We start from the raw sequence: 111,828 nt of genomic DNA, 5'->3' as shown, positions 1-111,828 counted from the left end.
TTCTTCCAGCGCACGGGCTGGCCCACCTTCACGGTGATCTGCGCCGGCTCGAAGGCGAAGTTGCGGATCGTCACGTGGGCCGAGCCGCCCGCATGCCCGGCCGGCGCGCCGCGCTGCACCGCCACCTTGCGCGGGGCATTGCCGACCGCCACCGTGTGCGACGGCCCCCCGGCCAGATCGATCACGCTGACGTCGTTCGAGCCCTCGTTGCTGACCCACAGCTTCCCGCCGTCGGCCGAGATGTCGAGCCAGTGCGGCTGCTTGCCCACGGCGATGCTGCGGCCCGGCGTGCGCGTCGCGGGGTCGAACAGCATCACCTCGCCCGGCCCCTGCACCACGACCACGCCGCTCGCCATGCCCGCGAAGTGCTGCGCGATGTGGGGCGACACGCCGGTGGGAATCGGCGCCAGCCACTGGTTGGTGGTCGCGTCCAGCACCTGCACCGCGAGAACGCCCGCCAGCGTCAGGTAGAGCGCCTTGCCGTCGGGGCCGAACTCGAGGTCGCGCGGCGGCTTGTCGAGCGCGATCTCCGAGACCGCCTTGCGCGTCGCCAGGTCGAGCACCACGAGCGCGAAATGGCCCGGCGCCTGCGAGGCCACGTAGGCCTGCCGGCCATCGGGGCGCACGGCGATGGTGTGCGGCTTGGGCACGGCCACGCTCGCGGCCACGGCATGGGTCGCGGTGTCGATGAAGGCCACGCGGTCGTCGCCGTTGACGGCCACCAGCACCCAGCGGCCATCGGCCGTGGTGGCGAGGCCCTGCGGTCCCTGGCCGACCTCGATGCTGTGCGTCACGCGGTCGGTCGCGGCGTCGATCTCGCTCACCGCCGAGGCGCTGGAGCCGCTGACGAACACGCGTTGGCCGTTCGGGGAGATCACGATGCCGTCGGGCCCCGCGGCCACCGGCACGGTGGCGAGCACGCGCTCGCTGCCGGTGTCGATCACGCTGAGCGTGCTGTCCTTGAAGTTGCCGACGTAGGCCTTGGGGCCGGCGGCCAGCGCCGGGAAGGCCAGGGCGCCGGAGGCCGCGAGAACGGCGAGCAGGCGTGCGAATCCTGGAAAGGCGGTCATGGGGGAACACTCCTGAAAGAAGAGAGGAAGAGAATCGGCACAGGGCATGACGCGCGGTGCCCTTCGTCTATTCCCCGAAATTTTTTCGCGCAGGGCTGGAATAAAACGCGCGCCCGCCGCGTCATGCCCCCAAAGCACGTCCCTTGACCGACCGCACCCGCCAGTTCGAAGCCGCCGCCCTGCCGCATCTCGATGCGGCCTGGAATCTCGCGCGCTGGCTGCTGCGCGACGACCGCCTGGCCGAGGACGCGGTGCAGGAGGCCTACCTGCGGGCCTTCCGTTTCTTCGACGGGCTGCGCGGCGAGAACGCGCGGCCCTGGCTGCTGGGCATCGTGCGCAACGCGTGCTACGACTGGATGCGGCAGAACCGGCAGCTGGCCGACCAGGTGGAGTTCGACGAGCTGCGCGACAGCGAGTCGGCCGACGCGACGGCGCCGGAGGCCGGCGATCCCGCGCGGCTGTGGGAGCGGCGCGTGCAGGGCGAGCGCGTCAATGCAGCGATCGACGCCCTGCCCGCGGTCTACCGCGAAGCGATCGTGCTGCGCGAACTGGAGGAGCTGCGCTATGAAGACATCGCACGCATCGCCGGCGTGCCGCTGGGCACCGTGATGTCGCGGCTGTCGCGCGCGCGGGCCCTGCTGCGCGAGAGCCTGCGCGACGAGCGCCCGGGCCCGACGCGGGAAAGGACACGGCATGCCAATTCCTGACGAAGAGCTGGGAGCGCTGATGCGACAGCACGCCACGCGCCATGCGCCGCCCGCCGGCCTGGCCGAGCGCATCGCGCTGTCGGTGCGCGCCGAGGCCGGCGCACCCGCAACGCCGGCGCCGCGCCGTCACGGCTGGTGGCAGGGCCTGCTCGGATTCGGAACCGGCGCGGCCGCGGCCTGGGGCCTGGCGCTGGTGCTGCTGGCATCGCCGGCGCCCCTCGAGCTGCTCGGCGCGCAGGTCACGGCCAACCACGTGCGCTCGCTGATGGCCTCGCACCTGGCCGACGTGGCCTCCACCGACCAGCACACGGTCAAGCCCTGGTTCGCCGGCAAGCTCGACTTCTCGCCGCCGGTGGTGGACCTCGCCGCCGAAGGCTTCGCGCTGACGGGCGGGCGGCTCGACTACCTCGACGGGCGCACGGTGGCGGCGCTGGTCTATCGCTCGGGTCCGCACGTCATCAATGTCTTCGTCTGGCCCATGGCCGATGCGAAGCCGCAGGCCCCGGCCTTCTCGACCCGGCAGGGCTACCAGCTCGCGCACTGGACCCAGGGCGGCATGCAGGCCTGGGCCGTGTCGGACCTCAATGCGGCCGAGCTGCGCCACTTCGCGGCGCTGCTGCACGCGAGGACGGCGGTGCGCCCTTAGCGGCTGAAGACGGGATCGGGCAGCCGATCCCGTCTTCGTTGCGGCACATCGCGCGCGGTCGCGGTCGGCGCGCGGGACTGCGTTTAAGCTCGGCGCCGATCCACGCGTTTCCCGAATGAGCCCCTCCCCCTCCCAAGCCATCACGCATTCCGCCTCCGGGTTCCGGACCTTGCTGCGCATCGTTGGCCGCGTCGCGGCCTCGCTGGTTCTGCTGCTGTCGACGGGCTGGGCCTGCCTCGCGCTCTGGTACCAGTTGCCCGTGGGCGAGACGGGCAAGGTCGCCGCCGCCGTGCTCTGGAGCGGCTTCGGCCTCGCGGCCCTGGTACTGCTGTGGCGCGGCCGGGCCGCGCGCGCCCTGCTGTCCTACGCGGCCGGCTTCGCGCTGCTGCTGGGCTGGTGGAACACCATCGTGCCGCTGCAGCAGCGCGACTGGGCCGACGACGTCGCGCGCCAACTGGTGGCGCGCGTCGACGGCAACGTGGTCACGCTCGAGAACGTGCGCAACTTCGACTGGCGCAGCGACACCGACTACACGCCGCGCTGGGAAACGCGCCGCTACGACCTTGAGCGCCTGCGCTCGGTCGACGTCTCGGTCTCGTACTGGATGGGCCCGGCGATCGCGCACACGCTGGTGTCCTTCGGCTTCGACGACGGCCGCTTCCTCACCTTCTCGATCGAGATCCGCAAGGAGCGCGGCGAGAGCTTCTCGTCGATCGGGGGCTTCTTCCGGCGCTTCGAGCTGAGCCTGGTCGCGGCCGAGGAGCGCGACGTGCTGCGCGTGCGCACCAACGTGCGCGGCGAGGACGTCCACATGTACCGCGTGCGGCTGCCACAGGCCGAGATGCGCTCGCTGTTCCTGGCCTACCTCGACCAGAGCGCCGCGCTGCTGCGCGCGCCGAGCTTCTACAACACGCTCACGGCCAACTGCACCACCATCGTCTACGACCTCGCCAGGCGCATCGTGCCGGGCCTGCCGATGGACTGGCGGCTGCTGGCCTCGGGCTACCTGCCCGACTACCTGTACGACGTGGGCGGGCTCACGCCGGGCTACAGCCTCGATGCGCTGCGCGCGGACGGACGCATCACGCAGCGCGCGATCGCGAGCGATGCCACTCCGGGCGTCGATTTCTCGCGCGCGATCCGGCAGGGGCTGCCGGGCGCCGAGGCCCCGTGACGATGCGCGCGCGTCTCTCCGGCCTGGCGGCCCTGCTGTGCGCCGCCGCGCTGCTCGCGGGCTGCGCGGGCGTGAAGGTGGGCTCGATCTCGCCCGCCGAATACCTCGCGCAGCGCCGCGGCGACGTGCTCACCACGGGCCGGCTCAGCACCTCGGCCGAGGAGGTGCTGCGCGTGATCGGCTCCGATGCCGAGCTGTGCGGCAAGGACGGCCCGGCCTGCCGCAGCGCACTGGCCGACTCGCCGGGCCTGAGCGACGAGCAGCGGCTGTCGGCGCTGTCGGAGGTGTGGCTGCAGGTGGCGATCGCGGCCGAGAAGAGCGGCAGCGCGACGCCGCCGGGCTCGAGCGCCGATACCGCCGCCATCGAGGCCTGGCTCGAGAGCGCGCGCCATGCCTATGCCTACCTGTTCTTCACCGCGCGCAAGCCGCGCGACCGTGCCTTCGAGGACCGGCAGACGCAGGTGCGCGACTACTACAACTACGCGGTGCAGCAGGCCATCACGGGCCTGTACCGCGGCGCGCGGCGCAACGGCGCGGCCCAACCGCAGGTGCCGCGCGTGGGCGACTGGCGCATCGAGGCCGACGTGTCGGGCCTGCGCCTGCCCGCCGACGCGCCGCTGCCCGACGAGCTGATCCCCGCCGCCTCGCTGACCTTCTCGGGCCTGCGCAACACCTACCGGCGCGACGGCTTCGGCGCCGAGCTGGTGGCGGCCGACAGCCAGCGCACCGACGAGAAGGCGCCCGCGCGCGATACCGCCGAGCCGCGCCCGCCCTACCGCGAGATGCCCTTCCCCGCCGTCACCGCGCTGCTGCTGTTCGAGGGCGGCAACCTCGCCGAGGTGCTGGCCACGCGCAGGCTGCGCATCGCGGCCTACGACCCCTATCGCACGGCCAACGTGCAGCTGGCCGGGCAGGAGGTGCCGCTGGCCGCCAACTTCACCTCGGGCTACGGCCTGTGGCTGGCCCGCTCCGACTTCGCGCTGCAGGCGCTGCGCAGCCTGTTCGGCGGTCGCGACGGACTCACGCAGCCGCGCATCTACCTGATGCAGCCCTACGACCCGGAGCGCCGCACGGTCATCATGCTGCACGGCCTCGCGAGCAGCCCCGAGGCCTGGATCAACGTGGCCAACGAGGTGCTCGGCGACGAGACGCTGCGCCGCCGCTACCAGATCTGGCAGGTCTACTACCCGACCAATGCGCCGCTGCCGCTCAACAACTTCGCGATCCGCGAGGCCGTGACGCAGACGCTGCAGCACTTCGATCCCACGGGCCAGGCCCCGGCCTCGAAGGACATCACGCTGATCGGCCACAGCATGGGCGGCGTGCTGTCGCGGCTGATGGTGTCGTCGTCGCAGGACAAGCTCTGGGACGCGCTGCTGGCCAGCTACCCGATGCCGGGCGCGCAGCAGCGGCGCATCGAGGAGAAGCTCGCGCCCTACCTGCGCTTCGAGCCGCTGCCGCAGGTCAGCGACGCGATCTTCATCGCCTCGCCGCACCGCGGCACCGACTTCGCCAACAACCGCATCTCGCGCTGGGTCGCCAACCTGATCACGCTGCCGGTGGCGATGCTGGGGCAGTTGAGCGACATCTCGCGCGAGCTGATCCGCATCGCGCCGGGCCGGCAGGACGCGGGGCCGCTGCGCATTCCCAACAGCATCGACAACCTCAGCGACCGCGATCCCTTCGTGCGGCTCTCCTCGGGCCTGCCGATGAATCCGCGCGTGCGCTTCCACTCGATCATCGGCAACGACACGCCGGGCCTGGCGCAGGCCCTGTCGAGCGACGGCATCGTGCCCTATGCCAGCGCGCACCTCGACGGCGCGGCCTCGGAGCTGGTGATCCCGTCGGCGCACAGCGTGCAGGAGAACCCGCTCGCGATCCTCGAGATCCGGCGCATCCTGCGCGAGCAGCTGCAGCCGCGCTAGGACTTCAGCCTTCGCAGGCCGCCACGCGCGGCCGCCGCGCATCGGCGCGCGCGCTCGCCACGGCCCAGCAGAAGACGCCCATGCCCGCGAGCGCGAGCAGCGCGCCGACCCAGCCGGTCGAGGTCCAGCCCAGGCCGGCGGCGATCGCCACGCCGCCGAGCCAGGCGCCGAGCGCATTGGCCATGTTGAAGGCCGAGTGGTTGAGCGCGGCCGCCAGGGTCTGCGCATCGCCGGCCACGTCCATCAGCCGGATCTGCAGCGCCGGGCCGATGGCCACGGTGGTGCCGATCAGGAACACGTTGAAGCCCGCGGTGTAGATGTTGTGGGCCGAGAAGACGAACAGCGCCAGCACCAGCGCCGCATAGGCCATCAGGCCGCCGATGGTGCGCATCAGCGACTTGTCGGCCAGCCGCGCGCCGACCAGGTTGCCGACCACCATGCCGAGCCCGAACAGCGCGAGCACGAAGGGCACGCCGCCCAGCGGCATGCCGGCCACCTCGATCAGCGTGGGCTTGATGTAGCTGAACACCGAGAACATGCCGCCGAAGCCGATGGCGCCGATGCCCAGCGTGAACCAGACCTGCTTGCGCTTGAGCGCGCCGAGTTCGCGCCAGGGGCTGGCACCCGCGGGCGCGGCGAGGTCGGGGATGTCGCGGCGCAGCAGCACCACGGCGATGAGCGCGATCACGCCCACGAACACGAAGGCCGCGCGCCAGCCGAACAGCTGGCCGAGCCAGGCCGCGATCGGCACGCCGACCAGCGTGGCGCCCGTGAGCCCCAGCATCACCAGCCCCACGGCGCGCGCGCGGCGCCCGGGCGGCGCGAGCGTGGCGGCCACCAGCGCGGCCACGCCGAAGTAGGTGCCGTGCGGCAGCCCGGTGGCGAAGCGCAGCAGGTTCAGCGAGGTGTAGCCGGGCGCCATCGCGCTCGCGAAGTTGCCGGCCGCGAACACGGCCATCAGCGCGATCAGCAAGGCGCGGCGGCGCCAGCCGGCCGCGAGCACCGCGAGCACGGGCGCGCCGATGACCACGCCCAGCGCATAGGCGCTGATCACGTGGCCTGCCTGCGGGATGCTGACGGCGATGTCGTTCGCGACCTCGGGCAAGAGGCCCATGATCACGAACTCGCCGGTGCCGATGGCGAAGCCGCCGACGCCGAGCGCGAGCACGGCGCGCAGGAACCGGGCCGACGAGACGGGCGGGATGGCGGGGGTGTCCGCGCCTTCGAGGGCGGATGGTGGGGCGTTCAAGGCCGGAGCTCCTGGGGGGAATGCCCGGCGAGCGCGGGCAAAGCCCGATTTTAGGGTAAACCCTTAAAGCACGCTGATGAGGTCTTGCGCCCCGTCCGATACCTTCTTGCCCCTGCCGCTCAACGGCGCAGGAAGCGCGGCGCGCGGCGTTCGGCCATGGCCTGCACGCCCTCCTTGAAGTCCTCGCTCGCGAACTGCACGCACTGCAGCTCGCGCTCGTGCCGGTTCGCCGCGGCCACCGCCTCGGCCAGGCCGCGCCGCAGGGTCGCGCGCGTCGATTCCACCGCGAGCGGGGCCGACAGCGCGATCTCGGCCGCGAGCGCCAGCGCGCTGGTGCGCACTTCAGCGGCCGGCACCAGCTGGTCGACCAGCCCGATGCGCAGCGCCTCCTCGCCGCCGATGCGGCGCCCGGTGTAGAACAGCAGCGCGGCCTGCTGCGCGCCGACCAGGCGCGGCAAGGTCAGGCTCAGGCCGAAGCCCGGATGGAAACCGAGGCGGTTGAAGTTGGCGCTGAAGCGCGCCTCGGCGCAGCCCACGCGGAAGTCGGCCGCCAGCGCGAGGCCGAGCCCGGCGCCGATGGCCGGGCCATGCACCGCGGCCACCAGCGGCTTGGCGTTGCCGAACAGGCGCATGGCCTGCTCGTAGAGCGGCGCGGGGTCGCGCGCATCGTCCTTGCCGCTGAAGTCGGCGCCCGCGCTGAAGGCCCGGCCTTCGGCGGCCAGCACGACGACGCGGCACTCGGGATCGGCATCGAGCTGCGCGAGCCGGTCGGCCAGTTCGCGCAGCAGCGCCACGTCGAGGTAGTTGAACGGCGCGCGCCGCAGCTCGAGCAGCGCCACGTGCGCATGGCCCGATTCCACCGAAGCGACCGCGCTCATTGCACCTCCAGCTTCGCGATGTCGACGTAGCCCTTCCACTTCTCGCGCTCCTGGCGCTCGAAGCTCGCGAGCTCGGCCAGGCTGACCTTCGCGGGCGCGAAGGCGAAGCCCTCGAGCCGCGCGCGGATCGGGTCGGTGGTCACGGCCTCGTTGATCCACTGGTTGAGCTGCTGCTGCAGCGCCGCCGGCGTGGCGGCCGGCACCGCGATGCCGAGGAAGCCGCCGCGGATGCTGAAGCCCGGATAGCTCTCGGCGATCAGCGGCAGCTCGGGATAGCGCTTGAGCCGCGCGTCGCTGTGCACCGCGAGCGCGCGCAACTGGCCCGAGGCCACGAAGGCATCGCCGGCCACGGTGTCGGTGAACACCACCTGGATCTGGCCCGCGATCAGCTCCGACATCGCCTGGCTCACCTGCTTGTACGGAATCGCCGCGAGCTCGATGCCGGCTTCGTGCGCGAACAGCGCGGCCGTGACCTTGGAGGTGGCGTTGAAGTGGCCGTAGTTGATCGTGCCCGGCGCCTTCTTCGCGGCGGCGACGAAGTCCTGCAGCGTCCTGTAGGGCGCGTCGGGCCGCACCAGCATGTAGGTGGAGCCGGGCCCGAAGGAGCCGACCAGCCGGAAGTCGCGCCCGGGGTCGTAGGGCAGCTTGCGGAACAGGCTGGGATTGGCCAGGTGCGTGGAGGTGGTGGCCAGCAGCAGCACCGAGCCGTCGGCCGGCGCATTGCGCACCGCCTCCACGCCGATGATGCCGTTGCCGCCGGGGCGGTTGTCGACCACCACCGCGCGGCCGGTCTTGCGCGTGAGGAACTCGGCCAGCATGCGCGCCGAGATGTCGCCCGAGCCGCCGGGGCCGAAGGGCACGACGATCTGGATCGGCTTGTGGTTGTCCGCCGCCATCGCGGCCGCGAACGGCAAGGCCGCGAGCGCGGCGAGGCACTGTCTTCTCTGCATGTCGTCTCCTGTTGTTGGTGTCGCTGGAGGTGCGCGCTCAGCCCGGGGCCTTCGCGCCAAGCGCCTCGTTGTGCTCGCCCACGCCGGGCGCGCGGTGCCGCACCCGCGGCCGCTCGCCATCGAAGGACAGCGGCAGCCCGACGATGCGCAGCTCCTCGCCGGGAATGGTCTGGAAGATGCCGATGGCCTCGGTCTGCGGCTGCGCGAGCACCTGCGCGAAGTCCTGGATCGGCGCGCAGGGAATGCCCAGGGCCTCGAGCGCCTCGAGCCACTGCTGCGTCGAGCGCGTGCGGAACACGGCCTCGAGCGCGGGGATCAGCAGCGCCTTGTGCTGCACGCGCAGCGCATTGCTCGCGAAGCGCTCGTCGCGCGTCCATTCCTCGCGGCCGGCCGCGCGCGCGAGCTTGGCGAACAGCCGGTCGTTGGCCGCGGCCACCACGATCTCGCCGTCCCCGGTCGGCAGCGCCTGGAACACCACCACGTTGGGATTGCCGCTGCGGTGCCGCTCGGGCTGCTTCCCGGTGGCATGGAAGCCGGCCATCATCACCTGCAGCCAGCCCAGCGCGGTCTCGAACAGCGAGGTGTCGACCACGCAGCCCTGCCCGGTCGAAGCGCGGCGCAGCAATGCCGCGATGCAGCCCAGCGCGGCCCAGACGCCGGTGCCGAGGTCGAGCACCTGCATGCCCACGCGCGCCGACGGCCCGCTCTCTGCGCCGTTGATGCTGAAGATGCCCGCGAAGGCCTGCACCATCGGCTCGTAGCCCGGCGCGAGGCGCATCGGCCCCTTGTGACCGAAGGCCCAGAGCGAGCAGTACACCAGCCGCGGGTTGAGCGCGCGCAGCGCTTCGGCGCCGAGCCCCAGTTCCTCGAGCGAGCCGGGCCGCATGTTCTGCACGAACACGTCGGCCTCGGCCGCGCGCTCGCGCAGCCATTGCGCCTGCGCCGGGTCCTTGAGGTCGAGCGCGATGCTCTTCTTGCCGTGGTTCATGGCCTGGAAGGTGGTCGCGGTGCCGCGCCAGAACGGCGGGCCCCAGCCGCGCGCGTCGTCGCCCGTGCCGGGCCGCTCGATCTTCACCACCTCGGCGCCGAGCGAGGACAGGATCTCGCCCGCGTAGGGCCCGGCGATGTTCTGTCCGAGCTCGATGACCTTGATGCCGGCCAGCGGCAGCGCGGTGCTGCTGTTCGTGTCGTCCGTCATGGTTCAGCGTCCCGTGAAACGGGGCGCGCGCTTCTCGACGAAGTGCCGCACGCCCTCGCGAAAATCCTCGGTGTCGCGGCAGGCCGCGATCTCGCGATCGGCCACGCGCGTGGCCTGCCCGAGGGTCTGGTAGCGGGCCTCGACCAGCTGCCGCTTGATGATGCGCACCGCGCGCGGCGAACTCAGCTCGGCGATCTCGGTGGCGCGCGCGAGCACCGCATCGAGAAAGCCTTCGGCCGGCAGCAGGCAGGCCAGTCCCATGCGATCGGCCTCCTCGGCCTGCAAGGTGCGGCCGGTCAGCAGCAGGTCGGCCGCATGCATCGGCCCGATCAGCCGCGGCAGCAGCCAGGCCGTGCCGTGCTCGGCCACCAGGCCGCGGCGCGCATAGGGCAGCGTGAGCTTGGCGCCAGCCGCCACGTAGCGCAGGTCGGCATGCAGCGCGATGCACAGGCCCACGCCCGCGGCCGCGCCGTTGATCGCGGCGATCAGCGGCTTGGCGAGCGCGCCGAGGTAGCCGTAGCGCTGCGCCGCGTCGTCGTCGGAATCGGCCTGCGGCACGGGCGGCCGGCCCGGGTCGGACAGCACCGCCATGTCCATGCCGGCGCAGAAGGCACGGCCGGCGCCGCTGAGCACGATGGCGCGCACCGCGTCGTCGGCTTCGGCATGCGCGACGGCCGCGCGCAGCTCGGCCTCGAGCGTGGGCGTCCAGGCATTGAGCCGGTCGGGCCGGTCGAAGGTGATCGAGGCCACGCGGCCGATCGCCGCGTACCTCAGTTGCGTGAAATCCAAGCGTGTCTCCTGGTCCGTTGCGCCCTGCGATGGGCATGCGGCCAGTATTCCGGCGGGCCCCGGCGGCGACAACCTTAGAATTTCGGAGAACGAAATCATGGCCACGCCCCGCCCTTCCACCGCCGGCTCGACGCGCGCCCGCACGCAGGCCACCGGCACCTTCGTGCGCAGCACGCCCGGCAGCCATTCGCTCGAACGCGGCCTCGCGCTGCTGCGCGCCTTCCGGCATGGCGTGGACGTGCTGACCAACGCCGAGCTGGCCGACCGCGCGCAGCTGCCGCGGCCCACGGTCAGCCGGCTCACGCGTTCGCTGGTGGATGCGGGTTTTCTCGCCTACGACCTCGAGCAGCGCGGCTACCGCCTCACGGCCGCCTGCCTGAGCCTCGCGCTGTCCTTCCGCAGTTCGGAGGCCACGCTGGCGCGCGCGCTGCCGCTGATGCGCGCGCTGGCCGAGGGCCGGCGCGTCAACGTCGGCCTCGCGGTGGCCGACCAGCTCGAGATGGTCTACCTGGAATCGGTGCGACTGAGCCGGCTCGGGATCTTCCGGCGCATCCTCTCGGGCTCGCGGATCCCGATCGCGAGCACCTCGCTGGGCTGCGCCTTCCTCGCCGGCATGCAGCCGGGCGAGCGCAAGGCCCTGCTGGGCCGGCTGCGGCAGGCGCACGGCGCCGAATGGCGCGTGCTGCAGCCGCGGGTGGAGGCCGCGCTCGACGCGGTGCGCGAGCACGGCTTCTGCCACGCGAACTGGGCCGCTGGCATGACCGCGGTGGCGCTGCCGCTGCGCGCGCCCTCGGGCAGTCTCTATGCGATGAACGTGAGCTTCCCCACCGCGGAGGAAGTGTCGACGGACGCCATCGAGGCGCACGCGCAACTGCTGCTGCGCCTCGCGGCCGACCTGCGCCGCGACTGGGCGCGCTGAGGCGTCAGATCGCCACCAGATGGCGCACGCCCTGCGCCTCCATGTCCTTGCCGAGGCCGCGCGCGATCACCTCGCCGCGCTCCATCACGAGGTAGTCGTCGGCCAGATCCTGCGCGAAGTCGTAGTACTGCTCGCACAGCACGATCGCCATGTCGCCGCGGTCGGCCAGCATGCGGATCACGCGGCCGATGTCCTTGATGATGCTCGGCTGGATGCCCTCGGTGGGCTCGTCGAGGATCAGCAGCTTCGGCTTGGGCGCGAGCGCGCGCGCGATCGCGAGCTGCTGCTGCTGGCCGCCCGAGAGGTCGCCGCCGCGGCGCCCGATCATCTGCTTGAGCACCGGGAACAGCTCGAACAGCTCGGCCGGGATCGGCGTGCCGCCGCGCTTGTAGGCCAGGCCCATGCGCAGGTTCTCCTCCACCGTGAGGCGCGCGAAGATCTCGCGGCCCTGCGGCACGAAGCCGATGCCCGCGCGCGCGCGGTCGTAGGGCGTGGCCTTGTGGATCGGCCGGCCCTCGAGCTCGATGCTGCCGCTCTTGATCGGCACCAGGCCCATCAGCGACTTCAGCAGCGTGGTCTTGCCCACGCCGTTGCGGCCCAGCAGCACCGTGACCTTGCCCAGCGTGGCCTCGAAGCTCACGTCGCGCAGGATGTGGGAGCCGCCGTAGTACTGGTGGATGTTCTTGACTGTCAGCATGGCGTGGTTTCCTCAGCGGCCCAGGTAGACCTCGATCACGCGCTCGTCGGCCTGCACCTCGTCGAGCGAGCCCTGCGCGAGCACCGAGCCGTCGCACAGCACGGTCACGATCTCGGAGATGGTGCGGATGAAGCTCATGTCGTGCTCCACCACCATCAGCGAATGCTTGCCCTTGAGCGTGAGGAACAGCTCGGCGGTGCGCGCCGTCTCCTCGTCGGTCATGCCGGCCACGGGTTCGTCGAGCAGCAGGAGCTTCGGGTCCTGCATCAGCAGCATGCCGATCTCGAGCCACTGCTTCTGGCCGTGGCTCAGGTTGCCCGCCATGCGCGACACGCTGGCCGCGAGGTGGATGGTCTCGAGCACCTCGGCGAGGCGGTCGCTCTGCGCCGAGTCGAGCCTGAACAGCATCGAGGCGCGCACGCCCTTGTCGGTCTTGAGCGCGAGCTCGAGGTTCTCGAACACCGTGAGGTGCTCGAACACGGTCGGCTTCTGGAACTTGCGGCCGATGCCGAGCTGCGCGATCTCGGCCTCCTTGTGGCGCAGCAGGTCGATGGTGCTGCCGAAGAACACCGTGCCCTCGTCGGGCCGGGTCTTGCCGGTGATGATGTCCATCATCGTGGTCTTGCCCGCGCCGTTGGGGCCGATGATGCAGCGCAGCTCGCCCGGCGCGATGTCGAGCGACAGCTTGTTGATCGCCTTGAAGCCGTCGAAGCTCACGCTCACGTCTTCCAGGTAGAGGATGCGGCCGTGGGTCACGTCGACCTCGCCGGGCGTCGCGATGCGGCTGAAGCCCGCCGTGCGGCCGCCCGATTCGGTGGCGCCGGTGTCGTGCGGATGGCCCTTGGCGCGTGCGGCGCGCTCGGCGCCGGCTTCCATCAGGTCGGGCGTCATGCGCGGGCTCCCTTCGGTTCCGCATGCAGCGGCGCGGCGATCGCTTCCGGCTCCATGCCCTGTTCCGTTGCCAGCGAACGCTGGGCCTCGGCGCGCGCCGACGATGCCGCAACGGGCGCCGCCTTCTCGCGCGACAGCCACTGGCGCACCAGCCCCACGATGCCGTTCGGCAGGAACAGCGTGACCGCGATGAACAGCGCGCCGAGGAAGTACAGCCAGTACTCGGGATAGGCCACCGTGAGCCAGCTCTTCGCGCCGTTGACGATGAAGGCGCCGATGATCGGCCCGATCAGGGTCGCACGCCCGCCCACCGCGGCCCAGATCGCGATCTCGATCGAGTTGGCCGCGCTCATCTCGCTCGGGTTGATGATGCCGACCTGCGGCACGTAGAGCGCGCCGGCCACGCCGCACATCACGGCCGAGATGACCCAGATGCTGAGCTTGTAGGGCAGCGGGTTGTAGCCCGAGAACATCACGCGCGACTCGGCGTCGCGGATGGCCTGCAGCACGCGGCCGAACTTGCTCGCGATCAGCCACTTGGCGAACAGGAAGAAGGCCAGCAGGGTGACGCCGGTGAGCGCGAAGATGGTCATGCGCATCTCCTGCGTGGCGATCGGGATGCCGAGGATGCGCTTGAAGTCGGTGAAGCCGTTGTTGCCGCCGAAGCCGGTCTCGTTGCGGAAGAACAGCAGCATGGCCGCGAAGGTCAGGGCCTGCGTGATGATCGAGAAATACACGCCCTTGATGCGCGAGCGGAAGGCGAAGAAGCCGAACACGAAGGCGATCAGGCCCGGCACCGCGACGATCAGGACCAAGGTGGCAATGAAGCTGTCGCTGAAGGTCCAGTGCCAGGGCAGCGTCTTCCAGTCGAGGAACACCATGAAGTCGGGCAGGTCGCTCTTGTAGTTGCCGTCGCGGCCGATCTGGCGCATGAGGTACATGCCCATCATGTAGCCACCGAGCGCGAAGAAGAGACCGTGGCCCAGCGAGAGAATGCCGGTGTAGCCCCAGATCAGGTCCATGGCCAGCGCGCAGATCGCGTAGCACATGATCTTGCCGACCAGCGCCACCGCGTAGTCGCTCATGTGCAGCGGGCTGTCGACCGGCACCCACATGTTGAGCATCGGCGCCACCGCGCACACCACGATCAGCGCGACGAAGAAGGCCGTCCAGCCCTTGCCGCTCAGCAGCGGCCCCTTGGTTGGAAGTACGACCTTGCTCATGCCTCTGCGCTCCGGCCCTTCATCGCGAAGATGCCCTGCGGCCGCTTCTGGATGAAGATGATGATGAAAACCAGCACCGCGATCTTCGCGAGCACCGCGCCCGCCCAGCCTTCGATGAACTTGTTGAGGATGCCCAGCCCCAGCGCCGCGTAGACCGTGCCCGCGAGCTGGCCGACGCCGCCCATCACGACCACCATGAAGCTGTCGACGATGTAGCTCTGGCCCAGGTCGGGGCCGACGTTGCCGATCTGGCTCAGCGCGCAGCCCGCGAGGCCGGCGATGCCCGAGCCCAGTGCGAAGGCGTAGGTATCGATGCGCGCGGTGTTCACGCCCATGCACGAGGCGATCGGGCGGTTCTGCGTGACGCCGCGCACGAATAGGCCCAGCCGCGTGCGGCCGATCAGCCAGCCCATGGCCAGCAGCACCAGCACCGCGAAGACGATGATGCACAGGCGGTTCCACGGCAGCGTGACGTTCGACAGCAGCGAGAGGCCGCCGCTCATCCAGGCCGGGTTCTCCACGCCCACGTTCTGCGCGCCGAACAGCGAGCGCACCAGCTGCTGCAGCATCAGGCTGATGCCCCAGGTGGCCAGCAGGGTCTCGAGCGGGCGGCCGTAGAGGAAGCGGATCACGCCGCGCTCGAGCACCGCGCCCACCAGCGCCGAGGCCAGGAACGAGACCGGAATGGCGGCCACCAGGTACCAGCCGAAGGCGGCCTCGGGCAGGTACTTCTGGAAGATGCCCTGCATCACGTAGGTGGCGTAGGCGCCGATCATCATCAGCTCGCCATGCGCCATGTTGATGACACCCATCAGGCCGTAGGTGATGGCCAGGCCCAGCGCGGCCAGCAGCAGCACCGAGCCCAGGCTGACGCCGCTGAACACGGCATTGAGGCGGTCGCCCCAGACCAGCGAGCCGTCGATGCTGGCGATGGAGGCCACGATCGCGGCCTTCACGTCGGCCTCGGTCTCGTCGGCCAGGCGCTGGTTGAGCAGCAGCTTGGTGTCGGGGCTGCGGCTCTCGCCGAGTTCGCGCGCGGCCACGAGGCGCTTGGCCTTGTCGGCGCTGCCGAGCATGCTGGCGGCGCGCACCAGTTCGAGCTGCGCCTTGATCTTCGGGTGGGTCTCGGCGGCCAGCGCCTTCTCGACCAGCGGCAGCCGCGATTCGTCGGGCTCCTTGAACAGCGCCTGCGCGGCCTCGGCGCGCACCGCGTCGTCCTTGCTGCCGAGCTTGAGCGCGGCCTGCGCGGCATCGAGCGCGCCGCGCATCAGGTTGTTGTTGACCACGTCCTCGGCCGTGTCGGGCACCTTGAGCTCGGCGCCGGTCACGGGGTCGTAGCCCTTGTCGTCCTTCATCACGAAGACCTTGTCTTCGGTGTACTTGACCGCGTCGTCCGACATCGCCTGGATGAAGTCGGCGGTCTTCTCGTCGGCGCTGGTGACGGCCTTGTTGAGCGCCGCGATGCGGGCTTCGGAATCGCCGGCGGCGATGGCCCGGGCTTCGTCGGCGGTCAGCGCCTGGGCGGCCGTTGCCATGAACAGCATGGCGGCAAATGCGCAGTGGAGGGTTCGTCGAAGCATCTTGAAGCGGAAGTAGGAAAGGCCCTCCCCCGGGCGGGGGAGGGAGGAACGCACTTACATCGACTTGCCGGCCGGATAGTCGGGCTTCTTGTCGTTGCCTTCGATGTACGGGCTCCACGGCTTGGCCTTGACCGGGCCCGGCGTCTTCCACACCACGTTGAACTGGCCGTCGGCCTTGATCTCGCCGATGAACACGCTCTTGTGCAGGTGGTGGTTCTTCTCGTCCATCTTCGAGACGATGCCCGAGGGCGCGGTGAAGGTCTGGCCGGCCATGGCGGCGATCACCTTGTCGGTGTCGGTCGACTTGGCCTTCTCGACCGCCTGCTTCCACATGTGGATGCCGATCCAGGTGGCTTCCATCGGGTCGTTGGTCAGCGGCTTGTCCTTGTGGCCGGCGATGTTCTTGGCCTTGGCGTAGTCGCTCCACTGCTTGATGAAGGCGGTGTTGGTCGGGTTCTTGATCGACATGAAGTAGTTCCACGCGGCCAGGTGGCCGACCAGCGGCTTGGTGTCCACGCCGCGCAGTTCTTCCTCGCCGACCGAGAAGGCCACCACCGGCACGTCCTTGGCCTTCAAGCCGGCGTTGCCGAGTTCCTTGTAGAAGGGCACGTTGGAGTCGCCGTTGATGGTCGACACCACGGCCGTCTTGCCGCCGGCCGAGAACTTCTTGATGTCGGCGACGATGGTCTGGTAGTCGCTGTGGCCGAAGGGCGTGTACTTCTCGTCGATGTCGGTGTCCTTCACGCCCTTGCTCTTGAGGTAGGCGCGCAGGATCTTGTTGGTGGTGCGCGGGTAGACGTAGTCGGTGCCCAGCAGCACCCAGCGCTTGGCGGCGCCGCCTTCCTTGCTCATCAGGTAGTCGACGGCCGGAATCGCCTGCTGGTTGGGCGCGGCGCCCGTGTAGAACACGTTCTTCGAGAGCTCTTCACCCTCGTACTGCACCGGGTAGAACAGCAGGCCGTTCATTTCCTCGACCACCGGCAGCACCGACTTGCGCGACACCGAGGTCCAGCAGCCGAAGATCACCGAGACCTTGTCCTGGCCGAGCAGCTGCTTGGTCTTCTCGGCGAACAGCGGCCAGTTCGAGGCCGGGTCGACCACCACGGGCTCGAGCTTCTTGCCGAGCACGCCGCCCTTGGCGTTGATGTCGTCGATGGCCATCAGCACCGTGTCCTTCAACACGGTTTCCGAGATGGCCATCGTGCCCGACAGCGAGTGCAGCACGCCGACCTTGATGGTGTCGGCGGCGAATGCGGGCACAGCGGAGATGCTGGCCAGCGCGACGGCGGCGGTGAGCGCCTTGAGGGTGAAACGACGTTGCATGTGGACTCCTGCTCCGGTGGGTTGAACCTGTTCGCCGGCGCGGTGCCGAGCGATGGGAGGGAGTCTGCGGAATGCACCAGGAAGGAGAAATACGCCGGGTGGCGTACACGGAGGTACTCAGGCCGCGTCAACGGCGCTACGGCGCCGGGTACTTGCGCGCGTTCGCGACCATCTTGCTGCGCGCGGCCTCGACGGGATCGATGCCGAGCTGGTCGGCCAATTGCAGCAGGTAGAGCAGCACGTCGGCGATCTCGGTGCCGACCTCGGCGCGCTTGTCGGCCGGCAGCTCGCGGCTCTGGGCCTCGGTGAGCCACTGGAAATGCTCGAGCAGCTCGGCGGCCTCGACCGAGAGCGCGGCGGCGAGGTTCTTGGGGGAGTGGAAGGGTTCCCAGTGGCGCTCGCGGGCGAAGTCGCGCAGGGCGAGCGTGAGCGATTGGAGGTCGTGGGTCATGGCGGCTCTTGGGGACACAAACATGAAAAGCCCATTTTGGGTAATAAAATGCCCAAAATGGGTAAATCGCCGATGCCGAAGCAGCTCGAAGCACCCGTCGGACTCGCCGACGCCCTGTTCACGACCACCCAGCAGCGCGTGCTGGGCTGCCTTTTCGGCCAGCCGGACCGGAGCTTCTTCTTCACCGAATTGATCAAGCTTACCGGCGCGGGCTCGGGCGCCGTGCAGCGCGAGCTCAAGCAACTGACCGACAGCGGGCTGCTCACGATGTCGCGCGTGGGCAATCAGAAGCACTACCAGGCCAATGCGCAATCGCCGATCCACGAGGAACTGAGCAGCATCGTGCGCAAGACCTTCGGGCTCGCGGGCCCGCTGCGCGAGGCGCTGCAGCCCGTGGCCGACAGGATCGAGGCCGCGTTCGTGTACGGCTCCGTGGCCAAGAAGAGCGACACGGCCGCGAGCGACATCGACCTGCTGCTGATCAGTGACGAGCTTGCCTATCCGGATCTCTTTCTCGCGCTCGATGCCGTCTCCGCACGGCTCGGCCGTACAGTGAACCCGACCCTGTTCACGAGGAAGGAACTGATGCGAAAGCTCAAGGACGGCGAATCCTTCGCCACGCGCGTGATGGCTCAGCCCAAGCTCTGGGTGCTCGGCGACGCGCATGCCCTCCCCGCTTGACAACCTCTGCGGCCCTTCGAAGCCGCTCGCGGCCGAGGCGCCCGATGCGCGCGAGTTCGCGGGCTTGCTGCGTTCGGGCCATGCCCGCCTGAAGGATGCGCAGGTCGCGCAGCTCTCGCTCGAGGGCCGCTTCGACCTCGTCTACAACGCGGCCCACGCCCTGTGCCTCGCCGCCTTGCGCTGGCATGGCTACCGCTCGGGCAACCGCTTCATCGTCTTCCAGGTGCTGCCCCACACGCTGTCGCTGGGCCCCGAGGTCTGGCGCGTGCTGGCCAAGGGCCACGAGATCCGCAACCTCGGCGAGTACGAGGGCGACCTGAACGTGGACGAGCGCATCGTCCGCGACATGATCGTGGCCTGCCAGCAGGTGGCAGCGAAGCTGTCGGCGCTCCCCGCGCCCGGCGGGCGCTGATGCTGTCGGGTGCCGGCGCAGTCGAGCGCCGAACCGGTCAGCCCTTCGCCACCGCCTTGAACTGCGCCGCCGCGAAGGCCCACACCATGCGCGTGGCATCCGGCCCGGCCGGATCGCTGAACAGCCCGCGCGCGGCACCGCCGCTCCAGGCATGGCCGAGCTGGGCGATCTCGCACAGCACGACGAGCGCGCGGCCGCGGCGCCGGTAGTCGGTCAGGCGCATCGGCAGGCGTTTCCCGCGCTTCACGGCACGCACGGGGCCGGCCACGGCGCCGACGGCGGCGGCCCAGACCTCGGCGCTGTGGCGCGCATTGCTCGGCGCCACCACCGCGTCGCCATCGCCGTGCAGCACCAGCATCGGCGGCAGGGTCGCGAACACGGCCGCCGCGCCGATCGCCTTGCCGACCGCGGTGACGGGCATCGGCGGCACGTTGCGGCCGCGCATCGCGCCGATGGCCGTGGCGGAGGAGCGCGCGGCGCCCGGCGCCACGCCCGAGTGCATGGCGACGGCACGAAAGCGCGCCGGGTAGCGCGTGGCCAGCAGCGCCGCCATGCTGGCACCGGCCGAGAGGCCGGCCACGGCCACGCGCTCGCGGTCGGCCGGATAGAGCATGCAGACCTGGTCGACGGCCGCCATCAGCGTGGCGGCCTCGGCGTCGGCCTTGCCCGAGCGGCGCTCGTACCAGTTCCAGCAGCCCTGCGGATGGGCGATGCGGTCCTGCTCGGGGTAGAGCACCAGGAAGCGGTGCCGCACCGCGAGCGCGTTCATGCGCGTGGAGATCGCGAAGTCGCGCCCGGTCTGGCCGCAGCCATGCAGCATCACCATCAGCGGCAGGCGTTCGCCGGGCGCGAGCTGCAGTTCGGCGGGGCGGAACAGGTGGTAGCGGCGCGCGCCGGCCGGGCCCAGCGCCATGCCCGAGAGCCAGTCGCCGCGGCCCGGCGGCGGCTTCATCTGCTTCGCCGCGGCGCGCGTGACCTGGCCGGCCACGCGCTTGCTGTTGCGCAGCGTGAGCTTCGTGAGCGCCTTCAGGTTGCGCTCGTAGGCGCGGGCGAAGACGGAAGCGGTGGAGCGGCGGGCCATGGCGCAGTGTGACGCATGGCGCCGCGACGGGACAGCGATCGCCCGCTGCCCCTGGGAGATCAGTAGACCTCGGGAACGATCATGCTGGCCGGGACGGGCTGGCGCAGGTAATCGGCATGGCGCACGCGGGCCGGCAGCTCCACCGGTGCATGCGGCACCATCTCGTAGGGCAACTGGCCCAGCAGGTGGCTGATGCAGTTCAGGCGCGCCTTCTTCTTGTCGACCGCCTGCACCACCCACCACGGCGCCTCGGGGATGTGGGTGCGTTCCAGCATCGTTTCCTTGGCCTTGGTGTATTCCTCCCAGCGGCGGCGGCTCTCGAGGTCCATCGGGCTGAGCTTCCACTGCTTGAGCGGATCGTGGATGCGGCCGAGGAAGCGCATGTGCTGCTCGTCGTCGGTGATGGAGAACCAGTACTTGATGAGCTTGATGCCCGAGCGCACGAGCATCTTCTCGAACTCGGGCACGGTGCGGAAGAACTCCTCGTACTCGTCGTCGGTGCAGAAGCCCATCACGCGCTCGACGCCGGCGCGGTTGTACCAGCTGCGGTCGAACAGCACCATCTCGCCGGCGGCCGGCAGGTGCGCCACATAGCGCTGGAAGTACCACTGGGTGCGTTCGCGATCGTTGGGCGCCGGCAGCGCAGCCACGCGGGCCACGCGCGGGTTCAGCCGCTGGGTGATGCGCTTGATGACGCCGCCCTTGCCGGCCGCGTCGCGGCCCTCGAACAGGATCACGACCTTCTGCTTGCTGTGCTGGACCCAGTCCTGCAGCTTCACCAGTTCGCCCTGCAGGCGGAACAGCTCCTTGAAATAGGCTTGGCGGGCCGCCTTGTCGGACGCGCCGTTCGTGCCGGCGGGCTCGCCGTCGAGGCCGTCGACGTTGCGGTCCTCGATCTCCAGCTCGAGCTCCTCGTCGTAGCTGTCGATGAGGTCTCGGGCGATGCGCTGCATCAGTTCTTCGTGGTCGGGAAGGGCGCTCGTCGGCATGGTGAAGGGGCAAGAGTGGCGGGATCGGGGAAAACCATGCTGCATGGACCAGATGACGCCGGCGTGACGGTTTCGCGGCCGAAACCTGTAGGCCGACACGCCGTTGTCACACGGCGCGAACACCATTTCTCCCCACTACAACACTTCAGAACGCTTCCATGAACACGCTCGCCGCCCCGAATACGGACATGCCGGCCGCGCCGGCAGGGTCCGCAGCCCACCGCCCGAAGCTCGACGCCCGGCCCGGTCCGGTCGCCCTGATCACTTTCGTCGGCCTGCTGGCCGTCGGCCTGCTCTACACGGCCTGGAGCCTGGTGAGCGACGTGTCCGACTCCGGCGCGCCCATGACCACCTGGGTGCCCTACATCCTGCTGGGCGTGGCGCTGCTGATCGCGCTGGGCTTCGAGTTCGTCAACGGCTTCCACGACACCGCCAACGCGGTGGCGACCGTGATCTACACCCACTCGCTGCCGCCGAACTTCGCGGTCGTGTGGTCGGGCTTCTTCAATTTCCTGGGCGTGCTGGTCTCCAGCGGCGCGGTGGCCTTCGGCATCATCGCGCTGCTGCCGGTGGAGCTGATCCTGCAGGTGGGCTCGGGCGCGGGCTTCGCGATGGTGTTCGCGCTGCTGATCGCCGCCATCATCTGGAACCTCGGCACCTGGTGGCTGGGGCTGCCGGCCTCCTCCTCGCACACGCTGATCGGCTCGATCATCGGCGTGGGCGTGGCCAACGCGCTGATGCACGGGCGCGACGGCACCAGCGGGGTGGACTGGGCGCAGGCCACCAAGGTCGGCTATTCGCTCCTGCTGTCGCCGCTGGTGGGCTTCGGCTGCGCCGCGCTGCTGCTGCTGGCGCTGCGCGCCTTCGTGAAGAACCGCGCGCTCTATGAAGAACCCAAGGGCAGCGAGCCGCCGCCGTGGTGGATCCGCGGCCTGCTGATCCTGACCTGCACCGGCGTCTCGTTCGCGCACGGCTCCAACGACGGCCAGAAGGGCATGGGCCTGATCATGCTGATCCTGGTGGGCACGGTGCCGATGGCCTATGCGCTCAACCGCGCCATGCCGGCCGACCAGACGGTGAAGTTCGTGGCCGTGGCCGAGGTGGCGCAGGGCGCGATGCAGCGCAGCCTTCCGACCTCGCTGCCCGCGCTGCAGCCGGCGGCCGCGCGCGACTCGCTCGCGACCTACGTGCGCACCCGCGAGTTCAACGACACGGTGGTGCCCGCGCTGGCCTCTGTCACCGGCAGCATCGCGCAGCAGGTCAGGCAGCACGGCTCGCTGGCCCGCCTGCCGGCCGACGCGGTGGCCAACGTGCGCAACGACATGTACCTGACCTCCGAGGCGATCCGCCACCTCGACAAGAGCGGCGCCGCGCGCTTCGACGCCGACACCAAGGCCCGCGTCGGCGCGCTGCGCCAGGAACTCGACGACGCCACCCGCTTCATCCCGTTGTGGGTGAAGGTGGCGGTGGCGATCGCGCTGGGACTTGGCACCATGATCGGCTGGAAGCGCATCGTGGTGACCGTGGGCGAGAAGATCGGCAAGACCCACCTGAGCTATGCCCAGGGCGCCTCGGCCGAGGTGGTGGCGATGGTGACCATCGGCGCGGCCGACATGTACGGCCTGCCGGTCTCGACCACGCACGTGCTGTCCTCGGGCGTGGCGGGCACCATGACCGCGAGCGGCTCGGGGCTGCAGATGTCGACGCTGCGCAACCTCGCGCTGGCCTGGGTGCTGACGCTGCCGGCGGCGATGCTGCTGTCGGGCGGTCTGTACTGGTTCTTCACGCACCTGTTCTGAAGCATCGCGCACCTTGCCGGCACTCCATGACCTGGCCGCCAATTCGTATGGCGGCGACGAAGCCGGGCTGATCTGCGGCTACCTGTTCGACCCGGGCGCGTCGGGCCCCGAGGCCTCGCGCGAGATCGACTCGAGCCAGGCCGCGGCCTGGCTCGATGCCCTGCCGCCCGAAGAAGAGTTCGCGGGCGCGCCCTTCGAGGGCCCCTACGCCTGGCTGCACTTCAACCTGAGTCACGCGCAGGCCGAGCGCTGGCTGCGGCGCCACGCGCGGCTGTCGGACACCTTCTACGAGACGCTGCACGACGGCCTGCCCTCCACGCGCATCGAGCGCGCCGACGATGCGCTGATCGCGGTCATCAACGACGTGCACTTCGAGTTCAGCTTCGAGCCCTCGGACATCTCGACGCTGTGGATCGCGGTCGGCGCGCGGCTGGTCGTGACGGCGCGCAGCAAGCCGCTGCGCTCGGTCGACGCGCTGCGCACCGCGGTCAAGGCCGGCGACGCGCCGGGCTCGAGCACCGAGCTGCTCGAGCACCTGCTGCGGGCGCAGGCCGACGTGCTGGTGAAGATCGTGCGCGGCGTGACGGGCCGCGTCGACCGCATCGAGGACGAACTGCTGGCCGGCCGGCTCGACCACAAGCGCGCCCGCCTGGGCGTGATGCGCCGGCTGCTGGTGCGGCTGCAGCGGCTGCTGGCGCCCGAGCCAGCGGCGCTGTTCCGGCTGCTGCAGCGCCCGCCGGGCTGGATGGCCGAGGACGACACGCAGGAGCTGCGCGGCGCGACCGAGGAGTTCTCGGTGGTGCTGCGCGACATGCAGGCGCTGCAGGAACGCATCAAGCTGCTCCAGGAGGAGATCGCCGCCAACGTCAACGAGGACAACAACCGCAGCCTGTTCGTGCTGACGGTGGTCACGGTGCTGGCGCTGCCGATCAACATCCTGGCCGGCCTGTTCGGCATGAACGTCGGCGGCATCCCGCTGGCCGAGCACAAGCACGGCTTCTGGATCGTGGTGGCGATCGTCGCCACCTTCACCGCGGTGGCCGCCTGGGCCGCTTTCAGGAAGAAGCGCTGAGCCGCTCCACCGCTGCGGTTAATGCTATTTATCTAGTAGCAAATACGAGCACCCATGCGACCGTGTCGACAGGCCGGAGCGCCTAGAATCGACCGGTGTCCTCCATTCTCAATGCCGACCTGCACTGCCACTCCGTGGTGTCCGACGGCACACTGACGCCCGAAGAACTCGCCGTGCGCGCCGCCAGCAATGGCGTCGACCTGTGGGCGCTGACCGACCACGACGAGATCGGTGGCCAGCACCGCGCCGCCGCCGCCGCGCGCGAGAACGGCATGCGCTACCTCACCGGCACCGAGATCTCGGTCACCTTCGCGGGCGAGACCGTGCACATCGTCGGCCTGGGCTTCGACCCCGACGACGCCGCCATGACCCAGGGCCTGTACGACACCCGCGGCGGCCGCGGCAAGCGCGCGCAGGAAATGTCCGAGGGGCTGGCCAAGGTCGGCATCCACGGCGCCTACGAAGGCGCGCTCAAGTTCGTCGGCAACCCCGAGCTGATCTCGCGCACCCACTTCGCGCGCTTCCTGGTCGAGCAGGGCCACTGCCGCGACACGCCCGAGGTGTTCCGCAAGTACCTCACCGAGGGCAAGCCCGGCTACGTGCCGCACCGCTGGGCCACGCTCAAGGATGCAGTGCACTGGATCACCTCGGCCAAGGGCCTGGCCGTGATCGCGCACCCGGGCCGCTACAAGTTCAGCGCCAACGAGGAGTACGCGCTATTCCTCGAGTTCAAGGCGCACGGCGGACAGGCCATCGAGGTCGTCACCGGCAGCCACACCCCGGCCGAGTACGTCGAGTACGCCGACAAGGCGCTCGAGTTCGGTTTCGCCGCCTCGCGCGGCAGCGATTTCCACAGTCCCGACGAAAGCCACTGCGACCTCGGCAAGCTGCCGCCGCTGCATGCTTCGCTCACGCCGGTATGGGAACTGCTCGGCCACCGAATCCAGACCTAGCGTGAGCCAACAGCCCGGGACCGCGACCGAGAGCGCCGCAACCCAAGCGCTGGCCCTGGCCCGCGCCGCGGCCCAGGCCGCCTCCAGCCGCGAGTCCGAACGCATCCTGGCCGGCATCGGCCTCGTCGTGCTGGCCGTGGCCTGCTTCGCCACGCTCGACACCGCCACCAAGATCTCGACCGCGAGCGTGCCGATCCTGATGGGCGTGTGGTTCCGCTATGCCTTCCAGGCCGTGGCCACCACCGCCGTGCTGCTGCCGCTGCGCGGCACCGCGCTGCTGCGCACCGCCCATCCGCGCTACCAGGCGCTGCGCGGGGCGCTGCTGCTGGGCTCGAGCCTGTTCGCCTTCATGAGCCTGCGCTACATGCCGCTGGCCGAGTTCACCTCGATCGTGCTGATCGCGCCGCTGGTGATCACGCTGCTGGCGGCCACCACGCTCAAGGAGCAGGTCTCGCCGTTGCGCTGGACGCTGGTGGCGGGCGGCTTCGCGGGCACGCTGGTCATCCTGCGGCCCGGCGGCGGCGCCTTCAGCTGGGCCATCCTGCTGCCGATCGGCCTGGTGATGACCAACGCCTGGTTCCAGGTGCTCACGAGCAAGCTCGCGCAGACCGAGAACCCGCTGACCATGCACTTCTACACCGGCTGGGTCGGCACGCTGCTGGCCTCGCTGGCCGTGCCCTTCGCCTGGACCGCGCTGCCCTCGTGGCACTGGTGGGCGCTGCTGTGCCTCATGGGCCTGATGGGCACGGTGGGACACTTCATGCTGATCCTCGCCTACCAGCGCGCGCCAGCCTCCACCCTCACGCCCTACCTCTATGCGCAGATCGCGTTCGCGATGCTCGGCGGCTGGCTGATGTTCTCCCACGTGCCCGATGTCGTGTCGCTGGTCGGCATGGCGATGATCGCGGTCTGCGGCGCGGCCGGTGCCTGGCTCACCGTGCGCGAGCGCCGCGTGCCGATCGAACCGGCGGAATCCTGATCAGGAGCGTTTTTCATGGCCCAGTACTTCGAAGTCCACCCCGAGAACCCCCAGCAGCGCCTGCTCAAGCAGGCCGTGGCGCTGCTGCAGCGCGGCGAGATCGTCGCCGTGCCCACCGACTCCAGCTACGCGCTGGCCTGCCACCTCGACGACAAGGACGCGGTCGACCAGCTGCGCCGCATCCGCCAGGTCGACGACAAGCACCACCTGACCCTGATCTGCCGCGACCTCAGCGAGCTCGCGAACTACGCGCGCGTGGACAACAAGCAGTACCGCCTGCTGAAGGCCGCCACGCCCGGCCCCTACACCTTCCTGCTCGAGGCCACCAAGGAAGTGCCGCGGCGCGTGAGCCATCCGCAGCGCAAGACCATCGGCCTGCGCGTGCCCGACCACAAGGTGCTGCTCGAGCTGCTGGCGCTGCATGGCGCGCCGCTTTTGGCCACCACGCTGATCGCACCCGGCGAGACCGAGGCGCTCAACGACGCCGAGATCATCCGCGAGCGCTTCGAGAAGCAGATCGCGGGCGTGATCGACGCCGGCGCCTGCCCCTCCCAACCGACCACCGTGGTCGACCTCACGCCCATGGGCAGCGGCGACGATCCGGTGGTGGTGCGCCAGGGCCGCGGGGCGCTCTCCGTGCTGGGGCTGTGATGCGGCCTTCGTTTTCCCCTTGTTCCGTCTGACACAATCTCGCAGTGGATATCTCCAATCTGATACAGACGGTCCTGATCTATGCGCTGCCCGTGATCTTCGCGATCACCGTGCACGAAGCCGCGCACGGCTACGTGGCGCGCTACCTCGGCGACAACACGGCGGCGGTCATGGGCCGCGTCACGCTCAACCCGATGAAGCACATCGACCCCATCGGGACCATCCTGATGCCGCTGATGCTCTACTTCGCGACCTCGGGCGCCTTCCTGTTCGGCTATGCCAAGCCGGTGCCGGTCAATTTCGGCCGGCTGCGCCATCCCAAGCGCGACATGGTCTGGGTGGCCCTGGCCGGTCCGGCCTCGAACTTCATCCAGGCGATCCTCTGGGCCGTGGTCTGGGCGGTGCTCGTCGGCGTGGGCGTGCAGGAGCCCTTCTTCGTCAAGATGGCGCAGGGCGGCGTGCTGGTCAACCTCGTGATGTGGGCCTTCAACCTCTTCCCGCTGCCACCGCTCGACGGCGGCCGCGTGCTGGCCGGGCTGCTGCCCAACGGGCCGGCGCAGAATTTCCTCGCTCGCATCGAGCCCTATGGTTTCTTCATCGTGATGGGCCTGGTGCTCGCGGGCATCGTCAGCAGGTTCTGGCTGATGCCGCTGATGAGCGTGGGCTACGAGGTGCTCGATCTGCTGATCGGGCCGCTGCAGGCCCTGTTGCGTTGATGTTGCGTTAGTTTCCAGTTCCGACCATGGCTTCGTCCTCCCCTTCCCCACTGCGCGTCCTCACCGGCATCACGCCCTCCGGCACGCCCCATCTCGGCAACTACGTCGGCTCGATCCGCCATTCGGTGCGCCAGAGCGTCGCACCCGGCGTCGAGAGCTACTTCTTCCTGGCCGACTACCACGCCCTCATCAAGGTGCAGGAGCCCGCGAAGATCCAGCGCTCCACCCTGGAGATCGCCGCCAGCTGGCTGGCCTGCGGGCTCGATCCCGAGCGCGTCACCTTCTACCGCCAGTCCGACATCGGCGAGATCCCCGAGCTCACCTGGTTCCTGACCTGCGTCACCGGCAAGGGCGTGCTCAACCGCGCCCATGCCTACAAGGCCCAGGTCGACAAGAACACGGCCAAGGGCGAGGACGTCGATGCCGACGTCACGGCGGGCCTGTTCATGTACCCGGTGCTGATGGGCGCGGACATCCTGATGTTCAACGCCCACAAGGTGCCCGTGGGCCGCGACCAGGTGCAGCACATCGAGATGGCGCGCGACATGGCGCAGCGCTTCAACCACCTCTACGGCGACCACTTCACGCTGCCGGACGCCGAGATCGACGAGGCCGTCGCCACCCTGCCCGGCCTCGACGGCCGCAAGATGAGCAAGAGCTACAACAACACGATCCCGCTGTTCACGCCGCGCGCCCAGCTGCAGAAGCAGATCGCGAGCATCGTGACCGACTCGCGCGCGCCCGGCGAGCCCAAGGAGACCGAGGGCTCGGCGCTGTTCCAGATCTACCAGGCCTTCGCGAGCGCCGACGAAACGGAAGCGCTGCGCAAGTCCTACGCCGAGGGCATCGCCTGGGGCGACGCCAAGCAGGTGCTGTTCGAGCGCATCGACCGCGAGGTGGCGCCGCTGCGCGAGCGCTACGAGGCGCTGATGGCCGACCCGGCGCAGATCGAGCGCACGCTGCTGGCCGGCGCCGACAAGGCGCGCGCGCTGTCGCGCCCCTTCATGACGCGGCTGCGCCACGCGGTCGGCCTGCGCAACCTGGCCGACGCGGGCGACGGCGCCAAGGCGCGCAAGGGCGGCAAGGGGGCCGGCAAGGCCGGCTTCAAGCAGTACCGCGAACGCGACGGGATGTTCTATTTCAAGCTGCTCGACGCGAGCGGCGAAACCCTGCTGCAGAGCCGAGCATTCGCCTCGCCGCAGGAGGCCGGCCGTACCATCGCGGCGCTGCAGGAGCAGCGCGGCGCGGCCTTGGCGACTTATGCGGATCGGCTCGAGCCGATCGCCACGGATGAAGGATTGCGCGCCGCGAGCGAGGCGCTGGAGGCACTGTCGGAGGCCACCGCCACCACCAAGGGCGGCTGATCCGGCAACCGCCACCGGCCCATCCGCCGGTGGACGAGAAGAGAGAAGACGGTGCGATCACAAAGGAAGAAAACATGAGCATATATGTCATCGACGACCACCCCCTGATGCGCGACGCGATCGTGATGGTCCTGCGGCGCCTTCGTCCGGCCGAGAACATCGTCGAGCTCGAACGGCTCGACAAGCTCGCGAGTTCCGTCGCGCAGCGCGGAGCGCCCACGCTCTTCTGTCTCGACCTGAAGTTGCCCGACACCAACGGCGTTTCGGGCGTGATCGCCGTCAAGCAGGTCTATCCCAACGTGCCGATCGCCGTCTATTCGGCGGCGCCCTCGGCCGACATGGAAGACGCCTGCATCGAGGCCGGTGCCGACACCTACATCGAGAAGTCGGCCAGCTCGGCCGAGCTGGCGGCGGCCCTGCGCGGCCTGCTGATGGCCGGCTCGGAAGAAACCGACGAGCCGCCGCTGGCCAGCAACAGCAAGCTCTCGAAGCGCCAGACCCAGCTGATCGCGATGCTCGACAAGGGCATGAGCAACCGCGACATCGCCACCGACCTCGAGATCAGCGAGCACACGGTGAAGGTGCACCTGTGGCGCCTGTTCCGCCGCCTCGGCGTGAAGAGCCGCACGCAGGCGCTGCATTACGCGCGCACGAACGGGTTGCTGTCGGGCTGAGGCCGGCCGCTGCGTCGTGAAGGAGCCGCGCCGTGTGCGCGGCTTTTTCTTTGGGGGCGGAGGCTCTCAGCCCACCGCCGCGCTCACCCGCGCCTGCGCCACCGCCTCGTCCGCATCGTGCAGCGCCACGCGGAACACGCTGCCGCTGCCCAGGCGCGAGCGCACGCTGACCGGGTGGCCCAGCACGTGCGACAGGCGCGCGACGATCGCCAGGCCGAGGCCGAAGCCATCGGAGGTGCCGGCATGGTCGGCCACCTTGTAGAACTCGAGGAACACGTCGCGCAGGTGCTCGGGCGCGATGCCGATGCCGGTGTCCCAGACCTCGACGCGCATGCCCTCCCGCGTGCGGCGCGAGGCCAGCAGCACGCCGCCCTCGGGCGTGTACTTGATCGCATTGGCCAGCAGGTTGCCGATCATGCGGCGCACGCGGATCGGGTCGGTGAGGAAGCTGCCCTCGGTCACGTGGACGCGGAAATCGAGCCCCTTGCTCTCGGCCACGGGGCGGTACTGCAGCTCGAGGTCCTGCAGCAGCTCGGCGATGTCCACGCGCTCGATGTGCAGCCGCACCTGGCCCGAGTCGATGCGCGCGAGGTCGAACATGGAGTCGAACAGCGCATTGACCGCATGGGTGGCGCGCACGATCTTCGGTGCCAGCTCGAGCACCAGCTCGGGCTCGTTGCGCAGCCAGTCGGCGTACAGCGACAGCGCCAGCACCGGCTGGCGCATGTCGTGCGCGGCGCTCGCGAGGAAGCGGTTCTTCATCGCCACGGCCGCCACCGCCGCCTGCCGCTGCTGGGTCAGCGACTTGATCAGGATGTGGTTGTGGAACAGCAGCTCCAGGCTGTTGCGCGCGGTCTCGTGGATGTGGTGGCCGGCGCGCAGCAGCAGGTACCAGTGCAGCGTGGGCAGGATCGGCAGCAGGAAGCCGTACTGGAACTGCGGATGCTCGAGGTTGATGACCACCAGCCGCACCAGCACCGAGCCGAGCACGGTGGCGAACAGCGTGTTGACGAAGCGCTTGAGCAGCGGCGGGTGCAGCGCCAGCCCGTTGAGCGGCGAGGTCGCGACGCCCGCGATCACCAGCCAGCTGATGAACTGGTTGACCTGCGGCACGCGCTCGAAGAACAGCAGCACCGACAGGCCCCAGACGAAGGCGCTGGCGGTCCAGACGAAGGCATAGCGGTCGGCGTACTGCTGCTGCGCCAGCGCGCTGCGCCCGACGTAGCGCACCGCGTACACGCGCGCGGCCCAGGCCCGGCAGGCCATCGAGATCAGGCCGGCGGTGAGCCAGGTCAGCACCTCCCAGCGCGGCAGCGCCGACCAGTTGAGCGCCGCCATGCCGACCATCAAGGTGCCCGACACGAGGTAGGAGCCGCGCGCCGAGCGCATCAGGCTGCGGATCAGCTCGCCGCGCACCCAGGCCTCGGCCTCGTCGGCGGAGGCCGGCACGGGCGTGAGACTGGTGATCGAGGCGGCGGTCGCCATCAGGCAGCGCCTTTTCTTCGGTAGCGGGCCAAAACCATGGATGAGGGTGCGGGTGGAGTCGGCGGCCGGAACGGCGTTCCGGCCAGTCCGGCGATCTTACCGGGCTGTAGTCCGGTGTTTCACGCCGTAACAAGCTCCGCGTCCGCCGCCACGATCCGATGTGGCTAGAAGGCTCTTTCCTGCACCGTCGCGTGCGGATGCAGCGGATGCGTCAGCGTGTCCGCGATCAGCCGCAGCGCGTCGTCGCACTCCTCGTGCGACATCGGCCCGCCGAGGCAGATGCGCACCGCGTCGGGCGGATCGCCGTCGGTCGAGAAGGCCGCGCTCGCGACCACGCCCACGTTGCGCGTGCGCAGGAAGGAGGCGAACTCGACCGGGCTCCAGCCCGGCGTGAGCGGCAGCCAGGCATGGAAGCCCTCGGGATGGGCCTGCAGCCCGTGGCCGCCGAGGTGGCGCGCGGCCAGCAGCTGGCGCGCGGCCGATTCGGCGCGCACCGCCTGCAGCATGGCGTCGGCCGTGCCGTCCTCGACCCACATCGTGGTCAGCGCATTGGTGACCGGCGAGGCCATCACCGTGGTGGCGCGCAGGGCACCCGCGAGCCGCTGCGACTGGCGCGCGGTCGGCGCGCAGACATAGGCGCTGCGCAGCCCCGCGCCGAAGCACTTGGAGAAGCCGGTGACGTAGTAGGTCAGCGCGGGCGCCAGCGTGGCGAGCGTGGGCGGCATCTGGCGCGGCAGCATGCCGTAGGCGTCGTCCTCGATGATCGGCACCGCGTAGCGCAGCGCCACGTCGGCCAGCGCCTCGCGCCGCGCGCGGCTCACGGTGCCGGTGGTGGGGTTGAGCAGGGTCGGATTGCAGTACAGCGCCTTGGGCTTCAGGGTCTTGCAGGCGTGCTCGAAGGCATCGGCGATCGGGCCGTCGTCGTCGAGCTGCAGCGCATGCAGCTGCACGCCGAGCTGGGCCGCGATGGCCTTGATGCCCGGATAGGTCAGCGACTCCACGCACACCAGCTCGCCGGGCCGCGCGAGCTGCGAGATCAGCGCGGTCAGCACGCCGTGGATGCCGGGGCACACGAGGATGCGGTCGACGCCGGCCTCGGGCACGTGCGGGCGCAGCCACTGCATCGCGGCCTCGCGATCGTGCACCGTGCCGCCGAAGTCCTGGTAGCGCAGCAGGTCGTAGAGGTCGGCCTGCGCGAAGGCCTGCGCGGCGCCCTCGTGCATGCGCGCCACCAGGTGCTCGTCGCGCGGCTCGGGCGGCATGTTCATCGTCATCTCGGCGCCGCTGCCGCCGCGCAGCCGCAGGCTCGGGCTGCCGGTGCGGATGAAGGTGCCGGTGCCCGCGCGCGAGTCGATCAGCCCGCGCTTGCGCGCCTCGGCGTAGCCGCGCGCCACGGTCGTGTAGTTGAGCTGCAGGTCCGCCGCCAGCTCGCGCAGCGTGGGCAGCCGGTCGCGCGCGCCGAGCCGGCCGGTGCGGATGTCGTCGGCGATCAGGTCGGCCAGCAGCAGGTAGGCCGGCTTGGCGCTGGCGCGCAGCTGCTTGCGCCAGTGCAGCGTGACGGGGGCGATCGGGGCGGTGTCGGTGGCGGCCACTTGATTGCATCCATTGATTGCATCGGGGGACCGATCAACCCGCAGGAAACGTGCCCGTCCCCTGGGGGTTCCCAGGGCCAGCGATGCCTCGAACGGGTGCGATCAGCCCCATTGATCGGGTGCATTGATCGCACGCCGAACGCTTCGCCACGGTGCGGCCCGGCCCGCCGCGAAGGCCGCGCGACGCGTCCGCGACACCCGCGCGGAAATTTTTTCGCGCCCGCATGCGGCACCGCTGCGCCTTGATCGCAACTTGATTGCATCGCGGGCCCCGCGCCCTGGCACATGGCATGCGAAGAAGAAGGCGCGCAGACGCTGCTGCGTTCCTCTCCTTCATCCCTTTCACCGGAGTACCCCATGCCCACCGTGACCCGTCCCCGCAACGAAAAAGGCGAGTTCCTCGTCGACTACGAAGAGAAGGTGTTCGAAGACGTGAAGGCCGAGCCCGGCGAGAAGGCGCTCGTGACCTTCCACACCGTGGCCTTCGAAGGCTCGATCGGCTTCGTCAACCTGCTGCAGGCCACCCGCCTCAAGCGCAAGGGCTTCGAGACCTCGATCCTGCTCTACGGCCCCGGCGTCACGCTGGGCGTGCAGCGCGGCTTCCCGACGCTGGGCGACGAGGCCTTCCCGGGCCACCAGAACTTCAACAAGCAGATCGCCACCTTCATCGCCGAGGGCGGCAAGGTCTACGCCTGCCGCTTCGCGCTGCAGGCGCTCTACGGCCATGGCGAGGGCGCGCTGATCGAGGGCATCAAGCCGATCAACCCGCTCGACGTGCTCGACCTGATCCTGCTGCACCGCAAGGCCAACGCCTTCATCCTCGACACCTGGACGCTGTAAGCGATGGCCACCGCACCCCGCATCGTCCGCGCCGCGGCGATCCAGATCGCGCCGGACTTCGACCGTCCCGACGGCACGCTCGATCGGGTGTGCAGCGCGATCGACGAAGCCGCTTCCAAGGGCGCGCAGCTCGCGGTCTTCCCCGAGACCTTCATGCCCTACTACCCCTACTTCAGCTTCGTGCTGCCGCCGGTGCTGCAGGGCGCGCCGCACCTGCTGCTGGCCGAACGCGCGGTGGTGGTGCCCGGCCCGGTCACGCAGGCCGTGGCCGAGCGGGCGCGCGCCCGCGGCGTGGTGGTGGTGCTCGGCGTGAACGAGCGCGACCACGGCAGCCTCTACAACACGCAGCTGGTGTTCGACGCCGACGGCACGCTCGCACTCAAGCGCCGCAAGATCACGCCGACCTACCACGAGCGCATGGTCTGGGGCCAGGGCGACGGCGCCGGGCTCAAGGTGGTCGACACCGCCATCGGCCGCGTCGGCGCGCTGGCCTGCTGGGAGCACTACAACCCGCTGGCGCGCTACAGCCTGATGGCGCAGCACGAGGAGATCCACTGCGCGCAGTTCCCGGGCTCGCTGGTGGGCCCGATCTTCGCCGAGCAGATGGAGGTGACGATCCGCCACCACGCGCTCGAGTCGGGCTGCTTCGTGGTCAACGCCACCGGCTGGCTCAGCGACGAGCAGATCCGCAGCGTCACGCCCGACCCGAACCTGCAGAAGGCGCTGCGCGGCGGCTGCCACACGGCCATCGTCTCGCCCGAGGGCCGGCATCTCGCGCCGCCGCTCACCGAGGGCGAGGGCATGGTGATCGCCGACCTCGACATGGCGCTGATCGCCAAGCGCAAGCGAATGATGGATTCGGTGGGCCACTACGCGCGCCCCGAGCTGCTCTCGCTCGCCATCGACGACCGGCCCGCGGCCACCACCGTGCCGATGCACACCCTTTCTTCCCACCCACGGAGCCCCGACCATGACGACGACCGCCGCCCTCGCATCGAACCCCGCACCGAATCCCGCGCCGGTGGACAGCCGCCAGCTGATGACGGAGCTCCAGTCCTTCGGGTTGCGGCTGGTTGATCCCGCCGCGGCGGCGCCGGCCCCTCGGACCACAAGGCCGTGCTGGTCGACGGCCACACGATCATGGTGCCGGTGCACACCGCGAGCGCCTGGCATTCGCCGTTCACGGCCGAGGCGCCGAACGCGCAGGGCGTGAGCCGCGTGATGCGCGGCAGCATCCCGATCGCGAACATCGCCTTTCCGCGCCAGCCGCGCTTCTATGCGATGCAGACCTTCGACGGCGTGCCCTATTCGCACATCGCCACCTTGCACGGCAGCGACGTGCTCGCCACCACCGTGCTGCAGACCTGCATCCGCTACGAGAGCCGGCGCAAGAGCTGCAAGTTCTGCGCGATCGGCCAGTCGCTCGCGGCCGGCCGCACCATCGCGCACAAGACGCCGCAGCAGCTCGCCGAGGTGGCGCGCGCGGCCGTGCTGCTCGACGGCGTGAAGCACATGGTGCTGACCACCGGCACGCCCAACGCCACCGACCGCGGCGCGGCGGTGCTCTGCGAGAGCGCCTTCGCGATCAAGGCCGCGGTCGACATCCCGATCCAGGGCCAGTGCGAGCCGCCCGACGACGACCGCTGGTTCCAGCGCATGAAGGCCGCGGGCATCGACACGCTGGGCATGCACCTGGAGGTGGTCACGCCCGAAGTGCGCGAACGCATCATGCCGGGCAAGGCCAGCGTGCCGGTGTCGCGCTACATGAGCGCCTTCGAGGCCGCGGTGGCGGTGTTCGGCCGCGGCCAGGTCAGCACCTACATCCTCGCGGGCCTCGGCGATTCGCGCGAGGCCATCCTCTCGGTCTGCGACGAGTTGCTCGCGCGCGGCGTCTACCCCTTCGTCGTGCCCTTCGTGCCGATCAGCGGCACGCCGCTCGAGGACCATCCCGCGCCCACGCCCGAGTTCATGAAGTCGCTGCTCGAGCCGCTGGGCCGGCGCGTCGCGGCCGCCGGCCTGCGCTCGGCCGACATCAAGGCCGGCTGCGGCAAGTGCGGCGCGTGTTCTTCTCTGTCCGTCTACGAGGCCTGAGATGAAGACCGCCGAAGCCTGGAGCGAGCTGCCGCTGGCCTACGCGCCGGTCGAATACCTCGTGCGCGAGGCCGCCCAGCAATGGGAGCGCGACGAGGCGATGGCGCTGCGCCGCGCGGTGTTCTGCATCGAGCAGGGCATCTTCGCCCGCGACGACCGCGACGCGATCGACGACCATGCGCTGCTGCTGGTCGCGATGTCGTGCAACGCCGGCATGCCCGAGCAGGTGGTGGGCACGGTGCGCATCCATCGCGGCACGGCCGCGGGCGAATGGTGGGGCTCGCGGCTCGCGGTGCACCCGGCCTTCCGCAGCCAGGGCCACCTGGGCGCCACGCTGATCCGGCTCGCGGTGTCGCGCGCCCATGCGCTGGGCTGCACGCTGTTCCTCGCGCAGGTGCAGCTGCAGAACGAGCCGCTTTTCCGCAAGCTCGGCTGGACCACGCTCGGCGAATGCGAGGTGCAGGGCCGCCCGCATGCGCGCATGCGTGCCGACCTCGGCTTCTATCCGCCCTGCCACGACCCGGTCAGCGGCTTCGTCACGCGCGCGAAGGTGCCGCGATGAGCCGCGCCGCCGAGATCGCCGAAGCGCTGCGCGCCACGCGCGGCTTCGCCCACAAGCGCGACATCAGCGAGGTGGTGGCCGCGCTGGGCCGCTCGCTGCCCGGCGGCCACGCGGCGCTCGCGCAGGCCGTGCCCGTGGGCGACGACTGCGCCGCCATTCCCGACGGCCGCGGCGGCTACCTGCTGTTCGCGATCGAGGGGCTGGTCGAGGACTTCATCGTGCGCATGCCCTGGTTCGCGGGCTACTGCGGCGTGATGGTCAACGTGAGCGACATCTACGCGATGGGCGGGCGCCCGACCGCGGTGGTCGACGCGCTCTGGAGCAGCGGCATGAACCCGGCCGACCAGGTGCTCGGCGGCATGGCCGAGGCCGCGGCGCGCTATGGCGTGCCGATCGTCGGCGGCCACAGCAACAACCGCAGCGAGCGGCCGCAGCTCGCGGTCGCGATCCTCGGCCATGCGCGCCGGCTGATCACGAGCTTCGATGCGCGGCCCGGCGACCTGCTGGTGATGGCGGCCGACCTGCGCGGCGCCTACGAGGAGCCCTTCCCCTACTGGAACGCCTCGACGCGCGCGCCGGCCGCGCGGCTGCGCGCCGACCTCGAGCTGCTGCCTGCGCTGGCCGAGGCCGGCCTGTGCCGCGCCGGCAAGGACATCAGCATGGCCGGCGCGGTCGGCACCGCGATGATGCTGCTCGAATGCTCGGGCGTGGGCGCCTCGATCGAGCTCGATGCGCTGCCGAAGCCCGAGGGCGTGCCGCTGTTGCGCTGGCTGTCGTCGTTCCCGAGCTACGGCTTCGTGCTCAGCGTCGCGCCCGCGCAGCTCGCGCGCGTGCTCGCGCGCTTCGCGGCGCGCGACATCGCCTGCGGCGTGATCGGCACCGTGGACCCCAGCCGCACCGTGCGCCTGCGCGCCGATGGCGAGGAGGCCCTGCTGTGGGACTTCGGCCGCGACGCCTTCATCCAGCCGCCGGCGCCGTCCGGCCTGCGCGAGGAGGCCCGCCATGGCTGACGACGACCTCGAGCGCCCGCTGCGCATCGGGCTGCTCACGCATTCGGTCAACCCGCGCGGCGGCGTGGTCCACACGCTGGAACTCGCGCGTGCGCTGCACGAGGCCGGCCATGCCGTCACCGTGTTCGCGCCGGCCGCGCCGGGCCAGCGCTTCTTCCGCGAACCGCCCTGCCGCGCCGAGCTCGTGCCGGTGCACGGCACGCCGGCCGACACGGTGGCGATGGTGCGCACGCGCATCGCGGCCTTCGTCGACCACCTGGGCACGCTGCTCGAGCACGAGCGCTTCGACGTGCTCCACACCCACGATTCGATCGGCGGCAACGCGCTGGCGCGGCTGCAGGACATGGGCCGCATCGAGGGCTTCGTGCGCACGGTCCATCACCTCGACGACTTCGCCGATGCGCAGCTCGCGCACTGGCAGCACCAGGCCTTCGTCCGCGCGCGGCAGATGTTCTGCGTGAGCCGGCTGTGGTGCGAGCATCTCGCGCGGCACCACGGGATCGCGGCGCAGGAGGTGGCGAACGGCATCGACACCGCGCGCTTCTCGCCGCGCATGCAGGCCGGCGACGCGGCGCTCGCGCGGCGACTCGGCATCCGTACCGGCGCGCCGGTGGTGCTGGCCGTCGGCGGCGTCGAGGAGCGCAAGAACACGCTGCGCCTGCTCGAGGCCTTCGCGCTGCTGCGGCAGCGCCCGGGCCAGGCCGATGCGCAATTGGTGATCGCGGGCGGCGCGAGCCTGCTCGACCACAGCGCCGCCATGCAGGCCTTCGCCGGCGCGCTCGCGCGCCTCGGGCTGGCCGAAGGCCCGGACCGCGCCGTGCGGCTCACCGGGCCGCTGGCCGACGAGGACATGCCCGCGCTCTATCGCTTGGCCGACGTGGTCGCGATGCCCTCGCTGCGCGAAGGCTTCGGGCTGGTGGTGCTCGAAGGCCTGGCGAGCGGCCGGCCCGTGGTGGCCTCGCGCATCGCGCCCTTCACCGACTACCTCGCGCCCGAGGACGTGAGCTGGGCCGACCCGCTCGATGCGGGCTCGATCGCGCAGGCCTTGGCCGAGGCGCTCGCGCGCCGCGACGACGCGCGCATCGCGCGATCGGCGGCCCGGCTCGCGCGGCACTTCAGCTGGGCCGAGAGCGCGCAGCGGCACGTCGCCCTCTACCGCGAAGGCCTGCGCCGCCCCCACGCCATCGAGACGAGGACCGCCCCATGCCCGTGATGCATTTCCAGGTGCGCTGGCCCGATGCCAGCGAATCGCGCTGCTACTCGCCCTCGCTGGTGGTGCGCGACTTCCTCGCGCCCGGCGAACGCTATGCGCTCGACGATTTCCTGCGGCGCACGCGCGAGGCGCTCGGCATCGCCTCCGAACGCGTGCGCGCGAAGTATGGCTTCGCCTGTTCGCAGGCGATGGACCAGCTCGCCGAGATCGAGCGCATCGCCGCGCGCTTCGAGCCCGCCGCCGAAGTCACCGTGCTGGCCTTCGACTGACCTCCCCCTTGCGCCCCCATCGAGAAAGAGAGACCCCATGTCCCACCCCACCCATCCCGAGCATCCCTACGGCGGCCGCAGCCACTACAGCGTGGCGATCGTCGGCGGCGGCCAGGCCGGCCTGTCGCTGAGCCACTGCCTGCAGCAGCGCGGCATCGACCACCTCGTGATCGAGAAGCGCAGCCTGGTCCACAGCTGGCGCACGCAGCGCTGGGATTCGTTCTGCCTGGTCACGCCCAACTGGCAATGCCAGCTGCCGGGCTGGCCCTACCAGGGCGACGATCCGCACGGCTTCATGGTCAAGGACCAGATCAACGACTGGCTCGCGGGCTTCGTGGCGCAGGTGAAGCCGCCCGCGCTCGAGGGCGTGACGGTGCAGCGCGTGGTGCACGTGCCGCAAAGCGGCGAGCGCGGCCGCTACGAGGTGCAGACCGACGCCGGCCTCTACACCGCCGACCAGGTGGTGGTGGCCTCGGGCGGCTACCACAAGCCGATCGTGCCGCGGCTGGCCGAGAAGCTGCCGGCCTCGGTGGCGCAGTACCACTCGGCGCAGTACCGCAACCCCGCGCAACTGCCCGAGGGCGCGGTGCTGGTGGTGGGCTGCGGCCAGTCGGGCGCGCAGATCGCCGAGGACCTGCACCTGGCCGGCCGCAAGGTCTACCTGGCCACGGGCGACGCACCGCGCTGCGCGCGCTTCTACCGCGGCCGCGAGGTGGTCGACTGGCTGGCCGACATGCAGTACTACGACATGCCGGTCACGGCCCACCCGCTGCGCGAGGGCGTGCGCGACAACACCAACCACTACGTGACCGGCCGCGACGGCGGGCGCGACATCGACCTGCGGCGCTTCGCGCGCGAGGGCATGGAACTGTTCGGCCTGCTGACCGACCTGGACCAGGGCGTGCTGCAGTTCCAGCCCAACCTGCGCGAGCACCTCGACCATGCCGACCGCATCTACAACGGCATCAACGCCTCGATCGACAAGTTCATCGCCGCCAGCGGCATCGAGGCGCCGCCGCCCTCGGTCTACGCGCCCGTGTGGGAGCCGGCCGAGGAACGCACCCGGCTCGATCTCGCGGCCGCGGGCATCGCCAGCGTGCTGTGGTGCATCGGCTTCTCGCCCGACTTCGCCTGGGTCGACGCGCCGGTGTTCAACGGCCGCGGCCATCCGGTGCACCAGCGCGGCGTCACGCGCGAGCCGGGCCTGTACTTCCTCGGGCTGCCGTGGCTGCACACCTGGGGTTCGGGACGTTTCTCGGGCGTGGCGCGCGACGCGGAGTTCCTTGCCGAAGCGATCGCCGCGCGGCGCGCCGAACTGCGCGCGGAACCCGAGGTCGCGCCGCCCCGGCTGCAGGCGGCCTGAGCGCACGGGCTTCAGGCCATCGCGTAGCGCACGATCAGGAAGGCGCCCGAGCACAGCACCGCGAGCGCGACCACGCGCAGGAACTGCTCGCGCGACAGCCGCAGCGTGATGCGCCGGCCCAGCGCGGTGCCCAGCAGCATCGCGGGCAGCAGCAGCACGGCCAGCGCGAGGATCGAGGCGTCCGCATACACGCCAGCCACCAGGAACAGCAGCGCGCGCGTGAGCGTGCTGAGGCCGATCAGCGTGGACTGGGTGACGCGCACGCGTTCCTTTTCGTCGATGCGGCCCGCGAGATAGATCGCGTAGATGAAGCCGCCGCTGCCGAACATGGCCGAGAAGATGCCGCCGACGAAGCCGAAGGGCACGGCCACGCGCGCCGAGAGCCGCGCGACCGGCCGCCAGCCGCTGAGCGCATACAGCGCATAGGCGACCGCGAAGATGCCCAGCGCCAGCAGCATCGCCTGCGGCCGCCCGAGCAGCAGCAGCGCGGCGCCCACGAGACTGCCGAACGCCATCAGCGGCACCAGCCGGCGCAGCTCGGCGCGGTCGGCCGCGCCGGCATCGCGGCTCACGTTGACCACGGCCGCGACGAAGTCGAGCAGCGCCAGCAGCGGCACGACCGTGGCCACCGGCACGAACTGCGCAAGCACGGGCCCGGCGACCAGCGCGGTGCCGAAGCCGGCGATGCCGAAGATCACGTAGGCCGCGACGATGCCGGCGCAGATGGCCAGCAACTGCAGCGGCGTGAAGGGCAGCAGGTGCTGCAGGGACGACGACAAGGTCATGGGACGCGAATCTAGGCGCTGGCGCCGCGCCGCGCCAATGCCGAATGCGGCGTGCGGCGATCTCGAAATCAGATCGCTGGCGCGAACGCGGCCTGCAGAGACTCGCGCAGCGCGAGCGCATGCCGCGGCCCGCCCTCGCGCCACAGCACCAGCACGCCGCTGCGGCAGCCCTCGCCGTCGAGCGGCAGCGCGCGCACGCCCGCGGGCGCCAGCGCGGCCATCGAGGCCGGCACGATCGCGAGGCCGAAGCCGGCCTGCACCAGCGCGAGCTGCGACCACTTGCGCGAGCGCACCTGCGCGCCCACGGGCTCGAAGCCCTCGGCGCGGCACAGCTCGGCCACCGCATGGCTGAGTCCGCCGCGCTCGCGGTGCGGCAACGCGACGAAGGGCTCGGCACGCAGCTCGGCGAGCCGCAGCCGCGCGCGCCCGGCCAGCGCATGCGCGGCGGGCAGCAGCACCACCAGCGGCTCGTCGAACAGCGGCGCATGGCCCACGCCCGGATGGCGGCGCAGCACCGGCGCGCGCGCGAGGCCGATGTCGGCGCGGCCCTCGGCGATGTCGAGCGCCTGGTGCTCGGACGAGGCCTGCGCGACCTCGATCGCCACGCCCGGACAGCGCAGCGCATGCGAGCGCAGCGCGCCGAGCAGCACCGGCGACAGCGGCACCGAGCTCGAATGCAGCAGCTGCACCGTGCCCTCGATGCCGCGCTGCGCCTGGCGCGCGCCCAGCGCGGCGGCATCGAGCGCGCGCAGGATCTGGCGCGCATCGGCATACAGCGAGCGGCCGGCCGGCGTCATCTCGAGCTGGCGTGTGCCGCGCTCGAGCAGCGGCACCTGCAGCTGGGTTTCCATCTCCTTGACCTGCCGGCTCAGCGCCGACTGCGCGATGTAGAGCCGTTCCGCCGCGAGGCTGAAGCTGCCGGCATCGACGATGTCGACGAAGTAGCGCAACTGCTTGTGGGTGAGCATGAAGTCCTCCGCTGGCGTCGCCGTGCCTCAGGCCACCACGCCCGCGAGCGAATCGGCCACGTCGATCGCGCGCGGCAGCGCGGCGCGCACCGCCTCGATGAAGTGCCGCAGCTTGGCCGACTGGAAGCGCGTCTGCGGATAAACGAGGTACACCGGCAGCGGCGGCGCCTGCCATTGCGGCACCAGCCGCAGCAGCCGGCCGCGCGCGATGTCGTCGTTGAGCAGCCAGGCCGAGCCCATGCAGGCGCCGAGCCCCAGCACGGCCGCGTTGCGCAGCGCGTAGAGGCCGTCGGTGCTCAGGCGCGGGCGGATCGGCACCCGGCATTCCTCGCCGGTCGTCACGTGCGAGAGCCGCAGCTCGGTGCGGTAGAAGGTGCGCAGCGCCAGCCAGGGCAGCGCCGCGAGTTCGGAGGCATGCGCGATCGGCGGCCGGCCTTCCATCAGCGCCGGCGCGGCGGCCACGATGCGCGGGATCTCCGAGAGCTTGAGCGCCACCACCGAGGGGTCGTCGATCTCGCCGACCTGGATCGCGCAGTCGATGTTCTCGGTGATGAAGTCGGGACGCCGGTCGTGCAGCAGCCATTCGACGTCGACGCGCGGGTTCTCGCGCAGGTAGCGGTACAGCGGATGCATCAGCAGGTCCTGCCCGAGCGCATGCGGCGCGATCACGCGCAGCGTGCCTTCCGCCGCGCGGCCGGCGCCGCGCAGCTCGTCCTCGAACGCGGCCCAGTCGGCCAGCAGTTCCTTCGCGCGCGCGAAGCAGCGTTCGCCGTCCTCGGTGAGCTTCATGCCGTGGGTGGAGCGCCGCAGCAGGCGCAGCCCGAGCGAGCGCTCGAGCGCCTGCAGGCGCCGGCTCACGGTGGGCTGGCTCATGCCGAGCTGGGCCGCGGCGGCCGACAGGCTGCCGGCCTCGACGATGCGGACGAAGGTCTGCATGAGCTCGACACGGTCGGCCGGGGCGGCGCCCGGGAGAACGGCGGGCGTTTCGGGAGCGGAATTCGATGCCATCGCGGGATTCTGCGCCTTGTATGCGTCAAACGTATATGCGTTGTTCACTGCCGAGGGCTACCGTTCGAGCGCTCCGCCCTGCAAACTCCGCGCACTTTCCGCCGAATCCAAGGGTAAATACCATGTCTTCCATTCAAGCAGCGCATGCGGGCACCAAGCCGCTGGCGCCGGCCGCCCCGGCCCTGCCCGCCTCGCTGGTGCTGCTGCTCGCCAGCGGCGCCGGCTTCGCGGTGGCCGCCCTCTATTACAGCCAGCCGATGCTGGGCGTGCTCGCGGCCGACATCGGCGCGCCGACGCGCACGGTCGGCTTCGTGCCCACGCTGACCCAGCTCGGCTATGCGCTGGGCATCCTGTTCCTGGCGCCGCTGGGCGACCGCTACGACCGGCGCCGCATCATCCTCGCCAAGGCGGCCGTGCTGTGCGTGGCGCTGCTGCTCGCGGGCGCCTCGCCCTCGATCGGCATGCTGCTGGCCGCGAGCCTGGCGATCGGGCTGGCCGCCACCATGGCGCAGGACATCGTGCCCGCCGCCGCCACCCTGGCGCCCGAGGCCAGCCGCGGCAAGACCGTGGGCACGGTGATGACCGGGCTGCTGTTCGGCATCCTGCTGTCGCGCGTGGTCAGCGGCTTCGTGGCCGAGCACTTCGGCTGGCGCACGATGTTCGTGGCCGCCGCCGCCAGCATCGCGCTGATCGGCGCCGCCGCCTGGCGCGGGCTGCCGCGCTTCAAGGCCACCACGCACCTGGCCTACGGCGCGCTGCTGCGCTCGCTGGCCACGCTGTGGCAACGCCATGGCGCGCTGCGCCGCGCGGCCTGGGCGCAGGGGCTGATCTCGATCGGCTTCAGCGCCTTCTGGTCCACGCTGGCCGTGATGCTGCACGGCGAGCCCTTCCACCTCGGCAGCACCGCGGCCGGCGCCTTCGGCCTGGCCGGCGCGGCCGGCGCGCTGGCCGCGCCGCTCGCGGGCCGGCTGGCCGACCGCCGCGGCCCGGAACTGGTGACGCGGCTGGGCGCCGCGCTGGTGGTGGTCTCGTTCGCGGTGATGGCACTCGCGCCGCTGATGGCGCCCGGCGCGCAGCTCGCGGTGATCGTGGTGGCGGTGATCGGCTTCGACCTCGGCGTGCAGGCCACGCTGATCGCGCACCAGACCATCGTCTACGGCATCGAGCCCGGCGCGCGCAGCCGGCTCAACGCGGTGCTGTTCACGGCCATGTTCATCGGCATGGCGATCGGCTCCGCGGTGGGTGCGCTGGCGCTCGCGCAATGGGGCTGGGCCGCGGTGACGGCGCTGGCGATCGCCTCCTCGGCCGCGGCGCTGGCCGTGCGGCTGTGGCCGATGTCGGGCCGCGCCTGACAGCCGGCCGCGGGGCGCAGGCCGGCGCCGCCGCCACCGGCATCGAGAAACCCTTGCGCAGCAGCGCCGCCGCGAGCCGGGCGCAGACCACGCGGTCCGGCGCGCCGAGCACCACGGCCAGCAGGCGCCGGCCCTCGTGCGCCGCGGTGGCGATCTGGTGCGCGCCCGTCGCGGGCGAGAAGGCCGCGGCCAGGCCGTCGACGCCGCGCACCGTGCCCAGCAGCAGGTTGACGTTGGGCAGCGCCTGCTCCCAGGGGTCGAGCCGGGTCTTGCCGGCGATGGCGGCGAGCGCCGGATGGTCGCGCATGAGCCGCGCCGCCAGCCGCAGCACGTCGACCGCGTTGCTGCGCGCGCTCTCGTCCTGGCCCGCGGGACAGGCGAAGCGGGTGTCGCGCAGGCCCCAGGCCACGGCCTGGCGGTTCATGGCCTCGACGAAGGCCTCGGTGGTGCCGCTGTGCCAGGCGGCGAGCGCGAAGGCCGCGCTGTCCGACGAGGCGATCAGCACGGCCTCGAGCAGGCGCTGCACCGACAGCCGCACCATGGCCTCGGCGCCGACCGCGATCGGCGTGCGCTCGGCGCGCCGGTCACGCTGCTCGGCGACCAGCTTGCGCTCCACCAGCATCGCGGTCGCGAGCTTGGCGAGGCCGGCCGGCGGATAGCTGCCGGCGGCGGGCTCGTGGCCCAGCAGCCGGTCGGCCGCGAGGTCGTAGAGCGCCCAGCTCGCGGCCGGCGGCAGGGCCGGCGCGGCCTGGTCGCGCGCTGCCTCGGCGGGCGCGGACGACAGCACCCGCGCGGCTTTCCAGTCGAGCCCCGCGGCCTGCTCGAGGTCCGGCGGCAGCTGGTCCGCTGCGACGATGCGGTACGGCGGGGCGGGGGGAAAGGGCTTCAATCGGCGGAGTCCGGCGTGGGGTCGGCGGCGTGGTGCGTGCCGCCGGCATTGTCCGTTGCCGACGCGCGCCGCGTCAGACGGCGAGGGCCTGCTCCACGTCCTGCGTCTTGCGGCGCGCGAGCGCGAGGTTCGACTTCGACTTGTCGAGCACCAGGTAGACGAACAGGCCTTCGTGCTTCTGCAGCGGGCGGATGATGTGGTACTGGCGGCCGAGCGTGATCAGGATGTCCTCGATCGTGTCGTTCAGGCCGAGCGCGCGCATGGTCTTGTTCTTGGCGCGCACCACCTCGGTATTGCCCGCGGCCGCCACTTCGAGGTCCACGCCCGAGCCGACCTGGCCCAGGATCATGCCGCTGCCGGAGTCGACCAGCGCCGCGCACAGGGCGCCGTCGATCGTCATCAGTTCGTCCATGGATTGCTTGATATTTGCCATCGCTGTCTTTCGTAGTCCATCGCCCTGAGGATCGGCCGCCACCCGGGCGAATGATGAGCGGCGGCCGGTTGGTAACAGTGAAGGGAGGACCCGTGCCTCAGGCGCGCTGCAGCGCCAGCGTCGCCTGCTTGGCGAAGTACAGGACCTGGCCGATGACCGCGTCCTTGCCCGCGACCACGCTCACGATCAGGTCGGCCTCGTCGTGGCGCGCCTGCAGCATCAGGATGTGGCCCAGCGCGGACTCGATCGCGACGTTCTCGCACCGGCCCAGGCCGCTCTCCTCGCCGGCCACCGCGCCGAGCGCGGCCAGCGAACTCGCGATGGCCGACAGGCGCGCGACCTGCGCGGTGTTCTCCACGCGCGCGGCCAGCTCGAGGCCGTCCTCGGTCGAGATCACGACGGCCTTCACGCCCTTGATCTCGCGCATGAGCGTGTCGACGGCGGACTCGGCGGCGTCCTTGAGGCGGGGTGGAATGTTCATGTCGGAAGAGAAAGGAAAGAAAGGGGCGGCGCTCAGGCCTCGAGCTGGATCAGCAGCAGCTCGAGCAGCTGCACCACCTGCTGCGGATCGGTCACATTGGCCGGCAGCACCGGGCACAGCACGCCCTTGTCCTGCATGCGCTGGGCATAGGCGTCGAGGCCGGGTTCGGGATGGGTCTCGGTGCGGCCCACCGCGACCACGCAGGCGGTCTGCGCGATGAGTTCGGCGAAGCCGTCGAGGTAGACCTCGAGGTCGGCCAGCGGATCGGGGCGGCTGTTGTCGACCAGGATCACGAGGCCGAGCGCGCCGCGCGCGAGGATGCGCCACATGAAGTCGAAGCGCATCTGGCCGGGCGTGCCGTAAAGGCGCAGCTTCTCGCCGTTGTCGAGCGTGAGCTCGCCGTAGTCCAGGCCGACGGTGGTGGTGGCCTTGGCGACCGAGGTGTCGCTGTTGCGCACCTCGGTGCGCACCGGCGCAATCTCGCTCACGGCCGCGATGGCGGTGGTCTTGCCGGCGCCCATGGTGCCGGTGAAAAGGATCTTGTGCTCCACGCTCAGTCGGAATCGGTGGGGGTCATGGGGGCGAATCGCGGCGCATCAGGCGCGCGATCCCGAGGACAGCAGCCCGAGGCGGCTGCGGATGCGCGCGAGCAGGCCGGGCTGCACCTCGCGCGCCGGGGGCGTCGCCTCGGCGGCGGGGTGGACCTGCGAATCGGGCCAGATCGACTCGGGCGCGCGCGCGGCGCCGCCGCCGCTGGCCGCCACGAAGCCGGCGCGCTCGAGCGCGGCGATGAAATCGGCGCATTCCTGCGCGCTGGCGTTCGAGCGCTGCTGCAGCGCCGCCAGCGTGGCCGGGCGGCTCGCGAGCAGGGTCGCGAGCTTCATGCGCACGGCCGAGTCGAGCAGCGCGACCGAGGGCCAGCGCAGCAGGCGGTATTCCTCGCCGCGCGCGCCGCGTTCGGCCGATGCCGCCAGGCCCAGGTCGCGTGCATGGACCACCATCGCGCCAAGCCGGTTGAGCATGGCCTCGAGCGCATCGGCATGCAGCGGCAGCCGCAGGAAGGGGCCGCGCGGCGGCGGCGTGTCGCCGACGGTCAGCAACGGCACCGGCGGCAGCGGCGAATCGGCCGCCTCGGCCGACAGCGCCGCGGCCCGGTCGCCCACCACGCGCAGGTCGGCACCCTCGACCTGCCAGGCCCAGTGCTGGTGGGTGCGGTGGTCGAGCAGCCGCACCAGCGACTTGAAAAGCAGTTCGTCGCGGGCCGGCAGCCCTTCGATGCTGAAGCTCAGCAGCGGCCGGCGGTCGCGGGTCGAGGCGCTGGAACCGGTCATGGGCGGTCCGCGGGTGGCTGGGCGGCACTCGCCCAAGATCGCACCAAATTGGGGCGTTTTTGCAGTCCGAATGGCAATTCAAGCGCTTCCATCGATGAAACATCCCCGGGAAGCCTCGCGGCCCGCCTTTGATTGAATGCCTAAGTGTTAACCAGTGTTACTCGCCAAAAATATAACACTCGTTGCAATTAAACACACTAGATTACAAAACCCGACTAAGTCCTACGGGAATCGGTGGAAACGGAAACGAGGCGACCCACCGCGGGCGGCGGATGCTCAGGACCGCAGGCTGGTCCAGAGAAAGGCCAGGGTCGCCAGCGCCATGACCGCGGTCGCGGCCCAGCCCAGCACCCGCCAGTGCAGCGGCAGCACCAGTTCGCCCATGAGGCGGCGGCTGCCGGCGGCCCACATGACGCCGACCATGATCGGCACCGACATCAGCGAATTGAGCACCGCCGCCCACACGAGCGCCTTCATCGGATCGACGCCGCACAGGCTGATGCCGATGCCGCAGACCATGGCGGCCGCGAGGATGCCGTAGAAGGCCGGCGCGGCGCCCACCGGCTGCTCGAGTCCGCGGCGCACGCGCAGGAACTCGGCGCAGGCATAGGCGGCCGAACCGCCGAGCACCGGCAGCGCCAGCAGGCCGGTGCCGACGATCCCCAGCGCGAACAGCGCGAAGGCCGCGCTGCCGGCCACCGGACGCAGCGCCTCGGCCGCCTGCGCGGTCGAGCTCACGTCGGTCTGGCCATGGGCATGCAGGGTGGCGGCCGAGGCCACGATCATCGAGAAGGCGATCGCGTTGGAGAAGCCCATGCCGACCCAGGTGTCGAGCCGCAGCCGGCGCAGTTGCGCGCGAGCCTGCGCGGGATGGGTCCGCAGCGCGTGGTCCCCGGGGATGCGCTCGATCTCCTCCACCTCCTGCGCCGCCTGCCAGAAGAACAGGTAGGGACTGATCGTGGTGCCGAGGATCGCCACCACCATCTTGATGCTCTCGGCATCCCCGTGCAGGCGCGGCAGCAGCGCACCCGCGAGCGCGGCCTTCCAGTCGACGTGCGCCACCAGCGCCACGCCCACGTAGGCCAGCAGCGAGAGCGTGAGCCACTTGAGCACGCGCACGTAGCGGTGGTAGGGCAGCCAAGCCTGCAGCGCCAGCGACAGCAGGCCGAAGCCCAGCGCATAGAGCGCCTCGGGCCCGCCAAGGCCCAGCCGCGCGACCTCGGCCATGGCACCGATGTCGGCCGCGAGGTTCACCACATTGGCGACCAGCAGCAGCAGGACCGCGAGCAGCACGACCGGGCGCGGCCACAGGGTGGCGAAGGCCGAGGTGAGGCCGCGGCCCGTGGTGCGGCCGATGCGCGCGCTCGCGAGCTGGATGCCCACCATCAACGGATAGGTCAGCAGCAGGGTCCAGCCCATGCCGTAGCCGAACTGCGCGCCGGCCTGGGTGTAGGTGGCGATGCCGCTGGGATCGTCGTCGGCGGCGCCCGTGATGAGGCCGGGGCCGAGGCGGTTCAGGAAGCCGCGCCTGGCGGGCGGCTGTGCGCCTTCACTGGCGGTCTCTTCGTCCTGCGCGTTCGGCCTCGGCATGTGGATGGCTCGGTGGCTCCGGGGACATCGACCGTAGTGCGCGGTCCCGCGGGCTCCTGTAGGACGCTGCTGCAACTTGGCTGCGTCTGCACGCCGAAGGCGCGCCGCGCCCGTGAATATTGGACGGCCCCAGGCTCGAGGAACCGCTGCAAGCCAGCGGGTGCCGAAGCGACCTCTACCAACGCCGAAAGACCGTCGAAGCCAGTATCGATCGCCAAACTTAAGCCGGCCTGAATGAATGGACGATCGCTCAGGAAGCCCGCTGCGAACGCACCGCGGTGGCGATGGCCTTGTCGAGCAGCTCGAGGCCGAGGTCGATCTCGCTGTCGCTGATGGTGAGCGGCGGCGCGATGCGGAACACGCCGCCCATCGAGGGCAGCTTCACGATGTTCATGCTCAGGCCCAGCTTCATGCATTCGCGCGTGACCGCTTCGCCGAGCTCGAAGGCCGGCTCGCGCGTGTCGCGGCTCTTGACCACTTCGAGGCCGAGCAGCAGGCCGCGCCCGCGCACGTCGCCGATGCATTCGTGGCGCGACTGCAGTTGGCGCAGCCCCTGCTGCAGCCGTTCGCCCGCGACGCGCGCGCGCTCGACCAGCCCGTCGCGCTCCACCACCTCGAGCACCTTCAGGCCGACCGCCGCGGGCAGCGGGTCGGAGACGTGCGTGGTGTAGAACAGGAAGCCGCGCGCATGGGCCTCGTCCTCGATCGCGGCCGTGGTCACCATCGCCGCCAGCGGCAGGCCCGCTCCCAGCGTCTTCGACAGGGTCAGGATGTCGGGCGCCACGCCGTCGCGGTCGCACGCGAACATCAGGCCGGTGCGGCCCACGCCGGTCTGCGCCTCGTCCACGATCAGCAGCATGCCGCGCTCCTCGCACTTCTTCTTGAGCGCCGCCATGTAGCCCGGCGGCAGCTCGAGGATGCCGCCGCTGCTGAGGATGGGCTCGGCGATGAAGGCCGCGAGCGCGCCGGTCGACTGGCGGTCGATCTGCTCGAAGCCGTCGTCGAGTTCGCGACGCCAGTCGAGCTCCCCCTCCTTCGTCGCGAAGCGCGGCCGGTAGGCATTGGGCGCCGGGATCGCGAACGAGCCGGCCGCCGCCGGGCCATAGCCCTTGCGGCCCGCGCTGTAGGTCGCGGCCGCCGCGCTGCCGGTCATGCCGTGCCACGACTGCGTGAAGGCCACCACCTCGTGACCGCCGGTCACCAGCCTGGCCATGCGCAGCGCCGCCTCGTTCGATTCGGCGCCGGTGCTCAGCAGCAGGCAGCGTTCGAGCGCACCGGGCGCATGGCGCGCGATCTCGGCGGCCAATGCCACCACCGGGCGCGACAGCATGCCGCTGAACAGGTGGTCGAGCGTGCGCACGTGCTCCGACACCACCGAGACGATCTCGGGATGCGCATGGCCGAGCAGCGCGCTCATCTGGCCCGAGGTGAAGTCGAGGATGGCGCGACCGTCGGCGTCGTAGACGAAACAGCCTTGGGCGCGCTCGATGATCAGCGGCTCGAAGCTGCCGCCGTAGCGCACCAGGTGGCGCTGTGCCTGTTGCCAGAACTGGGGGTCGTCGTTCCTGCTCATGCCGATGGTTCCCGATCAAAATGCCCACGTTACGCGGCGCCGCGCGCGCGTGGAAGCGAATTGTTTTGAGATCAGCTATCAAGGGAACTCATGCCGTGAGCCAATCGCTGGACATCGACCTGCTGCGCAGCTTCGTCGCCATCGCCGAGACCGGCGTTCTGGGCCAGGCCGCCCTGCGCGTGGGCCGCACGCAGTCGGCGCTGAGCATGCAGATGCGCAAGCTCGAGGGCATCGTCGCGCAGCCGCTGCTGCACCGTACCGGCCGTGGCGTGTCGCTCACCGCGACCGGCGAGCGCCTGCTGGTGCGCGCGGGCGAGCTGCTGCGCCGGCACGACGAGGCACTGGCCGAACTGCGCGGCCAGCAGCTCTCGGGCGTGCTGCGCTTCAGCTGCCCCGACGACTACGCGGTCGTGTTCCTGCCCTTCCTGCTGCAGGGCTTTGCGAGCCTGCACCCGGGCGTGCAGCTCGAGGTGATGTGCGCGCCCACGCCGCGGCTGCACGAACTGCTGGCGCGGCATGCGGTCGATCTCGCGCTGGTGTCGGTGGCCGGCGATTCCGCGGGTGCCGACGCGATCCGGCACGAGCCGCTGGTGTGGGTCGCGCGGCGCGGCAGCACGGCCGTCGCCCTCGATCCGCTGCCGCTGGCGCTCGGCGCGCCCGATGCGCTCGACCACCAGTTGCCCCGGCGCGCGCTCGAGGCCGCGGGCCGCGCCTACCGGCTCGCCTATGCGAGCAGCAGCCTGTCGGGACTCGTGGGCATGGCGCGCTCGGGCCTGGCCGTCACCGTGCTCACGCGCACGGCCGTGCCCGAGGACCTGCAGATCCTCGGCGCGGACGATGGCTTTCCCGAGCTGCCGAGCGTGGGCGTCACGCTGGCCCTGGCGCGCGAGGCACCGACCGCCCTGACCGCGGCCTTCGCGGCGCATGTGCGGAAGTTTCTGCCCCTGGCCTGAACCGGCACGCCCCAAGCATTTCTACCAAAGTGGTTGAAGTTCAACCGATTTGGTTGAATAATCCGATGCTCCCTCCAAGGAACACCGCATTGACCTTCCTCCACGCCACCCGCTCGATCCTCAAACAGCACGGGAGAGCGCTCGCCGTGCTCGGTCTCGTGGTCGGCGGGCTGGCCGGGGTCGGCGTGTCCTTCGCGGCCTTCATGCCCGAGTTGCGCGTGTCGGTGAGCATGGGCTATGGCGTGTTCGCGCCGAAGCTCAGCGGGATGATCGGCGGCCTCTGAGGCACCGCCCCGGAAGGGAAGGCTAGGCGCGCTTGCGTGCCGGGCGCTTCGGCTTGCCAGCGTGGCCGAGCGCATCCATGGCCGCCTCGACGATGGGGCCGCGCCATTCGCGCTGCAGTCCCACGTGGGCCGCGACCATCGCCGAAGCGCCGAGGCCCGAGAGCGCGCTCGTCACGCGCACGATGCGCTCCATGGTGGTGGCCTGCAGGTCGATGCCGAGCGCCTTGTAGACCATCAGCGCCATCTCGGTCAGCGCGGGATCGGTGCCCTTGCCGTTGTCGGCCAGCCGGTTCGCGAGCGCCGACACGCCGGGCCATTCGTAGGTCTGGTCGACCGAGGCCTCCACCACCACCCGTTCGCGCGCCGCGCCCGGCGGCAGGTGCTCGACGGCATCGAGCAGCGCCTGCGCCTGGTCGCGGCAGGTCTGCAGCGCCGCGTCGTAGATCGCCTGCTTGCTCGGGAAGTGATGCAGCAGCCCGGCCTTCGAATAGTTGACCGCATCCGCGATCTGCTGGAGCGAGGTGTGGTCGAAACCGTGCTTGGCGAACAGGCCGGCGGCGCGGTCGATGATTTCGGCGTCGATCTGGGAGCGGGTGGGCTTGGGCATCGGGTTGCAGTCTATCGCAGGCGCTTACCGGATCGGTCGATATTCGACTGAATCGGTCGAACCCAACCCGGGACGACAGTGCCCGCCGAATGGAAGGGTTGCCGACATTGCGCAGACGTCATCGGGCTGTGCGCCAACTGTTATTCGCGACACGGAGACTCGCCTTCATCGCCCAAGCGGCGGTCCTTCAAAGAGTCTTCATTCATTCTTTTTTTCGATCGGGAGATGTCGTGAAAAATCAGTGTCTTGCCTTCGCCGCATTGCTGGGTGCGGGAGTCGCCCAGGCCCAGTCTTCCGTCACGCTGTTCGGCGTGGTGGACATGGGCCTCAGCAACTACTCGTCCAAATCGCAGGATGCGGGCCGCGCCGCATTCGCCAATCCGTTCTACCTGAACCAGGGCACGCGCACCCTGAGCCAGAGCGCGCTGAGCTCGGGCAACTACTCCTCGAGCCGGCTGGGCTTTCGCGGCACCGAGGACCTCGGTGGCGGCCTCGCGGCCAGCTTCTGGCTCGAGGCGCCGATCAGCCCGGACGATGGCAGGACTGGCATCGCGAGCTTCCAGCGCCGCTCCACCCTCAGCCTGTCGGGCAACTTCGGCGAGATCCGCCTGGGCCGCGACTACACGCCCTCGGCCTGGAACGACATCGTGTTCGACCCCTTCGGCATCGTCGGCGTGGGCCGCAGCCTGATCTACACCGCCGCCAACACGAACACCGTGCCCGGCGGTTCCGGCGGCTTCGGTGGCGACCTCAACTACAACCGCGCCAGCAACTCGATCGGCTATTTCCTGCCGCCGAACCTCGGCGGGGTCTACGGCCAGTTCATGTATGCGCTGCACGAGAACACCAAGTACGACCCCGGCACCAGCACGCCGCCGGGCCTCAATGCCGTGGGCGCGCTCAATGCCGGCAGCGTGGCCACGACGCGCGCGGGCCGCTACCTGGGCGGCCGGCTCGGCTATGCCACCGGCCCGTTCGACATCGCCGTCTCGTACGGCAACAGCACGGCGGCCGACAGCTTCTACGCGGGCACCACCGACTCGGTGAAGACCTTCAACCTCGGCAGTTCGTACGACTTCGGCCCGGTCAAGCTGTTCGGCGAGCTGTCGCGGATCAAGAGAACGCGCGACTACGCCACGGCGCCCGCCTTCGGCGGCGTTCCCGACACCGACCTGACCGGCTACCTGATCGGACTGACCGCGCCGGTCGGCCCGGGCCTGATCCGCGCCGCCTATTCGCAGGTCAAGTACGACCTCAATACCGCGAGCCTGCCGTTCGCCGCCAATGTCGCGGACCCGAAGGCCAACAAGCTGGCGCTGGGCTACATCCACAACCTCTCGAAGCGCACCGCGCTCTACGTCACCATCGCGCGGATCAGCAACAAGAACGGCGCCGCGCTCACCGTCGGCGGTCCCGCCTTCGTGAACAACGCGGTGTTCGTGCCCAAGACCTCGACGGGCTACGACCTCGGCCTGCGCCACTCCTTCTGACCGCGGCGCGGGCCCGCGGATGCGCGAACGGTCGGGGGCACTGCCGCCTCCGGTCGTTCCGATGTCTCCAGGGAGAGCCCGTCATGCGGGTTCGTTCGGTCCGCCTTCGCGCGGACCTTTTTTCGTGCGTGCGCCGTTCGAGCGGCGCATGGCCCGGACCGCTACAGCCCCTGTCCGAGTTCGGAGATCAGGCGCACCGACAGATAGAGCCGGCGCGGGATCGCGGAGAGCTGCACGTATTCTGCATTGCTGCTGTGATGGTTGGTGCCGATCAGTCCCAGCCCCTCGACCACCGGCTTGCCCGAGAGCGCGGCCCATCCCGCATCCGAGCCCCCGCCGACGCGCATTTCCAGGATCGCCAGCTTGCCGCCGACCTCGGTGTAGATGGACATCGCCTTGTCCATCGTTGCGCGGCTGGCCGGCGTTGCGTTGTAGGGCGGGATCAGGCGCGTGATCTGGAGATCGATGCGCGTTCCTTCCAGCCGTTTTTTCTGGACGCGTTCCCGCAGCGCGGCTTCGAAGGGCGGGAGATCCTCGTTGCGGCCGTAGCGCAGGTCCGCCGTGACGACGGTGCGATCCGGGATGATGTTGGGGGCCGTGCCGCCCTGGATCACCGTCCAGTTGAACACCCGCTCCTGCTTGCGGTCCTGCAGGTCCTGGGTGCGCAGGATGAGGTCCGCCGCCTCGGTCATCGTGTTCACGCCCTTTTCGGACGACGTCCCGGCATGCGAGGCCTTGCCCTGGATCCGGGCCTCGACGAAGGCCACGCCCGAGGTCCCGGAGACGAGCAGCTCGGTCCCTTCGTAGATGGCGCCGGGCTCATAGGACAGCACCACGTCGCTCTGGGATGCGAGCTTCTGGATCACTTCGTTCGATCCCAGCGAGCCCCTTTCCTCATCGGGGTTGAACATCACGGTGATCGTGCCGAACTGCTGGAAGTTCTCCGCTTTCAGCAGCGCCAGCGCGTGAAGGATGGCGGCGACACCACCCTTGGCATCGGCGATGCCGGCACCGAAGACCTGGTCGCCTTCGATGCGGAACGGCGCCCTGGCCAGCGAGCCGCGCACATAGACCGTGTCCATGTGCGCCATCAGCAGGACGTTCCGGCCGCCGCGGCCCTTGAGCCGGCCGACGATGACGTCGCCGACCACGCCGCCGGTGGCGGGCGTCCTCGTGACCTCGGCACCGAGCGCCTGGAGGCGCCGCTCGAGGTAATGGCCGATCGCGGGAACGCCGATGGCGTCATTGGTGCCGCTTTCGATGTTGACCAGTTCCTCCAAGGTCTTGAGCACCGCGGGCTGCTCGTCCCAGGTTCTCTGGTCCAGCGTGCTGCCGTGGAAGAGCGTGCTCGCATTCGCCGCCGAGCAGCCGCTCGAGACGATGGACAACACCAGCGCCCCATAGAAATGGAAAGACCGTGATCTCATTGCTCCCCCTCGACGAATCAATGCAATAGCGGGACCGATCCAATGACGGGGGCGATGCTATGAATGCCGCGTATCGCGGTCAATGATTCATGCGGTGCCGTCGGAATTATTCTTTTCGGTATCCATGGATCGAATGCGCGACACCATTCGGCGGCGCCATCGCCGACGCGCGGATCGTGAGCACCGCGCGAACGGCGAGTCGACATGCGAGGCAATGAAGAAAGTCGGATGGATGCCCGATACCAGTTGCAGCACATCGAAGAGGTCCTCCTTCCTGCGCGTCTTCGGCAACCTCGACGACCGGATCACCGATTTCACCGCCGGCCGCATCGACGTCAGCTTCCGCAACGGCCGCCTGCCTGGGGAAATTCCTTAGACCGCACGACAACTGCATACAAGCGCGTCGCGCGACCGATTCCTAGACTGATTCGGATGCATACGGCGTTGGATCGCCCGCAGCGCATTCCATTCAGTTCCAAGGAGATATCGATGCAGAGACAGATGACAGAATCCGGCACGCGATCGGCGCCATTCCATTGGAGTCCGAGGCTGGGCATTGTCGGCATGGCCGTCGGCGCGCTGATCGCGGGCTGCGGCGGCAGCGGCGGCTCCAGCAACGTGCCCTTCATTCCCCCGGTGCAGACGCAACCGCAACCGCAACCGCAGCCCGAGACGCAACCCGAGGTCGAACCGCAACCGGAAGCCACCACGTCGAAGGTGCCCAACCCGGTCGTGACGGGTCCCATCGCAAAGGGGGCGATGCCGGGTACGGCGCAGGGGCACAAGGAACACGACTATCCATGGCTGGCCACCATGCACAACCTGGCGGCCGTCGGTTACGTCGAAGAGGAATACTTCATCGAGGGCAACGCGAACACCTACAACTTTCCCGCGTCGTACAGCGCCGCGAACAGCGCCACGACGGTCGGCGTGCCGGCCACCGTGGCGACGACCGGCAACCGCTACAAGACGCGCATCCTCGTGCGCCGCCCGGCGTCGGCGGACAAGTTCAATGGCACGGTGATCGCCGAGTGGCAGAACGTCACCGCGGGCTACGACCTCGATGCCCTGTGGGGCTCCGGGTTCGAGCACATGATTCGCGAGGGCTATGTCTATGTGGGCATCTCGGCCCAGCCCGTGGGCGTCAATCAGCTGAAGAAGTGGAGCGCGAAGGCCGACGGTTTCAGCGGGCGCTACGACTCGCTGGATGTGGGCGGCAGCTCCAGCACACTGGGCAATGCGATCTCGCACGACGTCTTCCTGCAGGCGCTGCAGGCCATCCGGTACCCCGGGAAGGGCATCAATCCTCTGGGCCCGCTGCGGGCCAAAAAAATGATCGTCACCGGCGTGTCGCAGTCGGGCGGCTACCTGCAGCGCATCATCAACAGCCTCGATCCGATCTATGGCAACGCACGCACGCCCGACAACAAGGGACCGATCGACTCCTACATGGTCTACATCGCGGGCGGCTACCTCAACCGGAACCTCGCCGTCCCGGTCTGGAAGGTGATCTCCGAGACCGATGTCGCCGGCCAGGTGGCCTCTCGTCCGACGGGCACCGATGAAGCAGGCAACTACCGCAGTTGGGAAGTCGCTGGCGCCACCCACTCGGGACGACGCACCGCGCTGAATTCCCGGCCGCTCGCCGCACGCGACGACTGGCCGCTCACGGGTGTGGATTGCGTCTACCCGGTCCATCCGCGCGTGCCCGTGCAGCACGTGACCAATGCCGTCTACGACCATCTCGTCAAATGGATGGACAACCCCTCCTACAACCCGCCGCGCATGCCGGCGATCCTCACCAGCGGCACCACGATCGTCCGCGACACCACCCCGGGCCACGAGGACAAGAACTCGCAAGGCGGCGTGCGCCTGCCCGAGATGCTGGTTCCCACCGCATGGAACGCCGGCACCGGCAACAGCGCCAGGCCCGGCGGCGAGGGCGGCACCTTCTGCAGCCTCTATGGCAGCTACTACCCCTTCTCTCCGGCCTACACGGAGCAGCTCTACCCGTCCCGCGGGCAATACACCGATCTGGTCTCGCTGGCGATCGATGACAGCGTGAAGGCCGGCATCCTGGTCCCCGAGGATGCCAGGCACACGAAATTCGTGGCGGACCGGCTGGAATTCGATGGCGGAACGACACGGCCGGAGAACACCGCGGCCTACATGGCCGCGCAGGATCTGCTGGAGATCACCTACTTCTACCTCTGGACCACCCCGGATCAGCTCGACGCCTACATGGATCAGGCGGCCCGCATCGCGAAGAACGTGGCACTCGCGGACAAGAGCAGCGGCTCGCAGTTCGTCTACGACTCGATCCGCAACGACCTGAAGAGCTATGCCGATGGCGTGGAGGCCTTGCGCAAGGCTGGCAAGGTCTCGGATGTCAGCGCCAAGGAGCTCGCGGACGGCGTGAAGCTGGTGATGGACGGGTTGCCCGCCCTGTGACGCCGAGGCCGGCGACGGCCTTCGGCGGCCGGCCCTCCCGGAACGAGGTCTTCGGGCGCTTCTTTTTCGTGACAGGAGACCACGCTTGTCGGGTCTCCAATGGCGAACAGGCAAAAAAATAGCCCCTTGCGGGGCCATTCTTGGAGGAGAGGGAGGGATTCGAACCCTCGGTACTATCGCTAGTACGCCTGATTTCGAGTCAGGTACATTCGACCACTCTGCCACCTCTCCGGTCGCTCTGTCGAGCCTGCGATTATAGCCAGGAAAATCGACACAACCACGCCGTGCAGCGATTTCCCTGTCGTTTTTTCGTCAGCCGCGCAGCACCTCGGTGCCGCCCAGGTAGGGCCGCAGCGCCTTCGGCACGTTGATCGAGCCATCCTCGTTCTGGTGGTTCTCGAGCACCGCGACCAGGGTGCGGCCGACCGCCAGGCCCGAGCCGTTGAGGGTGTGCACCAGCTCGTTCTTGCCCTGGGCGTTCTTGAAGCGCGCCTGCAGGCGTCGCGCCTGGAAGGCCTCGCAGTTCGAGACCGAGCTGATCTCGCGGTAGGTGTCCTGCGCCGGCAGCCAGACCTCGAGGTCGTAGGTCTTGGTCGAGCCGAAGCCCATGTCGCCGGTGCACAGCAGCACGACGCGGTACGGCAGCTCGAGCGCCTGCAGCACCACCTCGGCATGGCCGGTCATCTGCTCGAGCGCCTCGTAGCTCTTCTCGGGATGCACCACCTGCACCATCTCGACCTTGTCGAACTGGTGCTGGCGGATCATGCCGCGGGTGTCGCGGCCCGCGCTGCCGGCTTCCGAGCGGAAGCACGGGGTGTGGGCCGTGAGGCGGATCGGCAGCTGCGCCTCGGGCACGACCTCGTCGCGCACGAAGTTCGTGAGCGGCACCTCGGCGGTCGGGATCAGGTAGAGCGCCGACAGGTCGGGCGCGGGCTCGCCGTCCTGGCCGCCCTTCTTCGCGGCGAACAGGTCGCCCTCGAACTTGGGCAGTTGGCCGGTGCCGCTCAGGGTGGCGGCATTGACGATGTAGGGCACGTAGCACTCGGTGTAGCCGTGCTGCTGCGTCTGGATGTCGAGCATGAACTGGGCGAGCGCGCGGTGCAGCCGCGCGATCGGGCCCTTCATGACGGTGAAGCGCGAACCCGAGAGCTTGGCGCCCATCTCGAAGTCGAGGCCGAGCGGCGCGCCCAGGTCGACGTGGTCCCTGGGCGTGAAGCCCAGCGGCGTGGCCGAGGCGCCGGCGCCGCCCTGCGGGCTCCAGCGGCGCTGCTCGACATTGCCGGTCTCGTCCTCGCCCAGCGGCACGCTGGCGTGCGGCAGGTTGGGCACGGCGAGCAGCAGCGCCTGCAGCTCGGGCTGGATCTCGTCGAGGCGCTTCGATTGCGATTCCTGCTCGGCCTTGAGCGCGTTGACCTCGGCCATCAGCGCGTCGACCGACTCGCCCTTGGCCTTGAGCGGGCCGATCTGCTTGTTCAGCGTGTTGCGGCGCGCCTGGATTTCCTCGGTGCGGGTCTGCAGCGTCTTGCGCTCGGCCTCGAGCGCGGTGAAGGCCGAGACATCGAGGTAGGGCTGGTTCTTCTTGCGTTTTTCGAGGCCGGCCACGGCGGCGGCCAGGTCTTTGCGGAGCAGGGTGATGTCGAGCATCGCCCGATTTTAGGTGGGCGCGCCCGCACCCCGCCCCGCGCGGGGCTGGTTCAGCCGACGGTGGCCGGATCGACGTTCGCGCCGCAGACGATCAGGCAGACCTTCTCGCCCGCGCGCGGCACGTAGGCGCCGGTCTGCAGCGCGGCCAGCGGCAGCGCGGCGGCCGGTTCGACGGCCAGCTTCATCTCCTTCCACAGCCACTGCTGGGCGGCGCGGATCGCCTCGTCGGACAGCAGCAGCGCATCGGCGACGTGGCGCTGCGCGATGTCCCAGGCGATGGCGCCGATGCGGCGCGCGCCCAGCGAGTCGGCCGCGATGCCGCCGACCTCGACATCGACCGGCGCGCCGGCCTCGCGGGCCCGGAACAGCGTGGGCGCGCCCTCGGGCTCGAGCGCGATCACGCGCGCGCGCTGCTCGAACCAGCCGGCGAGGCCGCCGATCAGCCCGCCGCCGCCCACGCTCACGAGCACGGCATCGGGCAGGCCGCCCTCGGCCTCGATCTCGCGGCCCAGCGTGCCGGCGCCGGCCACCACCTCGGGCTGGTCGTAGGCATGGGTCAGCAGGGCGCCGGTTTCGGCCTGGCGCGCCAGGCAGGCGGCCAGCGCATCGGGATAGAGCTGGCCGACCACCACCACCTCGGCGCCCAGCGCGCGCAGGCGCGCGCGCTTGGCCTCGGGCGAGACGCCGGGCAGGTAGACCTCGCAGCGCACGCCGAGCGCGCGCGCCGCGGCGGCGGTGGCGATGCCGGCATTGCCGCCCGAGGCGACGATCACGCCACTCTCGGGAATGGGGTTGGCCAGCAGCCGGTTCATCATGCCGCGCGCCTTGAAGCTGCCGCTGACCTGCAGGTGCTCGAGCTTGAGCCAGACCTCGGCCCCCGGCGCCGCGACGCCGAGCGCCGCCGCGGGCAGCTTCCACAGCGGGGTCTGGCGCAGGAAGTGGCCCGAGCGTTCGTTCAGGCGTTGCCAGGCGCTATCGATTTCGGAGCGCCATTGGGTAGGTACGGCAAGGGTCAAGAGATGTGTCCAGGAGGAGGAATGTCGGCCAGCTTGAGGCCCTTGGGCAGCGGGAACTTGATGGTTTCCTCGATGCCGTCCATCTTGCGCACCGAGACCGCGCCGAACGCGCGCACGCGCTCGATCACCTCGCGCACCAGCACCTCGGGCGCCGAGGCGCCGGCGGTCAGGCCGATGCGGGTCTTGCCCTCGAACCATTCGGGCTGGAGTTCGGCGGCCGAATCGACCATGTAGCTCTCGGTGCCCAGGCGCTGAGCCAGCTCGCGCAGACGGTTGCTGTTGGAGCTGGTGGGGCTGCCGACCACGATCACGAGGTCGACCTGCGGGCTCATGATCTTCACCGCGTCCTGGCGGTTCTGGGTGGCGTAGCAGATGTCCTGCTGCTTGGGCTCGCGCACGGCCGGAAAGCGCGCGCGCACCGCGGCGGCGATCTCGGCCGCGTCGTCCACGCTCAGCGTGGTCTGCGTGACCACCGCGAGCTTCTCGGTCTGGCCGGGCGCGACGCGCGCCACGTCTTCCACGTCTTCCACCAGATGGATGCCGCTCGAGAGCTGGCCCATCGTGCCCTCGACCTCGGGATGCCCCTTGTGGCCGATCATGATGAACTCGTAGCCTTCCTTGGCGAGCTTGGCGACCTCGACGTGCACCTTGGTCACCAGCGGGCAGGTGGCGTCGAAGATTTCGAAGCCGCGATCGCGCGCCTCCTGCTCCACCGCCTTGCTCACGCCGTGCGCGCTGAACACCAGCGTGGCGCCGGGCGGCACGTCCGACAGTTCCTCGATAAAGATCGCGCCCTTGGCCTTGAGCTCGTTGACCACGTAGGTGTTGTGCACGATCTCGTGGCGCACGTAGATCGGCGCGCCGAACTTGGCGATGGCGCGCTCGACGATCTCGATCGCGCGGTCCACGCCCGCGCAGAAGCCGCGCGGCTCGGCGAGGATGACTTCCTCGATGCCTTCGTTCATCGTGCCTCCCCGGCCGCGGTGCCGCGTGCCATCACAACACCCCGATCAGTTGCACTTCGAAGGTCACGGGCTGGCCTGCGAGCGGATGGTTGAAATCGAAGCGCACGCCGGTCTCGTTGGACTCGATCACCGCGCCGGCATAGCTGCCGGTGCCGTCGGGCGTGGGGAACTGCACCACGTCGCCCACGGCGTACTGCTCGTCGGGATCGCCGATCTGCGCCAGCAGCTTCTTCGCGACCCACTGCTGCATCTCGGGATTGCGCTCGCCGAAGGCCTCGCCGGCCGGCAGCTCGAAGGTGGCGTGCGCGCCCTCCTCGAGGCCCAGCAGGCGCTGCTCGACGGCGGGCGAGAGCTCGCCGGTGCCCAGCGACAGCGTGGCGGGCTTGTCGGCGAAGGTGTTGATGATGTCGCCCGCGGGCCCGGACAGCCGGTAGTGCAGGGTCAGGAAGGAGCCGGGGGTGACGACGTGGGGCGCTTGGGACATGGGGGCAGCAATGGTTGACAAAGACAAGACGGGTGTCCCGATAAACTGGGCTGCATTTTAAGGACGGGCGCTTCCACCCGCCCCGTTCAAGGTTTAGCAGGCTCTCCATGGCTTTCAAGGATCTCCCCGAACATGCCCGCCCGCGCGAGAAACTCATCGCGCGCGGCGCCGCCGCGCTGGCCGACACCGAGCTGCTCGCGCTGCTGCTGCGCACCGGCGTGGCCGGCAAGAACGTGCTGCAGCTCGCGCAGGAACTGCACGAGCGCTTCGGCGGCCTCGCGGGCCTGCTGCAGGCCAGTCCCGAGCAGCTGCGCGGCGTGCGCGGCATGGGCGGCGCCACCAAGCGCGCCGAGCTCGTCGCGGTGCTCGAGCTCGCGCGCCGCGCCATGGCCGAGCAACTCTCGCAGCGCGCCGTGTTCGACGCGCCCGAGGCCGTGCGGCAGTACGTGCAGATGCACATCGGCACGCGGCCGCACGAGGTGTTCGCGGTGCTGTTCCTCGATGCGCAGCACCGGCTGATCGTGCTCGAGGAGCTGTTCCGCGGCACCCTCACCCAGACCAGCGTCTATCCGCGCGAAGTGGTGCTGCGCGCGCTGCACCACCATGCGGCCGCGGTGGTGCTGGCCCACAACCATCCGAGCGGCAGCATCGAGCCCTCGCGCGCCGACGAAACGCTCACGCAGACGCTGCGCGCCGCGCTCTCGCTGGTCGACGTGCGTGTGCTCGACCACGTGATCGTGAGCACGGGCCGCAGCTTCTCGATGGCCGAACGGGGGTTGCTCTGATGGCCGCCGCACGTCCGCCCGCCACCAGGAGCCTGAAGAACCTGGCCGACCTCAAGCAGGTGCAGCGCCAGCTGGCCGAAACCCGCGAGCGCGAGGCGGCCGAGGCTGCCGAGCGCGCCGCGGCCGAGCGCAAGCGCGCGGCCGAAAAGGACCTGTTCGCGCGCGCCGTCGGCGCCACCGAGCCGCTGCGCCAGAAAACGCGCACCGTGCCGCTCGCGCCCGAGCCGCCGGCGCCGATCCCGGTGCAGCACCAGCTCGACGAGCAGCGCGTGCTGCGCGAATCGCTGTCCGACGAGTTCGACGTCACCACGCTGCTCGACGTCGACGACGCCATGAGCTTCCGCCGCCCCGGCATCGGCACCGACGTGACCGCGCGGCTGCGCAAGGGCGACTGGACGATCCAGGCCCAGGTCGACCTGCACGGCCTGCGCAGCGACGAGGCGCGCGAGGCGCTCGGCGGCTTCATCCGCAACGCGCACAAGCAGGGCCTGCGCTGCGTGCGCGTGGTGCACGGCAAGGGCCTGGGCTCGCCCGGCAAGCAGCCGGTGCTCAAGACCAAGACGCAGCGCTGGCTGATCCAGAAGAACGAGGTGCTGGCCTTCGTGCAGGCCAAGCCGGCCGAAGGCGGGGCCGGGGCGCTGGTGGTGCTGCTGGCGCCCGTCAGGCGCTGAGCGGCTCCCTCCGGCAGGAGGGAGCCGCCCCCTCACTTGCCCAGGTCGAGCTTGTAGACCGAGCGCCCCTTCCCGCTCCCGTCGTCCGCCGTCAGCAGCGAGACGTTGTCCAGCCCCGCCGCCGTCGCCGACGCGAGCTGGCCCTGCCCCGAGGTGAACACCACGTTGCCGGCCGTCGTGGCCTTGGTGAAGCGCCAGCTGCGCGCCGCGCCGTTGGCCGCGCGCGTGATGGTCTTCTTCGCCTTCACGTAGGCGATCAGCACGTCGCGGTTGGCATCGGGCGAGGCATAGATCGTCGCGCGGCCGTCGAGCGCGGGGATGAAGCTCGCGCCGCTGGTGGCGCGGTAGTTGTTGGTGGCGATCACGAACTCCTTGGCCGGATCGATGGCCGCGCCCAGGTAGGTGAGGTTCCGGATGCGGCCGCCGACCTCCTGCGTCACGTCGATCTCGTACTGCACATCGGGCGTGGTGAACATGTCGAAGTTGTAGCCCGGGAAGGTGCTGATCAGCTGCTGGTCGGCCGTGGCCGTGGTGCTGATCTTGTTGAAGCGCTTGGCCGCGGCCTCGAGCCAGGCCTTGATCTCGGCGCCCGTGACCTTCACCGCGTACACCGTGTTCGGGTACAGGTAGAGGTCGGCCGCGTTGAAGATCGCGAGGTTGCCCACGGCCACGTCGGTGTAGTCGCGGCCGCCCTCGTAGCCCGACTTGAAGGGCGCGCTGACCGACAGCACCGGCAGGCTCGCGTACTGCGGCAGGTTGGCCTGGATGTAGCTCTTCACGTAGTCGGCCTGGGCCTGGTTCACGATCTGGATCGCGCCCGGGTCGCCGACATCGGCGAAGTAGGTGTTCATGCGGAAGTCGGTGCTGCCGATCGGCGTCTTCACGTAGTCGATCGCGGCCTGGTGCTGGGTCTCGATCAGCGGCGCGATGGCCGGGTCGGCATCGACGTAGACCGCCTTGCCCGCGTCGTCCTTGCCGGTCTGCGTGGAGCGCGCCTCGACCGCGGTCTTGCTCTTGTCGATGGTCCAGGCCTTGCCGTCCCACGACAGCTCGAGCTTGATCACGCCCAGCGCCTTGCCCCACGAGCTCGGCATCACGGCCGGCACGCCGTTCACGGTGCCGGCGGCGTTGTCCACGCCCGGCTGCTTGAAGCCGGGGCTGGCGCCGCGGTCGGGGAACACGCCGTGCTGGTGGCCCATCAGCAGCGCGTCGATGCCCGGCACCTTCGACAGGTGCAGGCCCGGGTTCTCCATGGTCGGCGTGTAGGCCGCGGCGTCGAGGCCGCCGTGCTGCAGCGCGACCACGATGTCGGCGCCCTTGGCGCGCAGCTCGGGGATGTAGCGCGTGGCGGCTTCCACCGCGCCCTCGGTGCGCAGCTTGCCCTCGAGATAGCGCTTGTCCCAGTTCATGATGCCCGGCGTGGTGAAGCCGATCACGCCGACCTTCAGCGGCACCGTCACGCGCGAGCCGTCGGGCGCGGTGGCGGTGAAGCTCTTGTTGACGATGGTGTAGGGCGCGAGCAGCGGCTTGCCGCTCTTCACGCTCTGCACGTTGGCCAGCACCAGCGGGAAGTTCGGGCCGGCGCACTTCTTCGTGCCGTCCACGCCCTCGACGTCGAGGCCGCCACCGATCGCCTGGTTGAGGAAATCGAGGCCGTAGTTGAACTCGTGGTTGCCCAGCGTGCCGGCGTCGAAGCCGGCGGCATTCATCGCCTTGTACATCGACAGCGGCTGGGTGCACGGGATGCGGCTCACCAGCGCCTCGTAGTCGGCCAGCGCGGTGCCCTGGATGGTGTCGCCGTTGTCGAATAGCAGCGTGTTCGCGAACTCCTTGCGCGCGGCCGCGATCAGCGTGGCGGTGCGCTCGTAACCATAGGACTTGTCCTCGGCGAGCTTGAAGTAGTCGTAGCTGCGCACATTGAAGTGCAGGTCGGTGGTCTCGAGCAGCGCGACGGTGGCGCGCGTGCCGGCCGCGATCGGCGCGGGGGCGGGCGCCGGGGACGGCGCCGGCGCGGGCGGCGGCACCGGCAGGAACACGCCGCCGCCGCCATCCCCGCCGCCGCATGCGCTCAGCATGGCGGTGGCGATCAGTGCGGCACAGGCGGTCATGGACGCGGTGCGTGGAAAGTGGGTGTTTGCGAGTGGCTTCATCGAAAGGTCTCCCTCCTGTTCAAGGAAGACCAGTCTCCGAAGCCGAGGTGACAGTCCGGTGAATGAAGCCTGAAATGCAGCCGCGTTGCGACAAGCCGTGACCGGATGTTTACGCGAGGTGATTCTTAAGTGGTACCGAAGCGTCCGCGACCGCCGCGGGATCGGGGCTGCGGCCCGCGTCGAGCAGCTTGCGGCTCATCATGTGGTCGACCGGCGCGTTCACCGATTCCACGCACGCGAGCTGCCCGTCGACGTAATGGAACAGCGAGAAGGCATCGGGCTTCGGCCCCGCGCGGCGCACCGTGACATGGCCCGGCGTGCCCTCGGCCGGCACCAGCCCCACCATCTGCAGCCGCATGCCGCCCTGGTCGGACCAGAACCACGGCACCACGTCGTGCGCGCGCGCCGTGCCCAGCAGCGTGGCGACCGCGGTGCGCGCCTGGTCGTTGGCGTTCTGCACCGACTCGAGCCGCAGCGCGCGGCCCGCGCGCCGGTCGGGGAAGCGCGTGCAGTCGCCGACCGCGAGCACGCCGGCCGCGCTGGTTTGCATGTGCTCGTCGACCACGATGCCGTCGGCGCACTCGATGCCCGCGGCCTGCGCGAGCGCGGTCTCGGGCACCGCGCCGATGCCCAGCAGCAGCAGGTCGACCGGCTGCCGTGCGCCGTTCACGCGCAGCGACACCAGCCGGACGCCCTCAACCTCGAAGTCGTCGGCGGTCGCGCCCAGCACGATGTTGATGCCGGCGGCGCGGTGCGTGGCCAGCACGTGGTCCGAGAGCTCGGGCGAGACCGCGCGGCCCAGCAGGCGCGGCGCGCTCTCGATCACCTGCACCTCCTTGCCGAGCGCCTTGGCGGTGGCCGCGACCTCGAGGCCGATGAAGCCGCCGCCGAGCACCGTGACGCGCTGCGCCTCGGCCAGCCGCGCGCGCAGCCGATGCGCCTCGTCGGCCGCGCGCAGGCTCGCGACGTTGACCAGCTCGTGCGAGAGCGCGGCGATCCGGCGCGCGCGCGTGCCGGTGGCCAGCACCAGCGCTTCCCACGGCAGCACCGCGCCCGAGCGCAGGGTCACGTTGCGCGCCTCGCGGTCGATGGCCACGGCCGCATCGCCCAGGTGCAGCGTGATGCCCGCCTCGCGGTACCAGTCGGCCGCCTTGTGCGGCTGCGTGGCTTCCTCGGCGCTCTTGAGGAAGGCCTTCGACAGCGGCGGACGGTGGTAGGGCTCGCAGGCCTCCTCGCAGACCAGGTGCACGCGCGCGCCCTGCCCCGCCTCGGCGAGGCCGGCGCACAACTGGGCCGCCGCGTGGCCGCCGCCGATGATGACGATGGAATTCATGAAGTGAGTCTTTCGAAGGTCGTTGTGCTCAGCCGGCGCGGTTGCGCATCCAGTCGGCGGTCTTGAAGAAGGAGTCGCGCAGCCGTGAGCGCAGGTCCTCGGGCACCTCGGTCTCGCCCATGGCCTGGTCCATGCACGCCAGCCACTGGTCGCGTTCCTTGATGCCGATGCTGTGGCCGCCGATGCTCTGCGGCAGGTGGCGCGCGCGCAGCATCGGATGGCCGAAGCGGTCGGTGTAGTACGCGGGGCCGCCGAGCCAGCCGCAGAGGAACCAGAACAGCCGCTGGCGCGCGTTGTCGAGGTCGCTGCCGTGCACCGCGCGCAGTTGCGCGTAGCCGGGCTCGAGGTCCATCAGGTCGTAGAAGCGCTCGACCAGCGCGCGCACTTTCTCCTCGCCGCCGATCCATTCGAAGGGCGTGTCGAAGGGCGGCTTGTCCTGGATCTGCATCGCTCAGCCCACCTGCACGAGGCCGGGGATCGGCACGTCGGGGTTGGCATCGGCCGCGTAGTCCACGCCCTCGATGCCGAAGCCGAACAGGCGCAGGAACTCGGCCTTGTAGCCCGCGAAGTCGGTCAGCGCCTGCAGGTTCTCGCTCGTGACCTGCGGCCAGAGTTCGAGCACGCGCGCCTGCACCGCGGGTGCGAGCTCCTTGCGGTCGGCGCGCAGCCGGCCTTCCTCGTCGAGCGGCGGCGCGCTGCCGTAGAGGCCCTCGCGGAACAGGCCGTCGACCTGCTCGATGCAGCCCTCGTGCGTGCCCTCCTCCTTCATCACCTTGAACAGCAGCGAGAGGTACAGCGGCATCATCGGGATCGCCGAGCTGGCCTGCGTGACCACCGCCTTGAGCACCGCCACGCGCGCATCGCCGCCGCCATGGGCCGCGAGCTTCGCGCGGATCGCGGGCACGGTGCGGTCGAGGTCCTTCTTGGCCGCGCCGATCGAGCCGTTCCAGTAGATGTCCTGCGTGATCTTCTCTCCGAGGTAGGTGAAGGCCGTGGTCTTCGCGCCCTCGGCCAGCACGCCGGCCTCGTGCAGCGCGTCGATCCACAGCTGCCAGTCCTCGCCGCCCATCACAGCCACCGTGTTGTCGATCTCCTCCTGCGTCGCGGGCTCGAGCACGGTCTCCTTGACCGTGCCGCTGTCGGTGTCGATGCCGCGCAGGCTCACCGCCTGGCCGATGGGCTTGAGGGTGGAGTTGAAGACCTGGCCGGTCTTCGGATGGGTGCGCCGCGGCGCCGCGAGACTGTAGACCACGAGGTCGACCTGGCCCAGGTCCTGGCGGAGGGTCTCGATCACCTGCTGCTTGACCGCATCGGAGAAGCCGTCGCCGTTGATGCTCTTCGCATAGCGGCCCTCGGCCGTGGCGAGGCGCTCGAAGGCGGCCGTGTTGTACCAGCCGGGCGTGCCGGTCTTGGTGGCGCTGCCGGCGCGCTCGAAGAACACGCCCAGCGTGTCGGCGCCGCCGCCGAAGGCCGCGACGATGCGCGCCGCCAGGCCATAGCCGGTCGAGGCACCGATCACCAGCACCCGCTTCGGCGCGCCCGCGACCGGGCCCTGGGCCCGCACGTGCTCGATCTGTTGCCGGACATTGGCCTCGCAGCCGACGGGATGGGTCGTGACGCAGATGAAGCCACGCACGCGCGGTTGGATGATCATGGGGAGGAAGGCAGTCTGGGAAAGAAAAAGGACGGGTGGCGCGCGAGGCGCCGGGCACCGGTCTCTTGACGGGCGCGCGGGCGCGAATTTACCGCACGTTCATTCCCATGCGACCATGTACATATATGGATTGACCATTTAATGAACCGAAGTTTTGTTGATAAGGTGCCGCCCTTGCATTCCCAGAAGGAGAAGAAACACATGCGCCCGAACATCCTCGCCGCGGCCCTCGCCGCCTCCGCCCTGCTCGCGGGCACCGTGGCCCACGCCGACCAGCTGGCCGACATCAAGAAGAAGGGCGAACTCGTGGTCGGCGTGCTCGGCACCGACGAGCCCGCCACCTTCATCGACCCCAAGACGCGCCAGATCGTGGGCTACGAGGTCGACCTCGCCAACGCCATTGCGAGGAAGATCGGCGTGAAGACCACGCTCAAGCAGATCGCCGTGGCCGCGCGCATCCCCGAGCTGCAGCAGGGCCACGTCGACCTGGTCGCGGCCGGCCTCACGCACAACAAGGAGCGCGAGGCGCAGATCGACTTCTCGCTGACCACCTTCGTGACCGGCCAGAAGGCGATCGTGAAGAAGGACAGCGGCATCGCCGAGGTATCGCAACTCGGCGGCAAGAAGGTGCTGACCATCCGCGGCGGCACCCAGGAACCCAACATCCGCAAGGCCGTGCCCACGGCCGAGGTCGTGACCTTCGACACCAGCCAGCAGGCCTTCCAGGCGCTGCAGCAGGGCAAGGGCGTGGGCTACGTGGACGACGAGGCCGCGCTGCTGCGCAGCTACGCCAAGCTCGGCCCGCAGAAGGCCCAGTACGTGGTGCTCAAGCAGAACCTCAGCACCGAGGCGCTGGCCATCGGCATCAAGAAGGGCGAGAGCGGCCTGAAGGCGGTGGTGGACGACACGCTGCGCGAGCTCGAGAAGTCGGGCGAGGCCGAGAAGATCTTCGTGAAGTGGTACGGCCCGAACACCGCCTCGGGCTTCCAGACGCGCGACTTCAAGTTCGAGAGCGACAAGATCGACTGATCCCGCATTCCCCCTCCTTCCCCCTCTGGGGGAAGGCCGGGATGGGGGCATGCGGCCTTCGCACCGGCCACGAGCGCATCGACCGCCCGGTGCCCCCACCCCAACCCTCCCCCAGCGGGGGAGGGAGCCAATCCCCCACGCGGCAGCGATACTGTCGCCCCCATGCCCCTGTTCGACTATTCCTTGCTGCTGACCGGCAAGTACCACGACATGCTCGTCGCGGGCTTGTGGCTGTCGCTGCAGCTGCTCGCGGCCTCGCTGGTGTGTGCGCTGCCGATCGCGCTCGTGGTGGCCATGCTGCGCCTGTCGCCGCTGGCGCCGCTGCGCTGGCTCGGCTTCGCCTACGTGGAGTCGATCCGCAACATACCGTTGCTGGCCCACATGCTGTTCTGGTATTTCGGCGCGCCCGAGCTGCTGCCCGAAGGCTTCAAGCAATGGCTCTACGCGGGCCACATCGAGGCCTACAGCGCGATCGTCGCGCTGTCGCTCTACACGGCCGCCTTCATGGCCGAAGACATGCGCAGCGGCATCCGCTCGATCCCCGCGGTGCAATTCGAGGCCGGCCGCGCGCTGGGCTTCGGCTGGCTCGCGACGATGCGCCGCGTGGTGCTGCCGCAGGCGCTGCGCGTGACCGTGCCGCCGCTGATCTCGCAGACCCTGAGCCTGTGGAAGAACACCTCGATCGCCACCGTGATCGGCGTGGCCGAACTCATGTACCAGGCCGGTCAGGTCGAGAGCGCGACCTTCCGCAGCTTCGAGTCCTTCGCCTTCGCGAGCGCGGCCTACCTCACGGTCTCGCTCGCGATCACGGCGCTCGCGAGCTGGTACCACCACCGCTTCCCGGTGAGGACGCTGTGATGCGCACGGAGGCTTCGCGATGATCGAACTGATCCAGGACTACTGGCTCTACTTCCTGATCGGCCAGTACCCCAACGGCCCGCTCGGCGGGCTGGTGCTGACCCTGCTGCTGGCCTCGTGCGGGCTGGTGCTCGCGCTGCCGCTGGGCATCGTGCTCGGGCTGGCGCGCGTGAGCCCGTGGCGCTGGCTGCGCTGGCCGGTCAGCGGCTTCGTGTTCGTGGTGCGCGGGCTGCCGCTGTTGATGGTGATCTTCTGGGCCTACTTCTTCCTGCCCAGCGTCACCGGCGTGAAGACCGACCAGTTCGCCACCATGCTGATCGCGCTGGTGGTGTTCGACGCCGCCTACCTGGCCGAGATCGTGCGCGCCGGCATCCAGGGCCTGCCGCGCGGCCAGATGGAGACCGCGCGCGCACTCGGCCTGAGCTGGAGCCGCGCGATGCGCCTGGTAGTGCTGCCGCAGGCGCTGCGCAGCATGCTGCCCTCGCTGGTGAACCAGTTCGTCTCGACCATCAAGGAGACCTCGCTGGGCTACATCATCGGCCTGGCCGAGGTCTCGTTCATCGCCACGCAGATCAACACCCAGGTGTTCACCAAGCCGGCCCAGGTCTTCGGCATCCTCGGGCTGACCTATTTCATCCTCTGCTTCGGCCTCTCGCGCTTCGCCTACTGGCTCGAGCGCCGCCTCGCGCGGCGCGGCCTGCCGGTGGTCGCGGTCACCGAGGGCCGGGCCGCCGCCCGCAAGGCTTCCGCATGATCGAACTCCAGAACGTCAACAAGTGGTACGGCAGCTACCACGCGCTCGTGGACGTGAGCGAAACCATCCACAAGGGCGAGGTGGTCGTGGTCTGCGGCCCCTCGGGCTCGGGCAAGTCCACGCTGATCCGCACCTTCAACCGGCTCGAGGCCATCCAGTCGGGCCGCATCCTGATCGAGGGCAAGGACATCCACGCGCCGGGCACCGACGTGAACGCCTTCCGCTCGCGCATCGGCTTCGTGTTCCAGCAGTTCAATCTGTTCCCGCACCTCACGGTGCTGCAGAACTGCACCATGGCGCCGATGCAGCTGCACGGCCTCTCTCGCGCGCAGGCCGAGGAACGCGCGATGGCGCTGCTCACGCGCGTGGGTCTCGCGAACAAGGCCCGGGCCTGGCCCGGCGAGCTGTCGGGCGGCCAGCAGCAGCGCGTGGCGATCGCGCGCGCGCTCGCGATGCAGCCGCCGGTGATGCTGTTCGACGAACCCACGAGCGCGCTCGACCCCGAGATGGTCGGCGAGGTGCTGCTGGTGATGCGCGACCTGGTGCGCGACGGCATGACCATGGTCTGCGTGACGCACGAGATGGGCTTCGCGCGCGAGGTCGCCGACCGCGTGCTCTTCATGGACGAGGGCAAGGTGCTCGAGCGCGCCACGCCCGACGACTTCTTCAACCGCCCGCAGCATCCGCGCGCGCAGCAGTTCCTGTCCGACATCCGCTCGCCCTTCGCACGCATCCCATGACCCACACCGCTTCCCTCCAGACCCTGCCCGTGATCGACGTCGCGCCGCTGGTGGCCGGCGACGCGCCGGGCCGCGAGGCCGTGGCCGCGCGCATCGGCGAGGCCTGCCGCGCGCACGGCTTCTTCTACGTGACGGGGCATGGCGTCGACCCCGCGCTGGTGGCGCGGCTCGAGACCCTGAGCCACCGCTTCTTCGACCTGCCCGAGGCGACCAAGATGCAGTGGCGCATGGCGCTCGGCGGGCGCGCCTGGCGCGGCTACTTCCCGCTCGGCGGCGAGCTGACCTCGGGCCGGCCCGACTGGAAGGAAGGGCTCTACCTCGGCACCGAGCTGCCGGCCACGCATCCGCTGGTGCAGGCCAGGACACCGGTGCACGGGCCGAATCTCTTTCCCGACGCGCCGGGCCTCGAGGACTTCCGCGACACCATCCTCGGCTACATGGCGGCCGTGACGCAGCTCGGCCACCGGCTGATGGAAGGCATCGCGCTGAGCCTGGGCCTTGCGGCCGACTATTTCGCGGCGCGCTACACGGGCGATCCGCTGATCCTGTTCCGGCTCTTCGACTATCCCTCGCAGCCGGTGCCCGAGGGCCTGGACGTGCAATGGGGCGTGGGCGAGCACACCGACTACGGCCTGCTGACGATCCTGCACCAGGACAGCGTGGGCGGCCTCGCGGTGCACACGCCCGCGGGCTGGATCGATGCGCCGCCGATCGCGGGCTCCTTCGTCTGCAACATCGGCGACATGCTCGACCGCATGACCGGCGGCCTCTACAAGTCGACGCCGCACCGCGTGAAGCGCAACACCTCGGGCCGCAACCGGCTGTCGTTCCCGCTGTTCTTCGATCCGAACTTCGAGGCGCGCGTGCAGCGCATCGAGGGCCTCGCGGGCGCGGTGGCCGTGGACGACAGCGCCGAGCGCTGGGACCGCGCCAACGTGCACGCCTTCAGCGGCCGCTACGGCGACTACCTGCTGGCGAAGGTGTCGAAGGTGTTCCCGCAGCTGCGCGACGAAGTGCTCTGAGGCGAGCTCGCCGGGAGGTCGAGGAACTCGTCCTCCCAGCGCCCGACGTCCGCGCCGGGGTCGGAGATCGGCACCAGCTTGTCGCTGCGGCAGTAGAAGGTCCAGCCCTCGAACAGCACGTCGTAGTAGGTGCCGGGCAGGTAGCGCTCGCTCGGCGCTTCATAGGGCGCCGAGACCACCTCGACGATGCGCCCGACCGCGCGCTCGGTCATCGGCGACGCGAGGCAGCTGTCGAGCACGTGGCACAGGGTGCCGATCCTGATCACGGCCGCACCATCTCGCCGGGAAACCAGCGCGGCAGGTGCGCGTTCGCATCGTGCAGCGACTCGAGCACATGGAAGGCCTGCTCGACGATCGCGGCCGGCGGGTGCTTGAGGTCCGGCACGATCACCACCCGCAGGCCCGCGGCCAGCGCCGCCTTGGCGCCGTTCTCGCTGTCCTCGAAGGCGATGCACTGCGTCGGGTCCACGCCCAGGCGCGAGGCCGCGAGCAGGTAGAGCGCCGGGTCGGGCTTGGCGCGCGGCACCTCGTCGCCGCCCGCGAAGGCCTCGAAGTGATGCAGCACGCCCAGGCTGCCGAGGCAGGCCTGGATCTGCCCGCTGGTCGAGGACGAGGCCACGGCGCAGCGCGTGCCGCGCGCGCGCAGGGCGCCCAGGAACTCGGCCGCGCCGGGCTTGATGGGGAACAGCGGCGTGCCGTCGGAGCGTTCGAGCGCCAGCGCCTGGCGCACGTGCTCGAGCGCATGGCGGAAAGCGGCGGGGCCGCCGAGCAGGCCCGAGAGGATGATCTCGGACTCGGCGGTGGCCAGGCCCACCACCTGCAGGTACTGGGCGTGGCTGAGCTCGACGTCGAGCGTGCGGGCGGCCGCCATCCAGGCGGCCATGATGGGCCGCTCGGAATCGATCAGCAGCCCGTCCATGTCGAAGATTGCGGCGGAGAACATCGACGCGATCCTACCCCCGAGCCCCGCCCCGAATGGCGAAGGGGCCGCAAGGGCCCCTTCTCGTGCAACGGATGCGACGGCGCGCGCTCAGTCGCGCACCAGCGCCCGGTTCAAGCCCAGCGCCGCGAGCGTTCCCGCCGCGCCCGACAGCAGGTACACGCTCACGTAGGCCAGCCCGAAGTGGGCCGACAGCCCCAGCGCGACCAGCGGCGCGAAGGCGGCGCCGATCAGCCAGGCCAGGTCGGTGGTCAGCGCGGCACCGGTGTAGCGGTACTTGGCCTCGAAGTTGCCGGTCACGGCACCGGCCGCCTGGCCGTACGACAGGCCCAGCAGGATGAAGCCCAGCAGGATGAACACGTCCTGCCCGATCTTGCCGCCGTCGAGCAGCGTGGGCGCGAAGCCGCTGAACACGGCGATCAGCGCCGCCAGCCCGCCCAGCGTGAAGCGGCGGCCGATGCGGTCGGCGATCAGGCCCGAGGCCACGATGCCGCCGGCGCCGAGCACGGCGCCGATCATCTGGATCACCAGGAACTCGGTGATGGCCTGGTTCGAGTAGAGCGTGATCCACGACAGCGGGAACACGGTGATCAGGTGGAACAGCGCATAGCTGGCCAGCGCCGCGAAGGCGCCGATCAGCAGGTTCGAGCCCTGCGAGCGGACCAGCTCGACCACGCTGGTGGGCTGCAGCTCGCGCTCCTCGAGCAGGCGCGCGTACTCGTCGGCGGCCACCAGGCGCAGGCGCGCGAACAGCGCCACCACGTTGATCGCGAAGGCCACGTAGAAGGTGTAGCGCCAGCCCCAGTCGAGGAAGTCCTCGAGCGTCAGGCTCGAGTAGAGGTACGCGAACAGCGCGCTGGCCACGAAGAAGCCGATCGGCGCGCCGAGCTGGCCCAGCATGGCGTACCAGCCGCGGCGGTTGGCCGGGGCGTTGAGCGCGAGCAGCGAGGGCAGGCCGTCCCACGAGCCGCCGAAGGCCAGGCCCTGGCCGAAGCGGAAGATCGACAGCAGCACGATCGAGGTGAAGCCCAGGCTCGCATAACCCGGCAGGAAGGCGATGCCGGCGGTCGAGGTGCCGAGCACGAACAGCGCCAGCGTGAGCTTGGTCTCGCGGCCGAAACGTCGCTGGATCTCCATCGAGATGACAGTTCCGAACGGCCGTGCGATGAAGGCGAAGGAAAAGACCACGAAGGCCCAGAGGGTTCCCTCGAGCCGCTGCTCGAACGGGAAGAAGACCGCCGGGAACACCAGCACCGAGGCGATGCCGTAGACGAAGAAGTCGAAATATTCCGAGGCGCGGCCGATGACCACGCCGACGGCGATCTCGCCCGGATCGATGCGCGAGTGGTCGTCGTCCGGGGCGGCGGTGTCGGACGTGTGCGGCACGGGCGATGCGCCTTGCGGGCTGATGCTGGACGTCGTCATTGGGTTATGTAATTCGGTTGTCACGAAGCGTGACAAAGGTAGGCCATGAAACAGGTGCCAAGCGTCTCACCGAACGAGGATTCCCGCCATAGGACAAAACGTCCAATAGCCTGCGGGAACCTTTGGTCGTAGATTGTGGGGTCTTTCGCGCGGCCCTGGCCACCCTTCCGCCCTTCCGTCTCTCGGCATGCCCATCCTCCACACCCTTCGCCGATGGCTCCTGCTGTTGCCCCTCGCCTTCCTGGCGGGCTGCAACACGGTGCTCCTGAATCCCTCCGGCGACATCGCCAACCAGCAAGGACGGCTGATCGTCGTCTCGACCGTGCTGATGCTGATCATCATCATCCCGGTGATCGCGCTGACGGTCTTCTTCGCATGGCGCTACCGCGCCTCGAACAAGGAAGCCATCTACAAGCCGAACTGGGACCACTCGACCCAGCTCGAGCTCGCGATCTGGGCCGCGCCGCTCCTGATCATCATCGCGCTCGGCGCGATCACCTGGATCAGCACCCACACGCTCGACCCCTACCGCCCGCTCAGCCGCATCGACGCGCAGCGCCCGATCACGGCCGACGTCAAGCCGCTGACCGTGGAAGTGGTGGCGCTCGACTGGAAGTGGCTGTTCATCTATCCCGAGCAGGGCTTCGCCACCGTGAACGAACTCGCGGCCCCGGTGGACCGTCCGATCACCTTCAAGATCACCGCCTCGTCGGTGATGAACTCCTTCTTCATCCCCGCGCTGGCCGGCCAGATCTACGCCATGCCCGGCATGGAGACCAAGCTGCACGCGGTCATCAACGCGCCCGGCGAGTTCGACGGCTTCTCGGCCAACTACAGCGGCGCCGGCTTCTCGGGCATGCGCTTCAAGTTCCACGGCCTGAGCAACGCCGACTTCGACCAGTGGGTGCAGAAGGTCAAGTCCAGCCCCGAGGGCGAACTCAGCCGCGAGCGCTACCAGAAGCTCGAAGTGCCGAGCGAGCGTGAGCCCGCCAGGCATTTCGCGAGCGTGTCGCCCGACCTCTACGGCGCCATCCTCAACCGCTGCGTCGACCGCAGCAAGATGTGCATGAGCCAGATGATGGCGATCGACGCCGACGGCGGCCTGGGCAAACCCGGCGCCTACAACGTCGCGACCGCGCAGCCCTGGCAACCCGACGACATCAATTCGCCCAAGCGTGCGTACGGCAAGTACGTCACGGCGATGTGCACCACCGAAGAATGACGATGCTCCAGAACCTCGACCTGACGAAGCTCGTCTTCGGCCGCCTCACGTGGGAGGCGATCCCCTACCACGAACCGATCCTGCTGGTGACCTTCGCCGCCGTCGTGCTCGGCGGTGTCGCGCTGCTCGGCGCGATCACCTACTTCAAGCTGTGGAGCACGCTGTGGCACGACTGGATCACCAGCATCGACCACAAGAAGATCGGCATCATGTACATCGTGCTGGGCCTGGTGATGCTGCTGCGCGGCTTCGCCGACGCGCTGATGATGCGCGCCCAGCAGGCGGTGGCCTTCGGCGACAACGCGGGCTTCCTGCCGCCGCACCACTACGACCAGATCTTCACGGCCCACGGCGTGATCATGATCTTCTTCGTGGCGATGCCGCTGGTCACGGGCCTGATGAACTTCGTGGTGCCGCTGCAGATCGGCGCGCGCGACGTGGCCTTCCCGTTCCTGAACAACTTCAGCTTCTGGATGACCACCTTCGGCGCCGGCCTCGTGATGGCCTCGCTGTTCGTCGGCGAGTTCGCCAAGACCGGCTGGCTGGCCTATCCGCCGCTGTCGGGCATCCTCTTCAGCCCCGACGTGGGGGTCGACTACTACATCTGGTCGTTGCAGATAGCGGGGGTGGGCACGTTGCTCTCGGGCGTGAACCTGCTGGCGACCATCGTGAAGATGCGCGCGCCCGGCATGACCATGATGAAGATGCCCGTCTTCACCTGGACCGCGCTGTGCACCAACGTGCTGATCGTGGCCGCCTTCCCGGTGCTGACCGCCGTGCTGGCCCTGCTGTCGCTCGACCGCTACGTCGGCACCAACTTCTTCACGAACGACCTCGGCGGCAACGCCATGATGTACGTGAACCTGATCTGGATCTGGGGCCACCCCGAGGTCTACATCCTGATCCTGCCGGCCTTCGGCATCTTCTCGGAGGTGGTCTCCACCTTCTCGGGCAAGCGCCTGTTCGGCTACGCCTCGATGGTCTACGCCACGGTCGTGATCACGATCCTGTCGTACCTGGTGTGGCTGCACCACTTCTTCACCATGGGCTCGGGCGCCAGCGTGAACTCCTTCTTCGGGATCACGACGATGATCATCTCGATCCCGACCGGGGCGAAGATCTTCAACTGGCTCTTCACCATGTACCGCGGCCGCATCCGCTTCGAGCTGCCGATGATGTGGACCGTGGGCTTCATGATCACCTTCGTGATCGGCGGCATGACCGGCGTGCTGCTGGCCGTTCCCCCGGCCGACTTCGTGCTGCACAACAGCCTGTTCCTGATCGCCCACTTCCACAACGTGATCATCGGCGGCGTGCTGTTCGGCATGCTGGCGGGCATCACCTACTGGTTCCCGAAGGCCTTCGGCTACAAGCTCGACCCGTTCTGGGGCAAGTGCTCGTTCTGGTTCTGGATCGTCGGCTTCTGGTTCGCCTTCATGCCGCTGTACATCCTGGGCCTGATGGGCGTGACGCGCCGCATGAGCCACTTCCAGGACATGTCGCTGCAGATCTGGTTCCAGGTCGCCGCCTTCGGCGCCGTGCTGATCGCGCTGGGCATCGCCTCGTTCCTGATCCAGATCGTGGTGAGCTACATCCGCCGCGACTCGCTGCGCGACACCACGGGCGACCCGTGGGACGGCCGCACGCTCGAGTGGTCGACCTCGTCGCCGCCGCCGGCCTACAACTTCGCGTTCACGCCGCGCATCCATGACAACGACGCCTGGTCCGACATGAAGGCACGCGGCTACCAGCGCCCGCTGGAAGGCTTCAGCCCGATCCACATGCCCAAGAACACGGCCGCCGGCTTCGTCATCGCGGCGCTCAGCGCGGTGTTCGGCTTCGCCATGATCTGGCAGATGTGGCTGGTGGCCGGCGTGGGCTTCTTCGTGATGCTCGTGGCCATCATCGTCCACACCTTCAACTACAAGCGCGACTACCACATCCCCGCGGACGAAGTCGTCCGCACCGAAGACGCTCGCACGCGCCTCCTGGCCGCCCATGTCTAACAGTACCGCCCTCCCCTCCAGCCCCGCCGGCACCCACACGGTGGGCAACGCATCGAGCGTGCCGACCTTCGAGCTGTTCAACGTCCGCAACGAGGACCACCATCCGGAGAACGGCACCCTGCTCGGGTTCTGGCTCTACCTGATGAGCGACTGCCTCATCTTCGCCTGCCTGTTCGCGGTGTACGGCGTGCTGGGCCGCAGCTACGCGGCCGGCCCCTCGGGCGCCGACCTGTTCGACCTGCCGCTGGTGGCGATCAACACCTCGCTGCTGCTGCTGTCGTCGATCACCTACGGCTTCGCGATGCTCGAGATGCAGAAGAAGCGCATGGGCGGCACGCTGGCCTGGCTGGCCATCACCGGCCTGCTGGGCGCGGGCTTCATCGGCCTCGAACTCTACGAATTCGCGCACCTGATCCACGAGGGCGCGGGCCCGCAGCGCAGCGCCTTCCTGTCCTCGTTCTTCGCGCTGGTCGGCACCCACGGCCTGCACGTCACCTTCGGCATCGTCTGGCTGGTCGTGCTGCTGTTCCAGCTGCCCAAGCACGGCTTCACCGCGGCCAACCGCCGCCGCCTGATGTGCCTGTCGATGTTCTGGCACTTCCTGGACGTCGTCTGGATCGGCGTCTTCACCTTCGTGTACCTGATGGGATCCATGGCATGAGCGCAGCACCCCACGACACCCATGGCCACGGCCATGACGACCACGGCCACGGCGAGCACCACGACGACGGCCCGGTGAGCCACAGCACCTTCAAGGGCTACATGACCGGCTTCGTGCTGGCCGTGATCCTCACGGCCATTCCGTTCTGGCTCGTGATGGGCAAGGTGCTCGACAGCAAGAGCACGACCGCGCTGATCATCCTCGGCTTCGCCGTGGTGCAGATCGTGGTGCACATGGTGTACTTCCTTCACATGGACACCAAGTCCGAGGGCGGCTGGAACATGCTGGCGCTGATCTTCACGCTGGTGCTCGTGGTCATCACGCTGGCCGGTTCGCTGTGGGTCATGTACCACATGAACACCAACATGATGCCGCCGTCGATGCACGACATGAAGAACATGCCTTGAGCGCGCCGGCCACCGACCGCACGCCCACCGGCCGCCAGCGCTCCGCGGCCGGGCTCGTGGTGCTGGCGGTCCTCGGGGCCGTGCTGTTCGCCGCCTTCTTCGCGCTCGGTACCTGGCAGGTCGAGCGCCGGGCCTGGAAGCTGGCCCTGATCGAGCGCGTCGAGCAGCGCGTGCATGCCGTGCCGGTCGCGCCCCCGGCGCGCGCCGACTGGCCGCGCGTCAATGCCGCCGACGACGAATACCGCCACGTGCGGCTCTCGGGCACCTTCCTCCACGAGAAAGAAACGCTGGTGCAGGCCAGCACCACCCTCGGCGCCGGCTTCTGGGTGCTGACGCCGCTGCAGACCGCGCGCGGCGTGGTGATGGTCAACCGCGGCTTCGTGCCGCCCGAGGCGCGCGAGCGCGCCGCGCGCACCGCGCCCGAGCCGATGGGCGAAACCCAGGTGACGGGCCTGCTGCGCATCAGCGAGCCGCGCGGCGGCTTCCTGCGCAGCAACGACCCGGCCGGCGGACGCTGGTATTCGCGCGACGTGGCGGCGATCGCCGCGGCGCACGGCATCGCGGCCGACGCGGTGGCGCCCTACTTCATCGACGCCGAGGCCGAGCCCGGCATCCCGCGCGCGCTCGACGGCGCGCCCGCCTGGCCCGCGCCCGGCCTCACCGTCATCGCCTTCCACAACAGCCACCTGGTGTACGCGCTCACCTGGTACGGGCTGGCGCTGATGGTCGCCGCGGGCGCGGTCTTCGTCTGGCGCGACGAGCGCCGAGGCCGCTCTACCGGCGGCAGCGACAATGCGCGCCATGCCGACGGACAGCCGCACGCCGCCCCCGCTTCCCATCGCGATGCCGACCGCGGCTGACGCGGTCGCGGTCGCCGGCGCGCTGCAGGCCCCGCGCGCGGGCGTGGCCAGCCTGGACAACGCGACCGGCCACAAGAACATGCAGCAGCTGATCCAGCTGCGCTGGTTCGCCGTGGTGGGGCAGGTGGTGACGATCCTGGTGGTGCACTACGGCTACCGCATCCACCTGCCGCTCAACCAGATGCTGCAGGCGCTGACCTGCCTGGCGCTGTTCAACCTCGCGAGCCTGCTGCGCTGGCGCACCCACCGGCGCGTGACCAACGGCGAGCTGATGCTCGCGCTGCTGGTCGACGTGGCGATCCTGACCTCGCTGCTCTACCTGAGCGGCGGTGCCAGCAACCCCTTCGTCTTCCTCTACCTGCTGCAGGTGATCCTGGGCGCGGTGCTGCTCAAGCCCTGGTCGACCTGGACCGTGGTGGGCGTCACCACCCTGTGCTTCGCGGGGCTGGCCCTGTTCTCGCGCCCGCTCTCGCTGCCGCCCGACCACGACCGCGGCCTGTGGAGCCCCTACATCCAGGGCACGCTGGTGTGCTTCGCGCTCAACGCGGCGCTGCTGGTGGTGTTCATCACGCGCATCAGCGGCAACCTGCGCGAGCGCGATGCCAAGCTCGCGGGCCTGCGCCAGCGCGCAGCCGAGGAGGAGCACATCGTGCGCATGGGCCTGCTCGCCTCGGGCGCGGCGCACGAGCTCGGCACGCCGCTGGCCACGCTGGCCGTGATCCTCGGCGACTGGCGCCGGCTGCCGCACTTCAGCTCCGACCCCGAGCTGCTGCAGGAGGTCAGCGAGATGGAGATCCAGATCCAGCGCTGCAAGTCGATCGTCAGCGGGATCCTGCTGTCGGCCGGCGAGGCGCGCGGCGAGTCGTCGGAAGAGACCACGGTCAGCACCTTCCTCGACGACCTGGTCGAGGAGTGGCGCACCACGCGGCCGGTCGGCACCTTCGTCTACGACAACCGCTTCGGCCGCGACCTGCCGATGGTCTCCGACTCGGCGCTCAAGCAGATGATCTGCAACGTGCTCGACAATGCACTCGAAGCCTCGCCGCACTGGGTGCGGCTCGAGGTGGCGCACGAGGGCGACGACCTGCAGCTGGTCGTCACCGATGCCGGCCCGGGCTTCGCGCCCGCGATGCTGGCGCAGTTCGGCAAGCCCTACCAGTCGAGCAAGGGCCGCCCCGGCGGCGGCCTGGGCCTGTTCCTGGTGGTCAACGTGGCGCGCACCGTGGGCGGCCGCGTGGCCGCGCGCAACCGGCCCGAGGGCGGCGCCGCGGTCACGCTCGCGCTGCCGCTCGCGGCCATCGTGCTGGAAGAAGAGGACGACGAGGAAGAGAACATCGGGATGCATGGGCATGACGGAATCCCCCACTGACACCGGCGCCGAGGCCGAACGCCAGCTGCTGATCGTCGAGGACGACGCGGCCTTCGCGCGCACGCTGGGCCGCTCGTTCGAGCGCCGCGGCTACACCGTGCTGCACGCGAGCAACCTCGAGGACGTCGAGGACCTGCTGCGCCACCATGCGCCGGGCTACGCGGTGGTCGACCTCAAGCTCAACGGCGAGGCCTCGGGCCTGGCCTGCGTGCAGAGGCTGCACCGGCACGACGCCAAGACGCTGATCGTGGTGCTGACCGGCTTCGCGAGCATCGCCACCGCGGTCGAGGCCATCAAGCTCGGCGCCTGCCACTACCTGGCCAAGCCCTCGAACACCGACGACATCGAGGCCGCCTTCGGCCGCGCGGTCGGCACCACCGAGGTCGAGCTGACCAACCGCTCGACCTCGATCAAGACCCTCGAATGGGAACGCATCCACGAGACCCTGGCCGAGACCGGCTTCAACATCTCCGAGACCGCGCGCCGGCTCGGCATGCACCGGCGGACGCTCGCGCGCAAGCTGGGCAAGCAGCAGGTCAAGTAGCGGCCCCGGCGGCGCGGCATCGAGGAACCCACGGCAAGCACCGACACTCTCTTTTCGGATGACCATGCACCCGACACCGACGCCCGCCCCTGTCGCCACCCGCCGCGCCGCGCCCGTGGTGCGCGACCAGACCACGCTCGAGGAGATCTTCAACGCGCTGAGCCACGGCCTCGGGCTGCTGCTGGCGATCGCCTCGCTGCCGATCCTGGTCTACAGCGCGGCGCAGAAGGGCACCGCGGCCGGCATCGTCGGCGCCAGCCTGTTCGCCGGCACCGCGATCGTGCTGTACCTGATCTCCACGCTCTACCACGCGCTGCCGATGGGCCGCGCCAAGGCCTGGTTCAACCGCTTCGACCATGCCTCGATCTATCTCTTCATCGCCGGCAGCTACATGCCCTTCGTGCTCGGCGTGCTGCGCGGCCCCTGGGGCTGGACGCTGTTCGGCGCGATCTGGGCCGCGGCGGCGCTGGGCGTGGGCGCCAAGCTGTTCGACCGGCTCAAGCATCCGCTGTGGTCCACCGGCCTCTACGTGGCAATGGGCTGGATGGCGCTGATGGCGGCGGTGCCGCTGGTGGAGCGCATGTCGGGCGCGGGCCTGGGCTGGCTGGTGGCCGGCGGGCTGTTCTACACCGCGGGCGCGGTGGTGTTCCTGTTCGATTCCAAGGTGCGCTTCGCCCACTTCGTCTGGCACCTGTTCGTGCTCGCGGGCAGCACCTGCCACTTCTTCGCCGTGCTCTGGCACGCGCACGGCTGAGCCGGCGCTTCGGCCTCAGTAGTGCGGCGGCAGCTCGTCGCGCAGGTTGCGCGGCGCGCCGCCCTGGCCCGCGGCCTGCACCTGCTCGCGCAGCTGCCCCAGCTGGGCCAGCAGGCCGTCGATCTGCTGCTGCTGGCGGTAGATCGTGAGGTTGAGCTGCTCGAGCAGGTCTTCGGCATAGCTGGCCTTGATCTCGAGCTCATTGAGCCGCTCGGCGACTTCGTGGGGCGAATGTTCCATGGCGCTATTGGACAGGAAGACCGGCCGCGGTTTCGTGACGATTCCAGGCACCGGCCTCGACCCCCACCAAGCTCAGCGCCGTACCTTCGCCTCGAGCAGGTCGGCCATGCCGATGCGGTGCGCGAACTCGATGCGCACGCGCTCCGACACCTCGAACACCTCGGCCGCGCCGTCGTTCACGAAGTCGATCACCGGCCGCATCGGCCGCTGGCCCGCGGGCAGGCCCACGATGCGCACGATCTCGTCGGCCACCGCCTGCGGATCGGCATGCTCGGGCGTCAGCGCCGAGAGCTTCGCGCCGATCTGGTCCATCAGCCCGTCGTAGCGGCCATAGGCCGCGGCCGTGGCCGCGTCGGCCGGCTTGCCCGCGCTCGGGAAGTGGTCGGTGCCGCGCGTGAACGCGCCCGGCACCACGATCGAGGTCTCGATGCCGAAGCGCGCGATCTCGTAGGCCAGGGTCACGGCGAGCGAATCCATCGCCGCCTTGGCCGCGCCGTAGGGCCCCATGAACGGCGGGAAGCCGCCCTTGGTGGTGGTGCTGCTGATCCACAGCATCAGGCCCGATTCCTGCCGCCGCAGGTAGGGCAGCACCGCGCGGTTGACGCGCTGGGCGCCGAGCACGTTGGTGTCGAACACCTTCACGATCTCCTCGGGCGTGAAGGCTTCGGTCGGGCCGACCACCAGGTGGCCGGCGTTCTGTATCACCACGTCGAGCTGGCCCTGCTCGCGCACGATCGTCGCGGCGGCGGCATCGGCCGAGTCCTGCGACAGCACGTCGAGTTCGAGCGGATGCAGCTCGAGCCCCTCGGCCGCCGCCAGCGCGCGCAGTTCGGCCGCGCGCGGCGCGTTGCGTCCCGCGATGTCGCGCATCGAGGCGTAGACGATGTGGCCCGCCTCGGCGAGCGATCGGGCGCTGAGCTTGCCGATGCCGGTGCCGGCGCCCGTGACGAGGATGATCTGCTTGTTCATGAGGCTTCTCCTTCGAAGGATGGAAGGGATCAGGCGAGGCCGCCGTTGGCGCGCAGGATCTGGCCGTTGACCCAGCCCGCGTCGGGACCGGCGAGGAACGAGACCACCGAGGCGATGTCCCCGGGCTGACCCAGGCGCTGCAGCGGCGGCATCCTGGCGAAGGCCTGGACCTGCTCCTCGGTCTTGCCGTCGAGGAACAGCGAGGTGGCGATCGGGCCCGGCGCGACCGCATTCACCGTCACGTTGCGGCCGCGCAGTTCCTTCGCGAACACATGCGTGAAGGCTTCGACCGAGGCCTTGGTGGCGTTGTAGATCGCATAGCCGGGCATGTTCAGCGCCAGCGTGGTGCTCGAGAAATTGACGATGCGGCCGCCCTCGGCGAGGCGCTTGGCGGCCTCGCGCAGCGTGTTGAAGGTGCCGCGCACGTTGATGTCGAAGACCTGGTCGTAGAGCGCGTCGTCGTGCTCGGCCAGCGGCACGGTCTTGAGGATGCCGGCGTTGTTGACCAGCACGTCGACGCGGCCGAGCTGCTGCTCGACGGTGTCGAACATCCGGCGCACCTCGTCGGCGCTGGCGACGTCGGCGCGCACGGCGATGGCGCGGCCGCCCGCGGCCTGCAACTGGGCGACCAGCGCCTCGGCCAGCGCCGGGCTCGAGGCGTAGTTGACGGCGACGGCGAAACCGTCGGCCGACAGGCGCTGCGCGATGGCGGCGCCGATGCCGCGCGATGCGCCGGTGACGATCGCGACCTTGGGGTTGGAGGACTGGTTCATGGCGTGTTTCCTTGCGGTGGGTGGTTGGTGAGACGAATCTTCGATCGTTCCGCCAAAAAGATAATCACCGCCAAATCGCCATTACCATTCCATTCACTTCAACAATAGACCGACGGCATCGCCATGGACCGCTTCCAGGAAATGCAGGCCTTCGTGCGCATCGCCGAGCGCCGGAGCTTCACCCAGGCCTCGGAAGACCTTCGGATTCCGCGCGCCACCGTCACCAACCTGATCAAGCGCGTCGAGCAGCGCATCGGCACCCGGCTGCTCGAGCGCACCACGCGCACCGTGCGGCTCACGCAGGACGGCGAGGCCTACTACCGCCGCTGCGTGCGCCTGCTGGCCGACGTGGAGGAGGCCGAGGGGCTGTTCCGCGACACGGCGCCCAAGGGGCTGCTGCGCGTCAACCTGCAGGGCACGCTGGCGCGGCATTTCGTGGTGCCGGCGCTGCCGGACTTCCTGGCGCGCCATCCCGAGCTGACGCTGCACATCGGCGAGGACGACCGCCTCATCGACCTGGTGCGCGAGGGCGTCGACTGCGTGCTGCGCGCCGGCACGCTGCAGGACTCCTCGATGGTCGGGCGCCGCATCGCGCTGCTGCCGCAGGTCACGGTGGCGAGCCCCGATTACCTGGCGCGGCATGGCGAGCCGGCCGATCCCGCGGCGCTGGCCGCGCCCGGCTCGACGCATCGCGCGGTCGACTACCTCTCGAGCGCCACCGGCAAGCCGGTGCCGCTCGAATTCACCGTCGACGGCCGCGTGAGCACGCTGCAGCTGCCGGCCACCGTGTCGGTCACCGGCACCGACCTCTACACCGGCTCGGCCGTCGCGGGCCTGGGGCTGGTGCAGGTGCCGCGCTACCGCGTGGCCGCGGAGCTGGCCGACGGGCGGCTCCATGTGGTGCTCGACGGCTTCGCGCCGCCGCCGATGCCGGTGTCGGTGCTCTATTCGCAGCACCGGCAGCTGTCGGCGCGCGTGCGCGTGTTCACGCAATGGCTGCGCGAGGTGTTCGAAGCCGCCGAACTGTGATCGGCATGTGAAGCGCGCGTGCGCGCCCCTTCGACTTTTGCACGCTCGGCACGGATTTGTGGCGCGCCACCGCGCGGGTTGACCGTTGTTTGCAGACCCGGCGCCGCGTGCCCCGCACACTGGCCCGACCGCTTCGCTCACCCAGGAAGTCGTCGATGCCACCACGCACCCTGTGGGTCCGTTCGCCCGCGATCCCTCTCGTTTCCGGTCGCCCCGCGCTGGAGCCCGTGCGCCTCGCGGGGCAGGAAGGCATCAACGGCCTGTTCGACTACGAGCTGCTGCTCGAGACAACAGAAGCGGCGGACCTCGACCTCGATGCCTTCATCGGCCGCGAACTCCACTGCGAGATCGCGCTCGACGATGGCCAGGACGGCATCCGCGAGATCAACGCGCTGATCGCCGAGGCCGCCTGCCTGGGCGAATCGCAACGCCACGCGCGCTACCGGCTCGTGCTGCGCCCCTGGCTGCACCTCGCCACGCTGCGCAGCGACTGCCGCATCTTCCAGGACCTCGACGTGGTGCGGATCCTCGACCTGCTGCTCGAGCCCTATGGGTTCCCGATCGAGAAGCGCCTGTCGCAGCGCTATCCGGTGCGCGACTACCAGACCCAGTTCAACGAGAGCGACTTCGCGTTCTTCAGCCGCCTGTGCCAGGAGTGGGGCATCAACTACCACTTCGCGCATGAGCGCGGCGCGCACCGGCTGGTGCTGTGCGACCACATGGGCGCCCACGCGCGCTTCGCGAGCCCGGCCTGCGCCGAGGTCGAATACCACGCGCCCGGCTCGAAGCTCGATGCCGAGTACCTGCACAGCTTCGTGCCCGAACATCGCCTGACGAGCGGCCGCTACGCCACCCGCGACCACGACTACCTGCGGCCGCACGCCGACCTCGGCGCCGGCCAGTGCGACCCGCGCCCCACGGGCCAGGCCGACGGCGAGGTCTACCAGTGGCACGACGCCCACGCCGGCAGCCATGTCGCGCAGCCCGGAGCGGGCGCCGCGCCCGGCAACGATCCCTTCGATGAAGGCCCGCTGCTCGCGCGGCTGCGCATGCAGGCGCTGCGCACGCACGGTGCACGCGCGCGGGCCAGTGGCAACCTGCGCGGCATGGTGCCCGGATGCAGCTTCGGCCTGCGCAAGCATCCGCGCGCGGCCGCGAATACCGAATACCTCGTGCTCCACACGCGCTTCCTGCTCGAGGACACGGGCCACGAGAGCCAGCGCGATGCGGCGAGCGCGCAACGCTGGCGCGCCGAGGTCGAACTCCTCGCGCACCCGATGAGCGAAACCTTGCGCCCCGTGCCCACGCAGCCCAAGCCGCGCGCCGGCGGTCCGCAGGTGGCCACGGTGGTCGGTCCCGCGGGCGAGAACCTCTGGACCGATGCGCTGGGCCGCATCAAGGTGCAGTTCCCCTGGGACCGGCTCGGCACCCATGACAGCCACAGCAGCTGCTGGCTGCGCGTCTGCTCGCCGTGGGCCGGCAACCAGCTCGGCGCGATCCACGTGCCGCGCATCGGACAGGAGGTGCTCGTCGACTTCATCGGCGACGACCCCGACCTGCCGGTCTGCACCGGGCGCGTTCACAACGCGCTGAACCTGCCGCCCTGGGCCCTGCCCGCGCAGGGCGCGCTGAGCGGCTTGCGCAGCCGCGAGCTGGCACCGCGTGGCGGCAATGCCGCGGCGGGTCGCGGCAACCATCTGCTGATGGACGACAGCGAAGGCGAGATTCAGGCGCAGCTGCGCAGCGACCACGGGCATTCGAGCCTGGGCCTGGGCTTTCTCACGCGCGTGGAAGACAACGCCGGGCGCAAGGAGGCGCGCGGCCAGGGCTTCGAGCTGCGCACCGACGCGCAGGGCGTGTTGCGCGCGCAGGACGGCCTGCTCCTGAGCACCGAGGCGCGGCCCGATGCCGCGAAGCATGCCAAGCACATGGACGAGACGACGCGGCGGCTGGCGCGGGCCGCCGGCCGGGTCGAGGCGCTCGCGCTGGCCGCGCGCCATGCCGGCGCGCAGGACGGCGAGGACGACCAGGCCATCGTCGCGGCCGCGCTGCGGCAGCAGAACGATGCGCTGCGCGGCACGCGCGGCGACTTCCCCGAACTCGACGCGCCGCATCTGGTGCTCGCGAGCCCCGCCGGCATCGCCCTGAGCGCCGACCAGGGGCTGCACGGCCACAGCGGGACGCACATCCAGTTCAGCAGCGGCGGCCATGCTTCGATCGGCACCGGCCGACGCCTGCTGGCCAGCGTCGCCGAGGGACTGCGTGTCTTCGCGAAGCGCCATGGCATCCGGGCCTTCGCCTCGGAGGGCGAAGTCCGTTTCGAGGCGCAAAGCGATGCCATCGAAACCACCGCATCGAAGGACATCGAGATCGTCAGCACCGAGGACACGGTCTACATCGTCGCCAAGAAGAAGGTCACGCTCGTGGGCGGCGCGAGCTTCAGCGAATGGAGCGAGGGAGGCCTCCGCCATGGCACGCCCGGCAGCTGGATCGAGCATGCGGCCCTGCATGCGACACCGGGGCCGGACACGCGGCCGACCGCCGAGGCCGCGAGCGTCTGCGAGGCCTGCATGGCGCGCGCCCGCGTGCAGCGATCCGGCGTGGTGCCGCGCGAATGACGGCCATGGCATCGATCGAGGCAACGCTGTTGCGGCGGCTGGCGGGCGACCTGCGCCATCTGCTGCACGCGGCGCCCGCGGGCGCCACCGTTCATGCCCTCGTGGAGGCGGCGCTCTGCGTGCCCGAAGGCGCGCTCGCGCGCTGGATCGCGTGCCAGGGCCTCGAGGCGCACGCACTGCTCGACGGCACGCCCGAGGCGCGATTCGCGAACGACGGCCCCTGGCTCGTGGCATTGCCGGCGCGCATGCCCGACATGGCCATCGACGAGCTGGCGCGCATCGCCGCGCTGCCGCAGGCCCTGCTGCTGCTCGGCAGCCCGCTGCCGATGCCGCGGCTCGCCAACCACCTGCGCAGCTGGCTCGATGCCGCCATGGTCGATGCGGAAGGCGGGCGCACCGGTCTGCTGCTGCGCTGCTTCGATGCCTGTACCGGCATGGCGATGGTCGACCTCTGGCCCGCGGCGGAACGCCAGGCCTTCGTGAGTGCCTTCGACGGCTGGTGGGGCTGGAATGCCCGCTTCGCGCTCGAACACCGCGCGGGCGCCGCACGGCCGGTGGCGGCGCCTCGCACCGAGCCGCTGGTGCTGGACGAAGCGCTGCTCGAGCGCATCGACGCCCTCAACCGCGCCGAGCGCCTGCTGCACCTGGTGCTCGACGAGGACGTTGCGGCCGGCGAACTCGATGGCGTTCCGTGCTGGCTGCACCGTGCCATCGCCAGGCGGGCGCTGGCGCGTACGCAAGCGCTGGGCCTCGCGGGCTGGCAGGACGAACGCATCGCGGTGGCGCTGTGCCTGCGCGTACATCCCGCGATCCTCGAGCAGCCCTGGATGTGCGCGCTCGCGGCCGGCGCCCGCACGGGGAATGGCGGTCTCCTGCGCGCCGTTGCCGGCATCGCACCCGAGGTCCTCGACGCCGAGCGCCGGCGTCATGCGGCGCGCGTGCTGGAGGACATGGCGCGCGAGATCGCGGGCCGCGCGACCGGCCATGAGCTCACCGCCACCGTCTCGCCCCACTGAGCGCCCACGAAAGAAACCGCCCATGGACATCGCCAGCAGCCTCGCCAACGCCGGCAACGGCCAGCACGACCGCGGCGTCAGTTGCCATCCCTCCGAGGCCACGGCACGGGTCGCTGCCGTCATCCTCTACCCCAGCCTCGGCTGCCCGCTCGTGCTGGCACCGGGCCAGACCCGCGCGCGCCTCGTGATCGGCGTGAACGCCAGCGACAGCCGCCGCTTCGCCGTCGACGCCACGACCGGACTCGCGCAGGCCGCGCATCCCTACATCGACCGCCACTTGCGCCTGTGCCCCATCGAACGCAAGCCGGACGATACCGACACGACGCAGGGCACGCTGTTCGGCGATGGCCGGACCTACGCGAAGGCACGCGCCGCGCTCACGACGCGCGCCCTCGGCCCCTTTCGCGCGCAGAGCGTCGTGCACTGCAGCGACGGCACGGCCTTCAGCCTCTCGCCCGCGGGCATGCGGCTCTACCATGAGTTCGAGGGCGGCACGCTCTACGAGATCGAGTTCGACCCGCGCGCCGCGCCCTTCGCGCGCATCGACGCCTCGGGCTTCCAGAGCTTCGCCTGGATGGTGGCGCTGACGCCGGCCGAGAAGAAGGCCTGGCCCGATGGCAATGCGCCCTGCGCCGCGCACTACCAGGACCTGCTGGTCCAGCGCTTCCTGCAGGCGCAGCGCGGCACGCGCGGCGGAGCGATCGGCGACCTGCGCGAGTACGACGTCGATGCCATCGGCGCCACGCGCATCGGCGCGCCCGGTGCCGACCGGCCGCGGCTGCAGGCCTGGCACCCCGTGATCCGCGCGAGCACGCCGACGCTGCGGATCGCGCACCTGAGCGACGTGCACGTCAACCTGCGCCAGCAGGCGCTGGCCCGTTCGCGCGCGATCCTGCTCGAGGGCGCGGAAGGCGCCGGCCCGCTCGCCGAACCCTTCGCCGCGCGCACCCTGTGCAATGCCTTCCTGCACCTGCGCGGCCTGTTCGAGGCCGTCGCCCCGAGCCGCGAGCCCGACAGCGCCCTGCTGCTGACCGGCGACCTGATCGACTTCAACCGCAACATCGATCCCGCGCGCGCCGGCGCCACGCTGGGCGAGCAATGGCGCGCCTTCAACATCCTCGGCAACGCGCACGACGCCGATCTCTACGCGCGCTGGCAGGACGACATGCAGGTCTACAGCCTCGTGCGGCATGCCTATGCGCGGCTCAGGCTGCCGGTGTTCATGACCACCGGCAACCACGAGGCCTACGAGATGCCCTACGGCATCAGCCCGCGCGTGGGCGGCTGGGGCATGGCGCTCGGCGCGATGGAGAACGCCGGCCGGCATGCCGGCCCGTCGGTCGTGGAGCGCACCGATCCGGCCCTCGCGCGGCACCGCGGCCGGCTCGAGGAGGCCAGCCGCTTCTCGCCGACCCGCGCCAACGAAGGCATCGCGGCCGACCACAACCTCACGATCTACGAAGCCGCGCTCGCCTATGGCCCGACCTACGGCCAGACCTACACCTCGCTCAACTACGACGCCGCCAACTTCGATCTCTTCGGCGCGCTGTTCAATCCGCTCGGCGACTTCGTCGTCGGGCTCGGTGGCCCGCAGGGCGCGCGAACGGCCGGCCAGCTGCTCGTGGGGCTGGCCTGGGGCGAGCACGAGAACTTCCAGAACCTCGCGGGCGGCACCGGCAGCGTGGGCGTGGACCGCCAGGGCGCCATGATCCTGCCGCGCGCCGCGAGCAGCTTCAGTCCCGGCCAGCAGGCGCTGCTGCGGCATGCGCAGCAGCTCAAGGCCGCGAGCGGCGCATCGCTGCTCGTGGCGAGCCACTTCACCATCTTCAGCTACGACCAGGGCGTGCCCTTCTCGGCCGCCGATGCCGGCTTCACGCCGGCCGACACGCCCGATGGCCAGCTCCACAGCCCGGGCGGCCTCACCGCCTTCAACATGGGCACCTGCGAGCGCAGGCTGCGCTGGTACTTCGACCACCTGGTCCTCGGCGATGGCCCGCGGGTCGACTGGCACTTCAGCGGCCACAGCCACCGCGCCGGCGTCTATCAGGCCGCGCGCAGCGCGCGGTCCAGGGGACGCGTCGAGGTCACGAGCGCCCGAGACCCTGGGCTGGAGGGACCGCAGACGGGCGATGGCCGCGCAGCGCGTTTCGTCGTGTCGAGCTGCGGCGGACCCATCGGCTACCAGAACCTCGACGGCGAACTCGCGGGCTGGACCTTGCGCCCGCCCGCGGGCAGCGTGCTCGACCCGGTACGCCATCGGCTCTCGCAGGTGCGAAGCGCGACGGGGACGGGGCGACCCCGGCTCGCGGTGGCGCTGGACTACCTCCACCTGATGCATCCGAAGGATCCGCCGCTGCGGTTCGTCTGGGCGCAGCGCACGGGGCTGCTGACATCGCGGCGGTCGCCGGAGGTCGAGGTTGTGTTGAGCGAGCGGATGGCGGTGCTGGATTGCATCGCGGGGGTCAGGGTGTGGGTGTGCGAGATGGTCGAAGAGAAGTGGGGTGCATCGAGGGTCTCGCGACCGTCATGGCATGGACTCGAACCGTCCCTGACGCATCGCAAACAGAAGACTCTCGTCTTTTCCGATCACGACCTCGATACCTTGGCCAAGGCAATGATTCCTACCCAGAGCACGAAAGACGAGCTCGAAGAGAAGAAGACAGCGCCAACGCGCCCTGGCGACCGACGCCAAGTGGTCGAGCGCACACCGCAAGCATTTTGCGAAGTGACCTTGAGGCTGCCAGCGATCAAGAAGTCGATTCCCGACTGGCGCCTGGACATGAACCTCGACGATCCCTGGTTCTTTCCACTCGACGTCGGGACCGCCCGCCTCGGTGCCGCGCTCGTCGATTTCATGCGCCGCCCGGCGGGAGAGCGAGGCGAAGTGCCCGACTGGGATTGGCTGCATCAAGCGTGGGGCCGTTTTCCAACGCCGTCCGGCAACCTCTATCCCGATCCCCGCAAAGTCATCCGGCTCGAACGCTAGGAGCACGCATGCAACGCCGTCACCTGGTCACCTCGCTCGCCGGCCTGTCGATCGCCCCGTCCACCTCGCTGCTCACAAGCTGCCGCATCATGAAGAAAGACATCCGAAAGTTCGGCAAGATATTCGAGTACCTCAAGGATGACGTTGCGCGGACCAGGGAGACCGGAGACGCGCTGATGGTCGTCGAGGGCGCATCCTTCGGCGGTTCGGCGTTTCACAAGCAGGTCTGGCGCAATCTGAAATTCGTCGATTGCAGCTTCGAAGGTGGCTATCAGATCCGGCTCGATGCCATGGTCAATGTCGAATTCCGCAACTGCCACTTCTCCGGTGTCCTTGAGTTCGGTGTCATGACAAACGTGAGATTCCTGCGTTGCCACTCCGAGGGAAACTCGAACTGGGGCGGCCAGCAAGGCAGCAGCAACGTCGTGTTCGAAAAATGCCGCTTCATCGGTTCGAACAGCGACAGGAATCGCCAAGGCGCGATCGGAACCTACGGCGAGGCCACCTTCCTGGACTGCGTGATCAAGTGGTTCGACATCAGCGCAGACACGGGCCTGGTCGCCAGGGGCTGCGACTTCGACGATGTGTCCTATCACCCCGAAAGCGCGGCGGTGCTCATCGAGAACTGCAAGCTGCGCGGCACCTTCAACATGATGCCCGCAAGACTCTCCTCGCTGACCATCCGCGACACGGTCGTGGACCATCTGGACCTCAACCGCGCCGACGTGACGGGCGACATCCTGATCGAACGCGTCCGCGGCCGATCATTACTGGCACTGATCGCCGGAGGGACTCGCATCACCGTTCGCGACAGCCAGTTCAGGATCGGTCCGCAGGCGCACTCCCCGTTCAGGCTTGCATCGACCGACACCCTGCACGCCCTGATCGACAACGTCCAGATCAGCGGGGGCAGCAAGCCCGTCGAACTCGGCTTCGGCACTGTGGGCAGGGCGTCCACGGGCATCGCCCCCAAGGTCAACCAGACCTTCACCCTCCGCAACAGCCACATCGACCACCTCGACGCCACCTACCTGCGCAGCGCCCATGTGCGCTTCGAAGGCAACGAGTTCGGCCGCCTCGAGCTGCAGCACAGCCGCATCGGCACGCTGGAGTTGCTCGGCAACACCATCGTGCGCACGGTCGACTTCACGAACGTGGAAGCCGACGACGCCAAGGTGCAACCGCTGGGCGCTGGCCAGGCCCGGCTCGAGGGCTCGAACATCCGGCTCGACTGACGCGCGAGCGTCACTCAGGACGCCGGGCAGTTCAGCGCCGCCTCGGCGCCCTGCGCCTGTTCCTCGCCGCGCAGGAACGCGAACACCACCACCGCCGTCAGCACCGTCACGGCCGCGAGCCCCAGCAGCAGCGTGGCGAAGGCATCGCCATACACCTGCAGCACGGCGGCGCGGTCCAGGCCCGGCAGCAGCGTGAGCGCCTGCCGCAGGCCGCCGGTCGTGACCTGCTGCGCGGCTTGCGACGCGGCCGCTGCACCCGGCACGCCCGGCAGATGCGCCAGCCGCGCCCCCACCAGCGCCGTCAGCGCCGCCCCCACCAGCGCCAGCGCGATGCCCTCGCCCGCCACGCGCACGGTGTTGAAGATGCCCGAGGCCATGCCCGCGCGCTCGCGCGGCACGACGCCGACCGCGAGCCCGTCCATCAGGCCCCAGGGCAGGCCGATGCCGCCGCCGATCAGCAGCAGGGGCAGCAGCAGTTCGCGCGGTGCCGCGCCCGGTGCACAGCGGCCGAGCGCATAGAGGCCCACGGCGCAGACCAGCAGGCCCACGGCCGAGATGGCGCCGGCCGGGAAGCGGTGCGCGAGCCACGCGGCCAGGGTCGGCACGACGAGGATCGGCCCCGACAGCGCGAGCATCAGCCGGCCGGTCTCGGCCACATCGCGTCCCTCGAGGCCGACGAAGCGGATCGGCAGCAGCACCAGCAGCACGACGAAGGCGTAGGCCGGCGCGCTCGCGAGCAGCTGCACGCCGACGAAGCGCGGATAGCGGAACAGCGTCAGGTCGAGCATCGGATGCGCGACGCGGCGCTCGATCGCGACGAAGACGACACCCAGCAGCACGGCGCCGGCCAGCGCGCCCATCACCCAGGGGCTGCCCCAGCCGCTGTCGGGCGCCTGCAGCACGCCCAGGGTCAGCAGGCTCAGCGCGCCCGTGAAGCTCAGGGTGCCGGGCACGTCGAGGCCCATGGCCTGCGGATTGCGCGACTCGCGCATGCACGCCGCGGCGATCGCCAGCGCCGCGAGGCTCACGAGCGCGGGGCTCCACATCACGGCCTGCCAGCCGAAGCGCTCGCCGAGCCAGCCCGCGAGCAGCGCGCCCGAGGCGAGGCCGGCGCCGAATGAGGTGCCGATCAGGCTGAAGGCGCGCGTGCGCGCCGCACCGTCGAAGACCTGCGCCAGCGCGGCGGTGCCGGCGGCGAAGGCCGCGGCCGCACCAAGCCCCTGCGCGGCGCGCGCGAGGTCGAACCACACGATGCCCGGCGCGCACACCGCGAACAGGCTGCCCAGCAGGATCAGCAGCAGCCCGAGCACGAACACGCGCTTGCGCCCGCAGGCGTCGGCCAACGCGCCGGCCGCCATCAGCGTGCCGCCGAAGCTCAGCATGAAGGCATTGGTGACCCAGTTGAGCTGCACCGGGCTGCCGCCCAGCGCGGCATGGATGGCGGGCAGCGCGACGGCCGGGCCGGTGAAGCTCAGCGGCATGCCGATCGCGGCCAGGCAGACGGCGGCGAGCAGCCAGTACGGGCGTGGCGCTGGAGAAGACGAAGACGGAAAAGAAGAAGACATGGACACCCTTCACGCAAGACCGGAAACAGGGCCGTGCGGCGCCGGCCCTGAAGCCCGGCCGACGCCCTCATCGGCGTGAAGAGAAGATAAAAATGATTGAATGCAAAGAGAATGGAGGCACAACTCCACTCACTCCCAACCTGAGGTTGCCAATCGATGGACAGTTTCAGCGGCCTCGAATCCTTCGTGCGGGCGGCCGACCTGCTGAGCTTCGCCAAGGCGGGGCGGCTGCTCGGCATCTCCGCCTCGGCGGTCGGCAAGAACGTGGCGCGGCTCGAGCAGCAGCTGGGCCTGCGGCTGTTCAACCGCACCACGCGCCAGGTGCGGCTCACGCAGGAAGGCGCGATGTTCCACGAGCGCTGCCGCCGCATCCTCGACGAGCTCGACGATGCGCGCGCCATGATGCAGGACGCCGTGGCCCAGCCGCGCGGCCGGCTGCGCGTGAGCCTGCCGACCATCGGCTACCGCTTCCTGCTGCCGATGCTGCCGGACTTCCAGGCCCGCTATCCGCAGATCGAGCTCGACCTCGACTTCAACGACCGGCTGGTCGACGTGATCGCCGAGGGCGTGGACGTGGCGATCCGCAGCGGCGAGCTGGTCGATTCGCGGCTGGTGGCGCGCGGGCTCGGGCCGTTCCGCTTCCTGCTGGTGGCCGCGCCGGCCTACCTCGCGCGCCATGGCGTGCCGCAGCAGCCGGCCGACCTCGCCGACCATGCCTGCCTGCGCTACAAGTTCGTGACCGGCACGCGCATCGAGGACTGGACCCTGCCGGGCCTGCCCGAGCGGCTGCCCTGCACGATGCTGTGCAACAACATGGAGGCCATGCTCGGCGCCGCCATCGCCGGGCTCGGCATCGCCTTCATGCCCGACTTCCTCGCGCGCGATGCGCTGGCGCGCGGCGAGCTGCAGCGCGTGCTCGTGCCCCACGTCACGCACCGCGGCCAGTTCTCGGCGCTGTGGCCGTCGAGCCGGCAGCTGTCGCCGAAGGTGCGGGCCTTCGTGGACTTCGCGGTCGAGCGGATGTTTCCGCCGCCGACCGACGAAGACGTCGGGCGCGACTGACTCAGGCGGCCACGGCGGCCACTGCCGCTTCGGCCACCGCGGCCGGTTCGGCTGGCGCCGCCGACGGCTCCTGCGCCAGGTCGAACAGCGCGCCGATCCGCGCACTGCCGCCCATCGCCGCCAGCTCGCGGCTGCTCAGCGTGGTGCCCGCGCCGCCCTCGAGCTGCGCGATCCGCACCGAGGCCTTCTCGCCGGCCGGCACCATGAAGGGCGAGTGCGTGGTGTAGACGATCTGCTGCGCGAAGTCCTGCTCGAAGTGCGCGAGCAGGTCGGCCTGCGAGCGCGGATGCAGGTGCAGGCCGGGCTCGTCGAGCAGCAGCACGATGCCGCCATCACCCTGCTCGCCGGCCTCGCCGCGCAGGCCCGCGAAGAAGGCCACGTGGAACGCGAAGAACCACTGGAAGCCACGGCTGCGCTCGTCGAGCCCGACCTCGACCTCGTAGGCGCCGCCCGGGTCGGACACCAGCGTGTCGAACTCGTCGCCGTCGAGGTTGAAGCGCACCTTGAGCGGCCGGTCCTTCCACAGCCGGCGGATCTCGGCGGTCATCGCCGCGCCCGCGCGGTTCACGAGCTGGTTGCGCGTGGCCTGGTCGCCGCGTTCGTGCAGCGCATGCAGCTCGCGCGGATCGAGACCGGCGGCGCGGCACAGGGTGCCGAAGCTGCGCTGCGCGCTCGAGAGGTGGTCGCGCGCCTCGCTCGAGAGGTAGTCGGCGATGTTCTGGCGGCCCTGCAGCGCGGGGTACTCGTCGACGAACACGAAGCGCGGCAGCCGCGCGAGGATCCAGTCCTTGGCGCGCGCGAGCGCGGGCCCGTCGCTGACGATCGACAGCGACAGCTCCTCGAGCTCAGTCACCATCTGCGCGGGCTTGTCGGCCAGCTCGGCACCGGCCGCGGCCAATGCCTGGCGCAGCGCGGCCAGGGCGAGCTGCGCGCCCTCGGACCACTTGAGCAGGTCGGGGTTGAGGATCATCGCGCCATCGAAGGCATCGGCCGCCTGCTCGAGCGGCGCGCGCAGTTCGTCGGCCAGCTTCTCGGCCGCGGCCTTCACGGCCGGCACGATCTTGCGGATCTTGCCCTTGGCATCGCCGACATCGATCGACAGGTCGCCCAGGCCCTCGAGGCCGGCCCAGCGCGCCGGGCCATAGCCGCGGCCCGCGGTCACGTGGCTCACACCGGACGCGCGCGGCAGCAGGCGCACCAGCTCGGCCTGCTCCTGCGGCTCGAGGCGCCAGCGCGTGTGGACCACGGGCGTGTCGGCCGTGCATTCGCTCAGGCGGCGATGGCGCGGAAAGTTCTTGATCGGGCTCAGCGCGCTCACCGGCCCCTCGGCCGGGTTCAGGCTGTGCAGCGCGCGCAGCAGGTTGGATTTGCCGGTGTCGTTGCGGCCGAGGATCGTGGTGATCCGGGAGAGTTCGATGGGACCGCTGTCGTTGATCGAGCGAAAGTGGGTGATCTGGAAGGACGCCAGGCGCATGCGGGAAAGTCGATTCACAAAAAAGCAGGGCCGGGGAATGTAGTGCACTCCCGGCCCCTTTCCGATCGGCGCGCGAAAAAAATCGGCGCGCGATGCCTTGCTTGCGACTCAGCTCATTCGGCCGCGCGCCGCAGCGTGTCGACCACGGGCCGGCGCAGCACCTCGCGCAGCCCCCACCAGCCCGCGCCCAACGCGAGCACGGCACCGGCGAGCGCGCCGGCCACCGGCACGATCGGCGAGGCGGTCCAGGTGAACTCGAACACGAAGCGCGCCAGGCCCCAGCCGATCACCGAGGCCACGATGCTCGCGAGGAAGCCCGCGAGCAAGCCCACGCCCGCGAGTTCGGCGCGCTGCACCTGGCGCAGCAGGCTGGCGCGCGCGCCCACCGCGCGCATCACGGCGAATTCGCGCGCGCGCTCCTCGCGCGTGGCGGTGACGGCCGCGAACAGCACCACCAGCCCGGCCGCGAGCGTGAAGCCGAACAGGAATTCGACCGCGCGGATCACCTGGTCGAGCACCGTCTGCACCTGGTTGATGGTGGCGCTCATGTCGACGTTGGTCACGTTCGGGAAGGCGCGCACCAGCGCGTTGTCGAAGCCCTTGGTCTCCGGTGCGCGGAAGGCGCCCATGTAGGTGGTGGGCACGTCGGCCAGCGTGGGCACGGTGTACATCACGAAGAAGTTGGCATGCAGCGAGCCCCAGTCGACCTTGCGCAGCGAGGTGATGCGCGCGTCGTTCTGCATGCCGCCGATGTCGAAGCGCAGGCTGTCGCCGAGCTTCAGGCCCAGGGTCTCGGCCAGGCCCTCCTCCACGCTCACCTCGCCCTGCGCGCCGGGCGTCCAGCGGCCGGCCACGATGCTGTTGTGCGCGGGCGCCTCGGCGCTGTTGCTGAGGTTGAACTCGCGGTCCACCAGCCGCTTGGCGCGGTCCTCGGTGTAGTCGTCGGGCGTCACGGGCTTGTCGTTGATCGCGATCAGGCGGCCGCGGATCATCGGGTACCAGTCGAACTTGTCGACGCCGCCATTGCGCAGCGCCTTCTGGAAGGCCTCGCTCTGGTCGGGCATCACGTTGATGACGAAGCGGTTGGGCGCATCGGGCGGCGTGGCCTTGCGCCAGCTCGCCACCAGGTCGGTGCGCAGCAGCACCAGCAGCACCAGCGCCAGCAGGCCGACCGCGAGCGCGCTGACCTGCACCACCGCATAGGCCGGCCGCGCCGAGATCTGGCGCGTGGCCAGCACCAGCCAGCGCGGCGCCGTGGTTTCGTTGACGCTGCGCCGCAGCAGCTTGACCGCGAGCCAGCTCAAGAGCGCGAACACCGCCACCGCGCCCGCGAAGCCGCCGACCGCGATCAGGCCCAGCTTGATGTCGCTGCTGGCCGCCATCAGCAGCGCCGCGAAGCCCGCCACGCCGATGCCCAGCACCGCCAGCGAAGCCGGCTTGAGCCCGCCCACGTCGCGCCGGATCACACGCAGCGGCGGCACGCGCGCGAGCTGCAGCACCGGCGGCAACCCGAAGGCGAACAGCAGCGTGAGGCCCATGCCGAGGCCGAAGGCCGCGGGCCACAGCGTGGCCGAGGGCAGCGCGGTCTCGACCAGGCCCGCCAGCAGCAGCACGAACACGTAGTGCACGCCGAAGCCGATCGCCACGCCGAGCGCGCTGGCCACCAGCCCGACCACCGCGAACTCGAAGGCATAGGCCCAGGCGATGGTGCGCTGGCTCTGGCCCAGCACGCGCAGCATCGCGCAGTCGTCGAGGTGGTTGGCCGCGAAGCCGCGCGCGGCCAGCGCCACCGCCACCGCCGACAGCAGCGCCGCCAGCAGCGCCACCAGGCTCAGGAATTTCTCGGCGCGGTCCAGCGTCTGGCGCATCTCGGGCCGGCCGCTCTCGAAGGAGTCGAGCCGCACGCCGCGCAGCTCGCCCTTCTTGATCTGCGCCTCGGACCAGTCGACGAAGCGCTTGACCGCCGCATCGGGCCCCGCCACCGCGAGCCGGTAGCCCACGCGGCTGGCCGGCTGCACGAGGCCGGTGCGCGGCACGTCGGCCTGGTTGAGCATCACGCGCGGCGAGAAGCTCATGAAGCCCGCGCCGCGATCGGGCTCGAGCGTGATGACGCGGCCCACGCGCAGGCCGGTGTCGCCCAAGAGCAGCGTGTCGCCGACCTTGAGCGCGAGCGAGTCCAGCAGCGAGGCATCGACCCAGACCTCGCCCGGCGCCGGCACGTCGCGCGTGACCGCGCCCGGCGCGCCGAGAGCGGTGGCGGTCTGCACATTGCCGCGCAGCGGATAGCCCTCGGCCACCGCCTTCAGCGCCACCAGCTTGCTCGCGCCGCCCTGCGCGTCGTCGGCCCGCGCCATGGTCGGAAATCCGTAGGTGCCGGCGGACTGCAGCCCCAGCGAGCGCGCCTGCGCCACGAAGGCCTCGGGCGTCGGGTTGTCGCTGACGATCACCGCGTCGCCGCCCAGCAGCTGGCGCGCATCGCGCTTCAGGCCGCCCTGCAACCGGTCGGCGAAGAAGCCGACGGCCGTGAGCGCGGCCACGGCCAGCAGCACGGCGACGATCAACAGGCGCAGCTCGCCGGCGCGCAGGTCGCGCCAGAGCGTGCGCCAACCCAGGCGGAGGGAGGCGTTCATGGCCGCGACGATAGCCGAGCGACCCGGCGGGCCGCGCATCCGAGGGTTATTGCGGCCCTCTCCTACCCGCCGCGGCCTTGATCGCGGACAGTTGCTGAAGCATGATGCAACAAACATCCAGCCTCCACGGACCGGCAATGGCGCCAGGTCCGGGTCGGCCGGAACAAGAAGAATCCATCGCCGGACCCCCTTCCCCCAAGGAGTCTCGATGACACGATGTCAGCGTCTGCCCACTCTCGCCCTGTGCCTCGCGCTCGGCGTTCTGCTGGCCGCCTGCGATCCCAAGCCGAGCGCGAGTGCCGCCTCCGGCGGCGCCGGCTCCGGTGCCAGTCCCACGGGCGTCACGCCTGCCGCGTCGGGCGATGCGGTCGATGCCTCCTCCGCCCACAAGGGCCCGTCCGAAGGCGGCGCGGCCATCGGCGGCATGAGCGGCCAGGGTGGCGGCTCGTCCGGGGGTGCCCCGCCCCCGACGGGCGGCGACGGCGCCGCGCCCAAATAAGAAGTTCCGTTCCGTTCCCAGCCCCACAGAAGAAGACCACGATGAAACGACAACCCACTTCAGCGCCGCCGGAGGTTCCGTCATGGACATGAACCGCCGGCAATTCTTCCGCGTGAGCAGCGCGGGGCTGGTCGGCTCCAGCATCGTGGCGCTCGGCTTCTCGCCGACCGCCGCGCTGGCCGAGGCCCGCAATTTCAAGCTCGCGCGCACCACCGAGACCCGCAACACCTGCCCCTACTGCTCGGTGGGCTGCGGACTCATCATGTACAGCCTGGGCGACAAGGCGAAGAACGTGGTGTCCGACATCCTCCACATCGAGGGCGATGCCGACCACCCCGTGAACCGCGGCACGCTGTGCCCCAAGGGCGCGGGCCTGCTCGACTTCGTGCACAGCCCGATGCGCCTGAAGTACCCCGAGGTGCGCGAGCCCGGCGGCACCGAGTGGAAGCGCATCGGCTGGGGCGAGGCGCTGGACCGCATCGCCAAGCTGCTCAAGGCCGACCGCGACGCCAACTTCCAGACCACCAACGCCGACGGCAAGACCGTCAACCGATGGACCAGCTCCGGCATGCTCTGTGCCTCGGCCTCGTCCAACGAAACAGGCTACATCACGCACAAGGCATTCCGCTCGACCGGAATGCTGGTGTTCGACAACCAGGCACGCGTCTGACACGGACCGACGGTGGCCAGTCTGGCCCCGACGTTCGGCAGAGGCGCGATGACCAACCATTGGCAGGACATCCAGAACGCGGATCTCGTGCTGATCATGGGCGGCAATGCCGCGGAGGCGCATCCGTGCGGCTTCAAGTGGGTCATCGAAGCCAAGAAACAGAACAAGGCCCGCCTGGTGGTGGTCGACCCGCGCTTCACGCGCTCGGCCGCGATGGCCGACTACTACGCGCCGGTGCGCGCGGGGTCCGACATCGCCTTCCTCGCCGGGGTCATCAACTACCTGCTGAGCAACGACAAGATCCAGACCGAGTACGTCCGCAACTACACCAACGCGCCCTTCATCGTCGGCCCCGACTACAAGTTCGAGGACGGCCTGTTCAGCGGCTACAACGCCGAGAAGCGCAACTACGACCCGAAGTCGTGGGGCTATGCGCTCGACGAGGCCGGCATGGCCAAGGTCGACATGAGCATGCAGGACCCGAACTGCGTGCTGCAGGTGATGAAGCGGCATTACTCGCGCTACACGCCCGAGCTGGTGAGCCGCATCACGGGCACGCCGCAGGACAAGTTCCTCAAGGTCTGCGAGTACATCGCGAGCACCAGCGTGCCCACGCGCACCATGACCATCATGTACGCGCTGGGCTGGACGCAGCACAGCCAGGGCTCGCAGATGATCCGCACCGGCGCCATCGTGCAGCTGCTGCTGGGCAACATCGGCGTGCCGGGCGGCGGCATGAACGCGCTGCGCGGCCACAGCAACATCCAGGGCCTGACCGACCTGGGGCTGCTGTCGAACTCGCTGCCGGGCTACATGTCGCTCGCGCGTGACAGCGAGCAGAACCTGCCCGACTACTACAAGACCCGCGCGCTCAAGGCACTGCGGCCCAACCAGATGAGCTTCTGGCAGAACTACCCCAAGTTCTTCGTCAGCATGCAGAAATCGTGGTGGGGCGACGCGGCCACGGCCGACAACGAGTGGGCCTTCCACTACCTGCCGAAGATCGACAAGCTCTACGACGTGCTGCAGGCCTTCGAGCTCATGAACCAGGGCAAGCTCAACGGCTACATCTGCCAGGGCTTCAACCCGGTGGGCTCGTTCCCCGACAAGAAGAAGATCGTCGACGGGCTCTCCAAGCTCAAGTTCCTGGTCACCATCGATCCGCTGCAGACCGAGACCAGCGAGTTCTGGCGCAACTTCGGCGAGTTCAACGACGTCAAGACCACAGACATCCAGACCACGGTGTTCCGCCTGCCTTCCACCTGCTTCGCGGAGGAGGACGGCTCGCTCACCAACTCCAGCCGCTGGCTGCAGTGGCACTGGAAGGGCGCGGAGCCGCCGGGCGAGGCCAAGGGCGACATCGAGATCGTGGCGGGCATCTTCAACCGCATGCGCCAGGCCTACATCAAGGACGGCGGCGCCTTCCCCGATCCGATCGTCAAGCTGACCTGGCCCTACAAGATTCCGCACTCGCCGTCCGCGCAGGAACTGGCGATGGAATACAACGGCCGCGCGCTGACCGACCTGCTCGATCCGAAGGACCCGACCAAGCCGCCGACGGCCAAGGCCGGCGAGCAGCTCGCGGGCTTCGGCCTGCTGCGCGACGACGGCAGCACCGCCAGCGGCTGCTGGATCTACGCGGGCGCCTGGACCCAGGCCGGCAACCAGATGGCGCGGCGCGACAACGCCGATCCCTTCGGCATCGGCATGGTGCAGAACTGGGCCTGGGCCTGGCCCGCGAACCGGCGCATCCTCTACAACGGTGCCTCCACCGACCCGGCCACCGGCAAGCCCTGGATCGCCAAGCGGCCGCTGGTCGCCTGGAACGGCAAGCAGTGGACCGGCGCCGACGTGCCCGACATCCGCCCCGACGCCAACCCGATGGAGGCCGACGCGGTGCGGCCCTTCATCATGACGGCCGAGGGCGTGGCGCGGCTGTTCGCGCCCACCGGCATGGCCGAGGGCCCGCTGCCCGAGCACTACGAGCCCTTCGAGTCGCCGCTGGTCAACAACCTGCTGCACCCGAACAACGAGAAGGCGCGCGCCAACCCGGCCGCGCGCATCTTCAAGGGCGACCTCGAGCGACTCGGCGTGCCGAAGGACTTCCCGTACGTGGCCACCAGCTACCGGCTCACCGAGCACTTCCACTACTGGACCAAGAACGTGCGCACCTCGGCCATCATCCAGCCGCAGCAGTTCGTCGAGATCGGCGAGGAGCTCGCGAAGGAGAAGGGCATCGGCCATGGCGACATGGTCAAGGTGTCGAGCAAGCGCGGCTTCATCAAGGCCGTGGCCGTCGTCACCAAGCGCATCGTCGGGCTGCAGGTCGACGGCCGCACGGTCCACACCGTGGGGCTGCCGAACCACTGGGGCTTCGTCGGCATCGCGAAGCCCGGGTATCTGGTGAACACGCTGACCCCCTTCGTGGGCGATGCGAACACGCAGACCCCCGAGTACAAGTCCTTCACCGTGAACATCGAGAAGGCCTGACCGATGTCCTCTCTTCAAACCCTAGACATCCTCGCCCGCTCGGCCACCACCACGCCCTCGCCCGAGGTCCGCAACCGCCCGCAGGTGCAGCAGGTCGCGAAGCTGATCGACGTGTCGACCTGCATCGGCTGCAAGGCCTGCCAGGTCGCGTGCATGCAGTGGAACGACCTGCGCGACGAGGTCGGCACCACGCACGGCACCTACGACAACCCGGTCGACCTCACGCCCTCCTCATGGACGGTGATGAAGTTCTCCGAGGTCGAGCCCGAGGCCGGCAAGCTCGAGTGGCTGATCCGCAAGGACGGCTGCATGCACTGCGACGACCCCGGCTGCCTGAAGTCGTGCCCCTCGCCGGGCGCGATCGTCAAGTACGCCAACGGCATCGTCGACTTCATCAGCGAGCATTGCGTGGGCTGCGGCAACTGCGTCACCGGCTGCCCCTTCGACGTGCCGCGCATCAGCAAGGCCGACAACAAGGCCTACAAGTGCTCGCTGTGCTCCGACCGCGTGGGCGTGGGCCTCGAACCCGCCTGCGTGAAGGCCTGCCCCACGGGCGCGCTGCACTTCGGCACCAAGGAGGACATGCACGAGTACGCGTCGGAGCGCATCGTCGACCTCAAGGAACGCGGCTTCTCGAACGCCGGCGTCTACGACCCGGCCGGCGTCGGCGGCACGCACGTCATGTACGTGCTGCAGCATGCCGACCGGCCCGGCCTCTATGCCAACCTGCCGAAGGATCCGCAGATCAGCCCGCTGGTCTCGCTGTGGAAGGGCGTGGCCAAGCCGCTCGCCATGGTGGCGATGATCGGCGCCGTGGTCGGCAGCTTCTTCCACTACATGAAGACCGGCCCGATCGAGCCCAAGGAAGACCATCCGGACGCCGACCTCGACGGCAAGCCCGACGAGGTGGTGGTGATCGAGGAACCGCCGGCATCGGCCCGAGTAGAGACCCGAGGAGAGACGCGATGACCCGCTACTACCTTCGCCGCTACCGCGATGCCACGCGCATGAACCATTGGTTCGTGGCGATCATGTTCTTCGCGGCCGCGCTCTCGGGGCTGGCCTTCTTCCACCCGGCGCTGTTCTTCCTCACCAACCTGTTCGGCGGCGGGCCGTGGACGCGCATCCTGCATCCCTTCCTCGGCGTGCTGATGGTGCTGGGCTTCGCGTTCCTGTTCTTCACCATGTGGCGCGAGAACATCCTCGACCGCGGCGACCGCGAATGGATCGCCAACGCGCCGAAGATGCTCAAGGGCGACAAGTCGAGCATGCCGCCGGTGGGCAAGTACAACGCGGGCCAGAAGCTGGTGTTCTGGGCCTTCGGCATCAGCCTGCTCCTGCTGCTGGTCACGGGCTTCATGTTCTGGAGCCCGTGGTTCGTCCACTTCTTCCCGATCCTCGTGCGGCGCATCGCGGTGGTGGTGCACGCGGCCTCGGCCGTGGTGCTGATCCTCTCGGTGATCACGCACATCTATGCCGCGATCTGGGTCAAGGGCACCCTGCGCGCGATGACGCGCGGCACCGTCACCGAAGGCTGGGCCAAGCTCAACCATCCGCTGTGGCATCGCAAGATGACGCGCGGCGAATGAGCATCCACCCTGCATTGCGATCCGGGCGATTCGCTGTAGAGTCGTCCGGATGAGCAGCAGCCCACCGATCCGCACCACGCGCGTCCTCGAGCCCGAGCAGATCGCCATGCAGGCGGGGCGGCAGATGCCCTTCCTGCGGCTGCCGGTGCGCGCCGCGGCCTTCTCCGACCGGCAGCTGCGGCTGCGCCAGCTCGCGGCCTCGCACCCGATGCGCGAGTACCTGATCTTCATCGCCGACCTCGCGCAGGCCCAGCACCAGGTGCTGCAGGACCACGCGCCGGTCGCGCTGCCCGAGGCCGAGGCGCTCGAGGCCGCGTCGCGCGCGCTCAAGCCGCCGCTGCCGGCCTTCGGCTGGCCGCGCGATCCGGTCTGGCGCGCCGAGCTGCGCCGCCTGCTCGGCCTGTTCCGCGCGCGGCTGTCCGACGGCCCGGCGCGCGACACGCTCGACCGCGTGGTCGCGGCCGACGACGACTGGCTCGAACAGCAGGCCGACCGGCTGTCGCGCCGCATCATGTTCGGCCTCGACCTCGCGGCCGCGCCGCTGATCGCGGCCGGCCTGCAGGTCTACTGGACACAGCTCGTGCTGCAGGTGGCGCAACGGCATGGCGAGAACATCTTCGGCCGCACCGATCCCGGCAACCTCTGCCCCTGCTGCGGCAGCGCGCCCACCGCGAGCATCACGCGCATCGGCGCCGACGAGGCGGGCTTCCGCTACCTGCACTGCGCGCTGTGCGGCACCGAGTGGCACTACGTGCGCATCAAGTGCACGCACTGCGAGAGCACCAAGGGCATCCACTTCGAATCGCTGACGCCCGAGCCCGGCGTTGCAATGCCCGCCACCGGCGCGCGCGAGGGCGCGGTCAAGGCCGAGTGCTGCGACACCTGCGGCCACTACCTCAAGCAGATCGCGATGGAAAAAGACCCCGAGGTCGAACCTGTGGCCGACGACCTCGCGAGCGTCACGCTCGACCTGCTGGTGTCGGAGAACGGTCACCAGCGCAGCGGCCACAACCTGATGCTGCTGTTCGGCGACCCTGAAATCCCCGACGACGGCGGAGGCGGCTGATGGCGGCGCCCGAAGAGTCCGTGGTCCACGGCTCGACGGCAAGGCCCCAGGATCTGCCTTCTGTCGATCGAATGCTGCGCGCACCGGCCGCGCAGGCCCTCGTGGCCGAGCATGGCCACACGCTGGTGGCCGGCGAGGCCCGCGCCTTGCTCGATGCCCTGCGCGCACGCGCCCTGGCCGGCAAGTTGCCCGCCGCCGAGGTGCAGGCCGGCGCGCTCGACACCACGCTCGCGCGGCGCATCGCGCAACGCCTCGCGCCGCGCATGCGCAGCGTGCTCAACCTCACCGGCACCGTCATCCACACCAACCTCGGCCGCGCGCTGCTGGCCGATGCGGCGCTGCGGCGGCTGCTCGAGGTCATGACCTCGCCCAACAACCTCGAGTACGACCTCGCCACCGGCAGCCGCGGCGACCGCGATTCGCTGGTGGAGGACCTGCTGCGCACCATCACCGGCGCCGAGGCCGCGACCGTGGTCAACAACAACGCGGCCGCGGTGCTGCTGACCATCGCGGCGCTGGCGCGCGAGCGCGAGGTGATCGTCTCGCGCGGCGAGCTGGTCGAGATCGGCGGCGCCTTCCGCATGCCCGACGTGATGGCCAGCGCGGGCGCGCAGATGGTCGAGGTCGGCACCACCAACCGCACCCATCCGCAGGACTACGAGCGCGCCATCAACGCGCGCACCGCGCTCGTGATGAAGGTCCACACGAGCAATTACGCGGTGCAGGGCTTCACCGCCGCGGTCGACGAGGCCACGCTGGCCGGCATCGCCCATGCGCGCGGCGTGCCGCTGGCCACCGACCTCGGCAGCGGCTCGTTGATCGATCTCGCGCACTACGGCCTGCCGCGCGAGCCGCTGCCGCAGGAGATGCTCGCGGCCGGCTGCGACGTGGTCACCTTCTCGGGCGACAAGCTGTTGGGCGGCCCGCAGGCCGGGCTCATCGTCGGCAGCAAGGAGGCCGTGGGCCGCATCCGCAAGTTCCCGATGAAGCGCGCGCTGCGCATGAGCAAGCTGCCGCTGGCCGCGCTCGAGGCCACGCTGTCGCTCTACCTGCGGCCCGAGCGCCTCGCGCAGGACCTGCCGACGCTGCGTCTGCTCACGCGCCCGGCCGATGCGATCCGCGAGCTGGCGCAGGCGCTGCTGCCCGCCGTGCGCGAGGCCGTGGCGCCGCGCTTCACGGTCGAGGTGGTGCCGCTGCTCGGGCAGATCGGCTCGGGCTCGCTGCCCGTCGAACGCCTGCCCTCGGCCGGCCTCGCGCTGGCGCCGGCCGGGACCGCGAAGAAAGGCCTCGGCACCGCGCTCGATGCGCTCGCCACCGCACTGCGCGGCCTGCCCCTGCCGGTGATCGGCCGCATCGCCGAGGACCGGTTGCTGCTCGACCTGCGCTGCCTGGAAGACAGCGCCCCCTTCTCGGCCCAGCTCGCTTTGCTGCGCGAGCGGCTCCAGTGATTTACCTCAACCCCGACCTCAGGAGAATGCGATGAACCCGCTCGACGCGCTCGCCGATATCGACAAGGAAGTCCTCCAGCCGCTGGCCCCCCGCACCGATGCCGAGGCACGGTTCCCGCGCGAGGCGATCGCGGCGCTAGGCAAGGCCGGCCTGCTCGGCCTGGTCTCGGCCACCGCGGTGGGCGGCCAGGGCCTGGGCCTGAAGGAGGCCGCGCAGGTGGTCGCGCAGCTCGCGCAGACCTGCCCCTCCACCGCGATGGTGGTCTGCATGCACTACTGCGCCACCGCGGTGCTCGAGCAGCAGGGCCCCGAGGCCGTGCGCAAGGCCGTCGCAGAGGGCCGGCACCTGAGCACGCTGGCCTTCTCCGAGGCCGACTCGCGCAGCCATTTCTGGGCCCCCACCGGCACCGCGCGCGCCGACGGCGACGGCGTGCTGCTCGATGCGCGCAAGAGCTGGGTCACCTCGGCCTTCGAGGCCGACAGCTATGTGTGGTCGAGCAAGCCGCTCGCGGCCGAGGGCGCGAGCACGCTGTGGCTGGTCGGCGCCAGGGCCGAGGGGCTGAGCCAGCCCGGACGCTTCGACGGCCTGGGCCTGCGCGGCAACGCCTCCACGCCGATCGCGGCGAAGGGCGTGCGCATCGCCGCGAGCGATCGCCTCGGCGAGGACGGCAAGGGCTTCGACACCATGATGGGCGTGGTGCTGCCCTGGTTCTCGGTGCTCAGCGCCGCCTGCTCGGTGGGCCTGATGAACGGCGCCCTGGCGCGCGCCATCGGCCACGTGAGCCAGACGAAGCACGTGCACCTCGACAGCTCGCTGGCCGACCTGCCCACCATCCGCGCCTACCTCGCGCGCGCCCGCATCCAGGCCGACATGGCGCAGGCCCTGCTCGACGACACCATCGCCGCCATCGGCGCGGGCCGTGCCGACACCATGCTGCGCGTGCTCGAGGTCAAGGCCGCCGCGGCCGAGTCCGCGCTGACGGTGACCGACACCGCGATGCGCGTGTGCGGCGGCGCGGCCTTCCGCAAGGAGGCGGGCATCGAACGGCTGTTCCGCGATGCGCGCGCCTCGAGCGTGATGGCGCCGACCTCCGACGTGCTCTACGACTTCATCGGCAAGGCCATCACCGGCCTGCCGCTGTTCTGAGGAGCTGCCCGTGTCCGAACCGACGCTGATCATGGGCGCTGTCGCCTACGCGCCCAAGGTCGTCACGATCTGGGAAGGCTTCAAGGCCTTCTTCGCGCAGCACGGCCTGGCCTTCGACTACGTGCTGTATTCGAACTACGAGCGCCAGGTCGAGGCGCAGTTCGACGGCAGCATCCACCTGGCCTGGAACTCGCCGCTGGCCTGGGTGCGCGCCGATCGCATCGCACGTGCGCGCGGCCAGCAGGTGCGCGCCGTGGCCATGCGCGACACCGACTGCGACCTGCGCTCGGCCATCGTGGTGCGCGCCGACAGCCCGGTGCAGTCGCTCGACCAGCTGCGCGGCAAGACCATCGGCTTCGGCGCGGCCGATTCGCCGCAGGCCACGCTGATTCCGCTCGACCACCTGCGCGGCGCGGGCCTGGTGCAATCGCGCGACTTCCAGGCTCGCCTGTTCGACGTGCTCGGCGGCAAGCATGGCGACCACATCGGCGGCGAACGCGACGCGGCCGTGGCGCTGCGCGCCGGCGAGATCGACGCCTGCTGCCTGATCGACGGCAACCTGCTGGCCTTCGGCCTCGATGGCACCCTGCCCGCGGGCAGCACGCGCGTGCTGGCGCGCACCGGCGCCTACGACCACTGCAACTTCACCACCAGTCCCGACGCGCCGGCCGCGCTCATCGAGCGCTTCGTGTCGCTGCTGATGGCGATGCGCTGGGACGACCCGCAGGTGCGCCCGCTGCTCGAGCTCGAGGGCCTGCGCGAATGGCGCGCGGGCCGCACCAGCGGCTATGCGCTGCTCGAGCGCGCGGTCGACGACGAGCGTTTCTACGACGGCGATGGCCGCATCACCGCCACCGGCTATCGATATTGAGTCGCTGGGCCTCGACCAGGGCGCCCTGCTGCTCATCCGCCGCGCGCTGGCCGAGCGGCCCGTGGGCGGCGAGCTGCACGTGCGCGGCACGGCGCCGGCCTGGGAGCTGCACCTGGAGGCCTGGTGCCGCGGCCAGGGCCATCCGCTGCGCTTCGAGCAGGACGACGCGGGCATGACGCTCGCCCGCATCACGCGCGGCCCGCATGCCGAGGGCCGCTGGCGCGGCGCGCAGCCCACCGGCCATGCACGCGGCGACACCGAGGCCGAGGCTCTGCCGAGCTGGGGACTGGCCGCGCGCGGCGCGACGGTCGAGGCCGGCAGCCCCGATTTTTTCTTCTCGCTGCACCAGCGCCACGAGCTCTGGGCCGCCACCGCGGGCGAGCTCTATGCGCAGGCCGCGGCGGCCCAGTGGGACCCGGCCACCGCCATCGACTGGGCGGCGCATTTCGAACTGCCGCCGGCCATCGAGGCCGCGGTGGTGCAGGTGATGACCTACCTGATCGAGAACGAGAACGCCGCGCTGCTGGTGCCCGCGCGCCACCTGGGCCAGATCCATCCGCACTTCCGCGAGGTGTTGCAGCTGCTGGCGCTGCAGTGCGCCGACGAGGCGCGGCACATCGAGGTCTTCACGCGGCGCGCCACGCTGCGCGGCCACGAGCCCGCGCTGTCGACGGCCGGCGGCCAGGCCTCGTTGCGCACGCTGTTCGAGGCGCCCGACTTCTCGATCGCCACCTTCCTGCTGGCCGTGCTCGGCGAGGGCAGCTTCGTCAACCTGCTCAACTTCCTGCAGGCGCATGCGCCCGACCCGGTGACGCGGCAGATCGCGCGGCTCGCCGCGCGCGACGAGGCGCGCCACGTGGCCTTCGGCATGGCGCACCTCGAGTACCGGCTGTCGGTGCAGCCCGAGTTCCAGGCCCGGCTGCGCAATGCGATCGAGTTGCGCTACGACGCGCTGGCGGCCACCGCGGGCCTCAACGAGGAGGTGTTCGACGCGCTGGTGCTGCTGGCCGCGGGCGCGCTGTCGCCGGCCGCCATCGCACACGGCCACGCGGCCGTGCAGCAGCTGCAGCGCGACATGGCGGCGGGCCGGCGCGCGCGCCTCGCGCGGCTGGGCTTCGCGCGCGAAGAGGCCGAGCGGCTGTCCGAACTGCACACGCGCAATTTCATGTGATGCTCGCGCCATGATCATCGGAACCGCAGGCCACATCGACCACGGCAAGACCTCGCTGGTGCGCGCGCTGACCGGCGTCGACACCGACCGGCTGCCCGAGGAGAAACGCCGCGGCATCTCGATCGAGCTCGGCTATGCCTACCTGCACGCGCCCGAGGGCGTGTCGCTGGGCTTCGTCGACGTGCCGGGCCACGAGCGCCTGCTGCACACCATGCTGGCCGGTGCCACCGGCATCGAGCATGCGCTGCTGGTGGTGGCGGCCGACGACGGCGTGATGCCGCAGACGCGCGAGCACCTCGCGGTGGTGGCGCTGCTCGGCGTGCGCGGCGCCACGGTGGCGATCACCAAGATCGACCGCATCGACCCCGCGCAGCGCGCGGCGCGGCTGGCCGAGGTGGGTGCCGAGGTCGAGGCGCTGCTGGCGCCGACGCCGCTCGCGGGCGCGCCGGTGTTCGCGGTCTCGGCCGTCACGGGCGAGGGCATCGAGGCGCTGCGCGCGCGGCTCGTGGCCGTGGCGCGCGACGAACGCGCGCGCGAGCACGGCCTGGCCTTCCGCCTCGCGGTCGACCGCGCCTTCACGCTCGCGGGCGTCGGCACGGTGGTGACCGGCACCGCCTTCAGCGGCGAGGTGCGCGTGGGCGACGAGCTGCGCATCGCGCCCGGTGATCGCGTGGTGCGGGTGCGCGGCATCCATGCGCAGAACCGGCAGGCCGAGCTCGCGCAGGCGGGCCAGCGCTGCGCGCTCGCGCTCGCGGGCGTGGCCAGGGACGAGGTGCATCGCGGCGAGTGGATCTGCACGCCCTCGATCGCGCTGGCCACCGACCGCATCGACATCGAACTGAGCCTGTGGCCCGGCGAGGCCAAGGCGCTGCGCTCGGGCACCACGGTGCATGCGCACC

At 70.1% G+C, this 111,828-nt stretch carries 103 protein-coding genes, 1 tRNA gene and 2 pseudogenes (2 of these 106 running past the window's edge); 60 read left to right on the top strand and 46 right to left on the bottom strand.

Features of this window, described 5'->3' with window-relative positions:
• Positions 1–1,070 carry the 5' portion of a plastocyanin/azurin family copper-binding protein gene (locus ACEN9J_RS27425; protein ID WP_413762568.1) on the bottom strand. 169 nt of this gene lie to the left of the window's left edge, so the window shows 1,070 of its 1,239 coding nt (coding positions 1–1,070); it begins with the start codon at positions 1,068–1,070; its stop codon lies beyond the left edge, outside the window.
• 143 nt (positions 1,071–1,213) lie between these two features.
• Between ACEN9J_RS27425 and ACEN9J_RS27420 the strand changes: the two genes are divergently transcribed.
• The 4 genes from ACEN9J_RS27420 (at position 1,214) to ACEN9J_RS27405 (ending at position 5,522) form a co-directional block, all read left to right on the top strand.
• The gene (locus ACEN9J_RS27420) at positions 1,214–1,777 is read left to right on the top strand and encodes a sigma-70 family RNA polymerase sigma factor (protein ID WP_057594401.1); all 564 of its coding nucleotides are present in this window, start codon (positions 1,214–1,216) and stop codon (positions 1,775–1,777) included.
• Complete coding sequence (locus ACEN9J_RS27415; protein ID WP_413762567.1) at positions 1,764–2,423, top strand: anti-sigma factor family protein; 660 nt, start codon at positions 1,764–1,766, stop codon at positions 2,421–2,423. The genes ACEN9J_RS27420 and ACEN9J_RS27415 overlap by 14 nt, the downstream gene beginning before the upstream one ends.
• 115 nt (positions 2,424–2,538) lie before the next feature.
• Complete coding sequence (locus ACEN9J_RS27410) at positions 2,539–3,597, top strand: DUF4105 domain-containing protein (protein ID WP_413762566.1); 1,059 nt, start codon at positions 2,539–2,541, stop codon at positions 3,595–3,597.
• A 2-nt stretch (positions 3,598–3,599) separates the two neighbouring features.
• Entirely contained in the window at positions 3,600–5,522 is a 1,923-nt protein-coding gene (locus tag ACEN9J_RS27405) for an esterase/lipase family protein (RefSeq protein WP_413762565.1), read from the top strand.
• Between the two features lie 4 nt (positions 5,523–5,526).
• Here ACEN9J_RS27405 and ACEN9J_RS27400 read toward each other — a convergent pair whose 3' ends face one another.
• The 5 genes from ACEN9J_RS27400 to ACEN9J_RS27380 all read right to left on the bottom strand — a co-directional run bounded on the left by ACEN9J_RS27400 (position 5,527) and on the right by ACEN9J_RS27380 (position 10,586).
• Entirely contained in the window at positions 5,527–6,771 is a 1,245-nt protein-coding gene (locus ACEN9J_RS27400) for an MFS transporter (RefSeq protein ID WP_082321706.1), read from the bottom strand.
• Between the two features lie 119 nt (positions 6,772–6,890).
• Positions 6,891–7,649 carry an enoyl-CoA hydratase/isomerase family protein gene (locus ACEN9J_RS27395; protein ID WP_413762564.1) on the bottom strand — a complete coding sequence of 253 codons (759 nt, stop codon included), beginning with the start codon at positions 7,647–7,649 and terminating at the stop codon, positions 6,891–6,893.
• The gene (locus ACEN9J_RS27390) at positions 7,646–8,599 is read right to left on the bottom strand and encodes a Bug family tripartite tricarboxylate transporter substrate binding protein (RefSeq protein ID WP_057594405.1); all 954 of its coding nucleotides are present in this window, start codon (positions 8,597–8,599) and stop codon (positions 7,646–7,648) included. Before ACEN9J_RS27390 ends, ACEN9J_RS27395 begins: the two co-directional genes overlap by 4 nt.
• 37 nt (positions 8,600–8,636) lie before the next feature.
• The gene (locus ACEN9J_RS27385) at positions 8,637–9,797 is read right to left on the bottom strand and encodes a CaiB/BaiF CoA transferase family protein (protein WP_413762563.1); all 1,161 of its coding nucleotides are present in this window, start codon (positions 9,795–9,797) and stop codon (positions 8,637–8,639) included.
• Positions 9,798–9,800: 3 nt separating this feature from the next.
• Complete coding sequence (locus ACEN9J_RS27380; protein WP_413762562.1) at positions 9,801–10,586, bottom strand: enoyl-CoA hydratase-related protein; 786 nt, start codon at positions 10,584–10,586, stop codon at positions 9,801–9,803.
• Between the two features lie 97 nt (positions 10,587–10,683).
• Between ACEN9J_RS27380 and ACEN9J_RS27375 the strand changes: the two genes are divergently transcribed.
• Positions 10,684–11,505, top strand: a complete 822-nt coding sequence (locus tag ACEN9J_RS27375) for an IclR family transcriptional regulator (RefSeq protein ID WP_296726265.1) — start codon at positions 10,684–10,686, stop codon at positions 11,503–11,505.
• Positions 11,506–11,509: 4 nt separating this feature from the next.
• On the opposite strand, the gene urtE is transcribed toward ACEN9J_RS27375, so the two are convergent.
• From urtE to ACEN9J_RS27345, 6 genes are all read right to left on the bottom strand, one after another.
• Positions 11,510–12,202 (bottom strand): urea ABC transporter ATP-binding subunit UrtE, encoded by a 693-nt coding sequence (urtE, locus tag ACEN9J_RS27370; protein WP_413762561.1) that lies wholly within the window; start codon positions 12,200–12,202, stop codon positions 11,510–11,512.
• Between the two features lie 12 nt (positions 12,203–12,214).
• Entirely contained in the window at positions 12,215–13,093 is an 879-nt protein-coding gene (gene urtD, locus ACEN9J_RS27365) for an urea ABC transporter ATP-binding protein UrtD (RefSeq protein ID WP_208507805.1), read from the bottom strand.
• The gene (gene urtC, locus ACEN9J_RS27360) at positions 13,090–14,316 is read right to left on the bottom strand and encodes an urea ABC transporter permease subunit UrtC (protein WP_413762560.1); all 1,227 of its coding nucleotides are present in this window, start codon (positions 14,314–14,316) and stop codon (positions 13,090–13,092) included. Before urtC ends, urtD begins: the two co-directional genes overlap by 4 nt.
• On the bottom strand, positions 14,313–15,860 hold the full coding sequence (gene urtB, locus ACEN9J_RS27355) for an urea ABC transporter permease subunit UrtB (RefSeq protein WP_413762559.1): 1,548 nt from the start codon (positions 15,858–15,860) through the stop codon (positions 14,313–14,315). Before urtB ends, urtC begins: the two co-directional genes overlap by 4 nt.
• A gap of 90 nt (positions 15,861–15,950) precedes the next feature.
• Positions 15,951–17,219 (bottom strand): urea ABC transporter substrate-binding protein, encoded by a 1,269-nt coding sequence (gene urtA, locus ACEN9J_RS27350; protein ID WP_057594412.1) that lies wholly within the window; start codon positions 17,217–17,219, stop codon positions 15,951–15,953.
• A gap of 136 nt (positions 17,220–17,355) precedes the next feature.
• Positions 17,356–17,670 carry a nucleotide pyrophosphohydrolase gene (locus ACEN9J_RS27345; protein WP_057594413.1) on the bottom strand — a complete coding sequence of 105 codons (315 nt, stop codon included), beginning with the start codon at positions 17,668–17,670 and terminating at the stop codon, positions 17,356–17,358.
• A gap of 57 nt (positions 17,671–17,727) precedes the next feature.
• On the opposite strand from ACEN9J_RS27345, the gene ACEN9J_RS27340 reads away from it, so the two are divergent.
• Together ACEN9J_RS27340 and ACEN9J_RS27335 are read left to right on the top strand one after the other, a co-directional pair.
• A complete protein-coding gene (locus ACEN9J_RS27340) occupies positions 17,728–18,351 on the top strand; it encodes a transcriptional regulator (protein WP_177239239.1) in 624 nt (207 codons plus the stop codon).
• Positions 18,335–18,763 (top strand): hypothetical protein, encoded by a 429-nt coding sequence (locus ACEN9J_RS27335; protein WP_413762558.1) that lies wholly within the window; start codon positions 18,335–18,337, stop codon positions 18,761–18,763. The genes ACEN9J_RS27340 and ACEN9J_RS27335 overlap by 17 nt, the downstream gene beginning before the upstream one ends.
• Positions 18,764–18,800: 37 nt before the next feature.
• Here ACEN9J_RS27335 and ACEN9J_RS27330 read toward each other — a convergent pair whose 3' ends face one another.
• Positions 18,801–19,844 (bottom strand): alpha/beta hydrolase family esterase, encoded by a 1,044-nt coding sequence (locus ACEN9J_RS27330; RefSeq protein ID WP_413762557.1) that lies wholly within the window; start codon positions 19,842–19,844, stop codon positions 18,801–18,803.
• A gap of 59 nt (positions 19,845–19,903) precedes the next feature.
• Entirely contained in the window at positions 19,904–20,833 is a 930-nt protein-coding gene (gene ppk2, locus ACEN9J_RS27325) for a polyphosphate kinase 2 (RefSeq protein ID WP_057594416.1), read from the bottom strand.
• Positions 20,834–20,991: 158 nt separating this feature from the next.
• On the opposite strand from ppk2, the gene ACEN9J_RS27320 reads away from it, so the two are divergent.
• The 8 genes from ACEN9J_RS27320 (at position 20,992) to ACEN9J_RS27285 (ending at position 29,041) form a co-directional block, all read left to right on the top strand.
• Entirely contained in the window at positions 20,992–22,632 is a 1,641-nt protein-coding gene (locus ACEN9J_RS27320) for an inorganic phosphate transporter (protein WP_413762556.1), read from the top strand.
• 13 nt (positions 22,633–22,645) lie between these two features.
• Positions 22,646–23,704 carry a transporter gene (locus tag ACEN9J_RS27315; protein WP_413762555.1) on the top strand — a complete coding sequence of 353 codons (1,059 nt, stop codon included), beginning with the start codon at positions 22,646–22,648 and terminating at the stop codon, positions 23,702–23,704.
• Positions 23,705–23,799: 95 nt separating this feature from the next.
• The gene (locus ACEN9J_RS27310) at positions 23,800–24,657 is read left to right on the top strand and encodes a 3',5'-nucleoside bisphosphate phosphatase (RefSeq protein WP_413762554.1); all 858 of its coding nucleotides are present in this window, start codon (positions 23,800–23,802) and stop codon (positions 24,655–24,657) included.
• A gap of 1 nt (position 24,658) precedes the next feature.
• Complete coding sequence (locus ACEN9J_RS27305; RefSeq protein ID WP_261210712.1) at positions 24,659–25,636, top strand: DMT family transporter; 978 nt, start codon at positions 24,659–24,661, stop codon at positions 25,634–25,636.
• Positions 25,637–25,651: 15 nt separating this feature from the next.
• Positions 25,652–26,287, top strand: a complete 636-nt coding sequence (locus ACEN9J_RS27300; RefSeq protein WP_413762553.1) for an L-threonylcarbamoyladenylate synthase — start codon at positions 25,652–25,654, stop codon at positions 26,285–26,287.
• A 44-nt stretch (positions 26,288–26,331) separates the two neighbouring features.
• Entirely contained in the window at positions 26,332–27,003 is a 672-nt protein-coding gene (locus ACEN9J_RS27295; protein ID WP_057594422.1) for a site-2 protease family protein, read from the top strand.
• Between the two features lie 26 nt (positions 27,004–27,029).
• On the top strand, positions 27,030–28,367 hold the full coding sequence (locus ACEN9J_RS27290; RefSeq protein ID WP_296728658.1) for a tryptophan--tRNA ligase: 1,338 nt from the start codon (positions 27,030–27,032) through the stop codon (positions 28,365–28,367).
• Positions 28,368–28,441: 74 nt separating this feature from the next.
• Positions 28,442–29,041: a LuxR C-terminal-related transcriptional regulator gene (locus ACEN9J_RS27285; protein WP_057594424.1), complete on the top strand. Its 600-nt coding sequence runs from the start codon at positions 28,442–28,444 to the stop codon at positions 29,039–29,041.
• Between the two features lie 66 nt (positions 29,042–29,107).
• Here ACEN9J_RS27285 and shkS read toward each other — a convergent pair whose 3' ends face one another.
• Together shkS and ACEN9J_RS27275 are read right to left on the bottom strand one after the other, a co-directional pair.
• Positions 29,108–30,526: a surface-behavior sensor histidine kinase ShkS gene (gene shkS, locus ACEN9J_RS27280; RefSeq protein WP_057594426.1), complete on the bottom strand. Its 1,419-nt coding sequence runs from the start codon at positions 30,524–30,526 to the stop codon at positions 29,108–29,110.
• Positions 30,527–30,690: 164 nt separating this feature from the next.
• Positions 30,691–32,118, bottom strand: coding sequence for a PLP-dependent aminotransferase family protein (locus ACEN9J_RS27275; RefSeq protein ID WP_413762552.1), 1,428 nt, complete (start codon positions 32,116–32,118; stop codon positions 30,691–30,693).
• A 357-nt stretch (positions 32,119–32,475) separates the two neighbouring features.
• Here ACEN9J_RS27275 and ACEN9J_RS27270 point away from each other — a divergent pair, with 357 nt between their 5' ends.
• The 8 genes and pseudogenes from ACEN9J_RS27270 to ACEN9J_RS27235 all read left to right on the top strand — a co-directional run bounded on the left by ACEN9J_RS27270 (position 32,476) and on the right by ACEN9J_RS27235 (position 39,466).
• A complete protein-coding gene (locus ACEN9J_RS27270; RefSeq protein ID WP_093340760.1) occupies positions 32,476–32,958 on the top strand; it encodes an MSMEG_0572/Sll0783 family nitrogen starvation response protein in 483 nt (160 codons plus the stop codon).
• A gap of 3 nt (positions 32,959–32,961) precedes the next feature.
• On the top strand, positions 32,962–34,035 hold the full coding sequence (locus ACEN9J_RS27265) for a Nit6803 family nitrilase (RefSeq protein ID WP_413762551.1): 1,074 nt from the start codon (positions 32,962–32,964) through the stop codon (positions 34,033–34,035).
• Positions 33,998–35,049: pseudogene (locus ACEN9J_RS27260) on the top strand (MSMEG_0568 family radical SAM protein). The gene ACEN9J_RS27265 and the pseudogene ACEN9J_RS27260 overlap by 38 nt, the downstream one beginning before the upstream one ends.
• Position 35,050: 1 nt before the next feature.
• Positions 35,051–35,611: an MSMEG_0567/Sll0786 family nitrogen starvation N-acetyltransferase gene (locus ACEN9J_RS27255; protein ID WP_413762550.1), complete on the top strand. Its 561-nt coding sequence runs from the start codon at positions 35,051–35,053 to the stop codon at positions 35,609–35,611.
• A complete protein-coding gene (locus ACEN9J_RS27250) occupies positions 35,608–36,621 on the top strand; it encodes a sll0787 family AIR synthase-like protein (protein WP_296787165.1) in 1,014 nt (337 codons plus the stop codon). The genes ACEN9J_RS27255 and ACEN9J_RS27250 overlap by 4 nt, the downstream gene beginning before the upstream one ends.
• Positions 36,614–37,834, top strand: a complete 1,221-nt coding sequence (locus ACEN9J_RS27245; protein WP_413762549.1) for an MSMEG_0565 family glycosyltransferase — start codon at positions 36,614–36,616, stop codon at positions 37,832–37,834. The genes ACEN9J_RS27250 and ACEN9J_RS27245 overlap by 8 nt, the downstream gene beginning before the upstream one ends.
• Positions 37,825–38,103, top strand: a complete 279-nt coding sequence (locus ACEN9J_RS27240) for an MSMEG_0570 family nitrogen starvation response protein (protein ID WP_057594432.1) — start codon at positions 37,825–37,827, stop codon at positions 38,101–38,103. Before ACEN9J_RS27245 ends, ACEN9J_RS27240 begins: the two co-directional genes overlap by 10 nt.
• A 37-nt stretch (positions 38,104–38,140) precedes the next feature.
• Entirely contained in the window at positions 38,141–39,466 is a 1,326-nt protein-coding gene (locus ACEN9J_RS27235; protein ID WP_413762548.1) for an MSMEG_0569 family flavin-dependent oxidoreductase, read from the top strand.
• An 11-nt stretch (positions 39,467–39,477) separates the two neighbouring features.
• Here the strand turns inward: ACEN9J_RS27235 and ACEN9J_RS27230 are convergent, their stop codons facing one another.
• The 3 genes from ACEN9J_RS27230 to ACEN9J_RS27220 all read right to left on the bottom strand — a co-directional run bounded on the left by ACEN9J_RS27230 (position 39,478) and on the right by ACEN9J_RS27220 (position 42,155).
• A complete protein-coding gene (locus ACEN9J_RS27230) occupies positions 39,478–40,251 on the bottom strand; it encodes a sulfite exporter TauE/SafE family protein (RefSeq protein WP_413762547.1) in 774 nt (257 codons plus the stop codon).
• A gap of 68 nt (positions 40,252–40,319) precedes the next feature.
• Positions 40,320–41,219, bottom strand: a complete 900-nt coding sequence (locus ACEN9J_RS27225; RefSeq protein ID WP_057597782.1) for a LysR family transcriptional regulator — start codon at positions 41,217–41,219, stop codon at positions 40,320–40,322.
• 27 nt (positions 41,220–41,246) lie between these two features.
• The gene (locus tag ACEN9J_RS27220) at positions 41,247–42,155 is read right to left on the bottom strand and encodes a LysR substrate-binding domain-containing protein (protein WP_413762546.1); all 909 of its coding nucleotides are present in this window, start codon (positions 42,153–42,155) and stop codon (positions 41,247–41,249) included.
• 194 nt (positions 42,156–42,349) lie between these two features.
• Between ACEN9J_RS27220 and ACEN9J_RS27215 the strand changes: the two genes are divergently transcribed.
• Positions 42,350–43,579: an MFS transporter gene (locus ACEN9J_RS27215; RefSeq protein ID WP_057597784.1), complete on the top strand. Its 1,230-nt coding sequence runs from the start codon at positions 42,350–42,352 to the stop codon at positions 43,577–43,579.
• Between the two features lie 109 nt (positions 43,580–43,688).
• On the opposite strand, the pseudogene ACEN9J_RS27210 reads toward ACEN9J_RS27215, so the two are convergent.
• The 7 genes and pseudogenes from ACEN9J_RS27210 to ACEN9J_RS27180 all read right to left on the bottom strand — a co-directional run.
• Positions 43,689–44,366, bottom strand: a pseudogene (locus ACEN9J_RS27210) (D-alanyl-D-alanine carboxypeptidase family protein); the annotation flags it as partial.
• Positions 44,367–44,541: 175 nt separating this feature from the next.
• Positions 44,542–44,901 (bottom strand): hypothetical protein, encoded by a 360-nt coding sequence (locus tag ACEN9J_RS27205; RefSeq protein WP_057595890.1) that lies wholly within the window; start codon positions 44,899–44,901, stop codon positions 44,542–44,544.
• 97 nt (positions 44,902–44,998) lie between these two features.
• Positions 44,999–45,382: a roadblock/LC7 domain-containing protein gene (locus ACEN9J_RS27200; protein ID WP_057595891.1), complete on the bottom strand. Its 384-nt coding sequence runs from the start codon at positions 45,380–45,382 to the stop codon at positions 44,999–45,001.
• 32 nt (positions 45,383–45,414) lie between these two features.
• Positions 45,415–45,933 (bottom strand): GTP-binding protein, encoded by a 519-nt coding sequence (locus tag ACEN9J_RS27195; RefSeq protein ID WP_082321702.1) that lies wholly within the window; start codon positions 45,931–45,933, stop codon positions 45,415–45,417.
• Between the two features lie 45 nt (positions 45,934–45,978).
• Positions 45,979–46,713, bottom strand: coding sequence for a hypothetical protein (locus ACEN9J_RS27190; protein WP_057595892.1), 735 nt, complete (start codon positions 46,711–46,713; stop codon positions 45,979–45,981).
• A 276-nt stretch (positions 46,714–46,989) separates the two neighbouring features.
• The gene (locus tag ACEN9J_RS27185; protein ID WP_057599036.1) at positions 46,990–48,303 is read right to left on the bottom strand and encodes an Nramp family divalent metal transporter; all 1,314 of its coding nucleotides are present in this window, start codon (positions 48,301–48,303) and stop codon (positions 46,990–46,992) included.
• Positions 48,304–48,553: 250 nt separating this feature from the next.
• Positions 48,554–49,876 carry an aspartate aminotransferase family protein gene (locus tag ACEN9J_RS27180; RefSeq protein ID WP_057594755.1) on the bottom strand — a complete coding sequence of 441 codons (1,323 nt, stop codon included), beginning with the start codon at positions 49,874–49,876 and terminating at the stop codon, positions 48,554–48,556.
• A 95-nt stretch (positions 49,877–49,971) separates the two neighbouring features.
• Between ACEN9J_RS27180 and ACEN9J_RS27175 the strand changes: the two genes are divergently transcribed.
• Both ACEN9J_RS27175 and ACEN9J_RS27170 read left to right on the top strand, forming a co-directional pair.
• Positions 49,972–50,829, top strand: coding sequence for a LysR family transcriptional regulator (locus tag ACEN9J_RS27175; RefSeq protein ID WP_413762545.1), 858 nt, complete (start codon positions 49,972–49,974; stop codon positions 50,827–50,829).
• A gap of 89 nt (positions 50,830–50,918) precedes the next feature.
• Positions 50,919–51,113, top strand: coding sequence for a hypothetical protein (locus ACEN9J_RS27170; protein ID WP_057594757.1), 195 nt, complete (start codon positions 50,919–50,921; stop codon positions 51,111–51,113).
• 22 nt (positions 51,114–51,135) lie between these two features.
• Here ACEN9J_RS27170 and ACEN9J_RS27165 read toward each other — a convergent pair whose 3' ends face one another.
• A complete protein-coding gene (locus ACEN9J_RS27165) occupies positions 51,136–51,720 on the bottom strand; it encodes a TetR/AcrR family transcriptional regulator (RefSeq protein ID WP_261214778.1) in 585 nt (194 codons plus the stop codon).
• 230 nt (positions 51,721–51,950) lie between these two features.
• Here ACEN9J_RS27165 and ACEN9J_RS27160 point away from each other — a divergent pair, with 230 nt between their 5' ends.
• Complete coding sequence (locus ACEN9J_RS27160; RefSeq protein WP_413762544.1) at positions 51,951–53,210, top strand: porin; 1,260 nt, start codon at positions 51,951–51,953, stop codon at positions 53,208–53,210.
• Between the two features lie 161 nt (positions 53,211–53,371).
• Here the strand turns inward: ACEN9J_RS27160 and ACEN9J_RS27155 are convergent, their stop codons facing one another.
• Positions 53,372–54,601 (bottom strand): glutamate carboxypeptidase, encoded by a 1,230-nt coding sequence (locus ACEN9J_RS27155; protein WP_413762543.1) that lies wholly within the window; start codon positions 54,599–54,601, stop codon positions 53,372–53,374.
• A 169-nt stretch (positions 54,602–54,770) separates the two neighbouring features.
• On the opposite strand from ACEN9J_RS27155, the gene ACEN9J_RS27150 reads away from it, so the two are divergent.
• Positions 54,771–55,013 (top strand): hypothetical protein, encoded by a 243-nt coding sequence (locus ACEN9J_RS27150; RefSeq protein ID WP_413762542.1) that lies wholly within the window; start codon positions 54,771–54,773, stop codon positions 55,011–55,013.
• A 113-nt stretch (positions 55,014–55,126) separates the two neighbouring features.
• Positions 55,127–57,088 (top strand): alpha/beta hydrolase domain-containing protein, encoded by a 1,962-nt coding sequence (locus tag ACEN9J_RS27145; protein WP_413762541.1) that lies wholly within the window; start codon positions 55,127–55,129, stop codon positions 57,086–57,088.
• Positions 57,089–57,229: 141 nt separating this feature from the next.
• Here the strand turns inward: ACEN9J_RS27145 and ACEN9J_RS27140 are convergent.
• From ACEN9J_RS27140 to ACEN9J_RS27120, 5 genes are all read right to left on the bottom strand, one after another.
• Positions 57,230–57,319: transfer RNA gene (locus tag ACEN9J_RS27140), tRNA-Ser, on the bottom strand.
• A gap of 81 nt (positions 57,320–57,400) precedes the next feature.
• Positions 57,401–58,732, bottom strand: coding sequence for a serine--tRNA ligase (serS, locus tag ACEN9J_RS27135; RefSeq protein WP_296728714.1), 1,332 nt, complete (start codon positions 58,730–58,732; stop codon positions 57,401–57,403).
• A gap of 50 nt (positions 58,733–58,782) precedes the next feature.
• On the bottom strand, positions 58,783–59,712 hold the full coding sequence (locus ACEN9J_RS27130; protein ID WP_413764623.1) for a threonine/serine dehydratase: 930 nt from the start codon (positions 59,710–59,712) through the stop codon (positions 58,783–58,785).
• A 32-nt stretch (positions 59,713–59,744) separates the two neighbouring features.
• Complete coding sequence (gene ispH / locus ACEN9J_RS27125; protein ID WP_057597300.1) at positions 59,745–60,713, bottom strand: 4-hydroxy-3-methylbut-2-enyl diphosphate reductase; 969 nt, start codon at positions 60,711–60,713, stop codon at positions 59,745–59,747.
• Positions 60,714–60,744: 31 nt separating this feature from the next.
• Positions 60,745–61,197: an FKBP-type peptidyl-prolyl cis-trans isomerase gene (locus tag ACEN9J_RS27120; protein WP_057597301.1), complete on the bottom strand. Its 453-nt coding sequence runs from the start codon at positions 61,195–61,197 to the stop codon at positions 60,745–60,747.
• A 107-nt stretch (positions 61,198–61,304) separates the two neighbouring features.
• Here ACEN9J_RS27120 and radC point away from each other — a divergent pair, with 107 nt between their 5' ends.
• Positions 61,305–61,982 (top strand): RadC family protein, encoded by a 678-nt coding sequence (radC, locus tag ACEN9J_RS27115; protein ID WP_057597302.1) that lies wholly within the window; start codon positions 61,305–61,307, stop codon positions 61,980–61,982.
• A complete protein-coding gene (locus tag ACEN9J_RS27110; RefSeq protein ID WP_057597303.1) occupies positions 61,982–62,653 on the top strand; it encodes a Smr/MutS family protein in 672 nt (223 codons plus the stop codon). Before radC ends, ACEN9J_RS27110 begins: the two co-directional genes overlap by 1 nt.
• 32 nt (positions 62,654–62,685) lie before the next feature.
• On the opposite strand, the gene ACEN9J_RS27105 is transcribed toward ACEN9J_RS27110, so the two are convergent.
• The 4 genes from ACEN9J_RS27105 to fabV all read right to left on the bottom strand — a co-directional run bounded on the left by ACEN9J_RS27105 (position 62,686) and on the right by fabV (position 67,790).
• Complete coding sequence (locus ACEN9J_RS27105; RefSeq protein ID WP_413762540.1) at positions 62,686–64,803, bottom strand: bifunctional 2',3'-cyclic-nucleotide 2'-phosphodiesterase/3'-nucleotidase; 2,118 nt, start codon at positions 64,801–64,803, stop codon at positions 62,686–62,688.
• 109 nt (positions 64,804–64,912) lie between these two features.
• Positions 64,913–66,136, bottom strand: coding sequence for an NAD(P)/FAD-dependent oxidoreductase (locus tag ACEN9J_RS27100; protein ID WP_413762539.1), 1,224 nt, complete (start codon positions 66,134–66,136; stop codon positions 64,913–64,915).
• Positions 66,137–66,164: 28 nt separating this feature from the next.
• Positions 66,165–66,584, bottom strand: a complete 420-nt coding sequence (locus ACEN9J_RS27095) for a group II truncated hemoglobin (protein WP_057597306.1) — start codon at positions 66,582–66,584, stop codon at positions 66,165–66,167.
• Between the two features lie 3 nt (positions 66,585–66,587).
• Positions 66,588–67,790, bottom strand: coding sequence for an enoyl-ACP reductase FabV (gene fabV / locus ACEN9J_RS27090; protein ID WP_413762538.1), 1,203 nt, complete (start codon positions 67,788–67,790; stop codon positions 66,588–66,590).
• A gap of 201 nt (positions 67,791–67,991) precedes the next feature.
• On the opposite strand from fabV, the gene ACEN9J_RS27085 reads away from it, so the two are divergent.
• The 5 genes from ACEN9J_RS27085 to ACEN9J_RS27065 all read left to right on the top strand — a co-directional run bounded on the left by ACEN9J_RS27085 (position 67,992) and on the right by ACEN9J_RS27065 (position 72,193).
• The gene (locus ACEN9J_RS27085; RefSeq protein WP_413762537.1) at positions 67,992–68,819 is read left to right on the top strand and encodes an ABC transporter substrate-binding protein; all 828 of its coding nucleotides are present in this window, start codon (positions 67,992–67,994) and stop codon (positions 68,817–68,819) included.
• Between the two features lie 162 nt (positions 68,820–68,981).
• Positions 68,982–69,677, top strand: coding sequence for an amino acid ABC transporter permease (locus ACEN9J_RS27080; RefSeq protein WP_057592992.1), 696 nt, complete (start codon positions 68,982–68,984; stop codon positions 69,675–69,677).
• A 19-nt stretch (positions 69,678–69,696) separates the two neighbouring features.
• Positions 69,697–70,431, top strand: coding sequence for an amino acid ABC transporter permease (locus tag ACEN9J_RS27075; protein ID WP_093340827.1), 735 nt, complete (start codon positions 69,697–69,699; stop codon positions 70,429–70,431).
• Positions 70,428–71,171, top strand: a complete 744-nt coding sequence (locus ACEN9J_RS27070; protein ID WP_413762536.1) for an amino acid ABC transporter ATP-binding protein — start codon at positions 70,428–70,430, stop codon at positions 71,169–71,171. Before ACEN9J_RS27075 ends, ACEN9J_RS27070 begins: the two co-directional genes overlap by 4 nt.
• Positions 71,168–72,193, top strand: a complete 1,026-nt coding sequence (locus ACEN9J_RS27065; protein WP_057592987.1) for an isopenicillin N synthase family dioxygenase — start codon at positions 71,168–71,170, stop codon at positions 72,191–72,193. The genes ACEN9J_RS27070 and ACEN9J_RS27065 overlap by 4 nt, the downstream gene beginning before the upstream one ends.
• On the opposite strand, the gene ACEN9J_RS27060 is transcribed toward ACEN9J_RS27065, so the two are convergent.
• The 3 genes from ACEN9J_RS27060 to ACEN9J_RS27050 form a co-directional block, all read right to left on the bottom strand.
• Complete coding sequence (locus tag ACEN9J_RS27060; protein ID WP_413762535.1) at positions 72,136–72,459, bottom strand: hypothetical protein; 324 nt, start codon at positions 72,457–72,459, stop codon at positions 72,136–72,138. The genes ACEN9J_RS27065 and ACEN9J_RS27060 overlap by 58 nt on opposite strands.
• The gene (locus ACEN9J_RS27055) at positions 72,456–73,136 is read right to left on the bottom strand and encodes an HAD family hydrolase (RefSeq protein ID WP_413762534.1); all 681 of its coding nucleotides are present in this window, start codon (positions 73,134–73,136) and stop codon (positions 72,456–72,458) included. The genes ACEN9J_RS27060 and ACEN9J_RS27055 overlap by 4 nt, the downstream gene beginning before the upstream one ends.
• 87 nt (positions 73,137–73,223) lie before the next feature.
• Entirely contained in the window at positions 73,224–74,558 is a 1,335-nt protein-coding gene (locus ACEN9J_RS27050; protein ID WP_057592982.1) for an MFS transporter, read from the bottom strand.
• Positions 74,559–74,745: 187 nt separating this feature from the next.
• On the opposite strand from ACEN9J_RS27050, the gene cyoA reads away from it, so the two are divergent.
• From cyoA to trhA, 8 genes are all read left to right on the top strand, one after another.
• Entirely contained in the window at positions 74,746–75,780 is a 1,035-nt protein-coding gene (gene cyoA / locus ACEN9J_RS27045; RefSeq protein WP_057592981.1) for a ubiquinol oxidase subunit II, read from the top strand.
• 2 nt (positions 75,781–75,782) lie between these two features.
• A complete protein-coding gene (gene cyoB / locus ACEN9J_RS27040) occupies positions 75,783–77,786 on the top strand; it encodes a cytochrome o ubiquinol oxidase subunit I (RefSeq protein WP_057592979.1) in 2,004 nt (667 codons plus the stop codon).
• Entirely contained in the window at positions 77,779–78,447 is a 669-nt protein-coding gene (gene cyoC, locus ACEN9J_RS27035; protein ID WP_413762533.1) for a cytochrome o ubiquinol oxidase subunit III, read from the top strand. The genes cyoB and cyoC overlap by 8 nt, the downstream gene beginning before the upstream one ends.
• Positions 78,444–78,854: a cytochrome o ubiquinol oxidase subunit IV gene (cyoD, locus tag ACEN9J_RS27030; RefSeq protein ID WP_093340843.1), complete on the top strand. Its 411-nt coding sequence runs from the start codon at positions 78,444–78,446 to the stop codon at positions 78,852–78,854. The genes cyoC and cyoD overlap by 4 nt, the downstream gene beginning before the upstream one ends.
• A complete protein-coding gene (locus tag ACEN9J_RS27025; RefSeq protein ID WP_057592974.1) occupies positions 78,851–79,714 on the top strand; it encodes an SURF1 family protein in 864 nt (287 codons plus the stop codon). The genes cyoD and ACEN9J_RS27025 overlap by 4 nt, the downstream gene beginning before the upstream one ends.
• Positions 79,698–81,083 carry an ATP-binding protein gene (locus tag ACEN9J_RS27020; protein WP_057593001.1) on the top strand — a complete coding sequence of 462 codons (1,386 nt, stop codon included), beginning with the start codon at positions 79,698–79,700 and terminating at the stop codon, positions 81,081–81,083. Before ACEN9J_RS27025 ends, ACEN9J_RS27020 begins: the two co-directional genes overlap by 17 nt.
• Complete coding sequence (locus tag ACEN9J_RS27015; RefSeq protein WP_413762532.1) at positions 81,064–81,627, top strand: response regulator transcription factor; 564 nt, start codon at positions 81,064–81,066, stop codon at positions 81,625–81,627. The genes ACEN9J_RS27020 and ACEN9J_RS27015 overlap by 20 nt, the downstream gene beginning before the upstream one ends.
• A gap of 64 nt (positions 81,628–81,691) precedes the next feature.
• On the top strand, positions 81,692–82,381 hold the full coding sequence (trhA, locus tag ACEN9J_RS27010; RefSeq protein WP_413762531.1) for a PAQR family membrane homeostasis protein TrhA: 690 nt from the start codon (positions 81,692–81,694) through the stop codon (positions 82,379–82,381).
• A 15-nt stretch (positions 82,382–82,396) separates the two neighbouring features.
• Here the strand turns inward: trhA and ACEN9J_RS27005 are convergent, their stop codons facing one another.
• From ACEN9J_RS27005 to ACEN9J_RS26995, 3 genes are all read right to left on the bottom strand, one after another.
• On the bottom strand, positions 82,397–82,621 hold the full coding sequence (locus ACEN9J_RS27005) for a SlyX family protein (RefSeq protein ID WP_057592973.1): 225 nt from the start codon (positions 82,619–82,621) through the stop codon (positions 82,397–82,399).
• Between the two features lie 72 nt (positions 82,622–82,693).
• Positions 82,694–83,590 (bottom strand): SDR family NAD(P)-dependent oxidoreductase, encoded by an 897-nt coding sequence (locus tag ACEN9J_RS27000; protein ID WP_413762530.1) that lies wholly within the window; start codon positions 83,588–83,590, stop codon positions 82,694–82,696.
• A 29-nt stretch (positions 83,591–83,619) separates the two neighbouring features.
• Positions 83,620–84,363 carry an SDR family oxidoreductase gene (locus ACEN9J_RS26995; RefSeq protein WP_413762529.1) on the bottom strand — a complete coding sequence of 248 codons (744 nt, stop codon included), beginning with the start codon at positions 84,361–84,363 and terminating at the stop codon, positions 83,620–83,622.
• A gap of 123 nt (positions 84,364–84,486) precedes the next feature.
• Here ACEN9J_RS26995 and ACEN9J_RS26990 point away from each other — a divergent pair, with 123 nt between their 5' ends.
• The 5 genes from ACEN9J_RS26990 to ACEN9J_RS26970 all read left to right on the top strand — a co-directional run bounded on the left by ACEN9J_RS26990 (position 84,487) and on the right by ACEN9J_RS26970 (position 93,247).
• Positions 84,487–85,392, top strand: coding sequence for a LysR family transcriptional regulator (locus ACEN9J_RS26990; protein ID WP_413762528.1), 906 nt, complete (start codon positions 84,487–84,489; stop codon positions 85,390–85,392).
• Positions 85,393–85,547: 155 nt separating this feature from the next.
• Positions 85,548–88,010 carry a type VI secretion system Vgr family protein gene (locus ACEN9J_RS26985; protein ID WP_413762527.1) on the top strand — a complete coding sequence of 821 codons (2,463 nt, stop codon included), beginning with the start codon at positions 85,548–85,550 and terminating at the stop codon, positions 88,008–88,010.
• A 5-nt stretch (positions 88,011–88,015) separates the two neighbouring features.
• Positions 88,016–89,026 carry a DUF4123 domain-containing protein gene (locus ACEN9J_RS26980; RefSeq protein WP_413762526.1) on the top strand — a complete coding sequence of 337 codons (1,011 nt, stop codon included), beginning with the start codon at positions 88,016–88,018 and terminating at the stop codon, positions 89,024–89,026.
• Between the two features lie 22 nt (positions 89,027–89,048).
• Positions 89,049–92,012 (top strand): metallophosphoesterase, encoded by a 2,964-nt coding sequence (locus ACEN9J_RS26975; protein WP_413762525.1) that lies wholly within the window; start codon positions 89,049–89,051, stop codon positions 92,010–92,012.
• Between the two features lie 8 nt (positions 92,013–92,020).
• On the top strand, positions 92,021–93,247 hold the full coding sequence (locus ACEN9J_RS26970; protein WP_413762524.1) for a right-handed parallel beta-helix repeat-containing protein: 1,227 nt from the start codon (positions 92,021–92,023) through the stop codon (positions 93,245–93,247).
• Between the two features lie 14 nt (positions 93,248–93,261).
• Here the strand turns inward: ACEN9J_RS26970 and ACEN9J_RS26965 are convergent, their stop codons facing one another.
• Positions 93,262–94,812 carry an MFS transporter gene (locus ACEN9J_RS26965; RefSeq protein WP_413762523.1) on the bottom strand — a complete coding sequence of 517 codons (1,551 nt, stop codon included), beginning with the start codon at positions 94,810–94,812 and terminating at the stop codon, positions 93,262–93,264.
• Positions 94,813–94,968: 156 nt separating this feature from the next.
• Between ACEN9J_RS26965 and ACEN9J_RS26960 the strand changes: the two genes are divergently transcribed.
• Complete coding sequence (locus ACEN9J_RS26960; RefSeq protein WP_413762522.1) at positions 94,969–95,874, top strand: LysR family transcriptional regulator; 906 nt, start codon at positions 94,969–94,971, stop codon at positions 95,872–95,874.
• Position 95,875: 1 nt separating this feature from the next.
• On the opposite strand, the gene ACEN9J_RS26955 is transcribed toward ACEN9J_RS26960, so the two are convergent.
• Both ACEN9J_RS26955 and ACEN9J_RS26950 read right to left on the bottom strand, forming a co-directional pair.
• Positions 95,876–97,348 carry an AAA family ATPase gene (locus ACEN9J_RS26955; RefSeq protein WP_413762521.1) on the bottom strand — a complete coding sequence of 491 codons (1,473 nt, stop codon included), beginning with the start codon at positions 97,346–97,348 and terminating at the stop codon, positions 95,876–95,878.
• Positions 97,349–97,461: 113 nt separating this feature from the next.
• Positions 97,462–99,978, bottom strand: coding sequence for an ABC transporter permease (locus ACEN9J_RS26950; RefSeq protein WP_413762520.1), 2,517 nt, complete (start codon positions 99,976–99,978; stop codon positions 97,462–97,464).
• Between the two features lie 208 nt (positions 99,979–100,186).
• Here ACEN9J_RS26950 and ACEN9J_RS26945 point away from each other — a divergent pair, with 208 nt between their 5' ends.
• From ACEN9J_RS26945 to selB, 10 genes are all read left to right on the top strand, one after another.
• Positions 100,187–100,477 (top strand): hypothetical protein, encoded by a 291-nt coding sequence (locus ACEN9J_RS26945; RefSeq protein ID WP_082321945.1) that lies wholly within the window; start codon positions 100,187–100,189, stop codon positions 100,475–100,477.
• Between the two features lie 82 nt (positions 100,478–100,559).
• Entirely contained in the window at positions 100,560–103,637 is a 3,078-nt protein-coding gene (gene fdnG, locus ACEN9J_RS26940) for a formate dehydrogenase-N subunit alpha (protein ID WP_413762519.1), read from the top strand.
• A 3-nt stretch (positions 103,638–103,640) separates the two neighbouring features.
• Positions 103,641–104,606, top strand: a complete 966-nt coding sequence (gene fdxH / locus ACEN9J_RS26935) for a formate dehydrogenase subunit beta (RefSeq protein ID WP_057592954.1) — start codon at positions 103,641–103,643, stop codon at positions 104,604–104,606.
• Positions 104,603–105,226, top strand: a complete 624-nt coding sequence (locus ACEN9J_RS26930) for a formate dehydrogenase subunit gamma (RefSeq protein WP_261214860.1) — start codon at positions 104,603–104,605, stop codon at positions 105,224–105,226. Before fdxH ends, ACEN9J_RS26930 begins: the two co-directional genes overlap by 4 nt.
• Before the next feature lie 49 nt (positions 105,227–105,275).
• Positions 105,276–106,292 carry a formate dehydrogenase accessory protein FdhE gene (gene fdhE / locus ACEN9J_RS26925; RefSeq protein WP_413762518.1) on the top strand — a complete coding sequence of 339 codons (1,017 nt, stop codon included), beginning with the start codon at positions 105,276–105,278 and terminating at the stop codon, positions 106,290–106,292.
• Positions 106,292–107,740: an L-seryl-tRNA(Sec) selenium transferase gene (selA, locus tag ACEN9J_RS26920; protein ID WP_413762517.1), complete on the top strand. Its 1,449-nt coding sequence runs from the start codon at positions 106,292–106,294 to the stop codon at positions 107,738–107,740. The genes fdhE and selA overlap by 1 nt, the downstream gene beginning before the upstream one ends.
• A 31-nt stretch (positions 107,741–107,771) precedes the next feature.
• Complete coding sequence (locus ACEN9J_RS26915) at positions 107,772–108,887, top strand: acyl-CoA dehydrogenase family protein (RefSeq protein ID WP_413762516.1); 1,116 nt, start codon at positions 107,772–107,774, stop codon at positions 108,885–108,887.
• 10 nt (positions 108,888–108,897) lie between these two features.
• Positions 108,898–109,758, top strand: coding sequence for a phosphate/phosphite/phosphonate ABC transporter substrate-binding protein (locus ACEN9J_RS26910; protein WP_413762515.1), 861 nt, complete (start codon positions 108,898–108,900; stop codon positions 109,756–109,758).
• Positions 109,724–110,929, top strand: coding sequence for a ferritin-like domain-containing protein (locus ACEN9J_RS26905; protein WP_413762514.1), 1,206 nt, complete (start codon positions 109,724–109,726; stop codon positions 110,927–110,929). The genes ACEN9J_RS26910 and ACEN9J_RS26905 overlap by 35 nt, the downstream gene beginning before the upstream one ends.
• Before the next feature lie 10 nt (positions 110,930–110,939).
• Positions 110,940–111,828, top strand: partial view of a selenocysteine-specific translation elongation factor gene (gene selB / locus ACEN9J_RS26900; protein ID WP_413762513.1) — the beginning only. The gene runs 1,019 nt beyond the window's last position; only the first 889 of its 1,908 coding nucleotides appear in the window; it begins with the start codon at positions 110,940–110,942; the stop codon falls past the right edge of the window.

The sequence above is a fragment of the Variovorax sp. Varisp41 genome (genome assembly GCF_047325085.1).
In the GTDB taxonomy this organism is placed as follows: domain Bacteria; phylum Pseudomonadota; class Gammaproteobacteria; order Burkholderiales; family Burkholderiaceae_C; genus Variovorax.
This window is presented reverse-complemented; position numbering and strand designations above follow the sequence as displayed.

Excerpts from the sequence above, each read along its gene's own strand:
- ACEN9J_RS27055 (WP_413762534.1), bottom strand. The coding sequence starts at position 73,136 with ATGTTCTCCGCCGCAATCTTCGACATGGACGGGCTGCTGATCGATTCC.
- cyoB (WP_057592979.1), top strand. The coding sequence starts at position 75,783 with ATGCTCCAGAACCTCGACCTGACGAAGCTCGTCTTCGGCCGCCTCACG.
- ACEN9J_RS27335 (WP_413762558.1), top strand. The coding sequence starts at position 18,335 with ATGCCCTCCCCGCTTGACAACCTCTGCGGCCCTTCGAAGCCGCTCGCG.
- selA (WP_413762517.1), top strand. The coding sequence starts at position 106,292 with ATGGCGGCGCCCGAAGAGTCCGTGGTCCACGGCTCGACGGCAAGGCCC.
- ACEN9J_RS27105 (WP_413762540.1), bottom strand. The coding sequence starts at position 64,803 with ATGAAGCCACTCGCAAACACCCACTTTCCACGCACCGCGTCCATGACC.
- ACEN9J_RS27270 (WP_093340760.1), top strand. The coding sequence starts at position 32,476 with ATGCCCACCGTGACCCGTCCCCGCAACGAAAAAGGCGAGTTCCTCGTC.
- ACEN9J_RS27255 (WP_413762550.1), top strand. The coding sequence starts at position 35,051 with ATGAAGACCGCCGAAGCCTGGAGCGAGCTGCCGCTGGCCTACGCGCCG.
- ACEN9J_RS26915 (WP_413762516.1), top strand. The coding sequence starts at position 107,772 with ATGAACCCGCTCGACGCGCTCGCCGATATCGACAAGGAAGTCCTCCAG.
- urtA (WP_057594412.1), bottom strand. The coding sequence starts at position 17,219 with ATGCAACGTCGTTTCACCCTCAAGGCGCTCACCGCCGCCGTCGCGCTG.
- ACEN9J_RS27290 (WP_296728658.1), top strand. The coding sequence starts at position 27,030 with ATGGCTTCGTCCTCCCCTTCCCCACTGCGCGTCCTCACCGGCATCACG.
- ACEN9J_RS27385 (WP_413762563.1), bottom strand. The coding sequence starts at position 9,797 with ATGACGGACGACACGAACAGCAGCACCGCGCTGCCGCTGGCCGGCATC.
- ACEN9J_RS27240 (WP_057594432.1), top strand. The coding sequence starts at position 37,825 with ATGCCCGTGATGCATTTCCAGGTGCGCTGGCCCGATGCCAGCGAATCG.
- ispH (WP_057597300.1), bottom strand. The coding sequence starts at position 60,713 with ATGAACGAAGGCATCGAGGAAGTCATCCTCGCCGAGCCGCGCGGCTTC.
- ACEN9J_RS27265 (WP_413762551.1), top strand. The coding sequence starts at position 32,962 with ATGGCCACCGCACCCCGCATCGTCCGCGCCGCGGCGATCCAGATCGCG.
- ACEN9J_RS27200 (WP_057595891.1), bottom strand. The coding sequence starts at position 45,382 with ATGAACATTCCACCCCGCCTCAAGGACGCCGCCGAGTCCGCCGTCGAC.
- ACEN9J_RS26930 (WP_261214860.1), top strand. The coding sequence starts at position 104,603 with ATGACCCGCTACTACCTTCGCCGCTACCGCGATGCCACGCGCATGAAC.
- urtD (WP_208507805.1), bottom strand. The coding sequence starts at position 13,093 with ATGACGCCCGACCTGATGGAAGCCGGCGCCGAGCGCGCCGCACGCGCC.
- ACEN9J_RS27075 (WP_093340827.1), top strand. The coding sequence starts at position 69,697 with ATGATCGAACTGATCCAGGACTACTGGCTCTACTTCCTGATCGGCCAG.
- ACEN9J_RS27110 (WP_057597303.1), top strand. The coding sequence starts at position 61,982 with ATGGCCGCCGCACGTCCGCCCGCCACCAGGAGCCTGAAGAACCTGGCC.
- ACEN9J_RS27020 (WP_057593001.1), top strand. The coding sequence starts at position 79,698 with ATGCCGACCGCGGCTGACGCGGTCGCGGTCGCCGGCGCGCTGCAGGCC.
- ACEN9J_RS27235 (WP_413762548.1), top strand. The coding sequence starts at position 38,141 with ATGTCCCACCCCACCCATCCCGAGCATCCCTACGGCGGCCGCAGCCAC.
- ACEN9J_RS27405 (WP_413762565.1), top strand. The coding sequence starts at position 3,600 with ATGCGCGCGCGTCTCTCCGGCCTGGCGGCCCTGCTGTGCGCCGCCGCG.
- ACEN9J_RS27250 (WP_296787165.1), top strand. The coding sequence starts at position 35,608 with ATGAGCCGCGCCGCCGAGATCGCCGAAGCGCTGCGCGCCACGCGCGGC.
- ACEN9J_RS27390 (WP_057594405.1), bottom strand. The coding sequence starts at position 8,599 with ATGCAGAGAAGACAGTGCCTCGCCGCGCTCGCGGCCTTGCCGTTCGCG.
- ACEN9J_RS27285 (WP_057594424.1), top strand. The coding sequence starts at position 28,442 with ATGAGCATATATGTCATCGACGACCACCCCCTGATGCGCGACGCGATC.
- ACEN9J_RS26955 (WP_413762521.1), bottom strand. The coding sequence starts at position 97,348 with ATGCGCCTGGCGTCCTTCCAGATCACCCACTTTCGCTCGATCAACGAC.
- ACEN9J_RS27120 (WP_057597301.1), bottom strand. The coding sequence starts at position 61,197 with ATGTCCCAAGCGCCCCACGTCGTCACCCCCGGCTCCTTCCTGACCCTG.
- urtE (WP_413762561.1), bottom strand. The coding sequence starts at position 12,202 with ATGCTGACAGTCAAGAACATCCACCAGTACTACGGCGGCTCCCACATC.
- ACEN9J_RS27000 (WP_413762530.1), bottom strand. The coding sequence starts at position 83,590 with ATGAACAAGCAGATCATCCTCGTCACGGGCGCCGGCACCGGCATCGGC.
- ACEN9J_RS27085 (WP_413762537.1), top strand. The coding sequence starts at position 67,992 with ATGCGCCCGAACATCCTCGCCGCGGCCCTCGCCGCCTCCGCCCTGCTC.
- ACEN9J_RS26960 (WP_413762522.1), top strand. The coding sequence starts at position 94,969 with ATGGACAGTTTCAGCGGCCTCGAATCCTTCGTGCGGGCGGCCGACCTG.
- ACEN9J_RS26975 (WP_413762525.1), top strand. The coding sequence starts at position 89,049 with ATGGACATCGCCAGCAGCCTCGCCAACGCCGGCAACGGCCAGCACGAC.
- ACEN9J_RS26990 (WP_413762528.1), top strand. The coding sequence starts at position 84,487 with ATGGACCGCTTCCAGGAAATGCAGGCCTTCGTGCGCATCGCCGAGCGC.
- ACEN9J_RS26970 (WP_413762524.1), top strand. The coding sequence starts at position 92,021 with ATGCAACGCCGTCACCTGGTCACCTCGCTCGCCGGCCTGTCGATCGCC.
- ACEN9J_RS27080 (WP_057592992.1), top strand. The coding sequence starts at position 68,982 with ATGCCCCTGTTCGACTATTCCTTGCTGCTGACCGGCAAGTACCACGAC.
- ACEN9J_RS27185 (WP_057599036.1), bottom strand. The coding sequence starts at position 48,303 with ATGCCGAGGCCGAACGCGCAGGACGAAGAGACCGCCAGTGAAGGCGCA.
- ACEN9J_RS26980 (WP_413762526.1), top strand. The coding sequence starts at position 88,016 with ATGGCATCGATCGAGGCAACGCTGTTGCGGCGGCTGGCGGGCGACCTG.
- ACEN9J_RS26950 (WP_413762520.1), bottom strand. The coding sequence starts at position 99,978 with ATGAACGCCTCCCTCCGCCTGGGTTGGCGCACGCTCTGGCGCGACCTG.
- shkS (WP_057594426.1), bottom strand. The coding sequence starts at position 30,526 with ATGGCGACCGCCGCCTCGATCACCAGTCTCACGCCCGTGCCGGCCTCC.
- cyoD (WP_093340843.1), top strand. The coding sequence starts at position 78,444 with ATGAGCGCAGCACCCCACGACACCCATGGCCACGGCCATGACGACCAC.
- ACEN9J_RS26995 (WP_413762529.1), bottom strand. The coding sequence starts at position 84,363 with ATGAACCAGTCCTCCAACCCCAAGGTCGCGATCGTCACCGGCGCATCG.
- ACEN9J_RS27320 (WP_413762556.1), top strand. The coding sequence starts at position 20,992 with ATGAACACGCTCGCCGCCCCGAATACGGACATGCCGGCCGCGCCGGCA.
- ACEN9J_RS27145 (WP_413762541.1), top strand. The coding sequence starts at position 55,127 with ATGCAGAGACAGATGACAGAATCCGGCACGCGATCGGCGCCATTCCAT.
- cyoA (WP_057592981.1), top strand. The coding sequence starts at position 74,746 with ATGCCCATCCTCCACACCCTTCGCCGATGGCTCCTGCTGTTGCCCCTC.
- ACEN9J_RS27230 (WP_413762547.1), bottom strand. The coding sequence starts at position 40,251 with ATGACCTTGTCGTCGTCCCTGCAGCACCTGCTGCCCTTCACGCCGCTG.
- ACEN9J_RS27190 (WP_057595892.1), bottom strand. The coding sequence starts at position 46,713 with ATGACCGGTTCCAGCGCCTCGACCCGCGACCGCCGGCCGCTGCTGAGC.
- serS (WP_296728714.1), bottom strand. The coding sequence starts at position 58,732 with ATGCTCGACATCACCCTGCTCCGCAAAGACCTGGCCGCCGCCGTGGCC.
- ACEN9J_RS27300 (WP_413762553.1), top strand. The coding sequence starts at position 25,652 with ATGGCCCAGTACTTCGAAGTCCACCCCGAGAACCCCCAGCAGCGCCTG.
- fabV (WP_413762538.1), bottom strand. The coding sequence starts at position 67,790 with ATGATCATCCAACCGCGCGTGCGTGGCTTCATCTGCGTCACGACCCAT.
- ACEN9J_RS27050 (WP_057592982.1), bottom strand. The coding sequence starts at position 74,558 with ATGACGACGTCCAGCATCAGCCCGCAAGGCGCATCGCCCGTGCCGCAC.
- cyoC (WP_413762533.1), top strand. The coding sequence starts at position 77,779 with ATGTCTAACAGTACCGCCCTCCCCTCCAGCCCCGCCGGCACCCACACG.
- fdxH (WP_057592954.1), top strand. The coding sequence starts at position 103,641 with ATGTCCTCTCTTCAAACCCTAGACATCCTCGCCCGCTCGGCCACCACC.
- ACEN9J_RS27245 (WP_413762549.1), top strand. The coding sequence starts at position 36,614 with ATGGCTGACGACGACCTCGAGCGCCCGCTGCGCATCGGGCTGCTCACG.
- ACEN9J_RS27410 (WP_413762566.1), top strand. The coding sequence starts at position 2,539 with ATGAGCCCCTCCCCCTCCCAAGCCATCACGCATTCCGCCTCCGGGTTC.
- ACEN9J_RS26905 (WP_413762514.1), top strand. The coding sequence starts at position 109,724 with ATGGCCGCATCACCGCCACCGGCTATCGATATTGAGTCGCTGGGCCTC.
- ACEN9J_RS27095 (WP_057597306.1), bottom strand. The coding sequence starts at position 66,584 with ATGCAGATCCAGGACAAGCCGCCCTTCGACACGCCCTTCGAATGGATC.
- ACEN9J_RS27070 (WP_413762536.1), top strand. The coding sequence starts at position 70,428 with ATGATCGAACTCCAGAACGTCAACAAGTGGTACGGCAGCTACCACGCG.
- ACEN9J_RS27220 (WP_413762546.1), bottom strand. The coding sequence starts at position 42,155 with ATGCAGACCTTCGTCCGCATCGTCGAGGCCGGCAGCCTGTCGGCCGCC.
- ACEN9J_RS27330 (WP_413762557.1), bottom strand. The coding sequence starts at position 19,844 with ATGGCCCGCCGCTCCACCGCTTCCGTCTTCGCCCGCGCCTACGAGCGC.
- ACEN9J_RS27065 (WP_057592987.1), top strand. The coding sequence starts at position 71,168 with ATGACCCACACCGCTTCCCTCCAGACCCTGCCCGTGATCGACGTCGCG.
- urtB (WP_413762559.1), bottom strand. The coding sequence starts at position 15,860 with ATGCTGTTCATGGCAACGGCCGCCCAGGCGCTGACCGCCGACGAAGCC.
- ACEN9J_RS27100 (WP_413762539.1), bottom strand. The coding sequence starts at position 66,136 with ATGAATTCCATCGTCATCATCGGCGGCGGCCACGCGGCGGCCCAGTTG.
- trhA (WP_413762531.1), top strand. The coding sequence starts at position 81,692 with ATGCACCCGACACCGACGCCCGCCCCTGTCGCCACCCGCCGCGCCGCG.
- radC (WP_057597302.1), top strand. The coding sequence starts at position 61,305 with ATGGCTTTCAAGGATCTCCCCGAACATGCCCGCCCGCGCGAGAAACTC.
- ACEN9J_RS27180 (WP_057594755.1), bottom strand. The coding sequence starts at position 49,876 with ATGAGCAGGAACGACGACCCCCAGTTCTGGCAACAGGCACAGCGCCAC.
- ACEN9J_RS26945 (WP_082321945.1), top strand. The coding sequence starts at position 100,187 with ATGACACGATGTCAGCGTCTGCCCACTCTCGCCCTGTGCCTCGCGCTC.
- urtC (WP_413762560.1), bottom strand. The coding sequence starts at position 14,316 with ATGAGCAAGGTCGTACTTCCAACCAAGGGGCCGCTGCTGAGCGGCAAG.
- fdhE (WP_413762518.1), top strand. The coding sequence starts at position 105,276 with ATGAGCAGCAGCCCACCGATCCGCACCACGCGCGTCCTCGAGCCCGAG.
- ACEN9J_RS27340 (WP_177239239.1), top strand. The coding sequence starts at position 17,728 with ATGGGTAAATCGCCGATGCCGAAGCAGCTCGAAGCACCCGTCGGACTC.
- ACEN9J_RS26965 (WP_413762523.1), bottom strand. The coding sequence starts at position 94,812 with ATGTCTTCTTCTTTTCCGTCTTCGTCTTCTCCAGCGCCACGCCCGTAC.
- ACEN9J_RS27415 (WP_413762567.1), top strand. The coding sequence starts at position 1,764 with ATGCCAATTCCTGACGAAGAGCTGGGAGCGCTGATGCGACAGCACGCC.
- ACEN9J_RS27015 (WP_413762532.1), top strand. The coding sequence starts at position 81,064 with ATGACGGAATCCCCCACTGACACCGGCGCCGAGGCCGAACGCCAGCTG.
- ACEN9J_RS27375 (WP_296726265.1), top strand. The coding sequence starts at position 10,684 with ATGGCCACGCCCCGCCCTTCCACCGCCGGCTCGACGCGCGCCCGCACG.
- ACEN9J_RS27005 (WP_057592973.1), bottom strand. The coding sequence starts at position 82,621 with ATGGAACATTCGCCCCACGAAGTCGCCGAGCGGCTCAATGAGCTCGAG.
- ACEN9J_RS27165 (WP_261214778.1), bottom strand. The coding sequence starts at position 51,720 with ATGCCCAAGCCCACCCGCTCCCAGATCGACGCCGAAATCATCGACCGC.
- ACEN9J_RS27345 (WP_057594413.1), bottom strand. The coding sequence starts at position 17,670 with ATGACCCACGACCTCCAATCGCTCACGCTCGCCCTGCGCGACTTCGCC.
- ppk2 (WP_057594416.1), bottom strand. The coding sequence starts at position 20,833 with ATGCCGACGAGCGCCCTTCCCGACCACGAAGAACTGATGCAGCGCATC.
- ACEN9J_RS27395 (WP_413762564.1), bottom strand. The coding sequence starts at position 7,649 with ATGAGCGCGGTCGCTTCGGTGGAATCGGGCCATGCGCACGTGGCGCTG.
- ACEN9J_RS27150 (WP_413762542.1), top strand. The coding sequence starts at position 54,771 with ATGCGCGACACCATTCGGCGGCGCCATCGCCGACGCGCGGATCGTGAG.
- ACEN9J_RS27225 (WP_057597782.1), bottom strand. The coding sequence starts at position 41,219 with ATGCTCACCCACAAGCAGTTGCGCTACTTCGTCGACATCGTCGATGCC.
- ACEN9J_RS26985 (WP_413762527.1), top strand. The coding sequence starts at position 85,548 with ATGCCACCACGCACCCTGTGGGTCCGTTCGCCCGCGATCCCTCTCGTT.
- ACEN9J_RS27215 (WP_057597784.1), top strand. The coding sequence starts at position 42,350 with ATGTCTTCCATTCAAGCAGCGCATGCGGGCACCAAGCCGCTGGCGCCG.
- ACEN9J_RS27205 (WP_057595890.1), bottom strand. The coding sequence starts at position 44,901 with ATGGCAAATATCAAGCAATCCATGGACGAACTGATGACGATCGACGGC.